The 112,913-nt window shown below is 74.8% G+C and carries 95 protein-coding genes, 3 tRNA genes and 1 other RNA gene (2 of these 99 running past the window's edge); 60 read left to right on the forward strand and 39 right to left on the reverse strand.

Features of this window, described 5'->3' with window-relative positions; genetic code table 11:
- On the forward strand, positions 1-2,262 hold the 3' portion of the coding sequence (locus ACFYUY_RS14100) for a germacradienol/geosmin synthase (RefSeq protein WP_387900634.1). 219 nt of this gene lie to the left of the window's left edge; only the last 2,262 of its 2,481 coding nucleotides appear in the window; its start codon lies off the left edge, out of view; the stop codon is at positions 2,260-2,262.
- Positions 2,263-2,404: 142 nt separating this feature from the next.
- Entirely contained in the window at positions 2,405-3,202 is a 798-nt protein-coding gene (locus ACFYUY_RS14105) for a VOC family protein (RefSeq protein ID WP_387900636.1), read from the forward strand.
- 89 nt (positions 3,203-3,291) lie between these two features.
- Here the strand turns inward: ACFYUY_RS14105 and ACFYUY_RS14110 are convergent, their stop codons facing one another.
- Entirely contained in the window at positions 3,292-4,299 is a 1,008-nt protein-coding gene (locus tag ACFYUY_RS14110; protein WP_387900638.1) for a MerR family transcriptional regulator, read from the reverse strand.
- Positions 4,300-4,393: 94 nt separating this feature from the next.
- Between ACFYUY_RS14110 and ACFYUY_RS14115 the strand changes: the two genes are divergently transcribed.
- Together ACFYUY_RS14115 and ACFYUY_RS14120 are read left to right on the forward strand one after the other, a co-directional pair.
- Entirely contained in the window at positions 4,394-5,902 is a 1,509-nt protein-coding gene (locus tag ACFYUY_RS14115) for an alpha/beta fold hydrolase (RefSeq protein ID WP_387900640.1), read from the forward strand.
- A gap of 176 nt (positions 5,903-6,078) precedes the next feature.
- Entirely contained in the window at positions 6,079-6,801 is a 723-nt protein-coding gene (locus ACFYUY_RS14120) for a helix-turn-helix domain-containing protein (protein ID WP_387900642.1), read from the forward strand.
- 52 nt (positions 6,802-6,853) lie between these two features.
- Here ACFYUY_RS14120 and ACFYUY_RS14125 read toward each other — a convergent pair whose 3' ends face one another.
- The 4 genes from ACFYUY_RS14125 to ACFYUY_RS14140 all read right to left on the reverse strand — a co-directional run bounded on the left by ACFYUY_RS14125 (position 6,854) and on the right by ACFYUY_RS14140 (position 11,348).
- The gene (locus ACFYUY_RS14125) at positions 6,854-7,285 is read right to left on the reverse strand and encodes a VOC family protein (protein WP_387900644.1); all 432 of its coding nucleotides are present in this window, start codon (positions 7,283-7,285) and stop codon (positions 6,854-6,856) included.
- Positions 7,286-7,386: 101 nt separating this feature from the next.
- A complete protein-coding gene (locus tag ACFYUY_RS14130; RefSeq protein WP_360205617.1) occupies positions 7,387-7,833 on the reverse strand; it encodes a DUF1772 domain-containing protein in 447 nt (148 codons plus the stop codon).
- Positions 7,834-8,136: 303 nt separating this feature from the next.
- Complete coding sequence (locus ACFYUY_RS14135) at positions 8,137-10,617, reverse strand: FtsX-like permease family protein (RefSeq protein WP_387900646.1); 2,481 nt, start codon at positions 10,615-10,617, stop codon at positions 8,137-8,139.
- Positions 10,614-11,348, reverse strand: a complete 735-nt coding sequence (locus ACFYUY_RS14140; protein ID WP_387900647.1) for an ABC transporter ATP-binding protein — start codon at positions 11,346-11,348, stop codon at positions 10,614-10,616. The genes ACFYUY_RS14135 and ACFYUY_RS14140 overlap by 4 nt, the downstream gene beginning before the upstream one ends.
- A gap of 86 nt (positions 11,349-11,434) precedes the next feature.
- Between ACFYUY_RS14140 and ACFYUY_RS14145 the strand changes: the two genes are divergently transcribed.
- On the forward strand, positions 11,435-12,043 hold the full coding sequence (locus ACFYUY_RS14145) for a response regulator transcription factor (RefSeq protein ID WP_360205612.1): 609 nt from the start codon (positions 11,435-11,437) through the stop codon (positions 12,041-12,043).
- Between the two features lie 63 nt (positions 12,044-12,106).
- On the opposite strand, the gene ACFYUY_RS14150 is transcribed toward ACFYUY_RS14145, so the two are convergent.
- Positions 12,107-14,161 carry a histidine kinase gene (locus tag ACFYUY_RS14150; protein ID WP_387900649.1) on the reverse strand — a complete coding sequence of 685 codons (2,055 nt, stop codon included), beginning with the start codon at positions 14,159-14,161 and terminating at the stop codon, positions 12,107-12,109.
- 323 nt (positions 14,162-14,484) lie between these two features.
- On the opposite strand from ACFYUY_RS14150, the gene ACFYUY_RS14155 reads away from it, so the two are divergent.
- From ACFYUY_RS14155 to ACFYUY_RS14165, 3 genes are all read left to right on the forward strand, one after another.
- A complete protein-coding gene (locus ACFYUY_RS14155; RefSeq protein ID WP_360205607.1) occupies positions 14,485-15,690 on the forward strand; it encodes a PP2C family protein-serine/threonine phosphatase in 1,206 nt (401 codons plus the stop codon).
- A 407-nt stretch (positions 15,691-16,097) separates the two neighbouring features.
- Positions 16,098-16,343, forward strand: coding sequence for a hypothetical protein (locus tag ACFYUY_RS14160; protein WP_360205604.1), 246 nt, complete (start codon positions 16,098-16,100; stop codon positions 16,341-16,343).
- Between the two features lie 154 nt (positions 16,344-16,497).
- The gene (locus tag ACFYUY_RS14165) at positions 16,498-16,749 is read left to right on the forward strand and encodes a hypothetical protein (RefSeq protein WP_360205601.1); all 252 of its coding nucleotides are present in this window, start codon (positions 16,498-16,500) and stop codon (positions 16,747-16,749) included.
- 57 nt (positions 16,750-16,806) lie between these two features.
- Here the strand turns inward: ACFYUY_RS14165 and ACFYUY_RS14170 are convergent, their stop codons facing one another.
- Both ACFYUY_RS14170 and ACFYUY_RS14175 read right to left on the reverse strand, forming a co-directional pair.
- Positions 16,807-17,391, reverse strand: a complete 585-nt coding sequence (locus ACFYUY_RS14170; protein ID WP_360205599.1) for a DUF5994 family protein — start codon at positions 17,389-17,391, stop codon at positions 16,807-16,809.
- A gap of 233 nt (positions 17,392-17,624) precedes the next feature.
- Positions 17,625-18,893, reverse strand: coding sequence for an ATP-binding protein (locus tag ACFYUY_RS14175; RefSeq protein WP_387900652.1), 1,269 nt, complete (start codon positions 18,891-18,893; stop codon positions 17,625-17,627).
- A 203-nt stretch (positions 18,894-19,096) separates the two neighbouring features.
- On the opposite strand from ACFYUY_RS14175, the gene ACFYUY_RS14180 reads away from it, so the two are divergent.
- The 3 genes from ACFYUY_RS14180 (at position 19,097) to ACFYUY_RS14190 (ending at position 21,286) form a co-directional block, all read left to right on the forward strand.
- Complete coding sequence (locus ACFYUY_RS14180) at positions 19,097-19,525, forward strand: CBS domain-containing protein (protein WP_387900654.1); 429 nt, start codon at positions 19,097-19,099, stop codon at positions 19,523-19,525.
- A gap of 241 nt (positions 19,526-19,766) precedes the next feature.
- Positions 19,767-20,972, forward strand: coding sequence for a Shedu anti-phage system protein SduA domain-containing protein (locus tag ACFYUY_RS14185; RefSeq protein ID WP_387900656.1), 1,206 nt, complete (start codon positions 19,767-19,769; stop codon positions 20,970-20,972).
- Complete coding sequence (locus ACFYUY_RS14190; RefSeq protein WP_387900658.1) at positions 20,969-21,286, forward strand: hypothetical protein; 318 nt, start codon at positions 20,969-20,971, stop codon at positions 21,284-21,286. Before ACFYUY_RS14185 ends, ACFYUY_RS14190 begins: the two co-directional genes overlap by 4 nt.
- Before the next feature lie 73 nt (positions 21,287-21,359).
- On the opposite strand, the gene ACFYUY_RS14195 is transcribed toward ACFYUY_RS14190, so the two are convergent.
- Positions 21,360-21,444, reverse strand: a tRNA-Ser gene (locus ACFYUY_RS14195).
- A gap of 110 nt (positions 21,445-21,554) precedes the next feature.
- Between ACFYUY_RS14195 and ffs the strand changes: the two genes are divergently transcribed.
- The 10 genes from ffs (at position 21,555) to ACFYUY_RS14245 (ending at position 31,647) form a co-directional block, all read left to right on the forward strand.
- Positions 21,555-21,645: signal recognition particle sRNA small type (gene ffs / locus ACFYUY_RS14200), an RNA gene on the forward strand.
- 70 nt (positions 21,646-21,715) lie between these two features.
- On the forward strand, positions 21,716-23,899 hold the full coding sequence (locus ACFYUY_RS14205; RefSeq protein ID WP_387900660.1) for a DNA polymerase III subunit gamma and tau: 2,184 nt from the start codon (positions 21,716-21,718) through the stop codon (positions 23,897-23,899).
- Between the two features lie 156 nt (positions 23,900-24,055).
- Positions 24,056-24,394 carry a YbaB/EbfC family nucleoid-associated protein gene (locus ACFYUY_RS14210; RefSeq protein ID WP_148644036.1) on the forward strand — a complete coding sequence of 113 codons (339 nt, stop codon included), beginning with the start codon at positions 24,056-24,058 and terminating at the stop codon, positions 24,392-24,394.
- A 168-nt stretch (positions 24,395-24,562) separates the two neighbouring features.
- Complete coding sequence (gene recR, locus ACFYUY_RS14215; RefSeq protein ID WP_218198914.1) at positions 24,563-25,162, forward strand: recombination mediator RecR; 600 nt, start codon at positions 24,563-24,565, stop codon at positions 25,160-25,162.
- Positions 25,155-25,871, forward strand: coding sequence for a DUF5063 domain-containing protein (locus ACFYUY_RS14220; protein ID WP_360205576.1), 717 nt, complete (start codon positions 25,155-25,157; stop codon positions 25,869-25,871). Before recR ends, ACFYUY_RS14220 begins: the two co-directional genes overlap by 8 nt.
- A gap of 327 nt (positions 25,872-26,198) precedes the next feature.
- Positions 26,199-27,479, forward strand: coding sequence for an aspartate kinase (locus tag ACFYUY_RS14225; protein WP_360205574.1), 1,281 nt, complete (start codon positions 26,199-26,201; stop codon positions 27,477-27,479).
- Entirely contained in the window at positions 27,476-28,546 is a 1,071-nt protein-coding gene (locus tag ACFYUY_RS14230) for an aspartate-semialdehyde dehydrogenase (protein WP_360205571.1), read from the forward strand. The genes ACFYUY_RS14225 and ACFYUY_RS14230 overlap by 4 nt, the downstream gene beginning before the upstream one ends.
- 320 nt (positions 28,547-28,866) lie before the next feature.
- Positions 28,867-29,505 (forward strand): SigE family RNA polymerase sigma factor, encoded by a 639-nt coding sequence (locus ACFYUY_RS14235; RefSeq protein WP_387900768.1) that lies wholly within the window; start codon positions 28,867-28,869, stop codon positions 29,503-29,505.
- Positions 29,498-30,688, forward strand: a complete 1,191-nt coding sequence (locus ACFYUY_RS14240; protein WP_387900663.1) for a hypothetical protein — start codon at positions 29,498-29,500, stop codon at positions 30,686-30,688. Before ACFYUY_RS14235 ends, ACFYUY_RS14240 begins: the two co-directional genes overlap by 8 nt.
- 167 nt (positions 30,689-30,855) lie before the next feature.
- Positions 30,856-31,647 (forward strand): SURF1 family protein, encoded by a 792-nt coding sequence (locus ACFYUY_RS14245; protein ID WP_360205562.1) that lies wholly within the window; start codon positions 30,856-30,858, stop codon positions 31,645-31,647.
- A gap of 79 nt (positions 31,648-31,726) precedes the next feature.
- On the opposite strand, the gene ACFYUY_RS14250 is transcribed toward ACFYUY_RS14245, so the two are convergent.
- From ACFYUY_RS14250 to ACFYUY_RS14265, 4 genes are all read right to left on the reverse strand, one after another.
- Entirely contained in the window at positions 31,727-32,374 is a 648-nt protein-coding gene (locus ACFYUY_RS14250; protein WP_387900665.1) for a hypothetical protein, read from the reverse strand.
- Positions 32,371-34,200 carry a prolyl oligopeptidase family serine peptidase gene (locus tag ACFYUY_RS14255; protein WP_387900667.1) on the reverse strand — a complete coding sequence of 610 codons (1,830 nt, stop codon included), beginning with the start codon at positions 34,198-34,200 and terminating at the stop codon, positions 32,371-32,373. Before ACFYUY_RS14255 ends, ACFYUY_RS14250 begins: the two co-directional genes overlap by 4 nt.
- A gap of 114 nt (positions 34,201-34,314) precedes the next feature.
- On the reverse strand, positions 34,315-35,769 hold the full coding sequence (locus tag ACFYUY_RS14260; RefSeq protein WP_387900669.1) for an MFS transporter: 1,455 nt from the start codon (positions 35,767-35,769) through the stop codon (positions 34,315-34,317).
- A gap of 185 nt (positions 35,770-35,954) precedes the next feature.
- Positions 35,955-36,332 carry a nuclear transport factor 2 family protein gene (locus ACFYUY_RS14265; protein ID WP_360205549.1) on the reverse strand — a complete coding sequence of 126 codons (378 nt, stop codon included), beginning with the start codon at positions 36,330-36,332 and terminating at the stop codon, positions 35,955-35,957.
- A gap of 265 nt (positions 36,333-36,597) precedes the next feature.
- Here ACFYUY_RS14265 and ACFYUY_RS14270 point away from each other — a divergent pair, with 265 nt between their 5' ends.
- Positions 36,598-39,378: an AAA family ATPase gene (locus tag ACFYUY_RS14270; RefSeq protein ID WP_387900671.1), complete on the forward strand. Its 2,781-nt coding sequence runs from the start codon at positions 36,598-36,600 to the stop codon at positions 39,376-39,378.
- Between the two features lie 131 nt (positions 39,379-39,509).
- Here ACFYUY_RS14270 and ACFYUY_RS14275 read toward each other — a convergent pair.
- The 3 genes from ACFYUY_RS14275 to ACFYUY_RS14285 form a co-directional block, all read right to left on the reverse strand.
- Positions 39,510-39,583 (reverse strand) — tRNA-Pro (locus ACFYUY_RS14275).
- A gap of 100 nt (positions 39,584-39,683) precedes the next feature.
- Positions 39,684-40,628, reverse strand: coding sequence for a metallophosphoesterase (locus ACFYUY_RS14280; protein ID WP_387900673.1), 945 nt, complete (start codon positions 40,626-40,628; stop codon positions 39,684-39,686).
- A gap of 82 nt (positions 40,629-40,710) precedes the next feature.
- Positions 40,711-41,322 (reverse strand): CGNR zinc finger domain-containing protein, encoded by a 612-nt coding sequence (locus ACFYUY_RS14285; RefSeq protein WP_387900675.1) that lies wholly within the window; start codon positions 41,320-41,322, stop codon positions 40,711-40,713.
- A gap of 122 nt (positions 41,323-41,444) precedes the next feature.
- Here ACFYUY_RS14285 and ACFYUY_RS14290 point away from each other — a divergent pair, with 122 nt between their 5' ends.
- Positions 41,445-41,900 carry a GatB/YqeY domain-containing protein gene (locus tag ACFYUY_RS14290; RefSeq protein WP_360205537.1) on the forward strand — a complete coding sequence of 152 codons (456 nt, stop codon included), beginning with the start codon at positions 41,445-41,447 and terminating at the stop codon, positions 41,898-41,900.
- 147 nt (positions 41,901-42,047) lie between these two features.
- Here the strand turns inward: ACFYUY_RS14290 and ACFYUY_RS14295 are convergent, their stop codons facing one another.
- Entirely contained in the window at positions 42,048-44,426 is a 2,379-nt protein-coding gene (locus tag ACFYUY_RS14295) for a transglycosylase domain-containing protein (RefSeq protein ID WP_360205534.1), read from the reverse strand.
- A 424-nt stretch (positions 44,427-44,850) separates the two neighbouring features.
- Here ACFYUY_RS14295 and ACFYUY_RS14300 point away from each other — a divergent pair, with 424 nt between their 5' ends.
- Positions 44,851-45,174: a WhiB family transcriptional regulator gene (locus tag ACFYUY_RS14300; RefSeq protein ID WP_030240986.1), complete on the forward strand. Its 324-nt coding sequence runs from the start codon at positions 44,851-44,853 to the stop codon at positions 45,172-45,174.
- A gap of 45 nt (positions 45,175-45,219) precedes the next feature.
- Here ACFYUY_RS14300 and ACFYUY_RS14305 read toward each other — a convergent pair whose 3' ends face one another.
- Together ACFYUY_RS14305 and ACFYUY_RS14310 are read right to left on the reverse strand one after the other, a co-directional pair.
- Positions 45,220-46,470 carry an ArsA family ATPase gene (locus ACFYUY_RS14305; RefSeq protein WP_387900677.1) on the reverse strand — a complete coding sequence of 417 codons (1,251 nt, stop codon included), beginning with the start codon at positions 46,468-46,470 and terminating at the stop codon, positions 45,220-45,222.
- Complete coding sequence (locus ACFYUY_RS14310; RefSeq protein WP_360205532.1) at positions 46,467-47,537, reverse strand: ArsA-related P-loop ATPase; 1,071 nt, start codon at positions 47,535-47,537, stop codon at positions 46,467-46,469. Before ACFYUY_RS14310 ends, ACFYUY_RS14305 begins: the two co-directional genes overlap by 4 nt.
- A gap of 240 nt (positions 47,538-47,777) precedes the next feature.
- Here ACFYUY_RS14310 and ACFYUY_RS14315 point away from each other — a divergent pair, with 240 nt between their 5' ends.
- The 5 genes from ACFYUY_RS14315 to ACFYUY_RS14335 all read left to right on the forward strand — a co-directional run bounded on the left by ACFYUY_RS14315 (position 47,778) and on the right by ACFYUY_RS14335 (position 50,514).
- Entirely contained in the window at positions 47,778-47,936 is a 159-nt protein-coding gene (locus tag ACFYUY_RS14315; RefSeq protein WP_360205529.1) for a hypothetical protein, read from the forward strand.
- Positions 47,933-48,400, forward strand: coding sequence for a RidA family protein (locus ACFYUY_RS14320; protein WP_360205526.1), 468 nt, complete (start codon positions 47,933-47,935; stop codon positions 48,398-48,400). Before ACFYUY_RS14315 ends, ACFYUY_RS14320 begins: the two co-directional genes overlap by 4 nt.
- A 63-nt stretch (positions 48,401-48,463) precedes the next feature.
- Entirely contained in the window at positions 48,464-49,330 is an 867-nt protein-coding gene (locus ACFYUY_RS14325) for an NUDIX hydrolase (protein ID WP_360205524.1), read from the forward strand.
- Positions 49,331-49,510: 180 nt separating this feature from the next.
- Positions 49,511-49,684: a hypothetical protein gene (locus ACFYUY_RS14330; protein ID WP_360205521.1), complete on the forward strand. Its 174-nt coding sequence runs from the start codon at positions 49,511-49,513 to the stop codon at positions 49,682-49,684.
- Positions 49,681-50,514 (forward strand): MBL fold metallo-hydrolase, encoded by an 834-nt coding sequence (locus ACFYUY_RS14335; protein ID WP_360205519.1) that lies wholly within the window; start codon positions 49,681-49,683, stop codon positions 50,512-50,514. The genes ACFYUY_RS14330 and ACFYUY_RS14335 overlap by 4 nt, the downstream gene beginning before the upstream one ends.
- 159 nt (positions 50,515-50,673) lie before the next feature.
- Here the strand turns inward: ACFYUY_RS14335 and ACFYUY_RS14340 are convergent, their stop codons facing one another.
- A complete protein-coding gene (locus tag ACFYUY_RS14340) occupies positions 50,674-51,348 on the reverse strand; it encodes a Crp/Fnr family transcriptional regulator (RefSeq protein WP_030240972.1) in 675 nt (224 codons plus the stop codon).
- Between the two features lie 152 nt (positions 51,349-51,500).
- Positions 51,501-52,559, reverse strand: a complete 1,059-nt coding sequence (locus tag ACFYUY_RS14345) for an ArsR/SmtB family transcription factor (protein WP_387900681.1) — start codon at positions 52,557-52,559, stop codon at positions 51,501-51,503.
- A 121-nt stretch (positions 52,560-52,680) separates the two neighbouring features.
- Between ACFYUY_RS14345 and ACFYUY_RS14350 the strand changes: the two genes are divergently transcribed.
- Positions 52,681-53,520, forward strand: a complete 840-nt coding sequence (locus ACFYUY_RS14350) for an isocitrate lyase/phosphoenolpyruvate mutase family protein (protein ID WP_360205513.1) — start codon at positions 52,681-52,683, stop codon at positions 53,518-53,520.
- 63 nt (positions 53,521-53,583) lie between these two features.
- Here the strand turns inward: ACFYUY_RS14350 and ACFYUY_RS14355 are convergent, their stop codons facing one another.
- The gene (locus ACFYUY_RS14355) at positions 53,584-54,201 is read right to left on the reverse strand and encodes an RraA family protein (protein ID WP_387900683.1); all 618 of its coding nucleotides are present in this window, start codon (positions 54,199-54,201) and stop codon (positions 53,584-53,586) included.
- Positions 54,202-54,372: 171 nt separating this feature from the next.
- On the opposite strand from ACFYUY_RS14355, the gene nth reads away from it, so the two are divergent.
- From nth to ACFYUY_RS14375, 4 genes are all read left to right on the forward strand, one after another.
- The gene (gene nth, locus ACFYUY_RS14360) at positions 54,373-55,242 is read left to right on the forward strand and encodes an endonuclease III (RefSeq protein ID WP_360205508.1); all 870 of its coding nucleotides are present in this window, start codon (positions 54,373-54,375) and stop codon (positions 55,240-55,242) included.
- A gap of 17 nt (positions 55,243-55,259) precedes the next feature.
- Entirely contained in the window at positions 55,260-56,006 is a 747-nt protein-coding gene (locus ACFYUY_RS14365) for an NUDIX hydrolase (protein WP_387900685.1), read from the forward strand.
- A 46-nt stretch (positions 56,007-56,052) separates the two neighbouring features.
- Positions 56,053-57,237, forward strand: a complete 1,185-nt coding sequence (locus tag ACFYUY_RS14370) for a MarP family serine protease (protein WP_360205502.1) — start codon at positions 56,053-56,055, stop codon at positions 57,235-57,237.
- Positions 57,238-57,495: 258 nt separating this feature from the next.
- Positions 57,496-58,197: a metal-dependent hydrolase gene (locus tag ACFYUY_RS14375; protein ID WP_360205499.1), complete on the forward strand. Its 702-nt coding sequence runs from the start codon at positions 57,496-57,498 to the stop codon at positions 58,195-58,197.
- A 72-nt stretch (positions 58,198-58,269) separates the two neighbouring features.
- Here ACFYUY_RS14375 and ACFYUY_RS14380 read toward each other — a convergent pair whose 3' ends face one another.
- From ACFYUY_RS14380 to nhaA, 4 genes are all read right to left on the reverse strand, one after another.
- Complete coding sequence (locus tag ACFYUY_RS14380) at positions 58,270-58,479, reverse strand: hypothetical protein (protein ID WP_360205496.1); 210 nt, start codon at positions 58,477-58,479, stop codon at positions 58,270-58,272.
- A gap of 144 nt (positions 58,480-58,623) precedes the next feature.
- Positions 58,624-59,643: an alpha/beta hydrolase gene (locus ACFYUY_RS14385; protein ID WP_360205493.1), complete on the reverse strand. Its 1,020-nt coding sequence runs from the start codon at positions 59,641-59,643 to the stop codon at positions 58,624-58,626.
- A gap of 163 nt (positions 59,644-59,806) precedes the next feature.
- Entirely contained in the window at positions 59,807-60,283 is a 477-nt protein-coding gene (locus ACFYUY_RS14390) for a phage holin family protein (protein ID WP_360205490.1), read from the reverse strand.
- A gap of 189 nt (positions 60,284-60,472) precedes the next feature.
- The gene (nhaA, locus tag ACFYUY_RS14395) at positions 60,473-61,846 is read right to left on the reverse strand and encodes a Na+/H+ antiporter NhaA (protein WP_360205488.1); all 1,374 of its coding nucleotides are present in this window, start codon (positions 61,844-61,846) and stop codon (positions 60,473-60,475) included.
- A gap of 403 nt (positions 61,847-62,249) precedes the next feature.
- Here nhaA and ACFYUY_RS14400 point away from each other — a divergent pair, with 403 nt between their 5' ends.
- The gene (locus ACFYUY_RS14400; protein ID WP_387900687.1) at positions 62,250-63,500 is read left to right on the forward strand and encodes a serine hydrolase domain-containing protein; all 1,251 of its coding nucleotides are present in this window, start codon (positions 62,250-62,252) and stop codon (positions 63,498-63,500) included.
- Between the two features lie 58 nt (positions 63,501-63,558).
- Here the strand turns inward: ACFYUY_RS14400 and acs are convergent, their stop codons facing one another.
- The 3 genes from acs to ACFYUY_RS14415 all read right to left on the reverse strand — a co-directional run bounded on the left by acs (position 63,559) and on the right by ACFYUY_RS14415 (position 69,560).
- On the reverse strand, positions 63,559-65,514 hold the full coding sequence (acs, locus tag ACFYUY_RS14405; protein ID WP_387900689.1) for an acetate--CoA ligase: 1,956 nt from the start codon (positions 65,512-65,514) through the stop codon (positions 63,559-63,561).
- Between the two features lie 241 nt (positions 65,515-65,755).
- The gene (locus ACFYUY_RS14410; protein WP_360217162.1) at positions 65,756-68,125 is read right to left on the reverse strand and encodes a SulP family inorganic anion transporter; all 2,370 of its coding nucleotides are present in this window, start codon (positions 68,123-68,125) and stop codon (positions 65,756-65,758) included.
- 427 nt (positions 68,126-68,552) lie between these two features.
- Positions 68,553-69,560 (reverse strand): ATP-binding protein, encoded by a 1,008-nt coding sequence (locus ACFYUY_RS14415; protein ID WP_360217159.1) that lies wholly within the window; start codon positions 69,558-69,560, stop codon positions 68,553-68,555.
- Between the two features lie 219 nt (positions 69,561-69,779).
- Here ACFYUY_RS14415 and ACFYUY_RS14420 point away from each other — a divergent pair, with 219 nt between their 5' ends.
- Entirely contained in the window at positions 69,780-70,670 is an 891-nt protein-coding gene (locus ACFYUY_RS14420; protein WP_387900691.1) for an oxidoreductase, read from the forward strand.
- A 496-nt stretch (positions 70,671-71,166) separates the two neighbouring features.
- Here the strand turns inward: ACFYUY_RS14420 and ACFYUY_RS14425 are convergent, their stop codons facing one another.
- Entirely contained in the window at positions 71,167-71,964 is a 798-nt protein-coding gene (locus ACFYUY_RS14425) for an HAD-IB family hydrolase (RefSeq protein ID WP_360217168.1), read from the reverse strand.
- Positions 71,965-72,790: 826 nt separating this feature from the next.
- Here ACFYUY_RS14425 and ssd point away from each other — a divergent pair.
- The 7 genes from ssd to ACFYUY_RS14460 all read left to right on the forward strand — a co-directional run bounded on the left by ssd (position 72,791) and on the right by ACFYUY_RS14460 (position 79,027).
- Complete coding sequence (ssd, locus tag ACFYUY_RS14430) at positions 72,791-73,915, forward strand: septum site-determining protein Ssd (protein ID WP_360217153.1); 1,125 nt, start codon at positions 72,791-72,793, stop codon at positions 73,913-73,915.
- Positions 73,916-74,085: 170 nt separating this feature from the next.
- Positions 74,086-75,276, forward strand: coding sequence for a TadA family conjugal transfer-associated ATPase (locus ACFYUY_RS14435; protein WP_387900694.1), 1,191 nt, complete (start codon positions 74,086-74,088; stop codon positions 75,274-75,276).
- Positions 75,277-75,630: 354 nt separating this feature from the next.
- Positions 75,631-76,503 (forward strand): type II secretion system F family protein, encoded by an 873-nt coding sequence (locus ACFYUY_RS14440; protein WP_387900696.1) that lies wholly within the window; start codon positions 75,631-75,633, stop codon positions 76,501-76,503.
- Positions 76,504-76,790: 287 nt separating this feature from the next.
- A complete protein-coding gene (locus tag ACFYUY_RS14445; protein WP_360217147.1) occupies positions 76,791-77,279 on the forward strand; it encodes a type II secretion system F family protein in 489 nt (162 codons plus the stop codon).
- A gap of 95 nt (positions 77,280-77,374) precedes the next feature.
- A complete protein-coding gene (locus tag ACFYUY_RS14450; protein WP_387900698.1) occupies positions 77,375-77,659 on the forward strand; it encodes a DUF4244 domain-containing protein in 285 nt (94 codons plus the stop codon).
- Positions 77,660-78,083: 424 nt separating this feature from the next.
- Positions 78,084-78,428 carry a TadE family type IV pilus minor pilin gene (locus tag ACFYUY_RS14455; RefSeq protein ID WP_387900699.1) on the forward strand — a complete coding sequence of 115 codons (345 nt, stop codon included), beginning with the start codon at positions 78,084-78,086 and terminating at the stop codon, positions 78,426-78,428.
- The gene (locus ACFYUY_RS14460) at positions 78,425-79,027 is read left to right on the forward strand and encodes an Rv3654c family TadE-like protein (protein ID WP_387900701.1); all 603 of its coding nucleotides are present in this window, start codon (positions 78,425-78,427) and stop codon (positions 79,025-79,027) included. The genes ACFYUY_RS14455 and ACFYUY_RS14460 overlap by 4 nt, the downstream gene beginning before the upstream one ends.
- On the opposite strand, the gene ACFYUY_RS14465 is transcribed toward ACFYUY_RS14460, so the two are convergent.
- The gene (locus tag ACFYUY_RS14465) at positions 79,022-81,508 is read right to left on the reverse strand and encodes a DEAD/DEAH box helicase (RefSeq protein ID WP_387900702.1); all 2,487 of its coding nucleotides are present in this window, start codon (positions 81,506-81,508) and stop codon (positions 79,022-79,024) included. The genes ACFYUY_RS14460 and ACFYUY_RS14465 overlap by 6 nt on opposite strands.
- A 221-nt stretch (positions 81,509-81,729) precedes the next feature.
- Between ACFYUY_RS14465 and bldG the strand changes: the two genes are divergently transcribed.
- The 14 genes from bldG (at position 81,730) to ACFYUY_RS14535 (ending at position 100,128) form a co-directional block, all read left to right on the forward strand.
- Positions 81,730-82,071: an anti-sigma factor antagonist BldG gene (gene bldG, locus ACFYUY_RS14470; protein WP_049659132.1), complete on the forward strand. Its 342-nt coding sequence runs from the start codon at positions 81,730-81,732 to the stop codon at positions 82,069-82,071.
- A gap of 161 nt (positions 82,072-82,232) precedes the next feature.
- Entirely contained in the window at positions 82,233-82,649 is a 417-nt protein-coding gene (locus ACFYUY_RS14475) for an ATP-binding protein (RefSeq protein ID WP_360217132.1), read from the forward strand.
- Between the two features lie 358 nt (positions 82,650-83,007).
- Positions 83,008-83,376, forward strand: coding sequence for a cyclophilin-like fold protein (locus ACFYUY_RS14480; protein WP_387900704.1), 369 nt, complete (start codon positions 83,008-83,010; stop codon positions 83,374-83,376).
- Positions 83,377-83,483: 107 nt separating this feature from the next.
- Complete coding sequence (locus tag ACFYUY_RS14485; RefSeq protein ID WP_360217126.1) at positions 83,484-84,233, forward strand: small secreted protein; 750 nt, start codon at positions 83,484-83,486, stop codon at positions 84,231-84,233.
- Between the two features lie 141 nt (positions 84,234-84,374).
- Positions 84,375-85,907, forward strand: a complete 1,533-nt coding sequence (locus tag ACFYUY_RS14490; protein ID WP_387900706.1) for a methyltransferase — start codon at positions 84,375-84,377, stop codon at positions 85,905-85,907.
- A gap of 162 nt (positions 85,908-86,069) precedes the next feature.
- Positions 86,070-86,528 carry a DUF3592 domain-containing protein gene (locus ACFYUY_RS14495; RefSeq protein ID WP_387900708.1) on the forward strand — a complete coding sequence of 153 codons (459 nt, stop codon included), beginning with the start codon at positions 86,070-86,072 and terminating at the stop codon, positions 86,526-86,528.
- Between the two features lie 451 nt (positions 86,529-86,979).
- Positions 86,980-89,844: a type I DNA topoisomerase gene (topA, locus tag ACFYUY_RS14500; RefSeq protein WP_387900710.1), complete on the forward strand. Its 2,865-nt coding sequence runs from the start codon at positions 86,980-86,982 to the stop codon at positions 89,842-89,844.
- A gap of 158 nt (positions 89,845-90,002) precedes the next feature.
- Positions 90,003-93,440 carry a dTMP kinase gene (gene tmk, locus ACFYUY_RS14505; RefSeq protein ID WP_387900712.1) on the forward strand — a complete coding sequence of 1,146 codons (3,438 nt, stop codon included), beginning with the start codon at positions 90,003-90,005 and terminating at the stop codon, positions 93,438-93,440.
- A gap of 199 nt (positions 93,441-93,639) precedes the next feature.
- Complete coding sequence (locus tag ACFYUY_RS14510) at positions 93,640-94,851, forward strand: DNA polymerase III subunit delta' (protein ID WP_360217111.1); 1,212 nt, start codon at positions 93,640-93,642, stop codon at positions 94,849-94,851.
- Between the two features lie 259 nt (positions 94,852-95,110).
- Positions 95,111-96,250, forward strand: coding sequence for a hypothetical protein (locus ACFYUY_RS14515; RefSeq protein WP_360217108.1), 1,140 nt, complete (start codon positions 95,111-95,113; stop codon positions 96,248-96,250).
- A 131-nt stretch (positions 96,251-96,381) separates the two neighbouring features.
- Positions 96,382-97,998 (forward strand): alpha/beta hydrolase, encoded by a 1,617-nt coding sequence (locus tag ACFYUY_RS14520; protein ID WP_387900714.1) that lies wholly within the window; start codon positions 96,382-96,384, stop codon positions 97,996-97,998.
- Positions 97,999-98,125: 127 nt separating this feature from the next.
- Positions 98,126-98,776 (forward strand): leucine efflux protein LeuE, encoded by a 651-nt coding sequence (gene leuE, locus ACFYUY_RS14525; RefSeq protein WP_387900716.1) that lies wholly within the window; start codon positions 98,126-98,128, stop codon positions 98,774-98,776.
- Between the two features lie 114 nt (positions 98,777-98,890).
- Positions 98,891-98,964: transfer RNA gene (locus ACFYUY_RS14530), tRNA-Thr, on the forward strand.
- A gap of 303 nt (positions 98,965-99,267) precedes the next feature.
- A complete protein-coding gene (locus tag ACFYUY_RS14535) occupies positions 99,268-100,128 on the forward strand; it encodes an AraC family transcriptional regulator (protein ID WP_360217084.1) in 861 nt (286 codons plus the stop codon).
- 10 nt (positions 100,129-100,138) lie between these two features.
- Here ACFYUY_RS14535 and ACFYUY_RS14540 read toward each other — a convergent pair whose 3' ends face one another.
- From ACFYUY_RS14540 to ACFYUY_RS14550, 3 genes are all read right to left on the reverse strand, one after another.
- Complete coding sequence (locus ACFYUY_RS14540) at positions 100,139-101,329, reverse strand: ParB N-terminal domain-containing protein (RefSeq protein ID WP_360217081.1); 1,191 nt, start codon at positions 101,327-101,329, stop codon at positions 100,139-100,141.
- Positions 101,330-101,478: 149 nt separating this feature from the next.
- The gene (locus tag ACFYUY_RS14545) at positions 101,479-102,318 is read right to left on the reverse strand and encodes an ABC transporter permease (protein ID WP_360217078.1); all 840 of its coding nucleotides are present in this window, start codon (positions 102,316-102,318) and stop codon (positions 101,479-101,481) included.
- Positions 102,315-103,241: an ATP-binding cassette domain-containing protein gene (locus ACFYUY_RS14550; protein ID WP_360217075.1), complete on the reverse strand. Its 927-nt coding sequence runs from the start codon at positions 103,239-103,241 to the stop codon at positions 102,315-102,317. The genes ACFYUY_RS14545 and ACFYUY_RS14550 overlap by 4 nt, the downstream gene beginning before the upstream one ends.
- Before the next feature lie 242 nt (positions 103,242-103,483).
- Between ACFYUY_RS14550 and ACFYUY_RS14555 the strand changes: the two genes are divergently transcribed.
- Entirely contained in the window at positions 103,484-104,227 is a 744-nt protein-coding gene (locus tag ACFYUY_RS14555) for a gamma-glutamyl-gamma-aminobutyrate hydrolase family protein (RefSeq protein WP_360217072.1), read from the forward strand.
- Between the two features lie 111 nt (positions 104,228-104,338).
- Complete coding sequence (locus ACFYUY_RS14560; RefSeq protein WP_360217069.1) at positions 104,339-104,818, forward strand: carboxymuconolactone decarboxylase family protein; 480 nt, start codon at positions 104,339-104,341, stop codon at positions 104,816-104,818.
- Between the two features lie 91 nt (positions 104,819-104,909).
- Here ACFYUY_RS14560 and ACFYUY_RS14565 read toward each other — a convergent pair whose 3' ends face one another.
- The 4 genes from ACFYUY_RS14565 to ACFYUY_RS14580 all read right to left on the reverse strand — a co-directional run bounded on the left by ACFYUY_RS14565 (position 104,910) and on the right by ACFYUY_RS14580 (position 110,352).
- Positions 104,910-106,292 (reverse strand): NDP-hexose 2,3-dehydratase family protein, encoded by a 1,383-nt coding sequence (locus tag ACFYUY_RS14565; RefSeq protein WP_387900719.1) that lies wholly within the window; start codon positions 106,290-106,292, stop codon positions 104,910-104,912.
- Positions 106,289-107,269, reverse strand: a complete 981-nt coding sequence (gene rfbB, locus ACFYUY_RS14570; protein WP_360217063.1) for a dTDP-glucose 4,6-dehydratase — start codon at positions 107,267-107,269, stop codon at positions 106,289-106,291. Before rfbB ends, ACFYUY_RS14565 begins: the two co-directional genes overlap by 4 nt.
- A 195-nt stretch (positions 107,270-107,464) precedes the next feature.
- Entirely contained in the window at positions 107,465-109,864 is a 2,400-nt protein-coding gene (locus tag ACFYUY_RS14575; protein ID WP_360217427.1) for an excinuclease ABC subunit UvrA, read from the reverse strand.
- Between the two features lie 131 nt (positions 109,865-109,995).
- Positions 109,996-110,352: a VOC family protein gene (locus tag ACFYUY_RS14580; RefSeq protein WP_360217424.1), complete on the reverse strand. Its 357-nt coding sequence runs from the start codon at positions 110,350-110,352 to the stop codon at positions 109,996-109,998.
- A 163-nt stretch (positions 110,353-110,515) separates the two neighbouring features.
- On the opposite strand from ACFYUY_RS14580, the gene ACFYUY_RS14585 reads away from it, so the two are divergent.
- Entirely contained in the window at positions 110,516-112,057 is a 1,542-nt protein-coding gene (locus tag ACFYUY_RS14585) for an alpha/beta fold hydrolase (protein WP_360217421.1), read from the forward strand.
- Positions 112,058-112,214: 157 nt separating this feature from the next.
- Here the strand turns inward: ACFYUY_RS14585 and ACFYUY_RS14590 are convergent, their stop codons facing one another.
- On the reverse strand, positions 112,215-112,913 hold the end of the coding sequence (locus ACFYUY_RS14590) for a nucleotide disphospho-sugar-binding domain-containing protein (RefSeq protein ID WP_387900722.1). It continues 726 nt past the right edge of the window; the window shows 699 of its 1,425 coding nt (coding positions 727-1,425); the start codon falls outside the window, past its right edge; its stop codon occupies positions 112,215-112,217.

Consider the following 112,913-nt stretch of genomic DNA (forward strand, 5'->3'; position numbering starts at 1 on the left):
GTCACCGACTGGTACGTGTGGGTCTTCTTCTTCGACGACCACTTCCTCGACATGTACAAGCGCACCAACGACCGCGCGGCCGGCAAGGCGCACCTCGACCGGCTGCCGCTGTTCATGCCGGCCGACCCGGCGGCCCCGGTGCCCGAGCCGGAGAACCCGGTCGAGGCCGGCCTGGCCGACCTCTGGCGGCGCACGGTGCCGGCGATGGGCGAGGACTGGCGGATCCGCTTCGCGCGGAGCACCCGCAACCTGCTCGACGAGTCGCTCTGGGAACTCGCCAACATCGACGCCGGCCGGATCGCCAACCCCGTCGAGTACATCGAGATGCGCCGCAAGGTCGGCGGCGCCCCGTGGTCCGCCCAGCTCGTCGAGTACGCGGCCAACGCCGAGGTACCGAAGGAGGTTTCGGGCTCGCGCGCGCTCCGGGTGCTGATGGACGCCTTCTCCGACGGCGTGCACCTGCGCAACGACATCTTCTCCTACCAGCGGGAGGTGGAGGACGAGGGCGAGCTCAGCAACGGCATCCTGGTGCTGGAGCGGTTCCTGGACTGCTCCACCCAGGAGGCCGCCGAGGCGGTCAACGACCTGCTCACCTCGCGGCTCCAGCAGTTCGAGAACACCGTGTTCACCGAACTGCCGGTGCTGTTCGCCGAGAAGGGACTCGGCGCAGAGGAACGCGCCCGGGTGATGGCCTACGTCAAGGGGCTGCAGGACTGGCAGTCCGGTGGCCACGAGTGGCACATGCGCTCCAGCCGGTACATGAACGGCGGTGGTGCGGCGGCCGGTTCGGGGAGCGCCGGGGTGGCGCCGGGCACCGGTGGCGCGCTGCCGGGCACGGTGCCCGGTGGCGAGTGGTGGGACCCGTTCCGGATCGGCGGCATCGGCACCGCGGCGCTGGACATCCTGCGCAGCGGGGCGTCGGCCGGCGGGGTCGGCGCCCCCTCCGTCGGCCAGGCGGCCGGTGCGGCCGGCCCGGGCGGGGTCGCGCCGGCGGTGCGGCGGGCGCGGTCGCACAGCCACGTGCCGTTCCGGACCGTCGGGCCGTCCCGACTGCCGGAGTTCGACCTGCCGTTCAGCGTCACGCCGAGCCCGCACCTGGAGGCCGACCGGGAACGCGCCGTCGCCTGGGCGGAGCGGATGGGCATGCTGGAGGCGGACCCGGGCATCCCCGGATCGGGAGTCTGGGACGCCGCGTCCATGCGGGACTACGACCTGCCGCTCTGCTCCGCCGGCATCCACCCCGACGCGACGGCCGAACAACTCGCCCTCACCAGCGACTGGTTGAGTTGGGGCACCTGGGCCGACGACTACTACCCGGCGGTCTTCGGCCGCACCCGCGACCTCGCCGGCGCCAAGCACGCCACCGAACGGCTCTCGCTGTTCATGCCGGTCAACGGCGGACCGGCCCCCGAGCCGGCCAACGCCCTGGAACGCGGCCTCGCCGACCTCTGGCGGCGCACCGCCGGGCCGATGACCGCCGAGGCCCGGCGCACCTTCCGCACCGCCGTCGAGTCCATGACCGCCAGCTGGATCTGGGAGCTGAACAACCAGGTGCAGAACCGGATCCCGGACCCGGTCGACTACCTGGAGATGCGCCGGGCCACCTTCGGGTCGGACCTCACCATGAGCCTCTCCCGCCTCGCCCGGGAGCAGGCCGTGCCGCCCGAGGTGCACGCGCACGGCTCGATGCGCTCCCTGGAGGGCTCGGCCGCGGACTACGCGTGCATGATGAACGACCTCTTCTCGTACCAGAAGGAGATCGAGTACGAGGGCGAGCTGCACAACGCCGTGCTGGTGGTGCAGAACTTCTTCGGCTGCGACTACCCGTCGGCGGTGCGCATCGTCGGGGACCTGATGCACTCCAGGCTGGACCAGTTCCAGCACGTCGTGGCGAAGGAACTCCCCGTCCTGTACGAGGACCTGGACCTCTCCGCGGAGGCGCGCCGGGCGCTGGACGGGTACGTGGTGGAGCTGGAGAACTGGCTCGCGGGGATCCTGGTCTGGCACCGGGACTGCCACCGGTACGGGGAGGAGGACCTGCAGCGGCACTTCGGCGGGGAGCGCGTCCGGGCGACTCCGGCCCGGGTGCCCGCCGCCCCGGCGGCGCGGTCGGCTGCCGCGGCTCCGGCCGTCCCGGCCACCCCGGCTGCCCCGGAGCCGGCCGCGGCGGCGGTGACCGCGGCCCTGCCGCTCGGGCCGACCGGCCTCGGGACGGCCGGGCTGCGGCCGCCGCCGGCCGCCGGGGTGACGGCCCTGGGCTGACCCGGGCCGACCGGGCAGGGCGGCGGGGCACCCGCGCGGACGATCCCGCGCGGGTGCTCCGCCTTCTGGCTAGGGTGGCCCGGTGGGGGGCCGGTGCGCCGCACGCCGCGGGCGCACGTCTCCGCGTGAGAGGGCTGGAACGATGGCCGGATTCCCCGAGGGCGCCCCCTGCTGGGCCGACGCGATGTTCACCGACCTGGAGGGCGCCAAGGCGTTCTACGGCGACGTGCTGGGCTGGACCTTCGGCGAGAGCGCGTCGGAGTACGGGAACTACACGCAGGCGTACTCGGGCGGCAAGGCGGTCGCCGCGATCGTGCCGCCGATGCCCGGGCAGCAGGCGCAGTCCGCCTGGTGCCTGTACCTCGCCTCGCCCGACGCCGCGGCCACCGCGCAGCGGATCGGCGCCAACGGCGGGGAGCTGGTGATGGGCCCGATGCAGGTCGGCGACTTCGGCACCATGGTGATCGCCAGGGACCCGGGAGGCGTGGTGTTCGGGGTCTGGCAGGCCGGTGCCCACCAGGGCTTCGAGAAGCAGGGAGAGCCCGGCGCGTACAGCTGGGCCGAGGTGGTGACCCGCGAGCCGGCGAAGGCGGACGCGTTCTTCCCCGCCGTCTTCCCGTACGGGGTCAGGAAGATGGACACCGAACAGGTCGACTACCGGATGTTCCGGGTCGGCGACCTGCCGGTGCTGGGCCGGATGGCGGCGGAGGGCGACTTCCTGCCGCCCGGGGTCCCTTCGTACGTGAGCGTCTACTTCGCGGTGGACGACACCGACGCGGCGATCGAGCGGCTGCGGGCGCGCGGCGGCACGGTGCACTTCGGGCCGATGGACAGCCCGTTCGGCCGGTTCGCGGCGGTCGGCGACCAGCAGGGGGCGGCCTTCGGGATCATCGACCTGGGCCGGACCGAGGGGGAGCAGCCGCCGACGGTGGAGGTCTGATCCGGCCGGTGGTCCGGTCTGCCCGGGGGCCGGGCGTGCTCGGTGCCCCTGGCCGGCCCGGACGGGCCCGGCTCACCCGCCGGGCCCGTTCACCCGGCCGGGCCCGCCTCCGCGGTCGCGGCCACCAGGGCGGGCGGCAACGGCATCCAGGACTCCGGGGCGGTCGGCCCCTCGCTGGTCAGCTGCTCGTCCAGCGCCGTGCGCAGCCAGGTGTGGGCCGCGCCGAGCGTGGTCTCGCCGGGCCCGGTCAGCTCGCCCGCCAGCTCCCAGTAGCGGCCGATGACCGGATCGTCGGTGATGGTCAGCAGCGCGCTGAGCCGGGTGCGGAAGGCCGGGGTGTCCCGGGTGCTCCAGGAGGCGGCGTGGGCGTCGACGAAGCCGTCCAGCGCCTCGCCCCGGTGCGGCGCCCGCCCGGCCGACAGCTCGGCCGAGGCCAGCGCGTACGCCCCCTCGAGGCCCTGGTAGAGCACCGTCGGCCGGTGGTCCCGGTTCGTCCTGGCCTTCTCGTTCGGGCCGTGGCCCCGGCCCGAGCAGCCCCCGAGGGAGAGCGCGTGCAGCCGGGCGAAGGCCAGCACCTGGCCGGGAGTCGGGTCGGCCGGCGGCTGCGGGACGGCCGCGTCCAGGATCGACGCGGTCAGCCCGGCCGGCATCCGGGGCGGCAGCATCCGGCGCCAGAAGCGCGCCAGCGCGGTCGTGTCGGGCGGAGTGCTCAGCCCGCCGATCAGCGCCAACCGGTCGGCGCGCTCCTGCGGCGGGCAGTCGTGCAGCAGCCGCAGCGCAGCCTCCCGCCAGCGCAGCGCGGTCAGCTGCGAACCCAGCTCGCGCAGCTGCCGGGCCACCGCGTCCTCCAGGGCGTCCCCCAGCACCTCGTCCTGCTCCAGCAGCCGGCCGACCTCGGGGACGGGCAGGTCCAGCGTGCGCAGCGAACGGATCAGCCGCAGCCGTTCCAGCGCCTCCGGCCCGTACCTGCGGTGGCCGCCCGAACTGCGGCCGGCCTCCGGGAGCAGGCCACGGTCGGAGTAGAAGCGCACGGTCTTGACGGTGACGCCCGCGTGCTCGGCGAGCTCACCGATGCTCCAGAACTCTGCTGGTGACACGACTTGAACCTCCCTCAGGGGGAGTTCCTACGGTACCGACGAACCCGGACGGCCGGTCGGCCGCCCCGGAGGCACTGACCGCGAGGAGTCGACCATGACCGCGTTCGTACTGGTACCGGGCCACTTCACCGGAGGCTGGATCTGGGGGGCGGTGGCCGAGCGGCTGCGGGCGGCCGGAGCCGAGGTCCACGCGGCCACGCTCACCGGGCTGGGGGAGCGGCCCGCACCGCACGCCTCCCTGGACACCCACGTCGCGGACGTGCTCGGCCTGATCGACGCCGTCGCCGACCCCGAGCTCGTCCTGGTCGGCCACGACTACGGCATCCACCCGGTGCTCGGCGCCGCCGACCTCCGCGCCGACCGGATCGCCCGGATCGTCTACCTCGACGCGGGCCTGCCCACGGACGGCGACCGGGCCGTCCAGCTGGTCCCCGACCAGGCCGCCCGCGAACTGCTGCTCGACCCGGCCGACATCCCCGCCGACGGACTGCTCCCGGCCCCCGGGCGCGGTGACTGGCACCGCTGGGGCAGCCCGGCCGGCCTCACCGACCAGGACCTCGACCGGCTCACCGCGCACGCCGCCGGCCAGCCGGTGGCCACCCTCACCGAACCGCTGCGGCTCACCGGCGCCGTCGCCGCCGTACCGACCACCGGCGTCTTCGGCACCGCGGGCGGTATCAGCACCGCCACCGTCGAGGCCATGGTCGCGACCGGCATGCCGCAGTTCCGCCCGCTCGCCGACCCCCGGGTGACCTTCTTCGACCTGGACACCGGCCACTGGCCGATGCTCTCCCGCGCCGACGACCTCGCCGACGTGCTGCTGCGGGCCGCCGCTGGCGAGGGCCACCGGATCAGCCCGCCCGACACCGACGGGACGCCCGCCTTCCACCGCCCGCACGTCCTCGACACCCCCGAGCACCCGCTGCCGGACTGCCCGCGCGAGCGCATCGGCAACCTCGACCTCTACCTGCCGCGGGCCGACGGGCCGCAGCCCGCCGTCCTGTTCGTCCACGGCGGCCCCGTCCCCGCCGACGAGCGGCCGCAGGACTGGCCGATCTACACCGGCTACGGCCGCTGGGCGGCGAGCCTCGGCGTCGTCGGGGCCGTCGTCGGCCACGGGCTGCACGACCTCCTCGGATACCCGCAGGCCGCCGCGGAGATCGCCGCCGCCGTCGACGCGCTGCGCGCCGACCCCCGGGTCGACGGCGACCGGATCGCCCTCTGGTTCTTCTCCGGCGGAGGTCTGCTCACCACCGACTGGCTCGCCGCGCCGCCCACCTGGCTGCGCTGCCTGGCCGCCAACTACCCGGTGCTGGCGCCGCTGCCCGGCTGGGAGGCCGTCGACCGGCGCTTCCGCCCGGCCGAGGCGGTCGCGGGCGCCGGCCGGCTGCCCGTCGTGCTCACCCGGGCCGGACTGGAGGGCGAGGCCATCGCGGCGACCGTCGAGCGCTTCGTCGCGGCGGCGCAGGACGCGAAGGTCGACCTGCAGCTGATCGACGTCCCGCACGGGCAGCACGGCTTCGAGGTCACGGACCACATCGACGAGGTCAGGGACGCGCTCGTCACGGCGGCCGGATCCGTCATCGGCCACCTGCGGGCCTGATCCCGCCGGGGGCCGCTCCCGCCGGGGCGGCTCCGGGCGGGGGCGGAGCCGCTCGGGTTCCGTCCACGCCCGGCGGCCCGGGGACCGCTCCCCGCCGGGGCGGCTCCCGGCCGCGCGCGGGAGCCCGTCCGGCAGCCACGGGGGTGTCGCCGGACGGGCCCGCGTAGCCTCGTGACATGGCCCCCGAGTACGCGGAGCGGACGTCCCGGCTGTCCGGCGCGGTGGTGTGGACGCGGCAGGCCGTCGGGCCGGACACGGCCGACGGCCCGGCCGGCCTGGTGCTGCCCGACGGCTGCATGGACCTGCTCTGGACCCCGGGCCGGCTCCTCGTCGCCGGCCCCGACAGCCACGCCTTCCGCCCCGGCCCCGGCCTGGCCGGCCCCTGGGCCGGCATCCGCCTCCCGCCCGGCGCGGCCCCCGCCCTGCTCGGCGTCCCCGCGCACGAACTGCGCGACCGGAGGGTCGAGTTGTCCGACGTCCTGGACGGCCCCAGGGTGCGCCGCCTCACCGGGCGGATCGACGCCGCGCCCGACCCGGCGGCCGTCCTGGAGGACCTCGCGCTGCGCCTGGCCGCCGACGCGGCACCCGTCGACCCGCTCGTCCGGGCCGTCGCCACCGCCCTCGCCGCCGGCCGGCCCGTCGCGGCGACGGCCGCCGCCGTCGGCCTCGGAGCCCGGCAGCTCCACCGGCGCTCGCTGACCGCCTTCGGGTACGGCCCCAAGACCCTCGCCCGGATCCTCCGGCTGCAGCGCGCCCTCGCGCTGGCCCGCGCCGGCGCTCCGCTCGCCGACACCGCCGCCCGTGCGGGCTACGCCGACCAGGCCCACCTGGCCCGGGACGTGCGGGAGTTGGCCGGCACCCCGCTGACCGCGCTGCTGCCCCGCCGGGAGGCCCGTTGACCCGGCGGAGCCAGGCCGGGCCGCTCCCCGCCCGGGCCGCTCCCCGCCCGGGTCACTCCCCGGCGGGCGGCTCCCCGGCCGACGGGAGGGGCGCGAGCAGGTCGACGCCGTTCCCGTCCGGATCGTGTACCACCGCGTAGCGCTGCCCCCAGAAGGCGTCCCACGGCTTCAACTCCCCGTGGTACCCGGCCTCGACCAGCTCCTCGTACACCGCGTCCACCTGCGCCGGGCTCGCGCACCGGAACGCCAGCGAGACGCGGCCGCCGCCCGACGGTGGCCGCCACTGCGGATGGAACGAGCGGATGGTCGACTCCGGATCGAGCGCCAGGAGCAACCCGCCCGGCAACTCGGCCTCCACGTGGGGCAGTTCCTCGGCCCCGTCGGGGAACTCCAGTCCGAGCCGCCGGTAGAACGCGATCGAGGCGGCCAGATCGGAGACGGCGAGACCCACGAACCCGAACCGCGGCGTTGATGTCCTCTTCATGCCCGCCACGGTAGGCACCCCCGGCCCGCCCGGTCTTGAACGAATCGGACACCGTCGTGCCGGTGCCGGTGCCGGTGTCGCGCACCGCGTCCGGCCCGGCCTCACACGAGGGCGACGACGAGCAGCACGAACGCGGTCACGATGACGGCCACCCGGCCGTAGTGCAGGCGGTCCCAGCGGCCGAGCTGCTCCCGCCAGTCCGCGGGGGCGTTCTCCGGGGTCCACTGCGCGGCCCGGGAGTTGATCGGGACGAGCAGGGCGACGGACATCAGCACGCTGAGGACGAGCAGTCCGGCGGCGGTGGCGACCAGGCCCGCCCCGGTGCCGCCCCAGGACACCGCGGACCAGGCCACCCCGAGCACCAGCGAGCCGATGTACCAGAAGGGCATCACCCGCCCGAGCAGCCGGGCCCCGTTGCTGCGGGCCGCGAGGCCGCCGTTGTGCGGCAGCCCGTCGACGATCGGGTTGACGAAGACCGCCACCGCGAACTCCACGCCCACCAGCAGGCCGACGACCACGACGGTGACGACGGCGAGTGCGTTCTGCATGTCCCCTCCCAGGGTTCCGATGCGGCGCGCGAGCTTGTCTAGCGCCGCTAGGTTCTGACGCAATGCTAGATGTGTCGCCGCTTGAATGTCTAGCAGCGCTAGGAAACCTTCGGCTCGGCTCGGCTCGGCTCGGCCCGGCCTGGCCCGGTCGGGACGTGACGGGCCGCGGGGCACTCACGGCGAAGGCCCGGACCGCTCAGCGGTCCGGGCCTTCGGCCGGTGGCGGGCGCGCCTCGGGTGGGGCGCCGGCCGGGCGGTGCCGCCGACAGGCGGCGGTGGGGGCGGCGGGGGTGACGGGAGCGGTCACGCCGGGCGGCGGAGGCCGCGCAGGGTGGTGCGGGCGGGGAGCCAGGTGCCGAGGGCGGCGAGCCCGGCGGCGCCCAGCAGGACCAGGGCGAGTTCGGTGACGGGCACGGCGGCCCCCGCGGTGCCGCGGGTGATGCCCTCCGCGTAGGTGGTGAGCACCGCGAAGGCGACGGCGAGACCGAGCACGCCGGCGAGGGCGACGGAGACCACGGTCTCCCAGCCGAGCATCCGCCGGATCTGACGGCGGGTGGCGCCGGTCAGGGCGAGCGCGGCGAACTCGTGGCGGCGGGCGGAGATGCTCATGGCCAGGGTGTTGAGGACGGCGATGGCCACGAAGGCGATGATCAGCCCGAGGGTGACGTAGCCGATCTGGGCGCCGGTCCGGTTCTCCGAGGCCGCCGCGGCGGCGTGGTCGAGCACCCCGAGGCCGGGGTCGCCGTGCAGGGCGGCGGTGAGGGCCTGCCGGGTGAGGCCGTCGCCGCGGACCAGCAGTTCGTCGTCGAGCGGCACGTCGACGTGGGCGGCGACCAGGTGGTGCGCGAGGGTGAGGTCGCCGAATCCGAGGCCACGGCCGTAGAGGGCGACCACCGTGACCTCGGTCGGGGTGCCGTCGGCGAGGGTGAGGCGGACGCGCTGGCCCAGCCGGTAGCCCAGCCCGTCGGCGGCCGCGGCGGTGTCGTCCTTCAGCGCGCCGAGGTCACCGGCGGTGACACCGAGGTCGAGGGTGTCGGTCAGGCGCTCGGGGGTGACGGCCTGCACGCTGCGCTTGGTCAGTCCGTCGCGGACCTGGCTGTGCAGGACGCGGGTCACGGTCCGGACGCCCGGGACGGCGGCGAGCGACCCGGCGGCGCCGGCCGGGGCGTGCGGGCCGACGACGAAGTCGGCGGTGTTGCCGCGCTCCCGCTGGGCGGCGGCCGCCTGCCCGGTGGTGGTCTGGGTGAACAGGATGGTGCAGGCCATGGCGATCAGCAGGGTCAGCGGGGTCACCACCGAGGCCAGCCGGTGCGCCCCGGCCCGGAGGTTGTGGACGGCGAGGTAGCCGCCGACCCGGGACGCCCTCAGCGGCAGACCGAGGAGGGCCGTGCCGACCCTGGCCACCAGGGGGCCCAGCAGGGAGAACGCGGTGCACCAGAGCAGGACGGCGATGAAGCAGGTCGGGGTCGAGGCCTGGTCGGAGTGCAGGATGGTCAGCAGGGCGGTGAGCACGACGGCCGCGGCGGTGGCGAGCACGCCGAACCCGATCCGGGGCCAGGCCAGCCGCGGCGGCTTGATCTCCGCCTCGCCGAGGGCCTCGACCGGCTTGATGGCGGTGGCGCGCCGGGCCGAGATCCGGGCCGCGCCCCAGCCGGCCAGCAGGGTGGCCGCGGCGGCGGCCAGCACCGGGAAGGGCGAGAGCACGACCGGCAGGTTCGCCGGGATCACGTCCAGGGCGACGAAGCGTCCGTGCAGCCAGCCGCCGAGCGGAAGGCCGGCGGCGGCACCGAGGGCTCCGGCGGCCAGGCCGACGACGAGCGCCTCACCGCCGATCATCTTGCGGACCTGCCGCCCGGTGGCGGCCACGGCCCGCAGGACGGCGATCTCCCGCTGCCGCTGCTGGATCGACAGGCCGAAGGTGCCGACCACGATCAGCAGCGCGACCAGCAGCGAGGTGCCGGCCAGGACGGCGCCCATGCTGACCAGGCGGACCTGGGCGTTGGCGGCGTCCGGGAACTCCACCAGCCCGCGGTCGTCGCCGGTGCGGGCCACGGCGGCCGGGACGGCCGGGACGGCGGGTGCGGCGGCGAGCAGCGCCCGGACGTCCGCCGCCGCGGAGGGGGCGGCCGGGAAGACGCCGATCGCGCTGACCAGGCCGTCGTGGCCGGCGAGCAGCCGGGCCCGGTCGGACGCGAAGAAGACCGCCGCCTGGCTGTCGAACCCCTGGGCGGTGACGCCGACGACGCGGAGGTTCAGCGTCGCCGCGGCCGTCCGGGCCGCCGTGGTGGCACCGGGCGCCAGCCCGGCCCGGGCCGCGGTGGCCGCGTCGACGACGACCTCGTCGGGGGCGGCGGGCGCACGGCCGGCCGCGAGGGTGAGTCCGGCCAGCGGGGCGGACTCCCAACCGTGGCCCCAGGAGTTGCCGGTGGGCCCGGCGGGCAGCAGCACCGGGAAGGTCACCTCGGCGGCGACGGCCCGCACCGACGGCAGCGCGGCGATGCGGTCGGCGAGGGCGGCCGGCACCCAGGCGTGGTCGGCGATCGGCTTGGCCTTCTCCTTGACCTTCCCCTTGCCCTTGTCCACGAAGGAGTGCACGTCCTGGTCCCCGGACACGACGATCGGCGCGGCCGCGTAGCGTTCGGGCCCGACGGTGCCGGTCAGGCCGGTGACCAGGAGGGTCCCGCAGCCGCAGACCAGGGCCGCGGCGCAGAACAGGGCGACGAAGGCTCCGACGAACCCGGCCCGGCGGTGCCGGAGGGTGGTGAGGGCGAGGCTCAGCATCATCGGTTCCACGCTCCCAGGCGGATCATGCGGTCGGCGACCTTGGCGGCGGTCGGCCCGGACATGGTGTCGGCGACCCGGCCGTCGGCCAGGAACAGCACCTCGTCGGCGTAGGACGCGGCGACCGGGTCGTGGGTGACCATGACGATGGTCTGACCGAGCTCGTCGACGGTCTGCCGCAGCAGCGTCAGGACCTCGCGGGCCGTCATGGTGTCCAGCGCGCCGGTGGGTTCGTCGGCGAAGACCACCTCGGGGTTCGAGATCAACGCCCGGGCGATGGCCACGCGTTGCTGCTGGCCGCCGGAGAGCTGCCCGGGCCGGTGCCCGGTGCGCTCCTGCAGGCCCACCCGGCGGACCAGGTCGGCGAGGCGCCCGGCGTCGGCCCGGCGCCCGGCCAGCCGCAGCGGCAGCGTGACGTTCTGCTCGACCGTCAGCGAGGAGATCAGGTTGAACGACTGGAACACGAAACCGGCTCGCTCCCGCCGCAGTTCGGTCAGCTTGGTCTCGCTCAGCCGGGACAGGTCGGTGTCCCCGAGCCGGACGGTGCCGGCGGTCGGGCGGTCCAGCCCCGCCGCGCAGTGCAGGAAGGTGCTCTTGCCCGAACCGGACGGCCCCATCACGGCGGTGAAGCCGCCCTTGGGCAGCCGCACCGTCACCTCGCGCAGCGCGGCGACCGCACCCCGCCCCTTGCCGTAGACCTTGCTCACGGCGTCCAAAGTGATCGCTTCGCTCATGTGCTCCAGCCTGCCGACCCGTGAACCCCCCTCCCAGGGACGCGATCACGCGGCACCCGTGACATCGTCACGGGTAGGGTCGGGACATGATCAGACTCCTGTTGGCCGAGGACCAGCACGTGGTGCGCGGGGCGTTGGTGGCGCTCCTCGAACTGGAGCCCGACCTGGAGGTCGTGGCGGAGACCGACTCGGCCGACGAGGTGGTGCCCCGGGCGATGGTCTTCCTGCCCGACGTGGCGGTGCTGGACATCGAGATGCCGGGCCGGCTGGACGGCCTGCAGGCGGCCGCGGCGCTGAAGGAGAAGCTGCCGGACTGCCGGACGCTGATGCTGACCTCGCTCGGCCGCCCCGGGCTGCTCCGCAAGGCCCTGGACGCCAAGGTGGACGGCTTCCTGCTGAAGACCGTCCCGCCGGCGGAGCTGGTCGCGGCCATCCGTCAGGTGGCCGCGGGCGGAAGGGTGTTGGACCCGGGGCTGGCCGTCGCCGCCTGGGACCTGGCGGACAACCCGCTCACCCCGCGCGAGAACCACGTGCTGCGGGAGCTCGCCGAGGGCGCCGAGCCGCCCGAGATCGCCACCCGGCTGCACCTGTCGACCGGCACCGTGCGCAACGTGCTGACCGCGGTCGTCGGCAAGCTGAACGCCCGCAACCGGACGGACGCGGTGCGGATCGCCCGGGAGGCCGGCTGGCTGTGACGGGGGCCGCCCGCCGGCGGTGATACCGGGCCGGCCGCGGGCGGTGCTCCCGGGCCCGGCGGGTCAGTCCAGCGGTACCTCGGCGCGCAGCAGGTACCACCCGTCGTCCGGCCCGGCGGCCAGGGTGCCGCCCGCCTCGGCGAGGCGGACCGTCAGACCGCCGATCCCGGAACCCGGCGCGGTGACACCGTCCGGGACGCCGTCGTTCTCCACCTCCAGGCGCGCTGAGCCGCCGGCCACCGAGGTGGCGATCCGGGCGTGCCGGGCGCGACTGTGCCGCAGGATGTTGGTCACGGCCTCCCGCAGGACCACGCCCAGCACGGCGCCCGCCGCGGCCGGCACCGGTTCGTCGTCCAGCTCCACCGTGATGGCGGCGGCTTCCAGGACCCCTGCCGCCGAGGCCAGTTCGGTGGTGAAGGACAGCCTGGGGCTGTCGTCGGCCAGCGACCCGAGCTCGACCTGCCCGCGCCCGGCCAGGCGCACGATGTCCGCCAGCTCGGCCCGGCAGCGGTCGGGGTCGGTGTCCGTCAGACGCCGGGCGAGTTCGGCCTTGAGCAGGATCGCGGCCAGGCCGTGCCCGAGCAGGTCGTGCAGGTCCCGGGCGGCGCGCAGGCGCTCGGTGACGACGACGGCCCGGGCCAGCCCGGCCGCCGCCCGTTGCAGCTCCCGCACCAACCGGACCAGGCGCAGCACCGCGTACACCACCACGCAGGTGATCAGCGCGTTGACGGCGGTCATCAGCACGGCCGCCGGACCGGAGCCGCCGATCGCCCCGGCGGCCACCACCAGCGCGCCGGCCAGGGCCGCGCCCGCGCGCAGCGGCAGGGCGATCAGCAGCGAGCCCGCGAGGATGCCGGCCGCGCCGATCCAGTTCCGGCCCAGCCAGGGCAGCGGCAGCAGGGCGAGCACCGCCGAGGCGAGCAGGGCGCGGCGGGCGTGGCGGGTCGCGTCCTGGATGGAGAACCGGACCTGGAAGGCGCAGAAGGCCGCCGCGCACACCACCCCGAGGGCGAGCCGGGGCGCGGGGACGAACAGCAGCGCCTTGACGCAGAACACGGCGAGCAGGAAGTAGTACAGGCCGAGCGCGGTGCGCAGCTCGGGCGGATCGGCGGCGGGCGGGGCGGCGGCGGCCGCCACCGACGCCTCCACGGCGAAGCGCCCGTCCGGCTCCAGCCCCGCGGTCAGGCTGCCGCCGGCCTCGCGGACCCGGTCGGCGAGGCCGGCCAGGACGTCCGCGCCGAGCGCCGCCGTCCGCACGCCGTCGCTGACCACGCGCAGCATCACCGTCCCGGCCCGCTCGTCGGTGGAGACCTCGCACCGGCGGGCGTCGCCCACCCGGACCACACCGGTGACCGCCTCGCGCAGCACCGTCGCCAGCACCGTCCCGGCCGGTCCGAGCGGCTCGCGGTGCCCGATCCGGATGTCGGCCGCGACCCCGGCCGAGGCCAGCAGGGCGCGGGCGCTCGCCGCCTCCGGGGCCAGCGAGAGGCTGCGCAGCTCGGCGGCGGTGGCCCGGGCGGCCGCCAGCGTCCGGCGGGCCACCGCGATCAGGGCGTCCAGGGCGGACGGCTCCCGCCGGGCGGCCAGGTCGTGGATCTCGGCCAGCCCCGCGGACAGCCCGCTGCCCAGGCGGGACGCGATGCGCAGCCGCTCGTCGGTGACCGCCGAGGCCGCGAGGGTGAGCCGTGCGGCGTGCACCCGGGTCGCCAGCAGGGCGAGCGTGGTGACGGCGTAGAGCATGGTGCCGCCGAGCGCGACGGTCAGCAGCATGTCGACGGTGTCCCGGACCCCGGCGGCCCGGGCCGCCTCGACCAGCACCGCACCGGCCGCCAGCAGGGGCAGCAGCAGTCGGCGGCGCTCCAGCAGCAGCGAGGCGGCGGGCAGGCAGAGCAGGCCGATCGAGACGTCGAGCGCGCCCACCGCCACGAAGGCGAGCGCCAGCTCCACGGCCGTCCAGCCCTCCCGGGCCGGGGCCGGTACGGGGTCGGGCCGGGTGTGCCGGAGCTGGAGCGCCACCAGCGCGAGGCAGCCGACCACGATCGCCACCCCCGCGACCGGCGCCGTCGGCACCCGCCCGAACCCCTTCAGCAGGTGCGCCGCGGCCAGCGCCGCAGCCACCGAAACCACCAACGCCCGCGCCGTGCGCGGCCCGACACCCCGCCCCCGTGCTGCCTCCACGCGCGCATCGTACGCCGGGACGATCACCGGCCCCGGCCCGTCGGCAGTCGGCCCGGGCCCCGGGCGGATGCTCCGGCGCGGGTGAGCGCGCCGGCGGGCGGCCGGTGGGCAGGAGTGCGACCGGGGGCGGAATGCACCGCCGTCGGGCGTAATGGAAGGACCCGCCCCGGCGAACTGCACCGGGGTGCCGGGGTGCCGGGGTGCCGGGGTGGACCGAGCCGGTGACGGGTGCCGCGACCGGAGGAGGACGGCGGTGAGCGAGGATGAGCGGTGAGCGGCCGTCCGGTGCAGCGGGACGCGACCGGGCGCAGGGGCGCGGCGAGCGGCTGCTGGGCGCGCTGCTCGACCGGGCCCACGAGCTGCCGCCCCAGCTGATCGCCCCGCTGGTCGCCGACGTGGTGCGCGGGCTCGGCGGCCGTGACCCGGCTCTGCTGCTGCAGGACTACGGCCAGCTGGTGCTGGTACCGCTGCTCGGGCGGGGGCCCGCGGCCGGGGAGCCGGTGCCGATCGACGGCTCTCCCGCGGGTGCGGCCTTCCTGCGCGGTGTCCCCGTCGAGGAACGGCAGGCCGACGGGGTACGGGTGTACCTGCCGTTGCTGGACGGCGGTGACGAGGCCGGGATCCTGGCCCTCACGCTGGACGCCGTCGATGACGACGACCGGCGGTTCCTGCGGCGCCTCGCCGCCCTGGCCGCCGATCTGCTGACCACCAGGAGCGGCTACACCGACCGGATCTTCCAGGCCCGCCGCCTGGAACCGATGAGCGTGGCCGCCGAGATCCAGTGGTCGCTGCTGCCGCCGCTGTCGATGACCGTCCACCGGGTCGCCGTGGCCGGCATCCTCGAACCCGCCTACCAGGTGGCCGGTGACAGCTTCGACTACGCGCTCAACGACGACCTCCTGCACGTGGCCACGATCGACGCCATGGGCCACGGGCTCGACGCCGCGACCATGGCGACCGTCGCCATCGGCGCGTACCGGCACGCCCGGCGCGCCGACATCGGGCTCGCCGAGATCTACGCGTTCATGGACCGGGCCGTCGCCGAACAGTTCGGCCCGGACCACTTCGTCACCGCGCAGATGATGCGGCTGGACACCCTGACCGGCCACCTGCAGTGGGTCAACGCCGGACACCCCCGGCCGCTGCTGATCCGCGACCACGTCGTCGTCGAGCGGCTCGACAGCGAGACGACCCTGCCGGTCGGCTTCGGCGGCGAGGAGCCGGTGATCAGCGAGCGGGTGCTGCGGCACGGCGACCAGGTCCTGTGCTTCACCGACGGCCTGGTCGAGGAACGCGAGCCCGGCGGTGAGCAGTTCGGGGAGGAGCAGCTGATCGACTGGGTCAATCGTGTCGAGCGCTCCGTGACCGGGGTGCGGGCCGTGGTGCGGGCGCTCTCCAACGTCCTGAAGGAGAAGCGGGGCGGGCGCACGAGCGACGACGCCACGCTGTTCCTGATCGAGTGGCGCTGACCGGGCCGGCCGGCGTGGACTGAGACGGGACGGCCGACGCCGGGAGGATCGGTACCCCGCACCGGCTGCCGTGACCGGCCGGGTCGGTGTGGTGCGGGCGGAGTACCGTGGGGATCGGGGCGGCCCGGCCACCGCCGCGCACGGTGGCCGCGTTCACGGGGCGCCGGAGCCGAACCGGCCGGTCCGGTCAGGGCGTTGACCGTACGCCTCGGACCCGTCGCGGGCGTCGGGCCGGACGCCGAAGCCCGGGACGACGTGCCGCCGGGGCAGACGCCCGTCGCCACCGGCACCGGCTCCCCGAGGGGTCGGGCGTGCGTCCGGTCGATGCGTCCTGAGGGACGGCCCAGTGCGACGGCCTCGTGGGACCGGGCTCCTCGGGCAGACAACAGGAGAGGCGGTGCGGCGAGATGTCCGTCTACGTGAAGCTCTCGGCCGATGCCCGCGCGCCGGCGGAGCCCTCGAAGGGCCCACTGGACCTGCAGTACGAGGACGGTGCGGACGGCGTCACCTTCGAGTACGACCTGCATCCGAGCGGGGCGCTGCGCGTCCTGCGGGTCTTCGAGGACACCCCGTACCGGATCGAGGTCTGCTTCGGCCCCGGGGCGTGGCTCCAGGTCGTGGGCAGCTACCTGCGAAGCGGCGCCGAGTACTGACGGCGATCACTGGCGGCGCTCCGTGCGGACCGCCGCCCTCGGAGGCGGTCGCCGGGCCGCTCGGCGGTGGCCGGTCGGACTCCACCGGTCGCTGCTGGTCCGCCCCGCCCATACAGTCGTCTCCGGGGCGGGATCGTCGGCACGGGAGGCCATGATGCGGCACTACCGATGGGTTCTGGAGACACAGGACGACGACGGCCACTGGTCCCGGCAGAACGGCGCTCCGCCGCAGGATCCACTGGAGTACGACGGGCCGCCGCAGCAGGCGGCCAACCACCTGCGGGACGTGTTCGTGCGCACGCTCTCCCGGCCCGTGCCCGGGCCCCGGGCGGTCAGGATCCGGCTCTGGGACGGGGCCGACACCGTCGGCCGGCCGCTGGCCGAGGCCGAGTGGTCACGGGAGTGACGCACCCGGCCCGCGGAGCGGTGAGGCCTGTCCGGCGGACGGCTCGCGTGCCGCCGGCTACGCGGGGACCGGCCAGGAGGCGGCCCGGCCGCGGGCGACCTCCGCCCGCCTGCCGGCCTCGCCGGCGCTGCCGGAGGGAGCGACGGCCGAGGGCAGGAAGTCCGGAGGGGACCCCGTCCCCGGTGCGCCGCTGCCGCTGCCCGTCTCCACGGCGAGCAGACCGCTCGCGGCCATGGTGTTCGCGGGGCTCGCGGCTTCGGCCATCAGCCGGGCGGCACCGACGGCATCCGTCTCCGGCGGGACGACCAGCAGGTTCAGCCGGCGCGGGGCGTACGAGAACACCGCGATCGAGTGCTCGTCCTGCTCGGCGGAGAACCAGCCCGCGTGGACGGTGTGCCCGGTGACCGGGATCCGGTGGGGGACGACGGGCCACTGCGCGGGGTTCACGGTGATCCGGGTGATCCGGCCCCACCGCTCGTCGATGTCGGCGGCCAGGGCGGGGAGTTCGAGGAGAAGATCACGCGAGCGGGGCCACCAGGCGCCGTCCAGGCGGCCGGGCCGCACGCCACCAGGCGTGAGGGACAGCCGTGCGGGGGAATCCGGGGCGACCGGCGTCGTCGCACGATCGAGCGTCGTGGTCATGATCGGAAAACCTGTCTCCGGGTCCGGCCCGAGAGGTCGGGCCCGGCATTGCCGTTCGCCGGAGACGACGCCAGTATCCGGTGCCGGCATGCGAAGTGCCTTCGGTGATATCCAGGCTACTCTCGGTCCGGCCCGAACCCGGCATGGTCGCGGTGGTGAGTTCCGCTCGGAGCCGGCGTCTCCGGACGGACCACCGGACCACCGGACCACCGGACACGACGGCGGTGGCCTGCTCAGACCCGCCCGTAGCGGGCCGCCTGGTCGGCGAACTCCCGGGCCATCTCCGCGGAGACGGTCGGACGGGTGCGGTGGATGGCGTCCAGGTACTCCTGGGTTTCCGGCCGGGTCCGCTCGCCCGTGTCGAGGGTGTGCTCGAAGGTGCTCTGGGCGACCGCCATGGCGACCTGCCGGATGTCGGCGGGGGTGAAGCCCTCGCTGGCCGCGGCCAGGACCGCCGTGTCGGCGGCGGTACCCGTCCTCGCCGTGTAGCCGGCCCACAGTGCGTTGCGGGCCGCGGAGTCGGGCGGTCCGACCGGCAGGACGTAGTCGAACCGGCCGTGGCGCAGGAACGCCGGGTCCAGGGCGGCCACCGAGTTGGTGGCGCAGACGAGGAGCCGGTCGTCGCGCTCACGGAACCGCACGATCGACTTGAGGAGTTCGTTGACCACGCCGACCGACGCGGGGGAGGCGAGGCTGCGGGTACCGGCGACCTCCTCGACCTCGTCGATGAACAGCAGCACGTGGTCGAGCTGCGCCACCTCCTCGAAGCGGTGGACGAGTCCGGCGGCCAGCCCGTCCTCGGACGCGAGCCGGGAGGGGAAGAGCTCGATGAACGGCCAGCCGAGCCGACCGGCCACGGCCTTGGCGAACGTGCTCTTGCCGGTGCCCGGAGGGCCGAACAGCACGACCGCGCGGGGAGGTTCCACGCCGTGGGCGTCCGCCAGCTCGGGGTTGGCCAGGGGCAGCACCAGCCGTCGTTCGATGAGCCGCTTCTCGTCGGCCATGCCCGCGAGCCGGTCCCAGAGGTGGGCCTCGGGCATGACCGCGCCCAGCACGGCCAGGACCGTCGCGTCCTGGGCGCCGACCGCCTCCCACTTCTCGAAGTACGTGAGCCCCCGGTGCGGGCGGAACCCGGAGTTGACCAGTGCGGTGGCGCCGGTCTCCCCGTCCGGCAGCAGCGCCGCGACGATCCTGGCGCCGGCGTCCCGCAGGCGGTGCTCCAGCGCCGACAGCAGGGCGGTGCCGATGCCCAGGTGCCGCCAGGCGGGATGCAGGGCGATGCGCAGCACCCACGCGCGGTCCCCGTCCACCCGGCCCACCGCCGCGCCCACGAGGTGTCCGTCGGCCGTCACGACGACGCTCGGGTTCCGCGCCTGCAACGCGGAGACCACGTCGGAGAGGCGGAAGACGGCGGTGTGATCCGTGGTGGCGCTGTCGGCGTCGAGCCGCACCACCGCTTCGAGGTCCTCGGGCGTGAAGTCCCGGACGTGCCAGACAGCCATGTGCCGCTCTCGAAGGTCGCGAGCCCCCGGACTTCCATCATGGGCCGCCCCCGGTGCGTCCGCCCGACTTCCCGCCGGGCGGGGGAGTAGGGTCGGAGTCATCCAGGGCAACCCGCATTCCGGTACCCGTTCCGGCTTCGTCCTGGGTGAAGGGCAGTCCGGCAGCCCGCGGTGGGCGGTCGGAGACGGGAACGGTGAGCACCGTGACCACCCACTCCCCGCAGCCGGTACGGCGCGGCCGCGGCCTCACGGTCGCCGACGCCATGGACCCCTGCGACTACCAGATAGCCGACGACAAGACCGTCGTCCAGGCCGAGGACATCCTCCGCGGGGCGGGCGTCGAGTACCTGCTCGTCCGCGACCACGACGGCCGGTGCGAGGGGCTGGTCACCCGGGCCGCACTCCGCCCGTTCCTGGACCGGCCCTGGGACGGCGAGCGCACCGCGATCAGCGCCACCTCCCACCAGCGCGGCCCGTTCACCTGGCCGACCATGGGCCTGTCGCTGGCCGCGATCGCGATGCGGGTCAAGCACCTGTCGGTCTGGCCCGTCGTGGACGAGGACGGCTACATCCTCGGCGTGCTCACCGCGGACCGCGCCACCCGCCGGCTCACCGTCGCACCGACCGCGTGACGCCGCCGCCCCGGACCGGGTGAGGGGTGGCCCCGACACGCCGCGGAGGCCCGGACCGCGTGACGCGGTCCGGGCCTCCTGTCGGCGGAGGATACGAGATTCGAACTCGTGAGGGGTTGCCCCCAACACGCTTTCCAATTCTCCCGGACCCTGTCCGCCGGGGTTCGTGCCGGTTCTGACGTCGGGTGAAGTGGGGTGGGGCCCAGGCTTTGCTGTCAGTACCCGACCCTAGGCTAGCTCGATGGGATTCAGATCCAGCTTCTCGCTCCAGTGCATGGTCGAAGCGGCAAGGGGGCTCACCGAGCACGCGGTGGTCCAGCAGCGCATCGATAAGGTGTTGCGGATCATGGGAACGGACCGCACGTACGGCAAGGGCCGGCCATTGGTGGACGCCCTGAACGATGTGGCCCAAGGGGCCGTCCTGTGTGGGGACTTCGCGCTTGCTCAGCGCTTCCAACGGTTCGCCGGTTATGCCGGCGGAGAGCTGTTCCTCGAAGTTTTGGAGGGGTACTACGACGAGGACGCTCAGCAGCGTGGCGAGGAGTTCCATCGGAGGATGGCCGCTCTTGGCGCCGGCCGGGCGGTTGCCGTGCTTGACGTGCTCTGCCGTGACAATCCGGACGCGACTGCCGCGGATGCCCGTGATCTCTTCCGCGGCATTGCACAGTCCGCCGATCACCTAGGAGTCGAGGCTGGCGAGGGTGGGATCCGGCTGTCCACTCGGGAGGTCAGGCGACTCCAGCAGTATGGCCACCTTGAGCTCGTCCTGCGAAGTCTGCCGCGTCCGGCCTCTGCGGAGTCTGCCCGGTTGCTGGGTGATGTCCTGGCGGATGCCGACGCGGGGCTGTTGGCCCAGTTCCTCGAGCTGAAGGCCAGGCGGGCCGGCCTCGCGGCCCTGAGGGCTACGGTGGACGATCCGGCCAGTTCCGAGAGCGCGCTTCACGCCTGTCTGAAGAATCAGGCGTGGATCTTCGGCGGGGCCTATGTGGGTGAGCTGGCGCGCCGCCAATTCACCCCGGACACCATCCTGGACATCCCGCTTCTGCGTGCCGATGGCTCCCTGCACGTCGTCGAGCTCAAGCGCGCCAACATCGAGAACTTGGTCATTCGCCGCAGCGGCCATCTGATGCTCGGCGCGCCACCCCACCAAGCGGTCTCCCAGGCGCAGAACTACCTGCGGACACTGGACGAGAACCGGCGGACCATCCTGGCCGACTACGGAGTCGACAGCCGCAGGGCCTCGGCCACCATTGTGATCGGCCACTCGCGCTATGTGGGAGGGGGTATTGCGCCGACGGAAGTCGCAGAGACCCTGCGTACCTACAACACGCACGCCACCCGGATAGAAGTGATCACCTACGAGACCCTGCTCGATTCGGCCAGTCGGATGCTTGCGCTGTCATCCGAACAACAGGACTCGGAAGCGACTGAGGAGGCCGACTCGTGACTGGCGCCCAGCCCTCGATCGAGCAGCTCCTGGCTCGCCTGTGCGGTGGCTCGATCACTGCGAAGGACTACGTGGGCTACTTCCTGAACGAGTACGGCGAGGAGCTCGTTTTTGCTCAGCGTCGAGGGGAGAAGACGGCGCGCCTCTGGCACAGCGACGCGGATTGGCAGCTGTTCCGCGTCGGCGACCACTCGATCCGGGTCGGCGAGGCCATGGGCGGGATGATCACTGTCGGCGACCTGGTCATCAACCAACCAGAGGCAACCTGGTTGTCTTCCTGCTTGGAGGCCTCTCGCCACCTGCGCCGACGGTAAACATGATGGCGGCGGGGACAGTCGGCAACGACGAAGGCCCGGACCGCGTGACGCGGTCCGGGCCTTCTGCCGGCGGAGGATACGAGATTCGAACTCGTGAGGGGTTGCCCCCAACACGCTTTCCAAGCGTGCGCCCTAGGCCTCTAGGCGAATCCTCCGTGGGAGAGCTTAGTACATGTTGAGGGGTGGTCGCGACCAGCTATCCCGGAGGCTCGGAGGCGGGGTGGCCTGTGGATCGTCGGGGCGGGGATCCGGTACTGTGGGTGTCAGCCCCTCGTGTGGCGTTATCTCTCTGAACCCCCCCAGGGCCGGAAGGCAGCAAGGGTAGGAGGGCTCTGGCGGGTGCACGGGGGGTCTTTGCGTTCCCGGGGCCGGTGGGCGGGGCGAGGGGCGACGCGTTTGTCCGTGCGTCCCGATATCGTCGGGGGTGTGTCCCTAGCCCTGTACCGCCGCTACCGCCCCGAGACCTTCGCGGAGGTCATCGGGCAGGAGCACGTGACCGCTCCGCTCCAGCAGGCCCTGCGCAACAACAGGGTCAACCACGCGTACCTGTTCAGCGGGCCGCGCGGCTGTGGCAAGACCACGAGCGCACGCATCCTGGCCCGCTGTCTGAACTGTGAGCAGGGGCCGACGCCGACGCCCTGCGGCGAGTGCCAGTCCTGTCGCGACCTCGCGACCGGCGGGCCCGGCTCGATCGACGTGATCGAGATCGACGCGGCCTCGCACGGTGGCGTCGACGACGCGCGCGAGCTGCGGGAGCGGGCCTTCTTCGCGCCGGTGCACAGCCGGTACAAGATCTTCATCCTGGACGAGGCCCACATGGTGACCTCGGCGGGGTTCAACGCGCTGCTCAAGGTGGTGGAGGAGCCGCCGGAGCACCTGAAGTTCATCTTCGCGACCACCGAGCCGGAGAAGGTCATCGGGACGATCCGGTCCCGGACGCACCACTACCCGTTCCGGCTGGTGCCGCCGGGCACCCTGCGCGACTACCTGGCGGAGGTCTGCGGCCGGGAGGGCATCCAGGTCGAGGACTCGGTGTTCCCGCTGGTGGTCCGCGCCGGCGCGGGTTCGGTGCGTGACTCGATGTCGGTCATGGACCAGCTGCTGGCCGGTGCCGCCGAGGGCGGCGTGACGTACCAGATGGCGACGGCGCTGCTCGGGTACACCGACTCGGCGCTGCTGGACGAGGTGGTGGACGCCTTCGCCGCGCAGGACGGGGCGACGGTGTTCCAGGTGATCGACCGGGTGGTCGAGGGAGGGCACGATCCGCGGCGCTTCGTCACCGACCTGCTGGAGCGGCTGCGCGACCTGGTCATCCTGGCCACCGTTCCGGAGGCGGGGGAGAAGGGGCTGATCGACGCCCCGGCGGACCGGGTCGCAGTCATGCAGGCGCAGGCGGACGCCTTCGGTGCGGCCGAGCTGAGCCGCGCGGCTGACCTCGTCAACACCGGGCTGACCGAGATGCGCGGCAACGCGGCGCCCCGGCTGCAGCTGGAGCTGATCTGCGCCCGGGTGATGCTGCCGGGTGCGTACAGCGACGAGCTGTCGCTGCAGGCGCGGCTGGACAAGCTGGAGCGCCGGGCGGCCGCCGGCGGGTTCGCCGCTCCGGCGGGCCTGGTACCGGCGGGCCCGGCCCCCGTGGCGGCTCCCGCGGCCCCCGCGGCCCCCGCGGCTGTTCCGGTCGCGGCTCCCGCGGCCGCGCCCGTCCCCCCGGGGCCCGCCCCGGTGGCGGAGGCCGCTCCGGTGCAGGCCCCGCCCGTCCAGGCGGCCCCGGCTTCCGCGCCGGTGGCGCCCGCGCCCGCCGGGCCGGCGCCCGGTGCCTGGCCGATCCCGCGCAGCTTCCCCCCGGCCGGTGCCCCCGCGCCGCAGGCGCCGGCTCCGGCGGCGGAGGCCGCCCCGGCGCCTGCCCCCGCCGCGCCCGCCCCCGTGGCCGCCCCCGCGCCCCCGGTTCCCGCGTCCGCGCCCGGCGCGCAGCCGTCGGCCGCGGCGCAGCAGGGTGCCGCGCAGGTCCGGCAGCTGTGGCCGCAGATCCTGGAGGCGGTGAAGAACCGCCGCCGTTTCACCTGGATCCTGCTCAGCCAGAACGGTCAGGTGGCCGGGTTCGACGGCAGCGTGCTCCAGGTGTCGTTCATCAACGCCGGCGCCCGGGACAGCTTCGTCGGCAGCAACAGCGACGACGTGCTGCGCCAGGCGCTGGGCGACGCGCTGGGCGTGGACTGGCGGATCGAGTGCATCGTCGACCCGTCCGGCGGCGGCAGCCTCGGTGGCGGTGGCGGCGTCCCGGCCGGTGGCGGTGCCCCGGCCGGGGGCGGCTGGGGGGCTCCGGCCCGTCCGGCGGCCGCCGCGCCGCCGGTGGCGGCCCCGGTGCCCGCGCCGGTGCAGCCGCAGTCCTCGCCGCAGCCGCAGGCCGCCCCGGTGGCGTCCCCGCCGGTCCAGGCCGCGCCGCCGGTGGCGGCCGTGCCGGCCCGCCCGGTGCAGTCCGTGCGGCCGGAGGACGACGTCCCGGAGGAGGACGACCCGGACCTCAACGAGGACGCGTTCTCCGGTCAGGACCTGATCATCCGCGAGCTGGGGGCGACGGTCCTGGAGGAGATCCACCACCGCGGCAACTGAGCGACGGGCCGCCCCGGCAGCACGTAGGCTCGGCCGTGACGACGCGAGCTGGACTGCGGACGGGCGACGCGCCCCGTCCCGCACGCGGATGGCGCGAGCGGGGCGGGCACGTGGACGACGGGGCGGGCCAGCAGGCACGACAGCGAGGAGTGAGCCGTGTTTCCCGGTGGTGGCCAGCCCAACATGCAGCAGCTGCTGAAGCAGGCGCAGAAGATGCAGCAGGATCTCGCGAAGGCGCAGCAGGAGCTGGCCGAGGCGAAGGTGAACGGTTCGGCGGGCGGTGGCCTGGTCGAGGCCACGGTGACCGGTGCCGGTGAGCTGGTGGCGCTGACCATCGCCCCGGCCGCCGTCGACCCGGAGGACACCGAGACCCTGGCCGACCTGATCCTGGCGGCCGTGCGGGACGCCAACCAGACGGCGCAGAAGATGCAGGCCGAGCGCATGGGCCCGCTGACCCAGGGCCTGGGCGGTGGGATCCCCGGTCTGCCGTTCTGACCCCTCCGGCCCCGGAGGCCCGGGGGCCCGGAGCCCCGGGATTCTGGAGTTCAGACAGCGGACCCATGTGATTTATGTGGGAGTCGGGCGTCGGGCGGTGTGTCCGGCGCCCGATTCGTTGGATGATGGCACCGGAGCACCACCGACCATCCGAAGGAAGGCGCGACGTTGTACGAGGGCGTGGTTCAGGACCTGATCGACGAGCTGGGCAGGCTGCCCGGTGTCGGTCCCAAGAGCGCCCAGCGGATCGCCTTCCACGTCCTGCAGGCCGACCCGACCGACGTGCGCCGTCTCGCGCACGCGCTGCTGGAGGTCAAGGACAAGGTCCGTTTCTGCGCGGTCTGCGGGAACGTCGCGGAGGCCGAGCAGTGCCGGGTCTGTCTGGACCCGCGCCGCGACCTCGCCGTCATCTGCGTGGTGGAGGAGCCCAAGGACGTCGTCGCCATCGAGCGCACCCGTGAGTTCCGCGGCCGCTACCACGTGCTGGGCGGCGCGATCAGCCCCATCGAGGGCGTCGGCCCGGACGACCTGCGGATCCGCGAGCTGCTGTCGCGCCTCGCGGACGGCACGGTCACCGAGCTGATCCTGGCCACCGACCCCAACCTGGAGGGGGAGGCGACCGCCACCTATCTGGCCCGGCTCTGCAAGCCGATGGGCCTGAAGGTGACCCGGCTGGCGAGCGGTCTGCCCGTCGGCGGGGATCTGGAGTACGCGGACGAGGTCACCCTCGGCCGCGCCTTCGAAGGGAGACGACTGCTCGATGTCTGACCGGACGCTCAACCAGCAGCCCCACACGCCCCACCAGCCGTCCCACGGACAGCCGCACGGGGACCACGCGCCGCACACCCACGCGCACGGCTCGGAGCCGGACGACTTCGCCGTGCAGATCGCCGACTCGGTGGAGAGCTTCGTGCTCGCCGTCACCGAGGTCGCCAAGGGCGACGAGCCGGGCAGCGCGGTCTCGCTGCTGCTCCTGGAGGTCTCGCAGCTGCTGCTGGCCGGCGGCCGGCTGGGCGCCATCGAGGACGTCGTCCCCGAGGACCGCTTCGAGCCCGACGCGGGGCCCGAGCCGGACGGCGAGCAGCTCCGCGAGCGGCTGGCCGTGCTGCTCGCCCCGATCGACGTGTACCACGAGGTCTTCGACCCGTACGGGCCGCCGGAGAAGCCGAACGCCTTCCGGATCTCGGACGACCTGGCGGGGGTGGTCAGCGAGCTGCAGCACGGGCTGACGCACTACCGCGAGGGCCGGGTCAGCGAGGCGCTGTGGTGGTGGCAGTTCTCGTACCTCTCCAACTGGGGCACGACCTGCACGGCGGTGCTGCGCGCGCTGCAGTCGCTGATCGCGCACGTGCGGCTGGACAGCCCGATCGGGGCGGTGCCGGACGGCGCCGACACGGACGACGACGGGCTCACCGACGAGCAGCTGGAGCAGCAGGCCGGCGACCTGATGGCGGCCGAGCTGGGGCTCGGGCGGTAACGGCACCCGGCGCGCCCGGCCGTGGCGGACGGTGACCGGCTCCGGCGGAGTGTGACGGATGCCTCAGCGGTCCGGGCGGGGAGGGAAACCCGCCGGATCGCCGTCCGTCCGTCCGCCGATTCTTCGGGGCACCGCCGGATCGCCCGCAGACCTGCCGGTGGCGCAGCCCGGCGGGCCGACCACCTGGTGAAACAGTCGTCTCATCATGTGGAAGGCGCCGGTCGGGGCACCCCTGCTCGGTAGACTGGCGCCGACCGCATGCCCCCGTTCCCCCGGGGGTGCGGGGGCCCGGAGCCCCCGGAAGACGACACAAGTCGAGGAGCGCACGTGGGCCTTGTCGTGCAGAAGTACGGCGGCTCATCCGTTGCGGATGCCGAGGGCATCAAGCGCGTGGCCCGTCGAATCGTTGACGCCAAGAAGGCCGGCCATGAGGTCGTCGTCGTGGTGTCCGCGATGGGCGACACGACGGACGAGCTCATCGAACTCGCGGAGCAGGTGTCACCGCTCCCTGCCGGCCGTGAGTTCGACATGCTGCTGACCGCTGGAGAGCGCATCTCCATGGCGCTGCTGGCCATGGCGATCAAATCCCTGGGTCACGAGGCCCAGTCCTTCACGGGCAGCCAGGCCGGTGTCATCACCGACTCCGTCCACAACAAGGCGCGCATCATCGACGTGACGCCGGGCCGCATCCGCACCGCCCTGGACGAGGGCAACATCGCGATCGTGGCCGGGTTCCAGGGCGTCTCGCAGAGCAGCAAGGACATCACCACGCTGGGCCGCGGCGGGTCGGACACCACCGCCGTCGCGCTCGCCGCCGCGCTCAAGGCCGAGGTCTGCGAGATCTACACCGACGTGGACGGCGTCTTCACCGCCGACCCGCGCGTGGTGAAGAAGGCCCGCAAGATCGACTGGATCGCGTACGAGGACATGCTGGAGCTGGCGTCGTCCGGCTCCAAGGTGCTGCTCGACCGCTGCGTGGAGTACGCGCGGCGCTACAACATCCCGATTCACGTACGCTCGTCCTTCTCGGGTCTCCCCGGGACGATCGTCAGCAACGACAACCCGAACAAGCCCGAAGGGGGCGAGATGGAGCAGGCCATCATCTCCGGAGTCGCCCACGACACCTCGGAGGCCAAGGTCACGGTCGTCGGGGTGCCCGACAAGCCGGGCGAGGCGGCCCGCATCTTCCGCGCCATCGCGGACGCCGAGGTCAACATCGACATGGTGGTGCAGAACGTCTCCGCCGCGTCGACCGGGCTGACCGACATCTCCTTCACCCTGCCGAAGACCGAGGGCCAGAAGGCCATCGACGCGCTCGGCCGGGTCAAGGAGGGCATCGGCTTCGAGTCGCTCCGCTACGACGACGCGATCGGCAAGATCTCCCTGGTCGGCGCCGGCATGCGCTCCAACCCGGGCGTCACCGCGACCTTCTTCGAGGCGCTCTCGGCGGCCGGCGTCAACATCGAGCTGATCTCCACCTCGGAGATCCGCATCTCGGTCGTCACCCGCGCCGACGACGTGCCGGAGGCCGTCCGCGCCGTGCACAGCGCCTTCGGACTGGACAGCGAGTCGGACGAGGCCGTCGTCTACGGGGGCACCGGGCGATGACCCGGCGGCCGAACCTCGCCGTCGTCGGCGCCACCGGCGCGGTCGGCGAGGTGCTGCTCGGCCTGCTCTCGCTCCGCCAGGACGTCTGGGGCGAGGTCCGACTCGTCGCCTCCCCGCGCTCGGCCGGCCGCAAGCCGGTCGTGCGCGGGGAGCCCGTCGAGGTCGTGCCGCTGACGGAGGAGGCCTTCGCGGGGATCGACGTCGCCGTGTTCGCCGTCCCCGACGCGGTCTCCGCCCAGTGGGCGCCGATCGCCGCGGCCAAGGGCGTCGTGGTGGTCGACGACTCCGCGGCCTTCCGCACGGCCGGGGACGTGCCGCTGGTCGTCCCCGAGGTCAACGCGGCCGCGCTGCGGATGCGGGCCCGCGGCATCGTCGCCAGCCCCGCCAGCACCACCCTCGCGATGATCGCCGCCGTCGGCGCCCTGCACGCCGAGTACGGGCTGGTGCAGCTCGTCGTCGCCTCCTACCAGGCCGCCTCCGGCGAGGGCCGTGACGGCGAGGCGGCGCTGCGCGAACAGACCGCCCTGGTGGCCGGCGCGGAGCTCGGCCGGCAGACCGGCGACCTGCGCGCGGTGATCGCCGACAACGGGCCGTTCGCGGCCCCGCTCGCCCTCAACGCGGTGCCCTGGACGGGCTTCCTGCGGGACGGCGGGTGGTCCTCGGAGGAGATGGGCATCCGCGACGAGGCCCGCAAGATCCTCGGCCTGCCCGCCCTCAAGGTCTCGGCGACCTGCGTCCGCATCCCGGTCGTGCGCACCCACGCGCTGGCCGTGCACGCGCTGTTCGAACGCGAGGTCACCCAGGAGCACGCGCAGCAGATCCTCCGGGACGCCCCCGGCGTGGTGCTCTACGACGATCCGGCGGCCGGGGAGTTCCCCACCCCCAACGACGTGGTCGGCACCGACCCGGTCTGGGTCGGCCGGGTGCGCCGGGCCCTGGACGAGCCGGACGCGCTCGACCTCTTCCTCTGCGGCGACAACCTGCGCAAGGGCGCGGCGCTGAACCTGCTGCAGATCGCGGAACTGGTGGCCGGTGAGCTGACGGCCGGACAGGCCGCCGAGGACTGACCGGGGCTCAGCGGGGGTGGCGGAACCGCAACCCCTGCCGGGCGGTGGCGGAACCGTAACCCCGGCCCGGGGCGGCGGAACCTTCACCCCCGCCGGAGCGGACCGGGCCCCCGCCGCGTCCGGTCCTCCCCGCCCGCCCGGCACAGCACCTGACGGTCCGGACGGCATCCGGAAGGCGGGCGCGTGTCCGCTCCTCGACACAATCTGTCCGGAATCCCGCTGGAATCCCCTGGAGGCCTCTTCGGCCGATGCGGAAGAATGGCCCCCGGGCTGGGCAACCATGACAGGGGATCGAGTGTCCAACGGGCGTGGCGAACGTGATGGTGGGAGCAGGGGCGGGCATCCCGGCGAGGGCCGTGGTGACCTTCCCCTCGCGTACCCCGCGGCCGGCGAGTAGGCCGGAAGACGACCAGATGACCGCGGTCGCACCCGGTGCGGCGGGCTCCGGCGCCGGCACCGACGCCGGTACCAGCGAGGACCTGCTCACCGAGACCTACCAAGCCCACTACCGCTCCCTGCTGCGGCTCGCCGCCCTGCTCCTGGACGACCTGTCGACCTGTGAGGACGTCGTCCAGGAGGCGTTCATCCGGGTGCACGCCGCCCGCCGCCGGGTCCGTGAACCGGAGAAGACCCTCGCCTACCTGCGGCAGACCGTCGTCAACCTGTCGCGCTCCACGCTGCGCCGGCGGATCCTCGGTCTGCGGCTCCTGCCAAAGCCCATGCCTGACATGGCCAGTGCAGAAGAAGGCGCCTACGATGCGCTGGAGCGCGACCAGTTGAAGGCCGCGCTGCGTGGTCTGCAACGCCGTCAGCGGGAGGTTCTGGTGCTGCGTTACTTCGTGGACATGACGGAGGCGCAGGTCGCTGACACCCTCGGCATCTCGCTCGGGTCCGTGAAGGCCTACGGCTCCCGCGGACTCGCCGCCCTGCGGTCCCAGATGGAGGCCGGACATGGCTGACGGTGCCAGGCAACGGCCCTCCGGCGGCGCCGACGACGGGTTCTCCGCCGAGGAGCGGGCCGTCCGGGACCTGATGCGGCGGGCCGTCGCGGACATCCAGCCCGAACCCGGCGGCCTGCCGCGGATCCGGTACGCCGTACCCCGCCGCCGCGCCGCCCGGCGCGGAGCCTGGACCGGCGCCGCCGCCCTCGCCCTCGCCGTCGCGATCGCCCTGCCCGCCCTGCACGACGGGGAACACCTCGGCCTCTCCGGCGGCCCCGGCTCCGCCGACGCCAAGAGTCCGGCCGCCACCGCCCCCACCGGCACCAGGACCGGCGGCACCACCGGCTCCGGCACACCCCCGCGCACCGGCCCCGGCAGCGGCACCAGCGACACCGCACCACCGTCCGGCACCCCCACTGCCTCGCCCAGCTCCGGCAGCACCACCACCCGCGCCGACGGCACCACCACCGCCCCGGCCCCCGCCACCAGCACCGGCGACAGCCCGATCACCCCGCTCTGCACCCGTGCCGACCTCGGCCAGGGCAGCGCCCAGACCGGCCCCGCCGACTCCGACGGCCGGATCACCGGCTCCTTCACCGTGCTCAACGTCTCCGACCACAGCTGCCGGCTCGGCGGCCCCGGCGCCGTCGCCGTCACGTCCGTGACCGGGATCGACCGCGGCCGGGTCCGCACCGCCGACCGCACCGCCGGCGACCCTGCCGTGACCCTCCCCGCGATGGACGCCGAGCCGCCCGTGCTCGCCCCGCAGGCCGGCTACCGGGTGCCCTTCACCTGGATCCCCGACCGGACCGGCTGCCCCACCCGCGGGAGCGGCACCGCCACGACCACGCCCGCCGGCCAGGGCGGCGCCAACCCCGTCGCCGCCGGCACCCCGGCCCCCGCCGCCACCGGGGCGGCACCCGGCTCCGGCGCCTCGGGGGCCCCCAGCGTCGGGCCCCCGGCCAGTTCGTCCCCCAGTGCCGGGGCGACCACCGTGCCCAGCCCCACCGCCACCCCGACGGCCGGTCCGACCACGGCGCCCGCCGGCGCCACCATCGCCCACACCCCCGCCCCCGGCAGCCCCGCCGCCGCCACCGTCACCCTCCCGGTCGGCTGTGGCGGGACGTTCTACCGCGGCGGGGTGCAGGCGGCGGGCGGTGCGGCCGCCCCGCAGCCCTCGGGATCGCCCGCGGCGGGGTGAACCGGCGGCGGCCCGGGGCCGCCGCCTCCGCGCCGTCGGTCCGGCCGCGGCACGCCCCCGCCGTGGCCCCGCCCGTCCGGTCGCCCGGGCCGGCTCCGCCCCGCCGCGGTCCGTGCCACGGACCCCTGTGGTCGGAGCGGGTGTGAGGACTGGTTACCGTGGGGGGTGTGTACCGGTTCCTCCTGACCCCGCGCTGGCTCGGCGGCACCGCGCTGGCCGTGGCGGCCGTGGCGGTGTGCGTCTGGCTGGGCTCCTGGCAGCTCGGCCGGTTCGAGGACCGGTTCTCCTCCCACCGGGAGGCCGAGCGGACCGTCGCCGCCGCGGGTGATCCCAGGCCGATCGAGAGCCTGCTCAACCAGGCCGCCCCGCAGGTGACCACCGAGACCGTCGGCCAGCCCGTCACGCTGACCGGCGACTACGACCCGGAGCACCAACTGCTCGTCCCGGACCGGGTGGTGGACGGCAGGCAGGGCTACTACGTGCTCACCCCGCTGCGCACCGCCGACGGCCACGTCGCCGCGGTGGTCCGCGGCTGGGCGCCCGGCGAGCCCGCCGGGGGCGCGTCCGCGATCGCGCCGCCGCCGGCCGGGCAGGTGACCGTCACCGGCCGGCTGCAGGCCGGTGAGACCAGCGGCAGCAACGGTGCGGTGGCCGGCGGCCTGCCGGCCGGCCAGCTCGGCACCGTCAACCGGGCGGCACTGCTGAACGCGCTGGCGTACGACGGCTGGTACGACGGCTGGGTGGCGGCGGACGCCGCACCGGCCGGGCTGACCCCGGTGCCCACCGTCCAGCCGCAGGGCGGCGACGGGCTCAGCCTGCGGGCCTTCCAGAACCTGGGCTACACCCTGGAGTGGTTCGTCTTCGGCGGGTTCGTGGTCTTCATGTGGTTCCGCCTGCTGCGTCGCGAGGCGGAGGCGGAGCAGGACCGGGCCCTCGGCTTGGACCCGGTCCTGGACTGACCGCCGCGATCGGCCGCGCGCCGGCCGGTTCGTCGCTCCGACGCGCTCGATGCATCGGCGGTTCGGCGCTCCGACCCGCTCAGCGCTTCGGCGCACCCGGCACGGTGGGTGCTCCCGGTACGGCCGGCGCCGTCGGCACGGGCACGGCGGGGGCGCTGCCCGGCTTGGCCGGGACGCCCGGCACCGCCCCGGGGGAGCCCGGCACCGCACTCGGGGACTCGGTGAACGCCGGCGCGACGTCGCCGCAGCGGCCGCGGCCGCCGTTCACGGTGCCGTCCGAGTCGTAGTGGTCGATGTGGTGGTGCACCGTGCGCCCCGTCTTCGACCCCTTCGAGCCGCTGGACCCGCTGGACGCGCTGGAGCCCTTCGACCCGGACGAGCCCTTGGACCCGCTCGACCCCTTGCCGCTCCTGGCGGGCAGGACCACCGGGGCGTCCCCCTCGGACGGCTGGTAGACCGCCGGCCGCACGACCGTGCCCGCGCCCGGCCGGGCCGCCCCCCACGCGCCCGAGCGGGTCGCGGTGGCGGCCGGTGCCTTCGGCGCCGCCGCGGTCGGCGGGGCCGAGGGGGCCGACGGGACCGCGGGCGTCACCGTGCCCGACGGGCCGGGCGCCGCGGGTGCGGCCGGCGGCGGGCAGGACGCCAGCGCGTCGGACCGGCCGGAACAGCCGGTGAGCACCAGGGCCCCGACCGCCGCCACCCCCGCGACCACCAGCAGGCGTCTCACACCGTCCCCCCGCCACCGAGGTGCCGCCGGACGAAGTCGATCTCCAGCCGCAGCTGCTTGATCCGCTCCTCCACCACCAGCGACCCGTGCCCGGCGTCGTACCGGTAGACCTCGTGCGGCGTGCCCAGCCGCTCCAGCCGCTCGACGTAGTTCTCGATCTGCCGGATCGGGCAGCGCGGGTCGTTGACCCCGGCGCTGATGTAGACCGGCACCCGCACCCGGTCGACGTAGCTGAGCGGTGAGGAGGCGGTGAAACGCTCCGGGACCTCCTCGGGGGTGCCGCCGAAGAGGGTGCGGTCCAGCGACTTCAGCGCCTCCATCTCGTCGGCGTACGCGGTGTGGTAGTCCGCGACGGGCACCGCGGCCACGCCCAGCGCCCAGGCGTCCGGCTGGACCCCGAGGCCGAGCAGGGTGAGGTAGCCGCCCCAGCTGCCGCCGGTGAGCACGAGCCGCTGCGGGTCGGCGAGGCCGCTGGTGACGGCCCACTCGCGGACGGCCGCGATGTCCTCCAGCTCGATCAGGCCGACCCGCTCGCGCAGGGCGTCCGTCCAGGCCTGGCCGTAGCCGGTGGAGCCGCGGTAGTTGACCCGGACGACCGCGAAGCCGTGGTCCAGCCAGGCGGCCGGCCCGGCGGCGAAGGAGTCGCTGTCGTGGTGGGTGGGGCCGCCGTGGATCTCGAACACCGTCGGGTGGGGGCCCTCGCCCGCGCCGGCCGGCCGCTGCACGAGCGCGTGCACCCGCCCGCCGGGCCCGTCCACCCAGACGTCCTCGACCGGGACGGAGCCGGGCGGCACCGCGCCGGGCGCCCGCAGCACGACCGCCCCGGCGGTGGAGCGGACGGCGGAGGGCTCGGCCGCGGAGGACCACAGGTACTCGACGGTGCCGTCCGGACGGGCGGTGGCGCCGCCGACCGTGCCGCGCGGGGTGTCCAGGCGGGTCAGCCGGCCGTCCGCCAGCGCGTACGAGAACAGCTCGCTGCGCGCCTCGTACTCGTGCTCGACGAGCAGCTCCGCCGCGCCGGGCCGCCACTGGGCGGAGACGTCGCCGGGCAGCTCGCGCCCCTGCTCGTCGCGCAGCGGCAGCGCGGTCTCGGCGCCGGTGGCGACGTCCCAGATCATCGGCTCCCAGCGGCCGGTGCGCTGGTGCGCGACCAGCAGCCGGGTGTCGCCCTCGACGGGGGCGAAGCCGAGGCAGGCCACGCCGCGCGGCTCGTCGCGGCCGGTGACCTCGTCGAGCTCGGCGACGGTCGTGCCGTCGGCGAGGCGGACGACGCGGATCGCCGAGTGCATCGCGTCGCCGTGCTCGGTGTGGTCGATGGCCAGCAGCGCGCTGTCGTGGCTGATGTCGCCGACGCCGCCGTACTCCTCGTGCCGGTAGATCTCGACGGCCGCGGCCGCGCCGGGGCGCCACAGGTGCAGGGTGGTGCCGTCCTCGTCGGTGGACCGGCCGACGACCACGGTGCCGTCACGGCCGAGCGCCAGGCCCGCCGAGTAGGAGGCGGCGAGGCCGGGCACGGCCTCCTCGTCGGGGCCGCCGGCGAAGGACTGGCGGCGCCAGACGCCGAACTCGTCCCCGTCGTGGTCGTCGAACCACCACACCGACTCGCCGTCGGGGGCCAGCTCGGCGTCGGTGGTGCCGTTCGGACGGTCGGTGACCTGGCGGTGGGTGCCGGTGGCACGGTCCCAGGCGTAGACCTCGTAGGTGCCGGTCGCGTTGGACACGTACAGCGCCCGGTCGGGGGCGTCCTCCGCCCAGTCGGGCAGTGACACGCGTGCCGCCCTGAACCGCTGCTCCCATGCCGGGACGGCGCTCTTCTCCTCGCTCATCCGACCATCCAACCCGATCGGGGGGACGGAACGGAACGGGCGGGTGGCTCCCGCCCGCCCGCCCGCACCGTTCCGCCCCCTCGGCGCCCCGCCGCCGGGGCCCGCCCGCGCCGCTCACGCCCGGCGCGGCAGCAGCCTGACCAGGCCCACCAGCACCAGCTCCAGCACCGCCAGCGCCGTCACGCTGCGGCCGAACGCCGCCACCGGATCCCCCGCCCCGTAGTACAGGAGTCCGATCAGGGCGATGCCGAGAGCCCCGCCGACCTGCTGCACGGTGGCCAGCACTCCGGCGGCCGAACCCGCCAGCCGCGGCTCCACCCCGGCCAGCACCACGGAGGTCACCGGCGCGATCACCAGGCCCATTCCGAGGCCGTCCACGAAGAGCCCCGGCGCCAGCCACCACACCCCGGCCGCCGGGGCCCCGTACACCGCGAGGGCGAGCAGGCCCAGGCCGGCAGCCATCGACAGCCCGCCGAGGGTGATCGTCCGCGGCCCGCCGAGCCGCTCCGCCACCCGGTGCACGGCGTTGGACGTGATCAGGTAGCCGACGCCGATCGCCGTGAACACCAGCCCGGCGCCGAACGCGTCCAGGCCGCGGCCCAGCTGCAGGTGCAGGGCGAGCACCAGGAAGAACGAGGCCTGGCCGAGCCAGAAGGCCAGCTGGGCGAGCAGCCCGGCGCCGAACGCCCTGCTCCGGAACAGCCCGGTGTCGACCAGCGGGGAGCCGGTTGCCCGGGTGCGGTGCTGGTGCACGGCGAAACCGGCCAGCAGGGCCACCGAACCGGCCAGGCAGAGCAGCGTCCACGACGGCCAGCCCAGCTGCGGGCCCTGGATCAGCGGCAGCACCAGGCCGGTCAGCGCGGCGGTGACCAGCAGCACGCCGACCGGATCCAGACCCGGCCGCCGCGGCGCCCGCGACTCCGGCAGGCACCGGCGCACCAGGACGAGGGCGGCCAGGCCGACCGGCAGGTTGATCAGGAAGCAGCTGCGCCAGCCGAGGCCGAGCACGTCGGCCCGGATCAGCAGCCCGCCGATCAGCTGGCCGAACACCGCGCCGACGCCCATCGTCAGCCCGTACCGGGCGAACGCCCGGGCCTGCGCTGCGCCGCTGAACGCCGTCCGCAGGATCGCCAGCACCTGAGGGCCCATCAGGGCCGCCGCCAGCCCCTGCGCGACCCGGGCGCCGACCAGCGCGGCGGCGGTCGGGGCGAAGCCGCAGCCCGCGGAGGCGAGGGTGAACAGGGCCAGCCCGAGGCCGAACACCCGGCGGCGGCCGTAGCGGTCGCCGAGCCGGCCGGCGGTGACCAGGCCGGCCGCGAGGGCCAGGCTGAACCCGGCCATCACCCACTGGACGACGGCCGGTCCGGCGCCCAGGTCGGCCTGGAGGGACGGGACGGCGACGTTGACGACGAAGACGTCGAGGGAGGTCATGAAGGTGGCGGCCAGGACGACCGGCAGCAGACCGGGCGGGGCGCCGGGGCGGCTCGCGGCGGGTCGGTCCTCGGCGCTCGTGCTCCCGGTGGATCGCCTGGCGGCGGGTCGGTGGGCGAGGTCGGGGGCGGTGCTCATCGGGCTCTCCTCGGTGGGGCGGGGCCAGGGGCAGGGCCAGGGGGCGTCGGCGGGGGCGGGGCGTGGCGCCCGGGGGCGGTGGGGGTCGCCCCCGGGCCCCCCGGCCGGGGTGGGGCGCCCGGGCTGTCGGGGCACGGCCGGCGTCGGGTGCGCGGGCCGGCGTCCGTCAGGAGTCCGGGTCGGCGTCAGGCACCCGGGACGCGGTCCAGGAAGCCGTACACCGCGCCGATCCGGCCGTCCGGCGTGGCGACCAGCACGTCGAAGCCGATCACCACCGGCTCGGCGCCGGCCGGTCCGAGCAGCCAGGTGAACCGGGCGACGTCGTGGTGCGCGTCCACCGGGCCCAGGGTGAACTCCAGCCCGGGGAACTGCGCCTGGGCCGCGCCGATCAGCGCGTCGACGGCGTCCCGGCCGGTCACGGCGGCCAGCGGGTCGGTGTAGCCGCCGTCCTCGGCCCACACCTCGTCGACCAGCTTGCGGCGGGCGGCCGGGTCGGTCTCGTTCCAGACGGCCAGGTAGCGCTCGGCGAGCTGCTGGAGGGTGCCGGCGGTGATCTCGGTCATGGTCATCTCCCGTGTTCCGGTGGGGTGTTGGGCGGTCGTTCCCGCTGCACACCACGGTAGGGACGGGCCAGCGCGGGCGAATCGGTCACGTATCGGCAAGGGGGTGCGTAACCCGGCGCTGCGGGGTACGTAGGTGTGCGGCCCGTCGCCGCCGCCGCGCCGCCCGTCGCGATCCCGGTCCCCGCCCGCGCCGCCCGTCGCGATCCCGTCCGCACCGTCCCCGTCCGCCCGCGCCGCCCCGGTCCCCGCTCGGTAGGGTCGGGGGATGCTGTACGGGAGGGAACACGAACAGGCTGCCGTGGACGGACTGTTGGCCACGGCGCGCGGCGGCGGGAGCGGAGTGCTGCTGCTCCGCGGGGAGCCGGGCATCGGCAAGACCGCGCTGCTGGAGCACGCCGTCGCCCGGGCGGGGGAGGCGTTCCGGGTGGTCCGGGCGGCCGGCGTCGAGTACGAGGCCGAGCTGCCCTTCGCCGGCCTGAGCCTGCTGCTGGCGCCAGGTCTGGACCGGCTGGAGGTCCTGCCGGCCCCTCAACGACGCGCGCTGGAGGCGGCGTTCGGGCTCGGCGACGGGCACGCCCCGGCGCCGGCCGACCGGCTGCTGACCGGGCTCGCCACCCTCGGCCTGCTCGCCGAACTCGCCTCCGAACGGCCGCTGCTGTGCGTCGTCGACGACCTGCAGTGGCTGGACCGCGCCTCCCTGGACGCCCTGCTGCTGGCGGCCCGCCGGCTCCAGGCCGAGGGGGTGGCCCTGCTGCTCGCCGCCCGCACCGGCGGCACCGCGCCGGACCTCCCGGCCACCGGCTTCCCCGAGGTCCACCTGGCCGGCCTGCCCGCGCCCGACGCCGTGCGACTGCTGGAGCACCGGGCCGGCCCCGGCCTGCCCGCCGCCGTCCGCGGCCGGCTGCTCGCCGAGGCGGCCGGCAACCCGCTCGCCCTCACCGAACTCCCCGTCGCCGTGGCCGCGCAGACGCCCGCCGCCGGGGCCGGGACGGCCGGAGCGGGCTCCCCGTCGCCGGCCCCGGGCGGCCTGCCGCTCACCAGCCGGCTGCTGATCGCCTTCCACGGCCAGGTGACCGGACTGCCCCCGGCCACCCAGACCCTGCTGCTGGTCGCCGCCGCCGAGGAGAGCGGCGAACTGGACGTCGTGCTGCCCGCCGCGGCCGCCCTCGGCGTCCCCGCCGAACACCTGGGCCCCGCCGAGGAGTCGGGCCTGGTGACGGTCGCGCCCGACCGGCGGATCGCCTTCCGGCACCCGCTCCTGCGCGCCGCCATCCTGCAACGCGCCCCGCACCACCAGCGACTGACCGCCCACCGGGCCGTCGCCGGGGCGCTCCCGGACGGCGACCGCCGCACCTGGCACCTCGCCCTCGCCGCCACCGCCCCCGACGCCGCCCTCGCCGACGCCCTGGAACGCACCGCCGTCCGCGCCGGGGCCCGCGGCGCCCACGGCGCGGCCGCGGCGTACGAGCGGGCTGCCCGGCTCACCCCGGACCGCGACGGCGCCACCCGCCGCCTCGTCCTGGCCGCCGAAGCCGCCACCGAGGAGGGGAGGCTGGCGCAGGCCGAGGCGCTCGCCGAGGAGGCCGGCGGACGCACCGACAGCGCCCTGGCGCACGCCCTGCTGGACCAGGTCCGGGCCACCGCGCACTTCTGGCGCGGCTCCTACCCGACCGCCCACCGGCTGCTGCTGGACGCCGCCACCGGGGTCGCGGCGCCGCACGCCGCCCGGATGCTGTTCCAGGCCTTCCACGCCGCCTGGTACGCGGGGGAGGAGCCGGTGGTCGCCGTCCTCGACCGGCTGGCCGCGCTACCGCTCGCCGAGGACGACCCGCTCACCCCGCTCGCCCGCCACCTGCCCGCCGCAGTGCTCCCCGCCCTCGGCCACCCGGGCCCCGGCCACCCGGCCCCCGCCCGCCGGCAGCCGCCCACCGCCCGCGACACCGCCGCGGCCGCCCGCGGGGCCGGTGCCGAGTCCCCCGCCGACCTCGTCCAGCTCTGTGGCGCCACCCTGATCCTCGGCCGCGACGAGGAGACCGCCGAACTCGGCGGCGAGCTCGTCGCCGAGGCCCGCGCCAAGGGCGCCGTCGGCGTGATGCCGACCCTCCAGTTCTTCCTCGCCGAGGCCGAACTCTTCCACGGCCGGCACCGCGACGCCGAGCTCACCGCCACCGAGGCGCTCGCCCTCGCCCGGGACACCGGGCAGCACCAGTGGGTGAGCCAACTCACCGCGCTGCTCGCCTACCTGGCCGCCCTGGACGGCGCCGAGGACCGCTGCACCGGGCTCGTCGCCGAGTCCCTGGCCACCACCGGCCCGCAGACCGCCGCCCCCGCCGCCGGCCTCCCCTGGGCGCACTGGGCGCTCGCCCTGCTCGACCTCGGCCACGGCCGGGCCGGCGCCGCCGCCGACCGACTGCACACCCTCACCAGCGGGCCGCACCGGCACCACGTCAGCGCCACCCGCGCCGTCCCCGACCTCGTCGAGGCCGCCGTCCGGCTCGGCACCCCGGAACGGGCGGCCGAGGCCTACGAGCGCTTCGCCCGCTGGAGCGCCGCCGCCGACCGCCCCTGGACGGAGGCCCTCCGGCTCCGCTGCCAGGCGCTCCTGGGCCCCGACGAGCTCGCCGAGTCCGCCTACCGAGCCGCCCTCGACCTGCACGGGTCCGCGAACCGGCCCTTCGAACAGGCCCGCACCGCCCTCCTCTACGGCGAGTGGCTGCGCCGCTCCCGCCGCCGCACCGACGCCCGCCCCCAGCTGCGCGCCGCCCTGGAGACCTTCGAACGCCTCGCCGCCCACCCCTGGGCCGCCCGCGCCCGCACCGAACTCACCGCCACCGGCGCCCCGGCCCCCGCCCCGGCCGACACCCCGCACGCCTCGCCGCTGACCCCCCAGGAGCTCCAGATCGCCCGCCTGGCCGCCCGCGGCCTCACCAACCGGGAGATCGCCGCCCAACTCTTCCTCAGCCCCCGTACCGTCGCCCACCACCTCTACAAGGCCTACCCCAAACTCGGCATCACCTCGCGCGCCGAGCTCCCCGCCGCGCTCTGACCCGGCCCCGCCCACGCCGAGGGCCCCCGCCGGATCCGTCCGGCGGGGGCCCTGAGCCACAGTCATGCTGTCGGTCGCGCAACGACGACAGAGGCCCTGCCGGATTTCTCCGGCAGGGCCTCTGCACTGGGTCGGGGTGGCGGGATTTGAACCCACGGCCTCTTCGTCCCGAACGAAGCGCGCTACCAAGCTGCGCCACACCCCGGTCCTGCGTTTCGTTGCTCTGTCTCCGTCGCAACGAGTAGAACTCTACCGGACGCTCGCCGAGACACGAAATCCGGTTCTCGGCGGGCGTCCGCCGCAGGTCAGCGGGGGGCCGGGGTGAGGGTGAGGAGGGTGGCCTCCGGGGGGCAGGCGAAGCGGACGGGGGTGTAGCGGTTGGTGCCGCAGCCGGCCGAGACGTGCAGGTAGGAGCGGCGTCCGCCGGCCTGGTGGGTGGAGAGGCCCTTGACCCGCCGGGTGTCGATGTCGCAGTTGGTGACGAGGGCGCCGTAGAAGGGGATGCAGAGCTGGCCGCCGTGGGTGTGCCCGGCGAGGATCAGCGGGTAGCGGTCGGCGGTGAAGGCGTCGAGCACGCGCAGGTAGGGCGCGTGGACGACGGCGAGCGAGAGGTCCGCGTCGGCGGAGGGGCCGCCGGCGACCTCGCTGTAGCGGTCGCGCCGGATGTGCGGGTCGTCGAGTCCGGTGAACTCGAGGTCGAGGCCGCCGACGGTGAGCCGGCCGCGGGTGTTGGTGAGGTCGAGCCAGCCGGCCGAGTCGAAGCCGTCGCGGAGCTTCTCCCACGGGTTGTGGACGGCGCCGGTGATGCCGCGCCGGGCGCTGCCGTCGGCGTTGTTCAGGCCGTGGTCGCCGCTGCGCATCGCCTGGAGGTAGCGGGCGGGGTTCTTGCGGGCCGGGCCGTAGTAGTCGTTGGAGCCGAAGACGTAGACGCCGGGGAACTCCATGAGCGGCCCGAGCGCGTCGAGGGTGGCGGGGACGCCGAGCGGGTCGGAGAGGTTGTCCCCGGTGTTGACGACGAGGTCGGGGCGGAGCCCGGCGAGGCTCTTCAGCCAGCGCTGCTTCTTGCCCTGTCCGGTGACCATGTGGATGTCGGAGACCTGCAGTACCCGGATGGGCCGGGCGCCGTGGGGCAGGACGGGGACCTCGACCCGGCGGAGCCGGAAGGAACGGACCTCGTACCCGACGGAGTAGGCGAGGCAGGCGGCGCCGGCGGCGGCGAAGCCGAGGGGAACGGAGTACAGCGGTCGCATCGCCCCATGCTCTCAGACGGTGGATCAGCCGGTGAACGCCCGGTGGCCGGTGGGAGGCCCGGGTCGGCCCGTCGGGCGCGGGTCATTCCCGGGTGCGCCGGACCCGCAGGGCCCGGACCTTGTGCCGGTTGCCGCAGCGTTCCATCGAGCACCAGCGGCGCCGGCCGGGGCGCGAGGTGTCGACGAAGACCAGCCGGCAGTCGGCGGCCGCGCACGCGCGGATCCGGTCCGCGTGGGGGCCGGTGAGCAGGGCGATGGCGTCCCGGGCGAAGGTGGCGGCGAGCTGGTGCCCGTCGGCGGGCAGCGGGGCGGCGGCGGTGCCGTCGGGGGCGATCTGGGGGGCGAGCGGCGGGTGGGCGGCGGCCCGGTTGAGGACGGCGTAGTCGTCGGCGGCGCCGGGGCGGGCGTGGGCGCGGGCGGCGGTGAGGCGCCAGAGCGCGTCGCGCAGGGTACGGGTGGCGGCGAGCTGGTCGGCGTCGATCCGGACGGCCCCGGCGGGCAGCCGCAGCCGGGAGCGGGGCAGCCACCGGGCGAGGTCGGACGGTTGGTGCAGGGCCTCGTGCCGGGCGTACGGGCCGGGGCCTCCGGTGGTGAGCAGTTCGAGGCAGAGGGCGCCCGCGTCGAAGCGGAAGGCGGTGCCCCGGGCGGTGGTCAGGGTCAGTCCGGCGGGGGTGGTCCGGTCTCCGTCCGTCATGTAACCAGGCTAGGCGGTTACGCCCGGGCGCCGGGTCCGGATCCGGCGCCCGGGCCCGCCCGCGACCCGCGATCCCGGTTAATGGCAAGCGGGTGAACTCCGCAGGTGGGAGACTCGGGGCCATGACCACGCTCAAGGCGCAGCTGCAGGAGGACCTCACGGCTGCCATCAGGGACCGGGACGAGCTGCGCTCGTCCACCATCCGGCTCACGCTGTCCGCCGTCACCAGCGAGGAGGTGGCGGGCAAGGAGAAGCGCGAGCTGTCCGACGCCGAGGTGCTCAAGGTGATCGGCCGTGAGACGAAGAAGCGCCGGGAGGCCGCCGAGGCGTTCGACGCCGCCGGCCGTGCCGACCAGGCCGCCCGGGAGCGGGCGGAGGGCGAGCTGCTGGCGGGGTACCTGCCCAAGCAGCTCTCCGACGAGGAGCTGACGGCGATCGTGGCGGCCGCCGTGGCCGAGAGCGGCGCGACCGGTCCGCAGGCGATGGGCGCCGTGATGAAGCTGGTGAAGCCGAAGGTGGACGGCCTGGCCGAGGGCGGCCGGGTGGCCGCCGCGGTGAAGGCCGCGCTGACGGGCTGATCCCCGCCGGGCCGCCCGGTGCCGCCCGGGCCGTCCCGGGCGGCCGCCGGAACCACGAGGGGCGCCCTCCGAGAGTGATCTCGGAGGGCGCCCCTTCACCGTGCGGCGCCTTCACCGGGCCGGGCCGTTCGGCCGCCCGGTCGGTGCTCAGCCGTTGTTGCCGCCGTGCTTGCCGCCGTTGCCGCCGATGACGCCCGGCGGGAAGGTGAACCCGCCGCCGATCATCCCGCCGGCGTTGTTGTTGCCCCCGCCGGGGTTGCCGCCGGGGCCGCCGCCGTTGTTCCCGCCGGGGTTCCCGGCCGGCGGCGGCGGGTTGCCGCCGGGCTGGGCGTTCGGGTCGGCCGGCGGGGTGGCCCCGCCGGTCGGCGTGGCGTTCGGGTCCGGCTTGGGCGCCGGGTCCGGGATGTTGATGGTCTGCAGCTGGTCCTTGGGCGTGCCGCGCAGGGCCTGGTCCATGGCGAGCTTCCAGATCGGGCCCGGCCCGGTGGCGCCGAAGACGCCGTCGCTGCCGTAGTAGGTGTCACCGATCTTGATGTTCTTCATCTTGACGCCGCCGGCCGGGCCGCCGAGCCAGACCGAGGTGGCGAGGGACGGGGTGTAGCCGCTGAACCAGGCGGCCTTCTTCTCGTCCGTGGTACCGGTCTTGCCGGCGATCTGGCGGCCGTCCTCCAGGCCGAGGGAGGCGCCGGTGCCCTTCTCCGTCACGTTGAGCAGGACGGTGTTGAGCGCGTCCGCGGTGTTCTCGGAGAAGGCCTGGCTGCAGCTGGACTGCGGGACCTTGACGTCCTTGCCGTCGACCGTGGAGATCTTGGTGATCGCGACCGGGGTGCAGTACTTGCCGCGGGCGGCGAAGGTCGCGTAGACGTTCGCCATGGTCAGCGGGCTGAGCTCCAGGGTGCCGAGGACCATCGAGGGGACCTCCTGGAAGGGGTCGCCCTTGGCGGACTGGGTGATGCCCAGCTTGTTGGCCATCTGCTTCATCGCGCAGAGGCCGACCTGCTGCTCCATCTGGACGAAGTAGGTGTTGACCGAGCGGGCCATCGCCTCCTTCAGCTCGTACGGGCCGACCTCGCTGGGCGACTCGTTCTTCACCGTGGCCTTGGGCTTGTCGGTGTTCTTCCAGGTGCCCGAGCAGGTGGACATGTTCGGGTAGTCGATCTTGTTCTCGGACGGGAACGGCTGGGTGGGCTGCATGCCCGACTCCAGGGCCGCCGCGGCGAGGATCGGCTTGAAGGTCGAGCCGGTCTGGAAGCCGTTGCCGCCGCCCATCGAGGCGTCGACGTTGAGGTTGACGACGGTCTGGTTCTTGTTCGGGTCCAGGCCGTACGGGCGGGTCTGGGCCATCGCCAGGATCTTCCCGGTGCCGGGCTCCATCATGGTCGCGGCGGCCGACACCGGGTCGGTCACGAGGACCTTCTTCGGGTTGGTCACGGCGGCCTGGGCGGCGGCCTGCTTGTCCGGGTCCAGCGTGGTGTAGATGTTCAGGCCGCCGGTGTCCCACAGCTTCTTGCGGTCCGCGGCGTTCTTGCCGAACACCGGGTCCTGCTTGACGACGTGGCGCACGTAGTCGCAGAAGAAGCCCATGCCGGCCTGGGCGGTGATGCAGCCGTTCTGCGGGTCCTTGTACTTCAGACCCAGCGGGGCGGCCTTCGCCTCCTTGGCCTGGTCCGCGGTGATGTGCTTGTTCTCGAGCATCTTGTCGATCACGACGTTGCGGCGCTTGACCGTGTTGTCGGGGTAGCGCACCGGGTCGAAGGACGACGGGTTCTGCACCATGCCGGCCAGGGTGGCGGCCTCGGCGACGGTCAGGTCCTTGTTGCTCTTGCTGAAGTAGCGCTGGGAGGCGGCCTCGACCCCGTAGGCCTGGTGGCCGTAGAAGGTGATGTTGAGGTAGTTGGTGAGGATCTGGTCCTTCGTCAGGTCCTCCTCCAGCTTGATCGCGACCTTGAGCTCCTGGATCTTGCGGCCCAGGGTCTTGCGCTGGGCCTCCAGGACGGCGGCCTGGTCGTCGCCGGCCTTCTCGACGTTGACGTTCTTCACGTACTGCTGGGTCAGCGTCGAGGCGCCCTGGGAGGCGGTGCCGCTCTCGGCGTTCTTGCTGATGGCGCGCAGCACGCCCTTGAGGTCGACGGCGCCGTGCTCGTAGAACCGGGCGTCCTCGATGTCGACCTGGGCGTGCCGCATGAACGGCGACATCTGGTCGGCGGTGATGACGGTGCGGTCGCGCTCGTAGACCTTGGCGATCAGCCCGCCCTTGGCGTCGAAGATCTGGGTCGCCTGGGTGAGCGGCGGGGTCTTGAAGTCGTCGGGGATGTTCTCGAAGCTCTCCGCCGTGTCCTTGGCGGTCAGCCCGATGGCGCCGACGGCGGGCAGGGCGAGGCCTGCCAGCAGGACTCCGGAGAGCACGCTGACGCCCAGGAACTTCACTCCGTGCCCCGCGAAGTCCAGCGGTGATCCGCTGCGCTTGCCGCGCGGAGCTCCGGGGTTGCCTGGGGGCTGGGGTGCCTGGGGGCGCTTCGGTGCCATGAGGAGAACCCTACGTCCCCGAATCCCGCACATAGGGGCAGGTGTTCGCCTAGGCTTGTCACAAGCTTGCGACAGCTTCGGTGCGTCAACATCATTCACTCTTGTGAGTGCGGAGACTTGCCCGAATTGCCCTTTCTTGGGTGGGTTTTGAGGCAGCTGTGGCCTGCTGTGCACCTGTGGGCGGTAGCGCTCCGTAGCGACGCGCGTGGCGAGAGTGGCCTCGGCGTGTTTGGCAAGGCTTGCGACCTGCGATCACTCCAACGAGTGAGCTGACCGATACCCATAGTCCAATCGGGTCATTCGAGATTGAGCCCGAAGGGGCTGTTGCAAGCTGTCGTTCTTCCGTAACGTCCTCAACTGGCAACGGTGAATATGCCGTTGCCGCCGTGGGGGAGCCTCGAATACGGGAGAGGACGGCGCCGGGATGGGCTGGGTTGACGACTGGAGTGCGCAGGCCGCCTGCCGCACGAGTGATCCGGACGAGTTGTTCGTCCAGGGGGCCGCGCAGAACCGCGCGAAGGCGGTGTGTAGCGGCTGCCCCGTCCGCACGGAGTGCCTCGCGGACGCGCTGGACAACCGGGTCGAGTTCGGAGTCTGGGGCGGGATGACGGAACGCGAGCGCCGGGCACTGCTGCGCCGCCGCCCGACGGTCATCTCGTGGCGGAGGCTGCTGGAGACGGCCCGCACCGAGTACGAGGAGTCCCTCGCCACCGGTGTGATACTGACCGACTACGCCCAGGCGGGCTGACCGCCCGACCGGGGCGGTGCCCGGCCGGGCCGGCCGGACCGGCGCCTACGCGGCGCCGCTGAGCCGGTCCCCGATCGCCCGCAGGCCGTCCAGGTCGTGCACGTCGCCCGGCAGCGCGGCGACCTCCACGATCGGCACGTCCGGGTAGACCGAGACGAAGCGGTCCCTGGTGCGCCGTTCCCGCCCCATGATCTGCATCCGCTCGGCATGCAGCCGCAGCAGTCCCGCCGCGAGCTGTTCGGCCTCGGGCGAGGAGTGCTCCGAGCCGTTCTCCTCCAGTGCCTCGGCGGCCGCCAGCGCCCGCTCCGCGGTGAGCTGCGGCGCGCCGGAACCGTGCACCCGGTTGAGCACCAGCCCGGCCAGCGGCATCCGGTCGGCGGCGAGCCGGTCCACGAAGTACGCCGCCTCGCGCAGCGCGTCCCGCTCCGGCGCGGCCACCACCAGGAACGCCGTGCCCGGCGCCTTGAGCAGTTGGTACGTGCGGTCGGCGCGCTCGCGGAAGCCGCCGAACATCGAGTCCATCGCGCTGACGAAGGTCTGGACGTCCGTCAGCAGCTGGGCGCCGAAGATCTTCCCCAGGGTGCCCGTGAGCAGGCCCATGCCGGCGTTGAGGAACCTCATCGCGCTGCGGCCGCCGACCTTGGCCGGGGCGGTCAGGATGCGGATCACCCGGCCGTCGAGGAAGGACCCGAGCCGGTTGGGCGCGTCCAGGAAGTCCAGCGCCGAGCGGGACGGCGGGGTGTCGACGACGATCAGGTCCCACTCCTCGGCGTCGCGCAGCTGCCCGAGCTTCTCCATCGCCATGTACTCCTGCGTGCCCGCGAAGCCGGCCGACAGGGACTGGTAGAACGGGTTCTCCATGATCGCCCTGGCCCGCTCCGGCTCGGCGTGGGCGAGCACGACCTCGTCGAAGGTCCGCTTCATGTCGAGCATCATGGCCTGCAGCTCGCCGTCCCCGGCGACGCCCTTGACCACCCGCGGGGTGTTGTCCAGTTCGGTCAGGCCCATGGACTGGGCGAGGCGCCGGGCCGGGTCGATGGTGAGCACCACGACCTTGCGGCCGCGCTCGGCGGCGCGCAGTCCGATCGCCGCGGCGGTGGTGGTCTTGCCGACGCCGCCGGAACCGCAGCAGACGATGATCCGCGTCCCCGGGTCGTCGATCAGGGCGTCCACGGCGAGCCGGCTGCCGGTGGCCCGGACGCCGCCGCCTCCGCCGGCCGCCCCGCCGTTCGCCGCCGTGCCGCCGGTCGCCCCGCCGCCGCGCGTTCCGCTGCCGGTCGTTCCGCCGTTCGTCACGCCGCCCCCTGCCGCTTCAGTTCGGCCGCCAGCCGGTACAGCCCCCCGAGGTCCACGCCCTCGCCCAGCAGCGGCAGTTCGTACGTTGGCAGCCGCAGCTGCTGCAGGTCGGCGCGCTGTTCGCGCTCCAGCTCGACGCGTTCGGCGTGCTCCCGGGCCTGTTCCAGCAGCGGGTCCAGCAGCGGCTCCACAGCGGCCCGGACGGTCTCCGGGCGGCGCGAGCGCCCTCCTAGCCCGGCCTCGCCGAGCGCCAGGGCGACCTCCTCGCGGTGGTCCCCGTCGACCGCGGCCACGGCGGCGGCGTCCAGCACCGGCGGCCGGACCATGTTGACCAGCACCCCGCCCACCGGGAGCCCGGCCTCGCGCAGCTCGGCGAAGCCGTCGACCGTCTCCTGCACCGGCATCTCCTCCAACAGGGTGACCAGGTGCACCGCCGTCTCCGGCGACTTCAGCACCCGCATCACGGCCTGCGCCTGGGTGTGTATCGGGCCGATCCGGGCCAGCCCGGCGACCTCGGCGTTGACGTTCAGGAAGCGGGTGAGCCGCCCGGTCGGCGGCGCGTCCATCACGACGGCGTCGTACCGTCGGCGGCCGTCGGGGCCCTTGCGCCGGGCCGCCTCGCAGGCCTTCCCGGTGAGCAGGACGTCCCGCACGCCGGGCGCGATGGTGGTGGCGAAGTCGACGAAGCCGACCTTCTGCAGCGCCTTTCCGGCCCGGCCGAGCTTGTAGAACATCTCCAGGTACTCCAGCAGCGCCAGCTCGGTGTCGATGGCCAGCGCGAACACCTCGCCCGCCCCGCCACCGGCCGGCAGGCCCAGCTGGGTCCGGGAGACCGAGGCGATCCGGCGCTCCTCGTACGGGAGTGCGGCGATCCCGAACAGCTCGGCGACGCCCTGCCGCCCCTCGACCTCGATCAGGAGCACCCGCCCGCCGTCGGCGGCGAGCGCCAGTGCCAGCGCCGCGGCCAGCGTGGTCTTCCCGGTGCCGCCCTTGCCGCTGACCACGTGCAGCCGGACGCCCTCCCAGTCGGGGTCGCGCCGGGCCGCCTGGCCGGGGGTGCGTGCCACGCTCCTTCTCCGTCCGTCTCCGTGGGCCGGAGGCCGCTCCGTCGGCCGGCCCGTCCTGCGGTGCCCTCTCGCGGGGCGCCCCGTGACCAGGGTGCCCTCTCGCGAGGGTAACCAGGGACCGCGCCGGATGCCCGGAGCACCAGGGGGGCCGGGCCTGAATCATGCCCCCTTTGTGGGCCACCTCACACGCCGGTCCGCCGGCGGCGCCGATCGCCGCGGCCGCTCGTCTAGAGTCTGGCCATGACCAAGTGGGAATACATGACGGCGCCCCTGCTGGTGCACGCCACCAAGCAGATCCTGGACAACTTCGGCATGGACGGCTGGGAGCTCGTCCAGGTCGTGCCGGGCCCGAACCCGGAGCAGCTGGTGGCCTACTTCAAGCGGGAGAAGAGCGCATGAGCAAGGTCGAGGCGAAGCTCGCCGACCTGGGCCTGACCCTGCCGCCGGTGGCGGCTCCGGTCGCCGCGTACGTCCCGGCCCTGCGTTCGGGCGAGTTCGTGTTCACCTCCGGCCAGCTGCCGGTCGTCGGCGGCAAGCTGCCGAGCACCGGCAAGGTCGGTGCCGAGGTGTCCCCGGAGGAGGCCAAGGAGCTCGCGCAGACCTGTGCGCTGAACGCGCTGGCCGCGATCAAGTCGGTGATCGGCGACCTGGACCAGATCGAGCGGGTCGTGAAGGTGGTCGGCTTCGTCGCCTCCGCCCCCGACTTCACCGGCCAGCCCGGCGTGATCAACGGCGCCAGCGAGCTCCTCGGCAAGGTGCTGGGCGAGGCCGGGGTGCACGCCCGCAGCGCGGTCGGCGTCGCGGTGCTGCCGCTGGACGCCCCGGTCGAGGTCGAGCTCCAGGTGCGCGTCAAGACCGCCTGAGGTGATCACGAAAGGCGGGGTTGGGCCTGTCCAACCCCGCCTTCGTGCGCTTAGCATCCGGGCATGGACCATCGAGCGACGACGCTCCCGATGCCGCCCGGTTGGCCTGCCCGGATCCGGGCGGTCGACTCCGGCGTGCTGACCCCGCCGGTGCCCCGGCCCGCCGCGACCGTCGTGCTGCTGCGCGACGCCCCCGACGGCCCGGAGGCCTACCTGCTGCGCCGGCGCACCTCGATGGCCTTCGCAGCCGGCATGTACGCCTACCCGGGCGGCGGGGTGGACCCGCGCGACGCCGAGGTGGAGACCGGCTGGGCCGGCCCCTCCCCCGAGGAGTGGGCCCGGCGGCTCGGGGTGGACGCCCGGACGGCGCGGGCGGTGGTCTGCGCGGCCGTCCGCGAGACCTTCGAGGAGGCCGGCGTGCTGCTGGCCGGGCCGGACGCCGACAGCGTCGCCGCGCCGCGCGACTGGTCCGCCGAGCGGGCCGCGCTGGAGGCGCACGAGCTGTCCTTCGCCGAGTTCCTCCGCGACCACGGCCTGGTCCTGCGCAGCGACCTGCTGGCCGGCTGGGCCCGCTGGGTCACTCCGGAGTTCGAGGAGCGCCGCTACGACACCTGGTTCTTCGTGGCCGTGCTGCCGGCCGGCCAGCGCGCCGCCCTGGAGGTCGGCGAGGCGGACCGGGTGGCCTGGCTGACGCCGGCCGAGGCGGTCCGCGGCCACCGGGAGGGCCGGTTCGGCATGCTGCCGCCGACCGTGACGGTGCTGCGCGAGCTGTCGCCGGTGCGCTCGGCCGCCGAGGCGCTGACCGCGGCCGCCGGGCGCTCGCTGGAGCCGGTGCTGGGCCGGGCCGAGGTCCGGGGCGACCGGATGACGGTCCGCTGGCCCGGGTACGACGAACTGACCATCGACGGGGACTTCCCCGAGGACGCCTGACCGCACCGGGCGCCGGACCGGTCACCCCACCGGCACCCCGGTCACCCCGGCGGCACCCCACCGAGCACCGGACCCGGCGTCGCACCGCCCGCCGGCCGGACACCGCACCACCTGACCCACCGCACCACCTGACCCACCGCACGACCCGACGCACCGTCGCAGAGAGAGGACCGACGCCCGATGACCCACAACGACGTGGCTCGCCGGACGGCACCCGAGATGCCCGCCCGCCGCCTGACCCCCCGCACCACGGCCTGTGACGGCCCGGTCCCGTTCACCGACCTGGCCCAGCGCGCCATCGTCCGGATGCTGCCGCTGAGGGCCCTGTACCGCGACGGCGGGGGCGGCCGGTGAGCGGACTCCTGCCGGGTGACCCCGCCGCCGCCATCGGCGGCGAGGCCACCCCCCGGGCGCTGTGCGTACTGGCGCCGAACCCGTCGCCGATGACGCTGGACGGCACCAACACCTGGCTGCTCTCCGAGCCCGGCTCGGACCTCGCGGTGGTGATCGACCCGGGCCCGCTGCACGAGGGCCACCTGCGCCGGGTGATCGACCACGCGGAACGGCTGGGCAAGCGCGTCGCGCTCACCCTGCTCACCCACGGCCACGCCGACCACTCCGAGGGCGCGGCCCGCTTCGCCGAACTCACCGGCACCGAGGTGCGGGCCCTGGACCCGGCCCACCGGCTGGGCTCGGAGGGACTGGTCGACGGCCAGCGCCTCGACGTCGGCGGCCTCGACCTGCGGGTGGTCGCCACTCCCGGTCACACCTCGGACTCGCTGACCTTCCACCTGCCCGCCGACGGCGCCGTCCTCACCGGTGACACCGTGCTCGGACGCGGCACCACGATGGTCGCCCACCCGGACGGCCGGCTCGGCGACTACCTGGACTCGCTGCGCCACCTGCACACGATGGCCTCCGAGCACGGCGTGCGGACGGTGCTGCCCGGCCACGGGCCGGTGCTCGCCGACGCCCTCGGCGCGGTCGACTACTACCTGGCGCACCGGGCCACCCGGCTCGCCCAGGTGGAGACCGCGGTCGAGGCAGGCTGCCGGACGGCGCCCGAGGTGGTGGCCCGGGTCTACGCCGACGTGGACCGGGCGCTCTGGCCGGCCGCGGAGCTGTCCGTGCGGGCGCAGCTGGAGTACCTGGCGGACCACGGGCTGATCCCCGACCAGGGCTGATCCCGACCGGGGCTGATCCGCGACCAGGGCCGAGGCCGCGCCGGCACCTGCGCCAGCCCGCCCGCGCGGGCCCGCGCCGCCCCGCCCGCGCGGCGGGGTGCGCCCTGGAACGCCGAAGGGCCCGTCCGGACGGACGGGCCCTTCGCGGCGTCGGGAGCGTCAGCGCGAGCGGCGCGACAGCCGCTCGACGTCCATCAGGACCACCGCGCGCGCCTCCAGCTTCAGCCAGCCGCGGCCGGCGAAGTCGGCGAGCGCCTTGTTGACCGTCTCGCGGGAGGCGCCGACCAGCTGGGCCAGCTCCTCCTGGGTGAGGTCGTGGGCGACGTGGATGCCCTCCTCGGACTGCACGCCGAACCGGCGGGAGAGGTCCAGCAGGGCCTTGGCGACGCGGCCGGGCACGTCGGAGAAGACCAGGTCGGACATCACGTCGTTGGTCCGGCGCAGTCGGCGGGCGATGGCCCGCAGCAGCGCGATGGAGACCTCGGGGCGTGCGTGCAGCCAGGGCTGCAGGTCGCCGTGGCCCAGGCCCAGCAGCTTGACCTCGGTCAGCGCGCTGGCGGTGGCGGTGCGCGGGCCCGGGTCGAACAGCGACAGCTCGCCGATCATCTCGCTGGGGCCGAGGACGGCGAGCATGTTCTCGCGGCCGTCCGGGGAGGCGCGGTGCAGCTTGACCTTGCCCTCCGCGACGACGTACAGCCGGTCACCCGGGTCGCCCTCGTGGAACAGCGACTCACCACGGGCGAGGGTGACCTCGGTCATGGAAGCGCGCAGCTCGCCGGCCTGTTCGTCGTCGAGTGCCGCGAAGAGTGCGGCGCGCCGCAGAACGTCGTCCACGTGCTTCCTCCTTCTCGGCCGTCCGGCGGGTGGGCCGTCCGGCGCAAGTTCCGTACAGTGCTCTGCATCACCAAGCATGGCGCATGTCGCTCCGATCATATGAGGAGGGGGTGCGCCGAGGTGTGCTGCGCGGGGCCATTCGTACCGCCGGGTCACCGGGCGGCCGGGCCCCCGGTCACCGCCGGGTCGAACGCCTCGCCGGTCCGGTCGAACCCGCTGTCGGCCGGATCGAACAGCGCGTCGCCCACCGCCGTCCGGGCGTAGAGGACGCTGTGGCCGGCCCGGTGGGCGCTGGTCAGACCGGCCGCGCGCAGGGCGGTCAGGTGCTGCGAGACGCCGGCGGCGGACAGCCCGGTGCGGCGGGCCAGCTCGGTGGTCGAGGCCGGGGAGTCCAGTTCCGCGAGCAGCCGGGCCCGGGACCGGCCGAGCACCGCGGCCAGCGCGTCCGAGCGCTCGGCCGTCCCCGGCCGGGACTCCCACAGGGTGGCGGCGCCGCGCGCCGGGTAGCTCAGCTGCGGGGGATCCGGTGGCAGCACCCTGGTCAGCACCCGCGGCCAGACGAAGGCGGACGGCAGGAGCAGCAGCCCGGCCCCGGCGTTCAGCCGGGTGACCGCGCAGTGCCGCCGGTCCAGGAGCAGCGCCGTGCCGTCCCAGCGGACCGTCTCGTGCAGGTCGTCCAGCATCCGCGCGGTGCCCTGCGCGGCGGCCTGCCGGGAGCGGTGGAACACGTCCGCCTCCAGCAGCGTGCGGATCCGCGCCCAGTACGGGGCGAGGGCGAGCTGCCAGTACGCCTCGATCTCGGCGGTGAGCCGGGGCAGCTGTGCCGCCGGGTCGCGGTACAGCGGCTCCAGGACGGGCGGCAGGCGGCCGCCGGCCTCGGCGGCCAGGACGTCGAGGTCGGCCCGGACCTGGGCGGCGCCGGTGGCCGCGATCGCCGTCAGCTCCTCGGCCAGGGTGGGGGAGGACCCCGCCGGGGCGGGGTTGAGGAAGTCCGGCAGGTGGCCGGTGTGCGGGACCATCCCGGCCAGCCGGCCGCGGTCCAGCCCGGTGGTGGCCAGCCGCCCGCGGACCTGCTCGGCCCAGCGGCGGTGCGGCTCGGGGACGGCGGCCCCGGCGAGGGCGCGCAGACCGCCGACCACCTCCTGCATCGGGGAGACCGCGAAGCGGGTCAGCGCCACGTCGTTCGCGGAGAAGTGCAGTGCCGTGCGCATACGGGCCCCTCCCCGGAGATTCGGCCCCAGCTTAATCACTGGTGGGCGCTGCGGGCCGGGCCGGACGATGCGGGGGACGGACGCACCACCGGACGGCACCGAAAGACGACGGAGATCCCGCATGTCCACTGGCACCACCACCCACGCCCACCCGGCCCGCGAGCGGGCGCTGCGGCTGCGCGAGCTCCTCGCGGACGGCGTCCTCGTCCTGCCCAACGCCTGGGACGCGGGCAGCGCCGCCGTCATCGCCTCGGCCGGCGCCCCGGCGATCGCCACCACCAGCGGTGGCGTGTCCTGGTCGCTCGGCCGCGGGGACGGCCACCGGCTGGCCCGGGGGGAGGCCGTCGAGGCGGCCCGCCGGATCGTCGCGGCCGTGGACGTGCCGGTCACCGTCGACGCCGAGGGCGGGTACGGTCCGCTGCCCGCCGACGTGGCCGCGACCGTGACGGCCCTGGTCGGGGCCGGTGCGGTCGGCGTCAACCTGGAGGACTCGACCGCCGTCGGCGGCCCGCTGCACCCGGTGGCCGAACAGGCCGGGCGGCTGCGCGCGGCCCGGGCGGCGGCGGCCGCGGCCGGCCTCCCCGAGCTGGTGCTGAACGCCCGCACGGACGTCTTCCTGTTCGGGCTGGGCGGACTCGACGACGTGCTGGCCCGGGCCGGGGCCTACGCCGCGGCGGGCGCCGACGGCCTCTTCGTCCCCGGGCTGCTGGACCTCGACCTGCTCGCCGAGCTGTGCCGGCGCTCCCCGCTGCCGGTGAACGCGATGGCCGTCGCCGGGGGGCCGGGCGTCGCCGAACTCGCCGCCGCGGGGGTGCGGCGGGTCACCGTCGGCACCGGCCTCGCCCAGCTCGCCTACACCGCCGCCCGGCGCGCCGCCGCCGAACTGCTCGGGCCCGGGACGGTGCGGGAGCTGGACGGCGCGCTCGGGTTCGGCGACCTGAACGGGCTGTACGGGGGCTGAACGGGCCGTACCGGGGCTGACCGGCGACGGCCCGGGTGCCCGGGCCGTCGCCCCGCCGGTCCGTCAGCCGGTGAAACCCAGCTCGCCGAGGCTCTGCTCGATCCGGGCGCGGTGCGCGGCCTCCCAGTCGTCCAGCGACTCGGCGGCCTCCTCGGCCAGCTTGGCCCGGGCCGCGGCCAGCGTCGGCGCGCGCCCGGCGGCGGGGACCACCACCACGCCCTCCTCGTCGGCCACCACCACGTCCCCGGCCGCGACCAGGACGCCGCCGCAGCGCACCGGGCCGCCGTGCGCCCCGAGGGCCCGCTTCGCCCCCGGGATCGGGATCACCCCCCGGGCGAAGACCGGGAAGCCGAGCTCCCGCACCTCGCCGAGGTCGCGGATCAGGCCGTCGGCCACGAATGCGGCGACGCCCCGGCGCTGCGCCACCGCGCACACGTTGCCCCCGGCCAGCGCGTGGTCCGGGTCGCCCGACTCGACGACGATCACGGCGCCCGGCTCGGCCCGGTAGATCGCCGCGTGCAGCATCAGGTTGTCGCCCGGCGGGCACCGTACGGTGAACGCCGGGCCGGCCACCCGGGGCGCCCCCGACCAGAGCGGGCGGATGCCGGCGTCCATGACCCGCTCGCGCCCGAGCACGTCGGCCAGGGTGGTGGTGGGGATGTCCTTGAAGTCCTCGTCCATGGTTCCTCGTCCTCCGGGTGGGGATGCCGTCGAGCGATGGTTCCACGGCCCGTCCGCGACGCTCCCGGACGGGCGCCCGCACGCACCGGGGCCTGCCGGGGCGCGGCCCCTCCGGGCACCGGTCGGGCTGATCCGCCCCGACGGGTCGGCCGGTCGAAGTAGCCTTCGTGCATGGCAGAGAGCAAGGTCCGGAAGGCCGCGGCACCGAAGGCCCGGCCGGCCGTGAGGGCGAGGAAGCCGGAGTCGCACCTGGCGATGGTGCGGCGGGCGCGGCGGATCAACCGGGAGCTGGCGGAGCTGTACCCGTACGCGCACCCGGAGCTGGACTTCGAGAACCCGTTCCAGCTGCTGGTGGCCACGGTGCTGTCGGCGCAGACCACGGACCTGCGGGTGAACCAGACGACGCCCGCACTGTTCGCGAAGTACCCGACGCCGGAGGACATGGCGGCGGCGAACCCGGAGGAGCTGGAGGAGGTCATCCGCCCGACCGGCTTCTTCCGGAACAAGGCGAAGGCGCTGATCGGCCTCTCGGTCGCGCTGCGCGACGGGTTCGGCGGCGAGGTGCCGGGGCGCCTGGAGGACCTGGTGACGCTGCCGGGCGTGGGCCGCAAGACCGCCAACGTGGTCCTCGGCAACGTCTTCGGAGTGCCCGGGATCACCGTGGACACCCACTTCGGCCGGCTGGCCCGGCGGTTCGCCTGGACGGCCGAGGAGGACCCGGTGAAGGTCGAGGCGGTGGTCGCCGAGATCTTCCCGAAGTCGGAGTGGACGATGCTGTCGCACCGGGTGGTCTTCCACGGCCGCCGGATCTGCCACTCCCGCAACCCCGCCTGCGGGGCCTGCCCGATCGCCCCGCTCTGCCCGGCGTACGGGGAGGGCGAGACGGACCCGGAGAAGGCGCGCAAGCTGCTCAAGTACGAGATGGGCGGCCGGCCCGGCCAGCGGTTGAAGCCGCCGGCGGACTTCCCCGGCGAGGCCGCCGCACGGGCCGACGCCGACGCCCACCTGGGCCGGGTCGCGGACCTGGCGGTGGGCGAGTGACGCGCGGGGCGCAGGAGATGCCGGAGGCGCGGGAGGCCCGGGTGATCGAGCGGGACGGCCTGCCGGCCTGGCTGGAGCCGGTGCGGGAGGCGGCCGAGCGGGTCCTGCCGGAGCAGCTGAGCCGCTTCCTGCCGCCGGCCGAGGGCGGCCGGGCGGCGGCGGTGCTGATGCTCTTCGGCGAGGGGCCGGACGGGCCGGACCTCCTGTTGATCGAGCGGGCCCGCTCGCTGCGCTCGCACGCCGGCCAGCCGTCCTTCCCGGGCGGCGCGCTGGATCCGGAGGACGGCGACCCGCAGGGCCCGGGCCCGGTCGCGGCGGCGCTTCGGGAGGCCTGGGAGGAGACCGGGCTGGACCCGGCCGGGGTGCAGGTGTTCGCGGCGCTGCCCGCGCTGTACATCCCGGTGAGCCGGTTCGTGGTGACCCCGGTGCTCGGCTGGTGGCGGGTGGAGTCGCCGGTGCGGCCGGTGGACCGCGGGGAGACGGGCGCGGTGTTCCGGGTGCCGGTCGCCGAGCTCGCCGACCCGGCGAACCGGGTGCGGCTGCGGCACCCCTCCGGGCACGTCGGGCCGGCCTTCGCGGTCGCCGGCCGGCTGGTCTGGGGGTTCACGGCGGGGGTGATCGACCGGGTGCTGCACCACAGCGGCCTGGAGCGGCCCTGGGACCCGTCCCGGGTCGTCGACCTCTCGGACGAGGCGCTGGCCCTGGTCCAGGGAGACCTCGACCACTCCAGCGCGCTGCCGGGCGGCGACGCCGGCTCCTCGTGAGGGGCCGTCGGTACGGCCGGGCCGGGGGCCGTGGGAGGGTGTCGGGGTGAACGTCCTGGATGTGCTGCTGATCGCCGCTGCCGTGGGATTCGCCGTGTCGGGCTACCGGCAGGGCTTCGTGGTGGGTGTGTTGTCCCTGGTCGGGTTCCTGGGCGGCGGGCTGCTGGCCGTCCAGTTGCTGCCGCTGCTGCTGGACCACCTCAGCCCGGGCACCACGGCCTCGGTGGTGGCCGTGGTGGTGGTGATCGTGTTCGCCGCGATCGGCCAGGCGGTCACCGCGCACTTCGGCTGGAAGCTCCGCGGGCACATCGACCGCCGTCCGGCCCGGGTGCTGGACGCGCTGGGCGGCTCGGCCGTGAACGTGGTCTCGATGCTGCTGGTGGCCTGGCTGATCGGTTCGGCGCTGGCCGGGGCGTCGCTGCCGACGGTGTCCAAGCAGGTCCGCTCCTCGGCGATCCTCGGGGGTGTGCAGAACGCGCTGCCCGACGACGCGCCGAACTGGTTCTCGGACTTCTCCAAGGTGCTCGCCCGCAACGGCTTCCCGCAGGTCTTCAACCCGTTCGAGCACGAGCCGATCACCCAGGTCGACACGCCGGACCCGGCGCTGGCGGGCACCCCGGCGGTGGCGCGGGCGAAGCAGAGCCTGGTCAAGGTGGTCGGCACCGCCACCTCCTGCGGCAAGACCCTGGAGGGCAGCGGGTTCGTCTTCGCCCCGCACCGGGTGATGACCAACGCCCACGTGGTGGGCGGGGTCGACGAGCCCACCGTGCAGATCGGCGGGACGGGCCAGCTGTACGACGCGACGGTGGTCCGCTACGACTGGCAGCGCGACATCGCGGTGCTGGACGTCCCCAAGCTGAACGCGCCCCCGCTGACCTTCGCGGGCGAGGCGAAGACCAACGACAGCGCGATCGTGGCGGGCTTCCCGGAGAACGGCGCCTTCAACGTCCAGCCGGCCCGCATCCGGGGCCGGATCCAGGCCAACGGCCCGGACATCTACCACCGCGGCCAGGTGGTGCGCGACGTCTACTCGGTCCGCTCGCTGGTCCGCCAGGGCAACAGCGGCGGCCCGCTGCTCACCCCGGACGGCCAGGTGTACGGCGTGGTGTTCGCCAAGTCGCTGGACAGCGCGGACACCGGGTACGTGCTGACCGCGGCCGAGGTGCGGGAGGACGCGGAGAAGGGCAGCACCGCGAGCAGCCGGGTGGACACCCAGGGCTGCGCGCTCTGACCGCGGCCGGCGGGCCGCACCCGCCGGCCGGGCCCCCGCCCCGGTCGGCTCCGCCCTCCGGCGGGGAAGCACCGGGGACGCGCCGGCGGGGAAGCACCGGGGACGCGCCGGCGGGGAAGCATCGGGGACGCGCCGGGGGCACTCCGCCGGATGTCCGTCGGATCGTCAGTCCCCCCTGGTAGCCTCTGCCGCGCTCACCCGTTCGGCTCAACCGGGCGCCGTCCCGGAGTGAGTCGCACGGGAGGTCGGGGAAGTCCGATGATGGGTCACTCGCACGCGGTCAGCGGGGCGATGCTGTACGCGGCCTCGGCGCCGTTCCTGCCCCCGCTGCTGCTGCACACCACGCTGCAGCCCGCGGACATACTGATGGGCACCGTGCTGTGCGCGGGTGCGGCCCTGCTGCCGGACCTCGACCACCACGACGGCTCGATCGCCAACTTCCTCGGCCCGCTCTCCAAGGCCCTCTGCCGCTTCGTGGCCTGGGCCTCGGGCGGGCACCGGCACGCCACCCACTCGCTGCTCTTCGTCGCGCTGATGGGCGGCGGCACCTGGGCCGGGGTCACCTTCCTGGGCCGGAACTTCACCCTCGCGCTGACGTTCTTCCTGCTCGCGCTGGCGATCCGGGCGCTGCGGCTCTGCCCGCCGGGGGACGGTCCGCAGACCTGGATCACCATCGTCGGGCTGTCCGCGCTGGGCACCTTCGGGATGAACACCTGGATGCCGAACTCGCCCGGCTGGCTGCCCTACGCGGTGGCGCTGGGCACGCTGGCGCACCTGCTGGGCGACTGCCTGACCAAGAAGGGCGCGCCGCTGCTGTGGCCGCACAAGGAGCGCTACGAGGTGGTGCTGATCAAGCGCAGCGGCAACAGCGTGGAGACCAAGGTGCTGGTGCCGATCATGTCGGTGGCGACCTTCGTCCTGCTCTGGTTCACGGCGCTGTCGCCCACGATCGTGAACTGACCGGCCGGGCGCCGGGGCCGCCGGGCCGCCGGCCGGTCGGGCCGGTGACGCCGGGCGGTGCGGCGCGGGGCCTCAGGTCTCGCGCCGCAGTCGTGCGCCGACCCAGCGGGCGCGCCGGCCCAGGATGCGCGGGATGCCGAGCTGGCGCTGCGCCGGCCGCTGGCGGCGGTCGAGGCCGTCGAAGCCGAGGTCGTCCGCCCGGTCGGGGCGGTGGGCGGAGCGCTGGGAGCTGTTCTGGCGTTGGGCGCGCGGGGCACCGCCGCGATCGGGCATCCAGGTCATACCGGAATGGATGCCCCTGGGCCGGTGGGGGTAATCGCCCGGGTCGCGTCGAAGTTGTCCTATGCGCTTGTCATATGAGCTCAGCGTCAAGGGAGTTGGGGGCCGAAGGCCCTTCCCGCGGGACCCGCCGAAAGGGCCCGTGCCTCACTCCTTGTGGTGGCCGATCCAGTCCAGCAGCTCCGCGGTGAACTGCTCCGGAACCTCCTCGTGCGGGAAGTGCCCCACCCCGGGCAGCAGCCGCCAGCGGTACGGCGCCGCCACGTACTCGCCGCCGCCGAGCGCGGTGCGCGACAGCAGCACCGGGTCCGCCGCGCCCTGGACGTGCAGGGTCGGCGCCGTGATCGGCTTCTTCATCCGCCGGGCGAACTGGATGCCGTCCGGGCGCGCCATCGAACGCAGCAGCCAGCGGTACGGCTCGATCGAGCAGTGCGCCGTGCTCGGGATCTGGATCGCCTGCCGGTACGCGTGCTTGGCCGCCCCGTCGAGCTGGTTCGGCCCGGTCCAGGCGTCCAGGTAGTGGCCGACCAGCGCGGCGTCGTCGGCCACCAGGCGGCGTTCCGGTATCCACGGCCGCTGGAAGCCCAGCACGTGCTCGAAGGCGGCCGCCTGGCGGCGGTCGGTCAGCAGGGCCCGGCGCAGGTCCCGGGGGTGCGCGGCGGAGACGACGGTGAGGCTCTGGATCACCGACGGGCGCATCACCGCCGCGACCCAGGCCAGCGTCCCGCCGGAGGCGTGGCCGACCAGGTGCGCCCGGCGTTCGCCGAGCGAGCGGATCACCCCGGTGATGTCCAGCGCCAGGTTGCCCGGGTCGTACCCGCGCGGGGTGCGGTCGCTGCCGCCGATGCCCCGCAGGTCGAGGGCCACCGCCCGGTAGCCGGCCTCGGCCAGCGCGGTCAGCTGGTGGCGCCAGGCCCACCAGTACTCGGGCCAGCCGTGCACCAGCAGCACCAGCGGGCCCGCGCCGAGCTCGGCGATGTGGAACCGGGCGCCGTTGGCCGCCAGGTCGCGGTGCGTCCACGGGCCGGCCTGCCGGACGCTCCAGGCCTCGGCGGCGTCGTCGACGGCACCGCCGGCGGCCTCCTCGGCGGGCTCCCGTCCGGGGGCCGGGGCGGGGCCGGATGCGGCGGACGGCTGCGCGGGTACGGGCTTCTGGTCAAGCGGCATACCGAGAGCGTGTCACATCCGTGCGCCGGACACGTGCCCGGCACTCGCTCCCGGCGGGTCCGGGAGCGCCCGGCGGGCCGCCGTCCGACGGGCCGGCGCGCCGCCGCCGGGGAGGGACGGGCGGGCCGCCGGACCGGCCGTCACCGGACGGGCGGGCGGGCGGTTACGGGATGCGGCCCAGGCCCCGGTCGATCTCCTCCTGGGTGGCCGGGCGCGGCCGGGCGTTCTTCAGCACGTCGGCGGTCCTCTGCGCGCCCTCGATGGTGCGGTGCGGCTTCTCGATCTTCTTGAACGAGCGCCAGGCCAGCAGCCCGAGCACCACCGCGAGCAGCACGTAGGCGGCCGCCACGATCAGGAAGGACCAGCCGAGCGAGAGGCCCAGCGCGTGGATGCCGAACGCGGCGGCGGCGCTGAACATCGGGACGGAGGCCAGCAGCACCACGCCGGCGACGGCCAGTGAGACGCCCCCGGACACGCCGCGCTTGACGTCCGCCCGGATCTCGGCCTTGGCGAGCGCGATCTCGTCGTGGACGAGCGCGGACAGGTCGGCGGTGGCCGCCGCGAACAGCTGCCCCACCGAACGCTCGCCCTCGTAGGGCGCCCGGCCGTAGCTGGACGGGTCTGCGGCTCCTGCGGGCATCAGCGGTTCTCCTCTGCGGCTGTGCGGCGTGACGCCGCCGTGTGGTGCGGTTCCGGAGGCCGGTGGGGGCCCGGAGGCGTCCGTGGACTGTCGACAGCTCAGAATCATGCCCCTACCGGTCAGTCGCACACCACTCCGGGGCCCCGCCGGGGGGACGTGTCCCGGGCCGGGGAGGGCCGCCGGAGGGCCTCAGGGCGCCTTCCCGGGCCCCTCCTCGCGGGGGTGCCGGGTGAGGTCGGCGACCCGGGCCCGCCAGGCCGGGTCGTCCTGCTGGTAGACGTCCGGGACTCCGTCGCCGTCCACGTCCCGGTCCTCCTCCTCGCACAGCGCGCGGTAGTGCCGGTTGCGCAGCTTGAGCAGCACGGTGGCGATCGTCGCGCAGAACAGCGAGCCGACCAGGACGGCGGTCTTGGCCAGGTCGGCGAGGGCCGGGTCGCCGGGGAAGGCCAGCTCGCTGATGAGCAGCGAGACCGTGAAGCCGATGCCGGCGAGCACCGAGACCGCGAAGAGGTCGGCCCAGCTGAGCCGGGGGTTCAGTTCGGCCCGGGTGAAGCGGGCGGCCAGCCAGGTGCCGCCGAAGATGCCGACCGTCTTGCCGACCAGCAGCCCGATGACGATGCCGAGCGGCATGGCCTGGGTGAACACCTCGCGCAGCGCCGGCCCGGAGATCGTCACCCCGGCCGCGAACAGCGCGAAGACCGGGACGGCCAGGCCGGCCGAGAGCGGGCGGACCAGGTGCTCGATGTGCTCGCCGGGGGACTGCTGCTCGTCGCCCTCGCGGTGGCAGCGCAGCATCAGGCCCATCGCGACGCCGGCGACCGTGGCGTGGACGCCGCTCTCGTGCATCAGCGCCCAGGTCAAGAAGGCCAGCGGCACGAACAGGTACCAGCCGTGCACCCCGCGCCGGTGCAGGAACCAGAACAGCACCAGGCCGGCCAGCGCCAGGCCGAGCGCCCAGAACTTGATGCCGGAGCTGTAGAAGACCGCGATGATCAGGATCGCGATCAGGTCGTCCACCACGGCGAGGGTCAGCAGGAAGGCGCGCAGGGCGGACGGCAGGTGGCTGCCGACCACGGCCAGCACGCCGAGCGCGAAGGCGATGTCGGTGGCGGTCGGGATCGCCCAGCCGCCGGGGTGGCCGCCGCCGCCCGAGTTGACGAGCGTGAAGAGGACGGCGGGCAGGGCCACACCGCAGACCGCGGCGACCACCGGCAGCAGCGCGGCGCTCGGGGTGCGCAGCTCGCCCGCGACGAACTCGCGCTTGAGCTCGATGCCGGCCACGAAGAAGAAGATCGTCAGCAGGCCGTCCTTGGCCCAGTTGCCGAGGGTGAGGTCGAGGTGGAGCGGGCCGGACGGGCCGACGGTGTGGTCGAGGACGCTCTGGTAGGCCTGCGGCCAGACGTTGGCCCAGATCAGGGCCACCACGGCGGCGACGAGCAGCAGCACGCCGCCGACCGTCTCGGTCCGCAGGGCGTCGGTGATGAAGGTCCGCTCGGGCAGGGACAGCCGGCCGAGGAACTGCCGGCGGGTCGTCGGCTCGGGGACGGGCGGCTGGTCGGTCACGCGGGACCTCCTGGGGCTGGGAGCGGCAACGGATGCACGGGTGGTGCAGTTGCCGACCAGACTTCCCGGCGCGCCCTGTGACGCCCGGTCTCCTGCTCGGGGACCTTGATGCGTCCTTAGCAGTCTAGCGGGATCGTTCGGGTGACGACCGGATCGTCCTACTGAAGGACTTAAGCCCTGCCGACGGCTTCCGCACCCCCGGGGAGCACCCGCCCTGCACCCGGATGGCCCCGGCCGCATGCAGTCGGGTGAACCCGTCCCTATCGTCGGTCGCAGGCGCCGCCCGACCCGGGGCGGCGCGCCCCCCCGGTGGGGAACGGCCGGGACCGACCGGAGGCACGACCATGCCCAGACCACCCCTCTTACCGCCGTCGCGGCGACTCCCCCGGTGGAGCGCCGACCGATGAACACCGCGCTGTACCCCCCGGTCGGTACCGACGTCCCCGCGGACCTCGACCACCTGCTCCGCCCGCTGTTCCACGCGGCGGGCCCCGGCGGCGGCATCGCCGTCGCCGTGATCCGGGGCGCCGAGCGGACGGTCGCCTGCCGGGGCCACTCCGACCGCTCCGCCGAACGCCCCGTCCGGGCCGACACCCGGTTCGAGCTCGGCTCCGTCACCAAGACGTTCACCGGCCTGCTGCTCGCCGAGATGGCCGCCCGGGGGGACGTCCGCTACGACGACCCGATCGACCGCTACCTCCCCGCGCACGCCGCCCCCGGCTACCCGCACGAGCGGCCGATCACCCTGCTCCACCTGGCCACCCACACCTCGGGCCTGCCCCGGTCACCGGTCGGCCTGCTGCCGGCCGTGGCCCCCCGGTGGTTCACCCGCCCGTACGCCACGTTCGGCCCCGCCCACCTGCTCGGGGCACTGCCGCGGACCCCCGTCCGGGGGACTCCGGGCACGCAGGTGCGCTACTCCAACCTCGGCTGCGGACTGCTCGGGATGCTGCTGGCCAACGCGGCCGGACAGCGTTACGACGACCTGCTGGCCGCCCGGGTCTGCGGGCCGCTCGGCCTGGTGGACACCTCCTGCGGGCCCGGCCCGGAGGACGTCGCCCGGTACCGGCGCGGCCGCCGGGTGCCGTCGTTCCGGCTGCCGGCCCTGCCCGGCGCGGCGGCCCTGCGCTCGACCGCCGACGACATGCTCCGCTACCTGCAGGCGCACCTGTCCCTGGACGCCGTTCCGCTCCCGGAGCCGGCCGACGCGGCGGTGCTGCGGACCGCGCTCGGCGAGGTCCGCCGGCCGCGGGCCGGGCGACGCCGCGGCGGCGGGACCCGGATCTGCCTGGGCTGGAACCAGCGCTCGGGGGCGGGCCCGGACCGGACGCCCGGGGGCGGGCCGGGGGAGGACGAGGGGGTGGAGGAGGAGCTGGTGTTCCACACCGGGTCGACCCGCGGCGGTACCGCCTTCGTCGGGTTCAGTCCACGGGCGGAGGTGGGCCTCGCGGTCATGGCCGGGTCCCGGTCGCTGCGCAGCCGCGGCTTCGTCCAGCGCGCGTACGCCACCCTGCGGACGCTGGCCGCCGACCGGACGGCCGGGAGCGACGGCGTCGGCGGCGAGGACGGCGGGGCCGCGGAGGGCGGGGCCGCCGGTGCCCGGTCCACCGGGCGCGGTGGGCGGGCCGCGCCGGGCGGGGTGGTGCCGGAGTGACGACGGTGCCCCGGGCGGTGGTCACCGCCCGGGGCACCGGTCAGACCGGTCGCGCAGCTCAGCCGTTGCTGGCGGTGGGCGGGAGCTGGGCCTGGATCTGGCTCATCACGGTGCTGTCGGCGAGCGTGGTGGTGTCGCCGACCTCGCGGCCTTCGGCGATGTCGCGCAGGAGGCGGCGCATGATCTTGCCGGAGCGGGTCTTGGGGAGCTCGCCGACGACCTTGATCTGCTTGGGCTTGGCGATCGGGCCCAGGGTGCGGCCGACGTGGGCGCGCAGTTCCTCGACGAGTTCGGGGGTGTCGGTGGCCGTGCCGCGCAGGATGACGAAGGCGACGATGGCCTGGCCGGTGGTGGCGTCGGTGGCGCCGACGACCGCGGACTCGGCCACGGCGGGGTGGCCGACCAGGGCGGACTCGACCTCGGTGGTGGAGATGTTGTGGCCGGAGACGAGCATCACGTCGTCGACCCGGCCGAGGAGCCAGATGTCGCCGTCCTCGTCCTTCTTGGCGCCGTCGCCCGCGAAGTAGCGGCCTTCGAAGCGGGACCAGTAGGTGTCGATGTAGCGCTGGTCGTCGCCCCAGATGGTGCGGAGCATGGAGGGCCACGGCTCGGTCAGGACGAGGTAGCCGCCGGAGCCGTTGGGGACCTCGTTGGCCTCGTCGTCGACGACGGTGGCGGCGATGCCGGGCAGCGCGCGCTGGGCGGAGCCGGGCTTGGTCTCGGTGACACCGGGCAGCGGGCTGATCATCATCGCGCCGGTCTCGGTCTGCCACCAGGTGTCCACGATCGGGGTCCGGCCGGCGCCGATGTGCTCGCGGTACCAGATCCACGCCTCGGGGTTGATCGGCTCGCCGACGCTGCCCAGCACCCGCAGCGAGGAGAGGTCGAACTTCGCGGGGATGTCGTCGCCCCACTTCATGAACGTGCGGATCGCGGTCGGCGCGGTGTAGAGGATGGTGACGCCGTACTTCTGCACGATCTCCCAGAACCGGCCCTGGTGCGGGGTGTCCGGGGTGCCCTCGTAGACGACCTGGGTCGCGCCGTTGGCGAGCGGGCCGTAGACGATGTACGAGTGGCCGGTGACCCAGCCGATGTCCGCGGTGCACCAGTACACGTCGGTGTCCGGCTTCAGGTCGAACACCGCGTGGTGGGTGTAGGCGGCCTGGGTGAGGTAGCCGCCGGAGGTGTGCAGGATGCCCTTGGGCTTCCCGGTGGTGCCGGAGGTGTAGAGGATGAACAGCGGGTGCTCGGCCTCGTGCGCCTCGGGGGTGTGCTCGGTGGACTGGCGCGCGGTGATCTCGTGCCACCACACGTCGCGGCCCTCGGTGAAGGCGGTGTCCTGACCGGTGCGGCGCACCACCAGGACGTGTTCGACGCCGTCGACCTTGGTCAGGGCCTCGTCGATGGCGGGCTTGAGCGCGGAGGGCTTGCCGCGGCGGTAGCCGCCGTCGGCGGTGATGACGAGCTTGGCCCGGGCGTCCTGGATGCGGGAGGCGACCGCGTCGGCGGAGAAGCCGCCGAAGACCACCGAGTGGGTGGCGCCGATCCGGGCGCAGGCGAGCATCGCGATGACGGCCTCGGCGATCATCGGCAGGTAGACGGCGACCCGGTCGCCCTTGCGCACACCGAGTTCCAGCAGCGCGTTGGCGGCCTGCGAGACCTCGTCCTTGAGCTGGGCGTAGGTGATCGAGCGGCCGTCACCGGGCTCGCCCTCGAAGTGGATCGCGACCCGCTCGCCCAGGCCGTTCTCGACGTGGCGGTCCACGCAGTTGTAGGCCACGTTGAGGGTGCCGTCGGCGAACCACTTGGCGAACGGCGGGTTCGACCAGTCCAGCGTCTGGGTCGGCTCGACCTCCCAGCTCAGCCGGCGGGCCTGCTCGGCCCAGAACCCCAGACGGTCCTCGGAGGCCTGCGCGTACGCGGCCGCGGTGACGTTGGCGGCTGCGGCGAGCTCTGCCGGCGGGGCGAAACGCCGCTCCTCCTTGAGCAGGTTGGCCAGGCTCTCGTTGCTCAACGCGCACTCCTCATCGAGTCATGATCGGGGACGATCCCGTGCGTGGGGATTGTCCCGTGTGTCCCAGCGCACAGCTCACCAGGCGAACGGGGCACTTGACAAGAGGCTCCTTGGAATTGGTGTAGACCTTTGACCGACTGTCGAACGCCGTGCCGTGCGGCCCGCCGCCCTCGGGGCGACGGGCCGCACGGTGGCTGGAGCCCGTGCCCCGGCCCGCCCGGCGGGGACACGGGCCCGGCTCTCAGGCGGCCAGCTCGGGGGCCTCCCCTCCGGCGTCGACGGGAACCCGCCCGTCCTCATTCACCCGTTCGGCCGTGTCGGCTCCCGCCGGCCCGACCGGCCCGACCGCGCTGAACGTCCCGCTGGCGCGGTCGAGCACGTAGGCCTGGGCGGTGGCGAAGTCGAAGTACATCCCGACCAGTCGCAGGGAGCCCTCCTCGACCCGGCGCTCCACGGCCGGGTTCGCCATCAGCTGGTCCAACTGCTGGACCACGTTGGTGAGGCAGAGCTGCTCCACCAGGTCGACCACCGGGCGGTCGTCGAACCCGGCGGGCACCCGGCGGAGCCGGTCCAGTGCCCCGCGGCCGTTGCGCAGCCAGCGGGCCAGCGGGGTGGGCGGCCCGGGGCGCTCGTGCACGCCGTCCAGCAGGGCCTTCATGGCGCCGCAGCCGGAGTGGCCGCAGACCGTGATCGAGCGCACCTCCAGCACCTCGACCGCGTACTGCACCGCGGCGGCCACCGAGTCGTCGGCCGCGCCCGGCTCGAACGGGGCCGGCACCAGGTTGCCCACGTTGCGGACGGTGAAGAGGTCCCCCGGGCCGCTGTTGGTGATCATGCTGGTGACCATCCGCGAGTCCGCGCAGGTCAGGAAGAGCTGGGACGGGGTCTGCCCCTCCCGGGCCAGCCGGGCGAGTTCGGGCCGGATCAGCGGGGCGGTGTGCTGCTGGAACACCCGGACGCCGTCCAGCAGCCGCCCGTGCGGGTCCTCCTGCTGCTCGATGCAGTGGTGGCCGACCCACGGTGTCCAGGCCCGGCAGCGGTGCGGGCCGGGGGAGCTGCCGGCCCGTACGGTGCCGTCGGGGTCGAGCACCTCGTCGTCCTGGCGGCGCGTCACCATCGAGACCCGGCCGCCGGCTGCCTGGTGGCCCGTCCGCCAGCTGTGCAGCGTCTCGAACGCGGCGTGGTCCAGGAAGGAGCCGTCGTGGACCACCGTGACCTCGGCGCCGGCCGGGATCCCGGCCAGCGCCCGGCTCAGCCGGGGGACGGCGGTGAAGGTGAGCGGGCCGTGCGTCTGGACGGTGACCGCGCCGTCCGGGCCGGGCAGCACGTCCACGTGGGCGCGGGTCAGCCGGTAGAGCGCCAGCAGCACGGCGGTGCCGGCGCCGAACGCGACGCCCCACAGCACGCCGAAGGCCACCACGCCGAGCACGGTGGTCAGGTAGACCGGGAACTCGCGGTGCCGGTGCACGTTGCGGATGTGCGCGAAGCTGACCATCTGCAGCCCGACCACCAGGACCAGCGCGGCCAGCGCGGAGAGCGGGATCCGGCGCAGCCCGCCGGTCAGCGCCAGCGCGGCGGCGAGCACCCAGGCGCCGTGCAGCACGGAGGCCCACCGGCTCTGGGCGCCGGCCCGGACGTTGGCCGTGCTGCGGACGGCGCCGCCTGCGATGGGCAGCCCGCCGACCAGCCCGCTGACCATGTTGGCCAGGCCCTGGCCGCGCAGTTCGCGGTCGAGGTCGCCGGTGCGGTGCGACATCCGGTCGACCGCGACGGCGGACAGCAGCGACTCCACGCTGGCGACGGCGGTGACGGTGAGGACGGCGGCCAGCACACCGGCGAGCGGACCGTGCGGCAGTGCGGGCACCAGGGCGTGCGGCTCCCAGGCGGGCAGCCCGATGTGGGCGAGCCGCAGGCCCAGGGTCAGGGCGAGCGCGGTGGCGGCGGCGACGGCGGCCAGCGGCCCCGGCACCTTGGCCAGCTTCGCGCCCAACGCGCCTGCGCGGCCGGGGAGTCGGGCCAGCCGGGGCCAGCCGAGCAGGACGGCCACCGTCACCGCGCCGACCAGCAGTGCGGGCGGGTGCGGGGCGCCCAACTGCCCGGGCAGCGCGATGATGTTGGCGATCGCGGAGCTCTGCGGGGAGCCGCCCAGGACGACGTGCAGCTGGGCGATGGCGATGGTCAGCCCGACCCCGGCCAGCATGCCGTGCACGATGGCGGGCGAGACGGCGAGCGCCGTGCGGGCCACCCGCCGTACGCCGAGGAGGAGTTGGAGCAGGCCGGCGGCGAGGGTGATGGCGCAGGTGGCCTGCCAGCCGTACTGGCCGATCAGCCCGGCGGTGATCACCGTCAGCGCGGCCGAGGGCCCGCTGACCTGCAGCGGGGTGCCGCCGAACAGTCCGACCACGATGCCGCCGACGGCGGCCGCGGCGAGGCCCGCGGTCAGCGGGGCGCCGGTGGCGAGCGCGATACCGAGGGAGAACGGCACGGCGATCAGGAAGACCACCAGGGAGGCCGAGAGGTCCTGCGCCCAGCGGGCGCGGCCGCCGGGGCCCGGCGGGGCGTGGTCGGTGGTGTCGGAGGCGATGGGTGCGCTGGAGATGTCGAGGGTCATGGTCTTCCCGTCTGTCCGGGGGAACGAACGCAGTCAGGTCCGGCGGTGAGTCCGGGGTGGGGCTCCGGGGCGGATCGGCTGTCGTGGGTCGCGACGGTGTGGCGGGATGGCGTGGGCGCGGCGGGGAGTGCGGGTGTCACCGGCCGGGCGTCGACCATCAGGGCCCGCCAGGGGGCCGGGCGAGGTGCGGGACGTCTCGCCGGGGGCCGTCCGGAACGGACCATCAAGACTCGGTAAACCGAGGGTAATGAAAGCTTTGCACAGCGTCATTCCGGGAGGGAAGGGGAAAACCGTCTGATTCACCCCATTGGGTGGTGTTCGAACGGTCGGGAATCTGCTGGTGGCGTGGGGTGGGGGGTGTGCGGAACGGGCCGCGGCCCTCCCCGTGATCCGGGGGAGGGCCGCGGCCCGTTCGGGTGGTGCGGGGTCAGGCGGGCGCGCCGGCCGGGGCGGGGCGCACGTCGACGGCTGCCGACCCGTCGAGCACGAAGGCCTCGTCCACCTGGGTCGCCAGGTCGATGCCGACCTTGGCGTTGGCCCAGCTCTCCGCGTTGCGCAGGTGGAAGAGGACGGCCTGCTCGGTGTAGCGGCGCGGGTCCCGCCGGCGGTGCGCCGCCTCGGCCTCGCTCCGCAGCTGCTCCAGCACGGCCCGGTTGGCCGGCTCCAGCGCCCGCAGCGGGGGCTCGGCGCCCTGCTCCAGGCGGCGCACCCAGTCCGAGTGCCCGAAGGTGGCGAGCAGGTCGTCGCCGACCTCGCGGCGCAGGAACGCGAGGTCGTCGGGGCCCTGCACCTTGTTGCCGATCACCCGCAGCCGGACGCCGAAGTCGCGGGCGTAGTCCTTGTACTGCCGGTACACGGAGACGCCCTTGCGGGTCGGCTCGGCGATCAGGAAGGTCAGGTCGAAGCGGGTGAACAGCCCGGAGGCGAAGGAGTCCGAGCCCGCCGTCATGTCGGTGACCAGGTACTCGTCGGGGCCGTCCAGCAGGTGGTTGAGCAGCAGCTCCACGGCGCCGACCTTGGAGTGGTAGCAGGCCACGCCGAGGTCCTCCTCGGTGAAGGCGCCGGTGGCCAGCAGGCGGACCGAGCCCTCGTCCAGGGCGATCGGGCGGGCGCAGGCGGCGTAGACCGGGTTCTCCTCGACGATCCGCAGCAGGCGCGAACCGCGGCCGGGCGGCGTGGTCTTGATCATCTCGTCGGCCGAGCGGATCAGCGGGTTGTCGCCGCGCAGGTACTCCTTGATCTCCGGCAGGTGCGCGCCCAGCGAGGGCAGTTCCGCGGCCTGGGCGTCCGTCAGGCCCAGTGCGGGGCCGAGGTGCTGGTTGATGTCGGCGTCGACGGCGATGACCGGTCGGCCGGCGGCGGCCAGGTGGCGGATGAACAGTGCGGACAGCGTGGTCTTCCCGCTGCCGCCCTTGCCGACGAAGGCGATCTTCATCTGGGACTCCGACTCTCGCTCCGGGCCCGCGTGCGGGGCCGCCTGCTCAGGGGTCGCGCCCGCCGGGGGCGCCCTAACTGGAAATCGTTATCGTCTCCGATAGCGGTCATGCTAGCCGGGGTTTGGGCGTGCCCGGTGGAGGGAAGTGAGGATTGCCTCTAAAGGGTGATGCGGGGTTGCTGTTCCGGGAGGGGCCGCCGGTTCATTACTCTCGGGTAGGTGAGCACTGGAACAGATCCCCTCGCCCCGCTGGCCCAGCTCCCCGGGGTGCCCGACGCCGTCGCCGAGGTCCGCAAGGCCGTCGACCGCCTCTACGGCCACCGGGTGATGCGCCGCCGCGCCGCCGAGGTCACCTCCGAGTCCGCGCTGCGCGGCGCCCGCGCGTCGGCGGCGCTGGCCGGGGCGAACTGGCCGCTGGAGGAGGTCCGGCGCCGCAGCGACTTCAGTGCGGACCCGGAGGCCCGCACGGTCGGCGCGGCGCTGCGGATCGCCGCCGAGGCCGGTCAGCTGCTCAGCGTCTGGCGGCACTCGCCGCTCCAGGTGCTGGCCAGGCTCCACCTGCTCGCGGTCGGCGACGCCGACCCGGCGGCCGGGCGGCCCCGCCGGGCGGGCGAGGGCGCGGAGGAGCTGTTCCCGCTGGAGCTGGAGCCGGTGGAGGGCGTCGGGGCCGTCGTGGAGGACGGGCCGCCGCCCGTGCTGCCGCCCGCACCCGGCGCGGAGGAGGTGGCCGCCCGGCTGGACCAGCTCTCCCGGCTGATGGTGGCGCGCGCGGAGGGCCAGGGCGTGGGGACGCCGGCCCTGGTGGTGGCCTCGGTGGTGCACGGCGAACTGCTCGCCCTGCGCCCGTTCGGCGCGCACAACGGGGTGATCGCGCGGGCCGCCCAACGGATCGTGCTGCTCGCCGAGGGGCTGGACCCGAAGTCGATCTGCCCGGCCGAGGTCGGGTTCGCGGAGCTCGGCACCGGCGCCTACCGGCGGGCCCTGGCCGGCTACCTGGCGGGCACGCCGGAGGGGATGGCGGCCTGGATCGCCCACAGCGGCAGGGCGCTGCGGCTCGGCGTGCGGGAGAGCACGGCGGTCTGCGAGGCGATGCAGCGCGGAATGGTCTGAGCGGCCGGGCGGATCCGCCCGCCGGGGCGTCCCGTCACGGGGGTCGGCGGGCGTCCCGTCGGGGTGTCCCGTCACGGGGGTCGGCGGGCGTCCCGTCGGGGTGTCGGCGGGCGCGCTCCGGGCAGACGGATGCGGCGGCACCTGATACTGCCGGGTGCCGCCGCTGGTGCAGATACCGGGTGACCATGCATGCACCGGAAGTGCCGATCAGACGGGGATCCTGCCCGTTCGTCTGGTCCGGCGGCCCGACAGCGGGTCGGCTGCATGTGGGTGCTCGGTTATCTGTACACGCGGTCCGTGGGGCCTGAACTGCGTTGTCGGTTTGACCTCTTCAGGTCCTGACCGGGTCTCGCGGGCCGTGCTTCCTTTGTATCGCGTTTCGGGCGAAAGGGGAACCCGAAACGAGAAGTCTGTGCCAATTGCCCGATTCACCCGGAACTCCGGGCGAGGAGCGGAGCCGGGCCGGCCCGATCCCGGGCCCGACCGGACGCTGCGGTCAGGCCGTCGGACGGCGCCGGCGGGCCAGGTACCAGATCACCCCGGCCGTCACCGCGGCCGCCCCGACCGCCACGGCGGTCAGCACCGAGCCGCTCGGCGCGGAGAACTCCGGGAGCCGCCGCCGCAGTTCCACCGGCCGGTCGAAGACCAGCACCGGCCACTCCCGGGCCTGCGCCTCCTTGCGCAGTGCGCGGTCCGGGTTGACGGCCGACGGGTGGCCGACGGCCTCCAGCAGCGGCAGGTCGGTGGAGGAGTCGCTGTAGGCGTAGGACTCGGTCAGGTCGTAGCCTTCGGACGCGGCCAACTCCCGGATGGCGGAAGCCTTGTTCTCGGCGTACGCGTAGTACTCGATCTCGCCGGTGTAGCAGCCGTCCTCGACCTTGAGCCGGGTGGCGATCACGTGGTCGGCACCCAGCAGCGCGCCGATCGGCTCGACCACCTCGGAGCCGGAGCTGCTGACGATCACCACGTCCCGCCCCGCCGCGTGGTGCTGCTCGATCAGCGAGGCGGCCTCGTCGTAGATGATCGGGTCGATCAGGTTGTGCAGGGTCTCCGCGACGATCTCGCGGACCTGCTGGACGTTCCAGCCGCGGGTGAGCGAGGAGAGGTACTCGCGCATCTTCTCCATCTGGTCGTGGTCCGCGCCGCCGACCAGGAAGACGAACTGGGCGTACGCGCTGCGCAGGACGGCCCGACGGTTGATCAGGCCGCCCTGGTAGAAGGGGCGGCTGAAGGCCAGCGCGCTGGACTTGGCGATGATGGTCTTGTCCAGGTCGAAGAAGGCCGCCGTTCGCAGCCCGCCCGGCCGGGGGGCGACGGCTGAGGGGGTCCGCTCGGGCCCGGTGGCCTCGCCCGGGGACTCGTCGGCGCGGTCGTCGGCGTTCTCGGTGGTGTCCACGGGAACCGAGGATAGAGGGAGCCACAAAACAGGCGGCCATTCGGCGTACTCGCGGGCGTGCGGGTTTGTGTTTCTGGCCGCTCGGGTACACCATGGAAGTCACGGATCGTTCGCGACCGTGCTAACCCGGTCCGGCTCCTCCCCCCCGAGTCGGGCTGTGGATAGACGACCCCCGCTCTCCCCCCCGGCGGGGGTCGTCGCACGTCCGGGCCCATTTTCAGGGCCTGAAGGCCGCTCGCCGCAGGTGCCGCGCCGGCCGACCGGGCGGTGTACGGGGGGTGTCGACACTTCGGCCCATCGGCCCCCTTTCGTCACTCTGCGTCGCTGATTGCTCATGGCTGCCGCTGTCGGCCCGACCGGTTCCCGCCGGCGGTCCGGGGCGGTCGCTGAGGCGTGCCGCGGGACTCGTGGAGCCGCCGCGACCTGCCGCGGGGCGGGGCGGGCCGGGGTTCCGGTTCGGCCCGGTGATCCCCGATCGTCAATTCTTTGTCGAATAGCCCCCCGCCCGGGTGAACGTTTTCATCCACAGCCCCCGAGTTGTCCACAGGGATTCGGAACGTGGATGACGGAAACCGGATCTCCCCCCACCGTGATGGTCGGCGGCGGTCGCCAGACGGATCCCATCCCCTTCCTCTCCCGGGGCCCGTCAGGCGGCCGCTCGCCGCAACCGTCCGACGTGCGCCGTCGGCCGCCCCGGCGGCCCGCGGCGCGGAGGGGAGCCACCATGTCGACGCCGATCGCCGACCACACCACCACCGAGGGGCCCGGGCCCGACGGCCCGCTCGTCATCACCGAGGACGCGGGCCTGGCCGAGCACCTGCTGCGGGTCTGCGCGGCCGCCGGTACCGAGCCCCGGCTGATCCGGGGCGCCCCGCCGCCGCGCGAACTCTGGGAGGGGGCCCCGCTGGTCCTGGTCGGGGACGACCAGGCGGCCCGGTGCGCCGGGCTCGGCCGCCGCGCCGGAGTGCTGCTGCTCGGCCTCGACCTCGACGACCCCGGTGTCTGGGTCAGGGCCGTCCAACTCGGCGCCGAGCACGTGCTGTTCCTGCCCGACGCCGAGGCCTGGCTGCTCGACCGGATCGCCGACGCGGCCGAGGGCGTGGGCTCGCCGGCGCTCACCGTCGCCGTGCTCGGCGGCCGCGGCGGGGCCGGTGCCTCGACACTGGCCTGTGCCCTCGCCGTCACGGCCGCGCGGGCCGGCCGGCGGGCCATGCTCATCGACGGCGATCCCCTGGGCGGCGGCATCGACGTCCTGCTCGGCGGCGAGACGGCCCGGGGGCTGCGCTGGCCGGACCTCGCCGCCTCGCGCGGCCGGGTCAGCGGGGCCGAACTGGCCCGGGCGCTGCCGGTGCTCAGGAGGCTCTCCGCGCTCTCCTGCCTGTCCTGGGACCGCGGCGACATGCTGACCGTGCCCCCGGAGGCCATGCGCAGCGTGCTGGCCGCCTCCAGACGGCGCGGCGGGCTGGTGGTGGTCGATGTGCCGCGCCACCTCGACGCGGCCGCCGGGCAGGCCCTGGAGCAGTCCGACCTCGCACTGCTGGTGGTGCCGGCCGAACTGCGCGCGGTGGCCGCCGCCGACCGGGTCGCCGCGGCGGCGCGGATGAGGCTCGCGGACGTCCGGGCCGTGGTGCGGTCGCCGCGGGCCTCCGGGCTCCCGGCGCACCGGATCGCCCGCGGGCTGCGGATGGAGCTCGCGGGGGAGTTGGGGCCCGAACCCGGGCTGGCGGAGGACGCCGAGAAGGGCGTCCCGCCGGGGATCCGGGAGGGCGGTCCGCTCGCCCGCTTCTGCGGGGCCTTCCTGAACGAGGTGCTGCCGCCGGTTCCGGCGGTCGGAGGAGGTGTCTACTGATGGTCCGTCTGCGCAGAACGGGATCCGCGAGCGGGCCGCCGGGTGGCGGTGACGGCCCGCGGGAGCGGCGCCCGCTCAGGAGCGTCCCGCCGCCCGGCGGGCCGCCCGAGGCGGGGCCCCGGCCCTGTCCGTACGGGCGGACGGCCCGGGAGGAACGGACGGCGGCTCTGGTGGACGCGGTGCGGCTGCGGCTGGCCGAGTCGGGCGCCGCCCCGACGGCGGGCTCGGTCGCGGCGGTGCTGCGGGCCACCCGGCCGCCGCTCGGCGGGGACGAAGTCCTGGACACCGTGCGCTCGCTGCGCGCCGAACTGGTGGGTGCGGGCCCGCTGGAGCGGCTGCTGGCGGCGCCCGACGTCACGGACGTCCTGGTGAACGGTCCGGACGAGGTGTGGGTCGACCGCGGCGGGGGCCTGCACCGGGCCACCGGGATCCGCTTCGCCGATGCCGAGGCGGTGCGGCGGCTGGCGCACCGGCTGGCCACCGCGGCCGGTCGGCGGCTGGACGACGCGCGGCCCTGGGTGGACGCCCGGCTGCCGGACGGCACCCGGCTGCACGCCGTGCTGCCGCCGATCGCGGCCGGCTGCACGCACATCTCGCTACGGGTCTGCCGGCCCCGGCCGTTCACGCTCGACGAGCTGGTCGCCGGCGGGGCGCTGCCGCCCGAGGGCGCCGAGCTCCTGGCCGGCGTGCTGCGGGCCCGGCTCTCGCTGCTGGTCTCCGGGGGGACGGGCACGGGCAAGACCACGCTGCTCGCGGCCCTGCTCGGGCTGGTCGGGCCCGCGGAGCGGATCGTCGTGGCCGAGGACTCGGCCGAGCTGCTACCGGACCATCCGCACGTGGTCCGACTGCAGAGCAGACCGCCCAACCAGGAGGGGCTGGGCGAGCTCACCCTGCGGGATCTCGTCCGGCAGGCGCTGCGGATGCGCCCGGACCGGCTGGTGATCGGGGAGGTCCGCGGGGCCGAGGTGTCGGACCTCCTCGCCGCGCTGAACACCGGGCACGAGGGCGGGTGCGGCACCGTTCACGCCAACACGGCGGCGGACGTGCCGGTCCGGCTCGAGGCGCTGGGAGCGCTCGCGGGGCTCGACCGGCCCGCCCTGCACAGCCAACTCCGGTCCGCGCTCGACCTGGTGGTGCACCTGGTCCGGGAGCCGGGGTCGGGGCGGCGCCGGGTGGCGGAGATCCACACCCTGGTGGCCGGTCGGGACGGCCTGGCCGTCACCAGCCCCGCGGTGGAGTTCCCGGTGGCCGGGGGCCTGGTCCCCGGGGCGGGCTGGGAGCGGTTGGTGGGCCTGCTGGCGGCACGCGGGGTGTCGCTCCCGGCCGGGCCGGTCGGGCCGACCGTGCGGGGGCCGTCGTGACGGCGGCGCCGGGGTCGGCGGGAGCCGTCGTGCGGGCGGCGGCAATCGCGCCGGCCCTGTTGCCGGGCGGGTGTGCGACGGGCGCCCCGGTGCTGCTGGAGGCGTGGGGTCGCAGGGGTCGACGAGAGGGAGGTACCTGAGGTGATGGATCGTCAGACAGCTTTCTGGTGGTCGGCGGTGTTGTGCCTGCCGGCCGCCGCCGGGTGGTGGGCGGTGCAGGGCCGCGTGCCGGGCGGGCGGCGTCGCGGGTTGGTGCCGGCAGGTGGTGGTCCGCCGTCCGGGCCTGTGCCCGGGCCTCCCTTCGGGTCTTCGCCCGGTTTCCCGCCCGGGTCTCCGGTCGGCGTTCTCCCCGGCGTGCGGCCGGGGAGCCCGGGCGCGGGGCGCCGGTGGTGGTGGGCGGCCGGCCGGGCGGCGCCCGAACTGCTCCTGCTGGTGGTGGGATCGGTCGCCGGGCTGGCCACCGACTCCCCGGTGCCGGTGCTCGCCGCGCTGTTCGCGGTGCTGCCACTGCGGCGGTGGCGGCAGCACCGGCGGCTGGCAGCGGCGGCGCGGCGGCGTGCGGCCGCCGTGGTGGAGCTCTGCGCCGGGCTGGCCGGGGAGTTGCGCGGCGGGGCGACACCGGAGCAGGCGCTGCACCTGGTCACCGTCCGGATCGCGGCCGAACCGGACGGGCCGCGTCGCCTCGGCGAGGAGGCGGTGGCGCGGCTCGGGGCGGGCCGGTACGGCGGGGACGTCCCCGCCGCGCTCCACCTGCTCGCCGAACTGCCGGGCGGGAGCGGGGCGTCGGCGATCGCGGCCTGTTGGCGGGTCGCCTCCGACGGTGGCTCGCAGCTGGCCGCCGCCCTGGACCGGGTGGCCGAGGCGCTGCGCGGCGAGCAGGCGCTGGCGGAGGAGGTCGCCGGGGAGTTGGCGGGGCCCCGGGCCACGATCGCCGTCCTGGCGGCCCTGCCGGCCGCCGGGCTGCTGCTGGGCGCGGCGCTCGGGGCCCGGCCGGTGGACGTCCTGCTGCACACGCCCGCGGGACTGGGCTGCCTGGCGGCCGGGGCGGTGCTGGAGGGCCTGGGGGTGCTCTGGACGGCCCGCATCGTCCGGGCGGCCACCAGGGGCGCGTTGGCGTCCCCTGGAGCGCCGGGGGCGTCCCGGAGGGCCGTCGTCCCCCGGGGCGGCGGCCGGGGCTGCGGGATCGCGCGGGTGCGGGCACCCGGACCGGGCGTGGTGTCGCCGTGACGCGGGGGCGGCCGGTCCCCGGGCTGCCGGCAGCGATCGGGCTCCCGGTGCCCCGGCGGGCGCGGTGGGGCGGGGTGTTCGCCCGGGTGCGGGCACGGGCGGGCGGGAGGGGGTGGGAGGCGCCGGCGGCGCGGGCCGGGCCGTCGGCCGGAGGCGGCCGGGGGCGACGGCGGCGGGCCTCCCTGGCGGTCGGTGCCGGGGCCGGTGCGGCGCTGCTGCTGGGCGGGGTCGTCGGGGTGGTCGTCGGGGCCCTGACGACGGCGGGCACGTACTGGTGGTCGGCCCGGATGCCCTCGCCCGTGGACCGGCGGGCGGCACTGGAGGAGGACCAGCTGGCGCGGCAACTTCCCCTGGGTGCGGAACTGTTGGCGGCCTGCCTCGGGTCGGCGGCCTCGCCCTCCGCGGCGGTGTCCGCGGTCGGCCGGAGCCTGGGCGCACCGATCGGGCCCCGGCTGGTCGCCCTCGGCGGCGAACTCGCCCTGGGAGCACCGCCGGAACTGTGCTGGACCCGGCTGGGCGAGCAGCACCCGGCGCTGGCACCGTTGGCGCGCTGCCTGGTGCGGACGAGCCTCGGCGGGGTGCCGGTGGCCGGGCCGCTGATCGGGCTCGCGCAGGCCCAGCGGTCGGCGGCCGCCCGGTCGGCCCGGGCCGGGGTCCGTCGGGCGGGGGTGTTCGCGACCGCTCCGCTCGGGCTCTGCTTCCTGCCGGCCTTCGTGCTGATCGGCGTGGTGCCGGTGGTCATCGGCCTCACCACGCGCTTCACCCAGGGGATGTGAACGGCGGCCGGCACCGACCCGGTACCGGCAGCGTGCGACGACCGGATCCACGGCGGCTTCGACCGCTGGATCGACATCGGAGACAGGAGAGGTCCATGACGGCAGTGACGGCAGTGACGACAGCGGCAGCGGTGACGACAGCGGTGACGGCGGAGACGTCGGTGACGGCGACGGGGTCGGGTTCCGGGCGGGCGCCCCGGCGGTCGCCGGCGGCGTGGCGGCGCCGGCGGCGGTCGGACGCCGGGATGACCACGGCGGAGTACGCCGTGGGCACCCTGGGCGCCTGCGCGCTCGCCGCGGGCCTGTACAAGGTGGTGACCAGCGCGACGTTCACGGCGGCGCTGACCGAGGTGCTGGAGCGGGCCCTTCATGCGACCTAGGACCTGTCTTCGGACCCGCGCCTGCGGGGCGGCGTCGGGGCACGCGCTCCCACGGCCTTCGGCCGGGGCTACCCCCACCTCGCGTTGTCGCCGGTCGGCGGTACCCCACGGCCGTCGGTCGTGGGGTGCCCCCACCGCAGTGGCTCTCCCCCGGCCCGTCGGCCGGGAAGTGCCCCCGTCCTCCGCCTGGCGGTCCACGCACCCCGGTGCCGCCCCGCCCGCCCTCCGGGCGGACGACGGGGGTGCGAAGACGGACCCTGGGGGGCCTCGTCGGACCGGAGTGCCCCGGCACGGGCGCGGAGGCGTGGGTCCGAGGACGGATCCAGAGGTCCGCCGGGCCCACCGGGCCGCCCGGTGGCGGTGGTCGCGACCGAGCGGGCGGCGGTGGCGGGGCGACGCCGGATTCGTCACGGCCGAGACGGCGGTGGCGCTGCCGGCCCTGGTGCTGCTCGCGGCGCTGCTGATCTGGGGCGTGCTGGCGGCCGCCGCGCAGATCCGCTGTGTGGACGCGGCGCGGGTCGGGGCGAGGGCGGCCGCCCGCGGGGAGGTGGACGCCGCCGGGCTCGCCCGTGCGGCGGCTCCACCGGGGGCGCGGGTGCGGGTGGAGCTGGCGGCCGACGTCGTGCGGGTCGAGGTCGACGCGCCGTGCGCGGCGCCGGGCCGGCTCGGCGGCCTGCTCGCGGTACGGCTGGGCGCGGCCGCCGTAGCGGCCAGGGAGGACACCCTCGTGGGCGCTGCCGGAAGGCCGATCGGAGGTGGTGGCGCATGAACGGGCCGAACGGTCCGGCGACGCTGAACGGGCCGGCGACGCCGAACGGACTGAACGGGCTGGGTGGGCCGGCCGGACGGGCGGTGGGGCGCTCGGCGGTGGGTTGGCAGGCGGTGGTGTGGCCGGCGGTGCGGGGCGTGGCGCGGGCCCGAACCGCCCGGGCCGCCGCCCTCGGTGGGCGCGGGCCGGACGCCGGCTCGGCGACGGTCTGGCTGCTCGCCCTGGCGGTGCTGGGCACCGCGGTGTTCGCCGGGACGGTCGCGGTCGGGGCCGCGGTCACCGCCCGGCACCGGGCCGAGTCGGCCGCCGACCTGGGCGCCCTCGCGGCCGCCGACCGGTTGCTGCTGGACGGGGACGGCGGGTGCGGGCGGGCCGCGGGGATCGCCGCGGCGCAGGGGGCCGCACTGGTGTCCTGCACGGTGGACCGCGACGCCGACGCCGTCGAGGTGGTGACCGAGGTGGCTCCCCGCGGGCTCCCGGCGGGTCTGCCGGTCGGCCCTGCCCGGGCGCGGGCCCGGGCCGGACCGGTGCGGGCCGCGGTCACCGCCACCGAGGACGGTTTCGGCGGGGCGGCCGCCGCACCGGTGGCGGGGTCATGAACCGGCCGGCCCCGTACCGTCGGCGTCGTCCGGGGCGGTGTCCGGCCCGGAGCCCACCGCGGAGCCGCCGGACGGGGCGGTCGGGTCCGCCAGGTCCGCCGGGTCCGCCGCGCGCTGCTGGTCCGCCCCGTCTGCCCCGTCCGCCGCGCTCGCCCCGTCCGCCGGGCCGGGGGCGCCGGACAGCAGGACGTCCAGCAGCCGGATGGCGGCCGCCTTGTCCAGCGGCTCGTTCCCGTTCCCGCACTTCGGGGACTGGACGCAGGACGGGCAGCCGCGCTCGCACTCGCAGGAGGCGATGGCGGTGCGGGTGGCCGTCAGCCACTCGACGGCCCGTCGGAAGCCGCGTTCGGCGAAGCCGGCCCCGCCCGGGTGGCCGTCGTAGACGAACACCGTGGGCAGTCCGGTGTCGGGGTGCAGCGGGACGGAGACGCCGCCGATGTCCCAGCGGTCGCAGGTGGCGAAGAGCGGCAGCAGGCCGATCGAGGCGTGCTCGGCGGCATGGGCGGCGCCGGGCAGCCGGTCGAGCGGGATGTCCGCGTCGAGCAGCTGGTCCTCGGTGACGGACCACCAGACCGCGCGGGTGCGCAGGGTGCGGGGCGGCAGGTCGAGCTTGCTCTCGCCCATGATCTCCCCGGTGGAGATCCGCTTCCGGAGGTAGCCGACCACCTGGTTGACGACCTCCACCGAACCGAAGGTGAGCCGCCCCTCGCCCCACTCGACGGTGGTGTCGGTGCCCAGCACGGAGATGGAGGTGATGTCGCGGGCGGACGTGGTGTACGGCGGATCGGCGGCCTCGACCAGGGCGACCGAGTTCTCCAGGTCGAGCTCCCGGACCAGGAAGGTGCGCCCCTGGTGGAGGTGCACGGCCCCGGTGTGCACGGTGGTGTGGGCGGCCGCGGCGTCCACCGTGCCGAGCAGCCGACCGGTGTCGGCCTCGACGATCTGCACCGGGTTGCCGCCGCTGCCGCGCAGGTCGACGGCGTCGGCCGCGCGCTCGCGGCGGGTCCAGTACCAGGAGCCGTCGCTGCGCCGGCGCAGCAGCCCGCGTCGCTCCAGGACCGGCAGCAGGGGAGCGGTGGACGGCCCGAACAGGTCCAGGTCGGCGTCCGTGAGCGGGAGTTCGGCGGCGGCCGCGCACAGGTGCGGGGCGAGGACGTGGGGGTTGTCGGGGTCGAGCACGGTGGCCTCGACGGGCGCCGCGAACAGCGCCTCCGGGTGGTGTACCAGGTAGGTGTCCAGCGGGTCGTCGCGGGCGATCAGGACGGCCAGCGCGCCCTGCGCCTCGCGGCCCGCCCGCCCGGCCTGCTGCCAGAGCGAGGCCCGGGTGCCGGGGTAGCCGGCCATCAGGACGGCGTCGAGCCCGGAGACGTCGACGCCGAGCTCGAGCGCGGAGGTGGAGGCGACCCCGAGCAGCCGGCCCGACTGCAGGGCGCGTTCCAGCGCCCGGCGTTCGTCGGCGAGGTATCCGCCGCGGTAGGCGGCCACCCGCTCGGCGAGCGGCCGCCCGAGCTGGTCCTGGGCCTGCAGGGCGACCAGTTCGGCGGCCCGGCGGGAGCGGACGAAGACGACGGTGCGGGTCTGCTGCTCCACGAGGTCGGTCAGCAGGTGCGCGGCCTCGGCGGTGGCGGTGCGGCGGACGGGCGCGCCGTGCTCGCCGACGTTCTCGGTCAGCGGCGGCTCCCAGAGGCCGAAGACCATCGGTCCGCGCGGCGAGGCGTCCTCGGTGACGGCCCGGGCGGGCAGACCGGTCAGGCGCTCCGCGGTGGCGGCCGGGTCGGCGGTGGTGGCGGAGGCGAGCAGGAAGGTGGGTGACGACCCGTAGCGGGCGCAGACGCGGCGCAGCCGCCGCAGCACCTGGGCGACGTGCGAGCCGAACACGCCCCGGTAGGCGTGGCACTCGTCGACCACCACGTAGCGCAGCACCTTGAGGAAGGAGGACCAACGGGCGTGGGCGGGCAGGATGCCGCGGTGCAGCATGTCCGGGTTGGTGAGCACGTACGAGGCGTACTGGCGGACCCACTCGCGCTCCTCGGGTGGGGTGTCCCCGTCGTAGAGGGCGGCCCGGACCCGGGGCGGGGCGAGTTCGGCCGCCCGGCGGCGCTGGTCGGCGGCGAGCGCCTTCGTCGGGGCCAGGTAGAGGGCGGTCGCGCCGCGGCCGTTGCGGGCCTCGGTGCCGTCCAGCAGGTCGCTGAGCACCGGGGCCAGGTAGCCGAGCGACTTGCCCGAGGCGGTGCCTGTGGCGATCACCACAGTCTGACCGGTTTTGGCCAGTTCCATCGCTTCTGCCTGGTGCGCCCAGGGCTGTTCCACCCCGACCTCGTGCGCGGCGGCCACGATCTCCGCCCGGATCGATCCGGGCCAGGGTGCATAACGTGCAGGTCGGGCGGGAAGGTGCTCCGTATGGGTGAGCCGGTCGGACCGCCCTCTGCTGGTGGACAGGGTCGTGAGCAGTGCCTCGGGCAGGCTGTGTCGGGGCGGCATGGGGACCCAGTGTGTCACCGGCGTGACGGAGAATCGTCGTAAGCCATCGTGCGGTCATGGTCACAGGTGGTTGAATGTGGCCGTGACGGCCGGATGGCCGTGGGTCGCAGCGCCGGGGTTCGCCACGCGTTGCTGGGCGTGCCCGGGCTCGCGACCATGCGGTGGCGGCTGCCCGGCCGAGGATCGCACATGACGTAGCAAGGCAAGGTGCTGGAGGTTCCGTGGACCTGTCCCTGTCGACCCGTTCAGTCGGCGATCGTACGGTCGTCGAGGTTGGCGGCGAGATCGATGTGTACACCGCCCCGAAGCTGCGGGAGCAGCTGGTCGAGCTCGTCAACGACGGCAAGTACCACCTCGTCGTCGACATGGAAGGCGTGGACTTCCTCGACTCGACCGGCCTGGGTGTGCTGGTGGGCGGTCTGAAGCGGGTGCGCGCCCACGAGGGCTCGCTGCGCCTCGTCTGCAACCAGGAGCGCATCCTGAAGATCTTCCGCATCACCGGCCTGACCAAGGTCTTCCCGATCCACACCTCGGTGGACGACGCGGTCAACGCGACCGACTGACGCGGCCGGGCCGGCCCGCGGGCCGGCCCGTTCGTTTCCACGCGTCCGGGTGCGCCGGGGTCTCGACGGCCCCGGCGCCCACCCGGCCGCCCAGGGCCGGTTCGACCGGCCCGCAGGGGCCGCACTGCCGGCCCTTGGCCGGAGCACCCCGAGGGGGAGAGATGGCAACCGTCGAACTTCGATTCAGCGCGCTTCCCGAGCACGTGCGGACGGCCAGGCTGGTCGCCGCGGCCGTCGCCAGACGGGCCGGGGTCGACGAGTCGGTGCTCGACGAGGTGCGCCTCGCGGTCGGCGAGGCGTGTTCCCGTGCGGTCGGCCTGCACCAGCGCGGTGGTGTCGGCGGCACGGTCCGGGTCGCGTTGACCGACCAGGAGAAGCGTTTCCTCATCGAGGTCGAGGACGAGGCCGGTCCGGTCGGCGTCCCGGCCTCCGGGGCCGCCGAGGGCGACCCGGACGAGGACACCCTGGGCCTCGCGGTGATCACCGGCCTGGTCGAGGACCTGGAGGTCACCGACGGCGCCGAGGGCGGTCTGATCCGGATGAGCTGGCCGCTCTCCGTCGAGTCCGTCGCGGTCTGACCGGCCGTCCGCGCCGGTCCGTACCGGCCTGCGCCGGTCCGCGGTCTCCTGCGGCCCTTCCCGGCCCTCCGCCGCCACGCCCGTCACCGGACGCCCCGCAGCCCTGCGTCCGTACCGCCCCCGCACGGCTCGTGCGGTCGCACGGCCCGCACGGCCCCTGCGGTCGTACGGCCCCGCACGGCTCGTGCGCCCGTGCCCGGCGCGATCGGCACGGGCCGCTCGGCAGCCGCTCGCGGAGCGGTCGCGCGGTGGTCCAGTCCCTGGGAACGCGTTGACAAACCGTCGCGCACGGCGGTTCGCTGCTTCCGGCACGACCGGCTCCGATCACTGATCGGACCTGTCGCGGAAGAAGAAGAGCATGCGGATCCGCATCCTGTGGCCGGCCGGTCAGGCCACCGCCACGCTGGCGACCACGCCCACCGCCGAGGCGCTCTGGGCCGAGCTGCCGATCAGTTCCTCGGCCAGCACCTGGGGCGAGGAGGTCTACTTCGGCACGCCAGTCAGCGTGCCGCGCGAGGCCGGCGCCCGGCAGGTCGTCGAGCCCGGCACGGTCGCCTTTTGGACGGACGGCGACAGCCTCGCGCTGCCCTACGGGCCGACGCCGATCGCGCGCGACGGCGAGTGCCGGCTGGCCAGCCCCTGCAACGTCCTCGGCGCCCTGGACGGGGACGCCCGGGTGCTGCGCACCGTCCGGCCCGGTGACCCGATCCGGGTCGAACGCGCCTGAGCCGGCGCCGGGGCGGGCGGGCGGCGGCCGGATCCGGGAACCGGGGTGCGGGTGACGGCCGTGTAGGTTCGACGACCGAAGACGACCGAACCGAAAGGCTTCTCCCGGTGAACAAGCGACTGCTGGCCGTACCCGCCCTCGGCGCGCTGCTCGCGTTCGGCGCCGTCGGCTGCGGCGACGACAACGCCAAGCAGCTGGAGTCCTGGGCGTCCAACGTCTGCGGGGCGGCGAAGGACCCGATCGCCCAGGCGCAGACGGCCCTCGCCGACACCGGCCAGGTGAAGACCGGTGAGGTCCCGGCCGATCTGCAGAAGCGGCTCTCCGCCGACATCGGGCGGCTGGCCAAGACCAACCAGGACATCGCGGCGGCCATCAACTCGGCCGGTGCGCCCAAGGTGGACTCCGGCGCGAACCTGCAGCAGGACACCGTCGCCGAGCTGACCAAGGCGGCCGACGGCTACCAGGACGTCCAGAAGAAGCTGGACGCGCTGCCCAACGACGACCAGGCGAAGTTCGCGGACGGGCTGCGCAGCGTCGCCGACCAGGTGCAGAAGCTGGCCTCGCTCTCCACCCAGGCGCAGGCCAAGCTGCAGCGCGGCGAGCTCGGTGCGGCGATGGCGAAGCAGGAGGGCTGCAAGCCCGGGGCCGCCACGGCCCCGAGCGGCGGCGCGACCGGCTCGCCGGACGCCGGGGCGACCGGGGCGACGGGTTCGCCGGCGGCGACCCCCGCGCCGGGTGCGACCGACGGCGCCGGCGCGTCCGGTTCCCCCGCCGCGGGCTCCCCCTCCGCCGGTGCCACCGGTGCTCCGGCCGCGCCGCCGGCCGGCCCGGGCAGCCCGGCGCCCAGCGCGAGCTGACCCCGGGACCGGTCCCGCGCCGGTCCGGTACCGGCCCCGGAACCGCAGCCCCTGCGGGCTTCGGGGCCCGGGCCCCGAAGCCCCGCCGCCGGGCGGCCCGGTGCGGCGGCCGGGGCCCGTGGGGCGGGGGACAATGGCGGGGTGACCAGTAGCCCCGTTCTCGACCTGACCCGCCTCGCCAAGCTGCGGGAGGCGTTGCTCGCCGCCTCGTTCACCGCCGACGGGTGCCTCGACCTGCTCGGGCCCACCGGGTACGCGGCGCTGGCCCGCAGCGAGGCGGTGCCCGCGCTGCGCGCGACCCGGGGCGGCAGCCCGCTGGAGACCCTGGTGCGGCTGTTCCTGCTGCAGCAGCCGGTGCCGTACCGGGCGGCGGCCGCGGCGCTGCCGGTGGAGGACTGTCTGGCCGACGGCTGGCTGCGCCCCGACGGTGACCGGGTGCGTGCCACGGTGGACGTCCGGCCGTACGCCAACGAGGTGGCCGGCCTGCCCAGTTCGGACGCCTGGGTGGTCTCCGACCTGGGCTGCGCGGTGGGCGGCGCGGGCGGCATCGGCTCCGGCGAGACCGCGCACGGGGTGGCCCGCAGGGACTTGGTGCTGGGGGTCGGCGGCGCGTCGACCACGCTGGCCAACGTCACCGTGCGCCGCCCCGTCCGGGCCGCGCTGGACCTCGGTTCGGGCTCCGGCGTGCAGGCGCTGCACGCGGCCCGGCACGCCCAGCGGGTGACCGCCACCGACCTGAACCCGCGTGCGCTGCGCTTCACCGAGCTGACCCTGGCGCTGTCCGGTTTCGACCACGCCGAGGCGCTCGCCGGGAGCCTCTTCGAACCGGTCGGGGAGCGGAGGTTCGACCTGATCGTCTCCAACCCGCCGTTCGTGATCTCGCCGGCCGGCCGGTTCACCTACCGGGACGGCGGCATGGCGGGCGACGACCTGTGCCGCAGCCTGGTCCGCTCGGCCGCCGCCCACCTGGAGCCGGGCGGCTACTGCCAGTTGCTCGCCAACTGGCAGCACGTCAAGGGCGAGGACTGGCACGAGCGGCTGGCCGGCTGGGTGGCCGGCACCGGGCTGGACGCCTGGATCGTCCAGCGCGAGGTCCAGGACCCGGCCCAGTACGCCGAGTTGTGGCTGCGGGACGGCGGTGACCACCGCGGCCCCGGCGGTGACTACCAGGCCCGCTACGGCGAGTGGCTGGACGCTTTCGAGGCGGGCCGGGTCGAGGGCGTCGGCATGGGCTGGATCACCCTGCGGGCGAGCGGCGCCGAGCGCCCGACCGTCCGGGTGGAGGAGTGGCCGCACCCGGTGGAGCAGCCGCTCGGCCCGCACATCGAGGAGTGGTTCGACCGGCAGGACTTCCTGCGCTCGCACGACGACGCGGGCCTGCTCGCGGCCCGGTACGTGCTGGCCGACGAGGTGGTGCAGGAGCAGGTCGGCGCGCCGGGCGCGGAGGACCCGGAGCACGTGATCCTGCGTCACAACCGCGGCATGCGGCGGGCCACCAAGGTGGACACGGTGGGTGCCGGTTTCGTCGGGGTCTGTGACGGGACGCTGTCGGCGGGCGAGATCGTGGACGCCATCGCGCAGCTGCTCGGCGAGGACCGGGTGGTGCTGCGCGACCGGGTGCCGGAGTCGCTGCGGCTGCTGACCGAGCAGGGCTTCGTCCGCCCGGTGGGCTGACCGGGGCCGCGGGCCCCGGAGGAGGGGCGGCGGGGTACCCGGTTCACCCGCTCGTACCCGCCGGTTCGTCCGGTGGTCGCCGGGCGGCCGCCGCCCGTTGGCCCCCGGCTGTGAGGCTCTGTCCACAGGCTGTGGACAGAGCTGGGGAGCCGGGGGCCAGGGGTGGACACGACGACGGCGACGGTGGGCGGGCTGGTGCTCGCCCTCTTCGGTGGCGTGCTGCTGCTCTGGTGCGCCGCCGAAGTGCGCCTTCGCCACCGCGTGCGCCGCAGGGGGGCCGCGGCGGTGGCGACGGTGGTGGCCGAGGACGAGGCGCACGGTCACCTCGACAGCGCGCCGCTGCTCTCCTTCCCGGTGATGCCCGTGGTCGGCGGACCGGGTGGGGGCCGGATCGCCGAGCTCGTGCTCACCCGTCCGCGCGGTCACACCCCGTTGCGCCGACCGGACCGCTTCGTGCCCGGTGCCACGGTGCGGGTCTGCTACGACCCGAGCCGGCCGGACCGGGTGGTGCTGGCGGCCGGGGAGCTCCGCCGGGCCGTGCTCGCCGACCTGCTGTGGGGCCTGCTGGGCGCGGGCTGCCTGGTGGCGGGTGCCGGGCTGCTCGTCGCGGCCGGCGGCTGAGCTCCGGGCGGCCGGCCCGGAGCGGCGGTGCGGCGACGCTCCGCCGGGGCGCCGGCCCGGCGCGGACACGCCGTGGACGTGGCGTCGGCGCGGGGGCGGGGGCCGTCCGCGGGGCGTCGCGGCCGTGGTGCGCGGAGCGTGGGCCTCGGGGGCGACGATTTTCCGTTGACAGATTTTGAAATCCGTCATTCCATCCTCCGGAACCCGCCGAAGCCCCCCTCCGCGGGGCGCGAACCTCCGTCATCGGGTTACCGTTCGAGTGGCGTCGGTGAGCCCGGCAAGCGAAAACGCGGGATCCGTCCGTTTGACAAGGGTGGCCGGGGTACGGTCACACTCCGCTGGTGGGGTCGTCGTGCAGCGGCAGCCCCGGGACGGTTGCGGGGTCGGGCGGAGCGCAGCCCGTGCTGCCGGCGCCGACCAGCCACATAACGACCGGGAGAGAAGAGCGAAGGTGTCCCCGAGCAGCGAGACCGCGCACGGACAGCGACTCGTCATTGTCGAGTCGCCGGCCAAGGCGAAGACGATCAAGGGCTACCTGGGCCCCGGCTACATCGTCGAGGCGAGCGTCGGGCACATCCGCGACCTGCCCAGCACCGCGGCCGAGGTCCCGGACAAGTACACCGGCGAGGTGCGCCGCCTCGGGGTGGACGTCGATCACGACTTCGCGCCCATCTACGTGGTCAACGCGGACAAGAAGTCCCAGGTCAGCAAGTTGAAGTCGCTGCTCGCGGAGTCCGACGAGCTCTTCCTCGCCACTGATGAGGACCGCGAGGGCGAGGCCATCGCGTGGCACCTCCAGCAGGTGCTCAAGCCCAAGGTGCCGGTGCACCGGATGGTCTTCCACGAGATCACCAAGTCGGCGATCCAGGAGGCGGTGGCCAACCCGCGCGAGCTCAACCAGCGCCTGGTCGACGCCCAGGAGACCCGCCGCATCCTCGACCGCCTGTACGGCTTCGAGGTCTCGCCGGTGCTGTGGAAGAAGGTCATGCCGAAGCTGTCGGCCGGCCGCGTGCAGTCCGTCGCGACCCGCCTGGTGGTGGAGCGCGAGCGGGAGCGGATGGCCTTCCGCAGCGCCTCCTACTGGGACCTGGTCGGCACCTTCGGCACCGGCCGCACCCCGGCCGACGCGGCCAACCCGGAGACCTTCGGCGCCCGGCTCTCCTCGGTGGACGGCAAGCGGATCGCCAGCGGCCGCGACTTCGGCTCGGACGGCCGGCTGAAGGCCGCCAGCACCAACACCCTGCACCTGGACGAGCAGGCGGCGCGTCAGCTGGCCGCCGCCCTGGAGCAGACCTCGTTCAGCGTCCGCAGCGTCGAGTCCAAGCCCTACCGCCGCTCGCCGTACGCGCCGTTCCGCACCACCACGCTCCAGCAGGAGGCGAGCCGCAAGCTCGGCTTCGGCGCCAAGCGGACCATGCAGGTGGCCCAGAAGCTGTACGAGAACGGCTTCATCACCTATATGCGCACCGACTCGACCACGCTGTCGGAGACGGCGGTCTCCGCCGCCCGGGCGCAGGTCACCCAGCTGTACGGCGCCGACTACCTGCCGGACGCCCCGCGCACCTACGCCAGCAAGGTCAAGAACGCGCAGGAGGCGCACGAGGCCGTCCGCCCGTCCGGCGACCGCTTCCGCACCCCCGCCGAGACCGGCCTGGCCGGGGACGACTTCCGGCTCTACGAGCTGATCTGGATGCGCACCGTCGCCTCCCAGATGAAGGACGCGACCGGGCAGTCGGTGACCGTCAGGGTCGGCGGGGCCGCCGCGGACGGCCGGGACGCCGAGTTCTCCGCCTCCGGCAAGATCATCACCTTCCACGGCTTCCTCAAGGCCTACGTCGAGGGCGCCGACGACCCGAACGCCGAGCTGGACGACCGGGAGCGCAGGCTGCCGCAGGTCGCCGAGGGCGACCCGCTGGCCGCCGAGCAGCTCACCCCGGAGGGGCACGCCACCAAGCCCCCGGCGCGCTACACCGAGGCCTCGCTGGTCAAGGAGCTGGAGGACCGGGAGATCGGCCGCCCCTCCACCTACGCCTCGATCATCGACACCATCATCCAGCGCCGCTACGTGTTCAAGAAGGGGACGGCGCTCGTTCCGTCGTTCCTCTCCTTCGCCGTGGTCAACCTGCTGGAGAAGCACTTCGGCCGGCTGGTCGACTACGACTTCACCGCCAAGATGGAGGACGACCTCGACCGCATCGCGGCCGGCGAGGCGAAGTCCGTGCCGTGGCTGAAGCGCTTCTACTTCGGTGAGGGCGAGGGCGTGGCCACCGGCGGCGCCGCCGAGGCCGGCAACGGCGACGGCGACCACCTCGGCGGTCTGAAGGAACTGGTCACCGACCTCGGCGCGATCGACGCCCGGGAGATCAGCTCCTTCCGGATCAGCGAGGACATCACGCTGCGGGTCGGCCGCTACGGCCCGTACGTGGAGCGCGCCTCCGAGGTCGAGGGCGAGCCCGGCCAGCGCGCCGACATCCCGGACGACCTGCCGCCGGACGAGCTCACCGTCGAGCTGGCCGAGGAACTGCTGGCCAGCCCCAGCGGAGACTTCGAGCTGGGCGCGGACCCGGTCAGCGGCAACCAGCTGGTCGCCAAGAAGGGCCGCTTCGGCCCGTACGTGACCGAGATCCTGCCCGAGGGCACGCCCAAGACCGGCAAGAACGCCGTCAAGCCGCGCACCGCCTCGCTCTTCCAGTCGATGTCGCTGGACACCGTCACCCTGGAGGACGCGCTGCGGCTGCTCTCGCTGCCGCGCGTGGTCGGCGCCGACGCCGAGGGTGTGGAGATCACCGCGCAGAACGGCCGCTACGGCCCGTACCTCAAGCGCGGCACCGACTCCCGCTCGCTCACCAGCGAGGACCAGCTCTTCACGATCACCCTGGACGAGGCGCTGGCGATCTACGCCCAGCCGAAGCAGCGCGGCCGGGCCGCCGCCGCCCCGCCGCTCAAGGAGCTGGGCACCGACCCGGTCAGCGAGCGCCCGGTGGTGGTCAAGGACGGCCGGTTCGGCCCGTACGTGACCGACGGCGAGACCAACGCGACGCTCCGCAAGGACGACGAGGTCGAGACCATCACGCCGGAGCGCGGCTACGAGCTGCTCGCCGAGAAGCGGGCGCGCGGGCCGGTGAAGAAGGCGGCCAAGAAGGCCCCCGCCAAGAAGGCGGCGGCCAAGAAGGCGACGACGACCAAGACCACAGCCACCAAGACGGCCGCGAAGAAGACCGCCGCCAAGAAGACGGCGGTGAAGAAGACCGCGGCCAAGACGACGGCGGCCAAGAAGACCGCCGCGAGCAAGACCGCGACCACCGACGAGGGCTGATCCCCCGCCAGTGCCGCCGGGCCCGCGCCCCCCGCTCCGGGGGCGCGGGCCCGTGGTCGTCCGGGCTACGTGCGCGAATCGTCACAGGCCGGTGATGAGCGCGAACCGGAACCCCGTTCATCTCATTCCGGTCAAGCCCCGCCCGCTACGCTGACCGTATGACGAGCGAGGAGCAGCCCACCCCCAGCGCCGCCCCGGCCGCCAGAGCCGCGGCGCCGGACCTGCCCGGGGTCGCGCCCGCCGGAACCCCGGTCGACCGGGCCCGGGCGCTGCTGCGGACACGTCCCTACCGGCGCCTGTGGACCACCCAGCTGATCGGCGGCACCGGCGACCGGCTCGGGCTGCTGGTGCTGCTCGTGCTCACCGTGGTCTCCGCCGCCCTCGGCGGCCAGTTCGGCGACCTGCCGCGCAGCCTCGCCTTCGCCGTGACCGCCGTCCTCGCCGTGCGGCTGCTGGCCGCCGGACTGGTCGGGGTGGCGCTGCTCGGCCCGGTGCACCGGCTGGTCGCCGGGAAGCTGGACCGGCGCTGGACGCTGCTCGGCGCCGACGCGCTGTGCGCCCTGCTGATCGGCCTCGCGCCCTGGTGGACGGTCTGGCTGTCCTCCGGTGCGCGGCCCTCCGCCGCCGCCACCTACGTGCTGCTCGCCACGGTGTTCCTCACCGGCGGTGCCGAGCGGGTCCGGGCGATCGCCAGGGACGTCGCCGTCCCGGGCCTGCTGCCGCCCGCCGACCCGTACGCGCCCGCCGCCGAGCAGCGGCCGGCCGCCGTCAACCTGGACACCGTCCGGAGCATCGACCGCTTCACCGGCTGGGCCACCGCGCCGCTCGCGGCCGCCGGCCTGGTCGCCCTCACCCTCCTGAACAACATCGGCGCGGCGCTCGGCTCGGACTGGCTCCGCGCCCACCAGGTCACCTTCGCCGCGCTCGGCGCGGCCGGCCTGTTCGCCGTCGCGGCCGTCCGCGACCACCTCCAGCAGCTGCCCGTCGGCCCGGTGACCGCCGCGCCGCACTCGCCGCTGCAGGGGCTGCGCGCCCCGACCGACGCCACGCCCGGGCCCGCGCTGGGCAAGGGCCGCACCGGCAGCGCCCCGTACTTCACCTTCGCCGTCGCGGCCGGCTTCGCCTCGATGGCCGGCGTCGCCGCGCTGGCCCTGCTCACCGCCGCCGAGCACCGCGCCGGGCCGATCGGGTACGGGCTGCTGGTGCTGGCCGCCACCGCGGCGCCCGCGCTCGGCGCCCGGCTGACCCGGGCCACGCTGCCCGCGCTCTCCCGCCGCCGGCTGCTCGCGCTGGCGCTGCTCACCGAGGGCGTGGCGCTGATCCTCGCCGGGCTGGTGCTGGACTTCGTGCTGGTCCTGGGGCTCACCGTGCTGGCCGGCCTGACCGCCGGGATCATCGTCTCCACCGGCCGCACCCTGCTCGCCCAGGAGGTCGAGGAGGCCCGGCTGCCGAAGGTCACCGAGCACCTGTACGCGGTGCTGCGGGTCGTGGTCGGCGCCGCGCTGGTGGTCGTCCCGCTGATCGCCGCGGCCTACGGGGACGTCGAGTACGGCACGGTCGAGCCCGGCTCGTTCACCTTCATCCACGGCGGCGCGGCGCTCGCCGTCGCCACCTCGGGGCTGCTCACGCTCGTGCTGGCCGCCGTCGTGCTGCTGCGGACCGACGACCGGCGCGGCACCGCGCCGTTCGGCCGGGACCTGGTGGACGCGGTGCGCGGCGCCGGCGGGCCGACCCCGCACCGGGGCGCCGGCACCGGCTTCTTCATCGCCCTGGAGGGCGGCGACGGGGCCGGCAAGTCCACCCAGGCGCAGGCGCTCGCCGAGTGGATCCGCGGCAAGGGGCACGAGGTCGTGCTCACCCGCGAGCCCGGCGGCAGCCCGGTCGGCCAGCGGCTGCGCGGCCTCGTCCTGGACGTCGGCAACACCGGCCTGTCGCACCGCGCCGAGGCGCTGATCTACGCCGCCGACCGCGCCGAGCACGTCGAGAACGTCATCCGGCCGGCCCTCGCCCGGGGCGCCGTGGTGATCACCGACCGGTACATGGACTCCTCGATCGCCTACCAGGGAGCCGGGCGCGACCTGGCCGCCACCGAGGTCTCCCGGATCTCGCGCTGGGCGACCGGCGGGCTGCTGCCCGACCTGACCGTCGTGCTGGACGTCGACCCGACCAAGGCCCGCGAGCGGTTCACCGAGGCGCTCGACCGGCTGGAGTCCGAGCCGACCGAGTTCCACCAGCGGGTCCGGGCCGGCTTCCTCGCCCTCGCGGCCGCCGACCCGGCGCGCTACCTGGTCGTCGACGGCAGCCAGGCCCCCGGCTCCGTCACCACCGCGATCCGGCACCGGCTCGACCGCGAGCTGCCCCTCTCCGAGCAGGAGAAGGCCGCCCGCGCCGAGCAGGAGCGGCTCGCCCGTGAGGAGGCCGAGCGCCGCGCCGCCGAGGAGGCCCGCAGGAAGGCCGAGGCGGAGGCCGCCGAGCGCAAGCGCCAGGAGCTGCTGGAGCAGCTGCGCGCCGAGCAGGCGGAGAAGGAGCGGCTCGCGAAGGAGGAGGCCGAGCGGGTAGCCGCCGAGGCCCGCCGCAAGGCCGAGGAGGAGGCGCGCCGCCGGGCGGAGGAGGAGGCCCGGCTCAGGGCCGAGCAGGAGGAGCAGCGCCGCCGCGCCGAGGAGGCCCGGCTGGCCGCGGAGGCCGCCGAGCGCAAGCGGCTCGCCGACGAGGCGGCCGCCCAGGCCGAGCTCCAGCGGCAGCGCGAGCTGGCCCGGGAGGAGCAGCGCCGCCGCGCCGAGGAGGCGCTGCAGCGGGCCGAGGAGGCCCGGCTGGCGCAGGCCGCCGCGCTCGCGGCCGCGGCGGCCGCGGCGCAGACGGCGGCGGAGCGGGCGGCCGGCACGCCCGGGGCGGGTGCGCCCGGGGACGCCGTGACCACCGAGCTGCGGGCCGTCCGGGAGGACCGGCCCACCGACGACGCGACCCGGGAGCTGGCGCTGCCGGACCACCGGGCGGGCGCCGGGGCGCCGGAGGCCGTCGAGACGACCGCGCCGCTGCCGGCGGTCCCGCCGGCGGCCGTGGACGAGACCGCGGTGCTGCCGAAGGTCTCGGCGGAGACCGAGCGGACGGCGCTGCTGCCGAAGGTCCCCGCGGACGCCGAGCGGACGGCGCTGTTGCCGCGCGTCGAGCCGGACCGCCCGCAGCCGGAGCGTGCGCAGCCGGGCCGTGCGGAGTCCGGCCGTGCGGAGCGGGCCGGGGCCGAGCCCGTCCGGCCGCAGCCGGGCGGCGCCGGGGCGGACCGGACCGGGGACCGGGTGCCGCCGGGGCTGTGGCGCGCGGAGCCGGCGGACGGCACCCGTGAGCTGCCCGCGGTCGACGCGGACCCGCAGGCCACCGCCGAGCGGCCACGGCCCGAGTGGGCCGAGGAGACGCCGATGGACGACCTGCCGAGCCTCACCGACACCCTGCTCGGCTCGCGAGACGAGTGGGCGGACTGGGAGCAGCGCGGCGCCCGGCCCCCGCAGGACCCGGGCGCCGGCCGCGCCGGGGACGGCGGAACGGACGGGGACGGGGACGGCGGCAAGGGCAAGGGCCGCCGCTGGCGCCGCCGGGGCTGACCCCGGAGCGGACGCGGACGACGGGCGGCGCCGCCCGGGGTGGGGAACCCCGGCGGCGCCGCCCGTCGCCGTTCTGGCCCGGACGGGCCGGGTCGGGCCGGCTCGGGGCGACGGCGCCGGGGGTGTCGCAGCGGACCCGTATGCTCGACGGCGGGGAAGGGGCGCCAGGAGCGCCGCCGTACGGAGCTTGGGAGCAGCAGTGGCCGTCTGGGACGACCTGGTGGGCCAGGAGCGGGTGGTCGAGCAGCTCACCGCCGCGGCCCGGGCGGCCGGGGCGACCGTCGCGGCCGGTCGCGGTGCGGCCCCGGAGCCGGGCGGGAACGCCTCCCTGATGACGCACGCCTGGCTGTTCACCGGCCCGCCCGGAGCCGGTCAGGTCACCGCCGCGCGCTCGTTCGCCGCCGCCCTCCAGTGCACCAGCCCGGACCTCGCGCTCGGCGGCACGCCCGGCTGCGGGTTCTGCGACGGCTGCCACACCGTGCTGGCCGGCAGCCACGCCGACGTCAAGTACGTCCGGACGGACGGCCTGTCCATCGGCGTCGGGGACATGCGCGAGCTGGTCCTGCGCGCCTCCAGCTACCCGACCGGCGGACGCTGGTCGGTGATCCTCGTCGACGCCGCCCACCGGCTCACCGAGGCCGCCGCGAACGCCCTGCTCAAGGGCGTCGAGGAGCCCTCGCCGCGGACCGTCTGGCTGCTCTGCGCCCCCTCCGTCCAGGACGTGCTGCCGACGATCCGCTCGCGCTGCCGCCTGCTCGTGCTGCGCACCCCGGCCGCCGAGGCGGTCGCCGACATGCTGGTCCGCCGGGACGGCGTCGAGCCCGAGACGGCCCGGCTGGCGGCGCTGGCCGGGCAGGGCGACGTCGAGCGGGCGCGCCGGCTGGCCGTCGACGACCAGGCCCGCAGCCGGCGCACCGAGGTGCTGCGGATCCCGCTGGAGGTCGGCGACATCGGCGGCTGCCTGGCCGCCGCCCAGCGCCTGGTCGACACCGCCAAGGCCGACGCCGAGGCGCTCGCCGAGACCCAGGACGCCAGGGAGACCGACGACCTGAAGGCCGCCTACGGCGCCGCCGAGGGCAGCAAGGCGCCGCGCGGCATGGCCGGGGCGGTCAAGGAGCTGGAGAAGCGGCAGAAGAGCCGGGCCACCCGGACCCGCCGGGAGACCCTCGGCGTCGCGCTGCTCGACCTGCTCGGCTTCTACCGGGACGTGCTCGCGATCCAGCTCGGCTCCACCGGCGCGCTCGCCAACGAGGACCAGCGGCAGGCACTGAACCGGGTCGCCCAGGCCGGCCCGCCGGAGGGCACGCTGCGCCGGATCGAGGCCGTGCTGGCCTGCCGCCGCGCGCTGGACCGCAACGTGGACCCGCTGCTCGCCGTCGAGGCGATGACGGTGGCGCTGCGCGCCGGCTGACCCCGCCCGTCGGCACACCCCGCCCGTCGGCGCACCCGCCCGTCGGCGCACCCCGCGGAGGGCCGACCCTAGGCCTCCCGGCGCTGGCCAGCTGTCCCACCTTCGAGTGAACGAGCGCCACGCGCCGGGCACACCCGCGTGTGACCGCCCGCCCGTTGTGCACGCTGGGGGCCGACTGCGCCCCGGTGCCGGGGCCGTCGTCTCCCGACGGAGCCGGGCCGTGCCCGGCCCCGGCCCTCCTCCCGAGGTGGTGCGTCCCATGGTTCGTCCGCTCCTCGTCATCCCCCTGCTGGCGGCCGCCCTGGGCGGGATCTGGCTGGCCCGCGGCGCGCTCCAGCGCTGGCGGGACCTGCGGGCCGCCGAGACCTACGAGCTGGCCGGGGACCGCTGGCCGATGCTGCTGCGGGCGGCCGGGGCGATGGTCTGCGGGGTCTGCGTCACCGCGCTGACGCTGCTCACCGCACTCGGGGCCTTCGGTGGCTTCGGCCACGGCGACCGGCCGACGGACCGGGCGGAGTCGGCCGTCGACGCGGCCGAGACGGTGCCGAGCGCGGTCGCCGCGGCGCGGCAGCAGGCGGCGCCGCCGGCCGCCGCCGAACCGGCCGCGGCCTCGACGCCCGCCGCACCGCCCGTCGTCGCCAGCAGGTTCGACAGCGTCGGTCGCCCCGGCGGCGGGGAGCTGCTGCAGTCCGCGGTGCTCGGCCCGGACGGGCGCCCGCGCAACGTGCGGGTCTGGTTGCCGCCGCAGTACGCCAAGGAGCCGAACGCCCGCTTCCCGGTGGTGGTGATGCAGGCGGCCGCGCCGAGCAGGACCGCCGACGCCGAGGTCCCGGACGTCTTCGACGGGATCGCCTCGGCGCTGCAGGTCGGCCGGGCCCGCCCGTTCATCCTGGTCGCCCCCGAGGCGCCGAACGGCACCGCGCACCCCTGCGAGCTGGTCGCGGCGGCCCCGGCCGCCGTCGCCGACGACGCGGCGCTGCGCACCACCGTCGCGGCCTCCTTCCGGACCCTGCCGCCCGGCCCGGCCTCCTGGGGGACCCTCGGCGTCGAGGGCGGCGCGCCCTGCGCGGCCGCCGCCGGGCTGGCCCGCCCCGACCTGTACGGCGCGGCCGCCGCGGTCTCCGGCCGGTACGACACCGCCGCGCTGGCCCAGACCGGTGCCGAGGCCCCGGCCGGCAGCGCTGCGAAGCTGCTGCTGGCCGCGGCCAAGGGGGACGCCGCCGGGCTGGACGCGGCCCGCAAGCTCCAGGCCGGGCTGAAGGGCGGCGCCGGTGCGGCGGCCAAGGCCGACGTGCGGATCTCGGACAACGTGCAGGACTACACCCCCGACCGGGAGCGGCTGCGGCTGGTCCGGCAGGCGGCGCAGTTCCTGGCCGAGGCGCTGGCCAAGGCGTCCTGACGGCCGCGCGAGCGGGCTACGCTGCCCGGTACCCGGAGCGGGTACCGGGCGGCTGCTTTCCCGCCGGGCCCGACCGGGCGCCCCGGCGGACTTCTTCGTCTTCGTCGGACCGAGCGCTGGAGAGGAACCGGATGAGGGCCACCGGGCGGGTACTGGCCGCGACGCTCGCCGCCGGGCTGCTGACGGGCGGCTGCGGCGCGGGCGCGCCCGGGGGGTCGGGGGCCGGGCCGTCCGGCCCCGCCGGGGCGGCCGCCACGGACGCGGCCGGTGCGGGGGCGGCCTCCGCGGCGGCCGGGGCCACGCCGCTGGAGCCGCTGCCCGCGGCGGTGCCGGCCGCGCTCGCGCCCTACTACGCGCAGCGGCCGGGCTGGCAGCCCTGCGACGGCGGGTTCGAGTGCACCACCTTCCGGGTGCCGCTGGACTACGACCGGCCGGGCGACGGCGACCTCACCCTGGCGGCCGTCCGGGCCCCGGCGGCTCCCGAGGGGGCCGGCCGGGAGGGCCGGCTCGGCTCGCTGCTGCTGAACCCGGGCGGGCCCGGCGGGTCGGCGGTCGAGTACGTGGAGGCGGTGGCCCGGACGTACGACGGCGGCGTGCGCGCCCGGTACGACCTGGTCGGCCTCGACCCGCGCGGGGTCGGCCGGAGCAACCCGGTCACCTGCCTGAGCGGGGAACGGATGGACGCCTTCACGGCCGTCGGCCTCACCCCGGGCGACCAGGGCGGGATCGACGCGCTGGTCGCCGCGGACAAGGAGTTCGCCGAGGGCTGCCGGCAGCGGGTCGGCTCCGCGCTCGGCCACCTGAGCACCGTCGAGGCGGCCCGCGACATGGACGTGCTGCGGGCCCTGCTCGGCGACGAGCGGCTGAACTACGTCGGCAAGTCCTACGGCACCTTCCTCGGCGCCACCTACGCGGGGCTCTTCCCCGGCCGGGTCGGGCGGCTGGTGCTGGACGGCGCGATGGACCCGGCGCTCGACTCGGTCACCGGCAACCGCACCCAGGCGGGCGGCTTCGAGACCGCCTGGGCGGCCTTCGCCAGGGACTGCGCCCGGCGGGAGGACTGCCCGCTCGGCCGCACCGAGCAGCAGGTCGGCGAGCAGCTCACCGCCCTGTTCGCGACCGTCCGGGCGCAGCCGCTGCCGAGCGCGGACAACGGCCGCCGGCTCACCGGCGCGCAGGCGACCACCGGCGTCATCGAGGCCATGTACGCCGACTACCTCTGGCCCAAGCTGCGCGCCGCGCTCGGCGACGCCAGGGCCGGCGACGGCACCGCCCTGCTGCGCCTGTCCGACGCGTACTACGGGCGGGAGGCGGACGGCTCGTACCCCAACCTGATGTTCGCCAACACCGCGGTGAACTGCCTGGACCTGCCCGCCCCGTTCGCCGGGCCGGGGGACGTGCTGCGCGCGGTGCCGGACTTCGAGCGGGCCTCGCCGCACTTCGGCCGCGACATGGCGTGGATGGCGCTGACCTGCGCCTACTGGCCGGTCCGGGCGACCGGTGCGGCGCACACCATCCGGGCCGCCGGGGCCGCCCCGATCGTGGTCGTCGGCACCACCCGGGACCCGGCCACGCCGTACGCGTGGGCGCAGTCGCTGGCCGGGCAGCTGGAGTCGGGGCGGCTGCTCACCTACGACGGGGACGGGCACACCGCGTACGGGCGGCACGACGCCTGCGTGGACGGGGCGGTCAACCGTTTCCTGCTCACCGGCGAGGCCCCTGAGCAGGGGAAGCGCTGCGGCCGCTAGGGCGCGCCCCGGGCGCGGGGCGGTGCCGCGGGTGCGGCCGCGGGGCCGGATGGTTGCAGCTTCAATCGATCACCGGTGCGACGTTACGATGAGCGCCCCCCTGCCCCCGTCCCCACCGGAGCGCACCGTGCTCGGAGTCAACGACCTGGCGACCTACGTCCTCGGCGCCCTCGTCATCATCCTGCTCCCCGGACCCAACTCCCTGTACGTGCTGTCCGTCGCCGCCCGCAAGGGCGTCCGGACCGGCTACCGGGCCGCCGCCGGCGTCTTCGTCGGCGACTTCACGCTGATCAGCCTCACCTCGCTGGGCGCCGCCTCCCTCCTGAAGGCCAACCCGGCCGTCTTCGCGGTGGTCAAGTTCGGCGGCGCCGCCTACCTGCTCTGGATCGGCTTCGGCATGCTGCGGGCCGCCCGCCAGCTCTGGCGCGAGCGCCGGGCCGTCGCCGACCCGGAGGCGCAGGCGGCTCCCGAGGCCGTCGAGCGGCCGTTCCGCCGAGCCCTGGTGATCAGCCTGCTGAACCCGAAGGCGATCCTCTTCCTGCTCTCCTTCTTCACCCAGTTCGTCGACCCGGGCTACGGCCGGCCGGTGCTCTCCTTCGCCCTGCTCGGCGGGATCCTGCAGACGTTCAGCATGCTCTACCTCTCGCTGCTGATCTTCGCGGGCACCACCCTGGCCACCGCCTTCCGCCGCCGCCGGAGGCTGTCCGCCACCCTCACCAGCGGCGTCGCCGTCCTGTTCGCCGGCTTCGCCGCCAAGCTCGCCGTCTCCTCCGCCTGACCGGCCCGGCCCGGGTGCCCGGCGGCCGCCCGGTCGGCCGCCGGACCGTCCCGTTACGGATCACCCGCGAACCTGTGTAGACTGGCCCGCGTTGCCGCCGCACGCGGCATCGGTGCCGCCTTAGCTCAGTTGGCCAGAGCAACGCACTCGTAATGCGTAGGTCGCGGGTTCGAATCCCGCAGGCGGCTCGGTGAAGGCCCAGGTCATCCACGTGATGACCTGGGCCTCTTGCGTTCCCGCCGCCGGTGAGTCGCCCCGGCCGGCCCTTCGCGTGTTCGAGGCCCCGGGCGTTTTCGAGGACCGCGGGCTTTTTCAAGACCCCCGGACGTGTTCAGGAAAAGGGGCGGAGCACGGATTCGGATATTCGTCCACAGTTGTTCCAGGCCATTGCGGACGGTGAACGTATGTGTTCAGATCACCGGCACTACTCGAGTCGAGCGCGATGTGCGAAAGTCATTCTGCTGCTTGGTTCACACGTAGTGAGGTGACATATGGATACTGCAGTAGAAAGGGCCATCGAGTGCATTCGGGCGCGTTACGGCGATCCGCTTACTCTCACCGAGATCGCCGAAAGCGCCCTGCTCAGCCGCTTCTATTTCACGCGGCTCTTCAAGGAGGAGACCGGGCTCACTCCCGGCAGGTTCCTGGCCGCGATCCGCATCCACGAGGCCAAGCGGCTCATCGCGACCACCTCGATGAGCATCACCGAGGTGTCCTTCGCGGTCGGCTACAACAGCCTCGGTTCCTTCACCAACTCCTTCACCGCCGGGGTCGGGGTGTCGCCGAGCCGGTACCGCCGGCTGGCACGCGGAGGGGGGGAGGGACTTCCGGAGCCCGATCCGGGAACGTGGACGGGATTCGGGACGGTCGCGGGCACGATCAGCCTGCCGGAGGGCCACGGGAACGCCCGGGTGTTCCTGGGCGCCTTCCGCACGCCGGTCGTCCAGCACCCGTCGCTCGCCGCGGCGGTGATCGACGTGCCGAGCGGTAGGCCGTCCTGCTACTCGCTGACGGACGTCCCCGAGGGGACCTGGCACCTGCTCGCGGTGGCGGTGGCCGACGGGGTCGGGCCCGACGCCAGGGCCCGGCGGACCGCGCTCTTCGGCGGGCACGGCCCGGGGCCGGTGACGGTCACCGCCGACACCGTCACCAGTGCGGCGGTGCGGCTGCGCCCGGGCCGTCCGTCCGACCCGCCGGTGCTGCTGGCGCTGCCGGAGCTCGAACCGCCGGCGAACGTCACGGCCCACCCCGGGTGCGCCTCCGTGGTGCCGGCCCCGGAGCGCGCCGAACGGCACCGGGCCGCGGGCCACCTCCGGGTGGCGTCCGCGGCACCGGTGCCGGCGCGGTCGTGACCGGGTGGGATCACCGCACCATTTCCTGGTTGGTCTTGAGCTGCTCCGCGAGCAGGCTCCACTCCCGGCCGATCCGCTCGGCGATCGAGGCGATGACGCCGCGCCAGTGCGGCGGGACCGCGTCGACCAGGTCGCGCCAGTCCTCGTCGAGGTCGGTGGCGTGGAGCTGCATCCAGCGGAGGAACTCCCGGCCGCCGGTGGTGTAGCGGATGGCGGGGTCGCCGGCCATCTTGGCCGCCACCGTCGCCCACGCGGGCGGCGCGTCGGTGTGGTTCCGGCGGTGCGTCGAGGCGGAGTCGACGCTCGGCGCCACCCGCAGCGGCACCCGGGTGGCGCCGCCGGGGACCCCCACGGGGACCCCGGCGGGCCGGACCGCCCCGTCGACCGGCCGCACGGCCTGCACGGACCGCACGGGCTGCACCGCCTGGACGGCCTGCGGCCGTGCGGCCGTCTGGCGTCCGTCCCGCTCCGGGCTGTCGCCGCGCCGCAGCCGGGCGCTCACGTCGTGGACCGTGCCGAGCGACACGTCGGTCTCCCGGGCCACCTGACGCAGCGGCGCGTTCGGGTTGGCGGCGATGTACTCGGCCGCCCGGCGCCGCCCCTCGCCCGCGTCCACCGGGCGCCGCCGGCCGTCCCGGCCGATCCGCTTGCCGCCCAGCTGCGCGCCCCCGGCCGACTGGTCGCGCAGCGAGGCGATCGTCTTCGCGCTGAGCCCGGTGATGCCGGCGATGGCCCGGTCGGACCAGTCGGGGTGGGAGCCCAGGACCCGCTGGGCGCCGGAGACCCGGTCGGCCTTCGACAGCGGCAGCCCGTGCGAGCCGTTCGCCTTCATGGCGATGACGAGCGCCTCGGAGTCCGAGCAGTCGAGGAAGCGCACCTTGATGCTGTCGTCGCCGCGCAGCCGGGCGGCCTCCAGCCGGTGCAGCCCGTCGATGACGCGGTAGCCGTCCATCTGGACGAGGATGGGCGGCAGTTCGGCCGAACCCGCCGCGTCGATGAGGAGTTGGATGTGGGCGGCGTCCGTGCCGCCCTGGCGCAGGGACACTCCGGGCGACAGCGCGGTGATGGGGACATCGCGTGCCGGCAGTTTCTCGAAGTTCTTCAGATCGAATTCGGTGTGGGCCGATGATTCGGCGTTGCCGGTCCTGACGGGGCTGAATGCACTCGTCACCAGGACGGCGTGCCCGTTGCTCTGAGCCATTCCGTTCTCTCCCTCTCTGCTGCCGCTGCGTCGAGCGTCGCAAGCGGCTCTTCAGCGGCAGTCGAGGGCAGGTGGACGTTCCCTGGAAGCACGACACCGCGGGCGTCCGCCGGTTCGGCGGACACCCGCGGTGGACGCGGAGGGCCTGGTCAGGCGTCCCTGCGCTGGAGCAGGACACCCGCGATGACCAGCACGGCGGCCGTCCAGAGGGCGAGCACTCCGAGGCCCTGCCACGGCCCCAGGACGTCGGAGGCGCGGGAGTGCTGCTGGGTGATCAGGAACCCCGCCTCGGTGGGGAGGTAGCCGTGGACGTGCTTGCCCACACTACCGGGCAGCATCCGGGTCATCGGGGCGATCACCAGGACGAAGGCGATGACGCCGGTGATGCTCGCCGCGGTGTGCCGGATGATCGCGCCGACCCCGAGCGCGAACAGGCCGAGCAGGGACAGGTACAGGCCGCAGCCGAAGACGGCCCGCAGGACGCCCTCGTCGCCGATCGAGACCGGCGCCTTCTCGTTCAGGATCGGCGCGCCCAGGAAGAACGAGAGGAAGGCGGTCAGTTCGCCGACGACCAGGACCACCAGGCCGAAGACCGCGCCCTTGGCCACCAGGACCGGCACCCGCTTGGGCACCGCGAGGAGGCTGGCCCGGATCATTCCGGTGGAGTACTCGGAGGCGATCACCATCACGCCCAGCACGCAGACCGCGAGCTGGCTGAGCAGGATGCCGCTGCCGAGGATGGTGCCGGTCGGGTCGAGCCGCATCTCCGCCTGCTGGGCCGCGTCGCTCTTGTCCCAGTTGGCGACGCCCATCTGCATGAACAGCACGGTGGCGATCAGGGTCAGCACGATCAGGATGACGAGCGACCAGACGGTCGAGCGGACCGAGCGGATCTTGGTCCACTCGGAGAGCATCAGGTCGGCGAAGCCCGGTTCGCGGGCCCCGCCGGTGACGGTGGTCGCGGGGGCGGGTGCGGTCACGGTCGTCACTTCACACCTCCGGCGGTGGTCACGCCGGCGTCGTACTCGACGGCGTCCTTGGTCAGTTCCATGAAGGCGTCCTCGAGCGAACCGCGGCGGGTCGAGAGCTCGTGCAGGACCAGGCCGCCGGCGGCGGCCAGTTCGGCGATGCGCGGAGCCTCGAGCCCGACGACGTCCAGGTCGCCCTCGTCGGTGTCGGTGACGGTGGCGCCCTCGGAACGCAGCAGCTCGGCGAGCCGCTCGCGGTCGGGGGTCTTCACCAGCACGCTCTGCTCGGTGCTGTGCTCGATGAACTCCTCGGTGGAGCAGTCGGCGACCAGCCGGCCCCGGCCGATCACGATGAGGTGCTCGGCGGTCACGGCCATCTCGTTCATCAGGTGGCTGGAGACGAAGACGGCGCGGCCCTCCGCCGCGAGCGACTTCATCAGGTTGCGGATCCAGACGATGCCCTCGGGGTCCAGGCCGTTGAGCGGTTCGTCCAGGATCAGCGCGGCGGGGTCGCCCAGCAGCGCGGCGGCGATGCCCAGCCGCTGCCCCATGCCGAGCGAGAACCCGCCGGCCCGCTTGCGGGCCACCGAGCCCAGGCCGACCTGGTCGATGACCTGGTCGACCCGGCGCTTGCCGAAGCCCTGGGTCTGGGCCAGGCAGAGCAGGTGGTCGTAGGCGCTGCGCCCGGTGTGGACCGCACGTGCCTCCAGGAGCGCGCCCACCACCCGCATGGGGGCGGCGAGTTCGCGGTACGGCACGCCGTTCACGGTGGCCGTGCCGGCGTCGGCGCGGTCCAGGCCCAGCAGCAGCCTCATCGTGGTGGACTTGCCCGCGCCGTTGGGGCCCAGGAAGCCGGTGACCCGGCCGGGCTCGACGGTGAACGACAGGTCGTTCACCGCGGTCTTGTCGCCGTAGCGTTTCGTGAGGTTCTTGGCCTCGATCATGGTCACCTCGGTTGAAGGGGCTGCGAGAGATTCCGGGGGATAAATCCGCCCCGCCCACCTGTGGTACCAGGAATCCGAATCCGTTCAGTAGGGGCCGGCCCGCTCCGCCGTGAACGGCGGCCGCCGCCCACGATGGCCTCGGCCGCGTCGGCGTGGCAATTTTGACGGCGGTGACGGCCGGCCCGAGCGGCCGTTTCATCTGCTCGTTTTCCTCAGTTGAACCCGGAACCCATGAGGATGTCATGAATTCAGTCGTGAGTGATCCGGCCGCCGCCCGGCGGCCGGTGATCGGGGTCTGCGCCCGGACGGCGCCGGTCACGCTCCAGGGCACCGACATGGTCGTCAGCCTCGCGCTCCAGGCGCACCTGGCCTTCCTGGCCGGGGCGGGCTGCACACCGCTGCTGCTCCCGCTGCTGCCCGGTGTCGAGGAGGTGGTCGACCGGCTCGACGGCCTGCTCGTCCCGGGCGGCCCCGATCTCGATCCGACGCTGTACGGTGAGGCCCCGCACCCGGTGACCCGGGCGGTGACCCCGGACGCCGATCGCGTCGAACTGGCCTTGGTCAGAGCGGCACTTGACGCCGGGTTGCCCGTCCTGGCGATCTGCCGCGGCATGCAACTGCTGAACGTGCTGCACGGGGGCAGCCTGCACCAGCACCTGCCGGAGGTCACCGGTCACGAGGGCCACCGCCCGGCGGATCCGTCCTTTACGCTCGGTCGGCACCGGTTGAAGCTCCAGCCGGGCAGCCGGATCGCCGGCGTCCTCGACGAGGACGAGCCGGAGACGGCCTGCCACCACCACCAGGCCGTCCACCGGCTCGGTGCCGGTCTCACCGCCACCGGCTGGGCGGAGGACGGCACCGTCGAGGTCGTCGAGGTCACCGACCACCCCTTCGCGATCGGTGTGCAATGGGAATCCGGGCACACCGCCGACAAACGACTCCATCAAGCACTCGCACGAGCCGCAGGTCGCCCGAAAAACAACTAGCCGCCGAAATTCGGATACTTGAGAAAAAGGCGGCCCTGAGGGCAAGCTGTTTCCTGATCCCAATCCGAAGGAGAATTGCAGATGTCGCCGCGGATGCCTAACCCGTCACTGGTGGTTCCCGATGTCCTGCCGCCCATGCGCGAGCTGGTCAAGGCCGTCAACAATGTCGGTGTGCCGTTGCAGACCCTCGTGCTCATCCACCTGCGGGTGAGCCAGATCAACGGCCGCGAGGTCCAGATCCCCGTGAAGCAGCGCGAGTTCGAGGAGGCCGGCGAGGAGGACTTCCGCCTCCCCCTGGTGGCGACCTGGCGGGAGCAGACCTGCTTCACCGACGCCGAGCGCTCGGTGCTGGCGCTGGCCGAGGGTGCCACCCGCATCGCCGACCGGGAGAACCCGGTGACGGACGAGGTGTGGAACGAGGCCGCCAAGCACTGGAACGAGGTGCAGCTCGGTGCGGTGGTCCTGCACATCGGCCTGGTCAACCTCTGGAACCGCGTCAACGTCGTGACCAAGCAGGAGCCGGTGGACTGGCGGATCAACCCCAAGAAGTGGACCCCGATGACCTCTCGGCTCGCCACGACCACCAAGTAAGCGCTCCACCCCAAGAGGCCCTGTCCGGTGACTCCGCCACCGAACAGGGCCTCTTGGTGTGCCCGGCCGGTCGCCCGGCCGGGCAGCAGGATCAGCGCGGCAGCGGGGCGCGGCCGACGGCACCGGTGTTGATCGCCGCGAGCAGGCTGCGCGCCTGCACGTTGACGTAGCGGCTGTGCCCGGTGAGCACGTTCAGCTGGCCCGGGGTGACCCACTGGTACCCCGCCGGGGCCCGGGTGGGCGTCGTGGCCTCGTCCGTCTCGACGACCAGGTAGCGGCTCTCGGCGTCGAGGAACCGGCCGCCCTCCTCGGAGTGGACCGCCGAGTAGCGGACGCGGTCCGGGGCGGCGTTCAGGAACAGGTCCAGGAACGGCGGCCGGTGCCCGGCCGGCAGGTGGGCGTAGTTCTCCGGGACGTACTGCACGGTCGGCGCGAGCTCGACGGTGTCGAGGAAGCCGCCCTCGACCCGGGCGTGCACCAGGACGTGCGGGACGCCGCCGAACTCCCGGTAGGCGAACCCGACGACCCCGGTGCCGACCGGTTCGATGATCGGCTGGGTCCAGCCGGCGACCTCGCGGCCGGCGCCCTCGACGGAGACCGCCACCACCCGGAAGAACCGCTCGTCGAGCCGGTGGACGGAGTGCTCGTCGCGCCGCCACCCGGAGATCCCGCGCAGCGGCACCCGGCGGACGTGGACGTCCTGCCGGGACCGCTCACCGGTGAACCAGGCCAGCAGGTCGGCGTCGGAGGACAGCGCGCCAGGCTCGGGGGGCGCCATCGGGGCGCTCGCCAGGACGGTGCGCGCGTCCATGTTGACCACGTTGTCCAGCCGCAGCAGCGACGCGATCTGGCCGAGCGTCAGCCAGCGGAAGTCCTCGGCGACCGGCACGTCCCCGTGCGCCTCGACGATCATGTTGCGGTTGCGCTTGCGGTAGAACCAGGCGCCGTGCTCGGACTGCAGGACGTCGGTGAGCACCCGGCGCCGGTCCGGGTCGAGGAAGTGCTCCAGGTAGCGGACCTCCGCCCCGCCGTGCGCCTTGGTGTAGTTGCTGCGGGTGGCCTGCACGGTGGGGGAGAGCTGCACCAGGTTCGGGTTGCCGGGCTCCATCTTCGCCTGCATCAGGAAGTGCAGGACGCCGTCGAACTCCTTGGCCAGGATGCCGAGGATGCCGATCTCCGGCTGCACGATGATCGGCTGCTGCCACTCGGCCTCCGGGCGGACGACGTGCAGGCCCTCGACGGTGAAGAACTTCCCGCTGCGGTGCCGCAGGTCGCCGGTCTCTGGGGCGAACGACCAGGCGTCGAGCTCGGCGAACGGGATCCGGCGGATCTCCGTGCCGCAGCTGCGCCGGTGGTGGTCCAGCCAGCCGGTGACGTCGGCCGTCGCGATGTGGACGCCCTCGGCCGCGGCGGCGGAGCGGGCCAGCCGGTCGGCGACCGAGGCGCTGGAACGCGGGATCAGCAGGGTGCTCACGACCGACCACCGCTCTCCTTGACCGGCTTCCACCACTGCGGGTTCTCCCGGTACCAGGCGACGGTCTCCGCGAGGCCGCGGTCGAAGGCGGTGAGCGGCCGGTGGCCGAGCTCCTGCTCGATCTTGGTCTGGTCGAGGGCGTACCGCCGGTCGTGGCCCTTGCGGTCGGCGATGTGCCGGACGAGGTCGGGGGACGCCCCGCACAGCTCGACCAGCCGGTGCGCCAGCGTCAGGTTCGGCACGGCCGTGCCGGAGCCGATGTTGTAGGCCTCGCCGGCCCGGCCGCCGGTGAGCACCCGGTGCACCGCGCGGCAGTGGTCGTCCACGTGCAGCCACTCGCGGATCTGGCCGCCGTCCCCGTAGACCGGGATCGGGCGCCCTTCCAGCAGGTTGGTGACGGACAGCGGGATGAACTTCTCGGGGTGCTGGTAGGGGCCGTAGTTGTTGGAGCAGCGGGTGACCGAGACGTTCAGGCGGTGGGTGCGGAAGTAGGCCAGCGCGATCAGGTCGGAGGCGGCCTTGGACGCGGCGTAGGGGGAGTTCGGCAGCAGGGGGGACTCCTCCGTCCAGAACCCCTCGTCGATCGAGCCGTAGACCTCGTCGGTCGAGACGTGCACGACCCGCTCGACACCGAGCGCCAGGCAGGCCTCGAGCACGGCCTGGGTCCCCTCGACGTTGGTGCGGACGAACGCGGCGCCGCTCTCGATCGAACGGTCCACGTGGCTCTCGGCGGCGAAGTGCACCACCGCGTCCTGCCCCTCCAGCACCGAGCGCAGCAGCCCGCGGTCGAGGATGTCCCCGTGCACGAAGGTGAGCCGGGGGTGGGAGGCCGGGAGGTTGTCGCGGTTCCCCGCGTAGGTCAGCGCGTCCAGCACCGTGACGTGCGCGTCCTCGTAACCCGGGTATCCCCCGTCGAGCATGGTCCGTACATAATGCGAGCCGATGAATCCGGCGCCGCCGGTGACGAGGATTTTCATGAGACCACGCCGCAGTCGGAATTCCACGATCGAAGCATGTGCTTGCCCTTTTCGGTGAGGGGGGTGGATGCCGTGCAATTACGCTAAAGAATCGCCTGATTCCGGGCATCTTTCAAATTGCGTTCAGCCGCTGAAAACGCCGCAGGGGGTGGTGGGGGGGGCCACGGCCCCCCCCACCACCCCCCTGACCGGGCGCTACCGGCCGACGTAGGCGGCGAGGTGTTCACCGGTGCGGGTCGAACGGGCGGCGACCAGCTCGGCCGGGGTGCCCTCGAAGACGACCCGGCCGCCCTCGTGGCCGGCGCCGGGGCCGAGGTCGATGATCCAGTCGGCGTGCGCCATCACGGCCTGGTGGTGCTCGACGACGATCACCGACTTCCCGGCGTCCACCAGCCGGTCCAGCAGTCCGAGCAGGTTCTCGACGTCTGCCAGGTGCAGCCCGGCGGTGGGCTCGTCCAGGACGTACACGCCCCCCTTGTCGGCCATGTGCGCGGCCAGTTTCAGCCGCTGCCGCTCGCCGCCCGACAGCGAGGTGAGCGGCCGGCCGATGCCGAGGTAGCCGAGGCCCACGTCGGCGAGGCGCTCCAGGACGCGCCGCGCCGCGGGGATCCGAGCGGGGCCGGCGCCGAAGAACTCCAGCGCCTCGTCGACCGGCATGGCGAGCACCTCGCTGATGTCGCGGCCGCCCAGCAGGTGCTCCAGGACGGCCGGCTCGAAGCGCCGGCCCTCGCAGTCCTCGCAGGTGGTGGCGACGCCGGCCATCACGGCGAGGTCGGTGTAGATCACGCCGGCGCCGTTGCAGGTGCCGCAGGCGCCCTCGGAGTTGGCGCTGAACAGCCCGGGCTTGACGCCGTTGGCCTTGGCGAAGGCGGTGCGGATCGGGTCGAGCAGGCCGGTGTAGGTCGCCGGGTTGCTGCGCCGTGAGCCCTTGATCGGCGACTGGTCGACCGCCACCACGCCCTCCCGGCGCGCGACCGAGCCGTGGATCAGCGAGCTCTTGCCGGAGCCGGCCACGCCGGTGACCACGCACAGCACGCCGAGCGGGACGTCCACGTCGACGTCCCGCAGGTTGTGCCGGGTGGCGCCGCGGATCTCCAGCCGGCCGGTCGGCGTGCGCACCGCCGCCTTGGGGGCGGCCCGGTCGTCGAGGTGGCGGCCGGTGACGGTGCCGCTGGCCCGCAGCCCTTCGAGGGTGCCCTCGAACACCACCTCGCCGCCCTCGGAGCCGGCCCGCGGCCCGAGGTCGACGACGTGGTCGGCGATCGCCATCGCCTCCGGCTTGTGCTCCACGACCAGCACCGTGTTGCCCTTGTCCCGCAGCCGCAGCAGCAGGCCGTTCATCCGCTGCACGTCGTGCGGGTGCAGGCCGGTGGTCGGTTCGTCGAAGACGTAGGTGGTGTCGGTGAGCGAGGAGCCGAGGTGGCGGATCATCTTGACGCGCTGGCCCTCGCCGCCGGACAGGGTGCCCGCGGGCCGGTCGAGCGAGAGGTAGCCGAGCCCGACCTCCACGAAGGAGTCCAGGGTGTGCAGCAGCTTGGCCAGCAGCGGTGCCACCGACGGTTCGTCCAGCCCGCGGACCCAGGCGGCGAGGTCGCTGATCTGCATCGCGCAGGCCTCGGCGATGCCGGTGCCGCCGATCCGGGCGGAGCGGGCCTCCTCGTTGAGCCGGGAGCCGTCGCACCCGGGGCAGGTGGCGAAGGTGACGGCCCGGTCGACGAAGGCCCGGACGTGCGGCTGCAGCGCCTCGCGGTCCTTGGAGAGCATCGACTTCCGGATCTTCGGGATCAGGCCCTCATAGGTCAGGTTGACCCCGTCGACCTTCACCTTGGTCGGCTCGCCGTGCAGGAAGTCCCGCATCTCCCGGGCCGTGAAGTCGCGGATCGGCTTGTGCGGGTCGAGGATGCCCGACTCGGCGTAGACCCGGGTGGTCCAGAAGCTGTCGCGCGTCCAGCCGGGGATGGTGAACGCGCCGTCGGCGATCGACCTGGAGTCGTCGTAGAGCTGGGTGAGGTCGATGTCGGAGACGGTGCCGCGGCCCTCGCAGCGCGCGCACATGCCGCCGTGGTAGACGGCCTTGCGCACCACGACCCGCTCGCCCCGCCCCTTGTCGACGTTCATCGCCCCGCTCGCGGTGCGCCGCGGGACGTTGAAGGCGAAGGCGCTGGGCGGGCCGACGTGCGGCCGGCCGATCCGGCTGAACAGGATCCGCAGCATCGGGTTGACGTCGGTGGCGGTGCCGACGGTGGAGCGCGGGTCGCCGCCCAGCCGCTGCTGGTCGACGGTGATCACGGTGGTCAGCCCGTCCAGGACGTCGACCTCGGGGCGGGCCGGCGTCGGCATGAAGCCCTGGACGAAGGCGCTGTAGGTCTCGTTGATCAGCCGCTGGGACTCGGCGGCGATGGTGCCGAACACCAGGGAGCTCTTGCCCGAGCCGGACACGCCGGTGAACACCGTCAGCCGGCGCTTGGGGAGCTCGACGCTGACGTCCTTGAGGTTGTTCACCCGGGCCCCGTGCACCCGGATCAGGTCGTGGCGGTCCGCGGGGTGCGGCCCGGTCTCGGTGGAGGCCTGGTCCGCCCCGGTGTCCTTGCCCATGGTCTCTCCATCTCGCGGGATGGGGACCGTGCGCGCCCGGCCCCGTCCGGCGAGCCTGCGGCGCCGCCCTCGATTCCCCCTCAAGGAACGCTCGAGGGGCGCTCGAGGGGGATTCGAGGCGTTGCCCCGGGTCAGCGGTCCTGCAGCAGCCCGAGCACGTTGCCGTCGGCGTCGGTGACGGTGGCCACCAGCCGGCCGCCGCCCACGTCGGCCGTGGCGTTCTGCACGGTGGCGCCCGCGGCGGTCACCTCGGCCAGCTTCGCCTGGATGTCCGGGACGTGCCAGTAGGCGACCGGCCCGGTCATGCCCTGCGTCCCCGCCCCGGGCACCAGACCGATGTGCTGACCCGCGATGTCGAAGCCGACGTAGAAGTCCTCGTCGGTCTGCGGCTCGACGCCGAGCAGGGCGGTGTAGAGCTTCTTGGCCGTTGCCAGGTCCTTGACGGGATGCAGAACGGTCTTGATTCCCTGGGTGGCGGTGTCAGCCATGGTCACTCCTGGGGTTGAGATCATGTCAATTGATGCTAGGGAGCATTCCAGACGCGGCGCTTCTCCATTTGTGCTCACTCCAGTGCCGGTCCAGCCGCCGTCGACCGGAAATAAAGACGTCCTTGTCAGGCTGCGAGCGCGTTGCATCCAGAAGGGGAATCACGTGAAAAAGCTCGCATTGGTCACGACGGTGATCGCGGCCAGTCTGGTGGGGTCGACCGTCGCCCCGGCCGCGGCGGACGCTCCCGCGCCGGCCGCCGGCAGCGTCTCCTGGACGCTGTGTCCGGACAACGACCCCGTTCTCGGCGCCCTGCTCAAGGGCCTGGAGTGCGGCTCGGTGCAGGTGCCGCTCGACTACGACAAGCCCAACGGCCAGAAGATCAGCCTCGCGCTGACCCGGGCCAAGCACACCGCCCCCGACGCCCAGTACCAAGGCGTCGTGATCCTCAACCGCGGTCAGTGGCCCGGCGGCATCGGCCGTGACCTGCCGACCCGTTACGCCAAGGGGACCACCGGGCTGGCCAAGGACGTGGGCGCCGCCTACGACTGGATCGGCTTCGACCCGCGCGGTGTCGGGGCCAGCGAGCCGTCGGTCGTCTGCGACCCCGACTACGTGGACCCCGGCCACGCCAAGCCGGACCCGGTGCCGAGCTCGCCCGCCGCCGAGCAGGCGCTGGTGGAGCAGGCCAAGGCCTACGCCAAGAGCTGCGGGGACAAGTACGGCGACGTCCTGAAGCACCTCAGCACCAAGGACGCCGCGCGCGACCTGGACCGGATGCGGATCGCGCTCGGCCAGGACAAGATCACGTACTTCGGCACCGACTGGGGCACCTACCTCGGCTCGATCTACGCCTCGATGTACCCGAACCGGGTCCGCCGGATGCTGCTCGACAGCGTGGTGAGCCCCGGCGGCGCCTGGTACGACGACAACGTCGACAAGAACGAGACCTCGGAGGAGAACGCGAAGATCTTCTTCACCTGGGTCGCCAAGTACGACTCGGTCTACCACCTCGGCACCACCGAGCAGGCCGTCGAGGCGAACTACTACAAGGGCCAGGACGCGCTGCGCGCCACGCCGCTCGACGGCAAGATCGGCCCGGCCGAGTGGACGGACGTCTTCGAGCCGGTGCTCTACCGCAGTTGGACCTGGATATCCCGGGCGAAGGTGCTCTCCGACTGGGTCGTCAAGGGGGACGGGACCTCGCTGAAGGCCACCTTCACCGTCCCGGGCTTCCCGCACCAGAACCGGCAGGCGATGAACAACGCCTCCCAGTGCACCGACGCCTCCTCGCCGCGGGACTGGGACACCTGGCACGACGACTACGCCGGCCAGTACGCCGACGGGAACCGCTTCATCACCTGGACCAACGCCTGGTACAACGCCCCGTGCGCCTTCTGGCCGGTGAAGGCCCAGCCCACGCCGCGGATCGGCAACCGCCAGGTGGACGTGCTGCTGGTGCAGCCCCAGTACGACACCGCGCACGGCGTCTACGGCGCCTACGAGACCCACTGGCTGTTCCCGAACTCCCGCCTGATCGTGGAGAAGGACGGCCACAACGTCGGCGCCGCGCTCTCCGCCAACGGCAACACCTGCCTCAACGCCTACGCCAGCGACTACCTGCGCGACGGCACCCGCCCCGCGGCCGGCGCCTTCGTCGACGCCACCTGCGCGGCGGCGCCGGACCCGGTCCCGACCGCCTCCTGATCCGGATCCCGGCCGGGCTCCCGGTCCGGCTCCGGCACCCGTCCGCCGGGCGGCCCCGCATGGGACAGACATGCGGGGCCGCCTGCACGGGGAGCTGGTGACCGATGATCAGCCCGGCTTCGGCGGACGGGTGTTCAGCGTGCGGGCGGAGGGGTGTTCAGCGTGCGCCGGCGGGGGCGGCGCCGGCCCGGTGGGCGAGCACCAGCACCTCCAGGGTGCGGGTCAACTCGTTGGGCGACGGCATGGAGAGCACCTCCTGGCGCAGCCGCTGCGCGTTCGCCCGGAGGCCCTCGTCCTCCAGCAGGCGGACGATCGCCTCCCTGACCCCGGGGCCGTCCACCTCGGCGGGCTTCATGGAGAGCCCCGCGCCGGACCGTTCGAGGCACTGGAGCTTCAGCGGGAGGTCGAACGCCCGGCTGATCAGCAGCTGGGGGACGCCGTAGCGCAACGCGCAGCCGAAGGACCACGTCCCGCCGTGGTGCACCATGGCCGCGCAGCCCGGCAGGACCTCGGAGAGCGGGACGGACTCCACCAGACGGGTGTTGGCGGGCACCTCGGTGAGCTTGCGCTGGGACTCCTCGGGCAGCGTCAGGACCAGCTCCATCTCCAGGTCGCCCACCGAGTCCAGGATCTCCTGGATCTTCTCGACCGGCAGCAGGTGCTGCACCGGGCCGTCGTTGACGGAGTCCCCGAAGGTCATCAGCACCCGTGGCGCCCGCGGCGGTTCGGCCAGCCAGCGCGGCATGACGGTCGGCCCGTTGTAGGGGACGAACTGCATCGGCAGCGTGGTCGGGCGCGGGTCGGGGCGGAACGCCTCCGGCAGCGGGTCGATGGTGAACTGCCCGTTCACCAGGTC

Origin of the sequence: Kitasatospora sp. NPDC004745 (assembly GCF_042873275.1) — a bacterium.
In the GTDB taxonomy this organism is placed as follows: domain Bacteria; phylum Actinomycetota; class Actinomycetes; order Streptomycetales; family Streptomycetaceae; genus Kitasatospora.

What these genes read in the sequence shown, in the direction of transcription:
- ACFYUY_RS14105 (WP_387900636.1), top strand. Translation starts at nt 2,405, where the DNA reads ATGGCCGGATTCCCCGAGGGCGCCCCCTGCTGGGCCGACGCGATGTTC.
- ACFYUY_RS14115 (WP_387900640.1), top strand. Translation starts at nt 4,394, where the DNA reads ATGACCGCGTTCGTACTGGTACCGGGCCACTTCACCGGAGGCTGGATC.
- ACFYUY_RS14120 (WP_387900642.1), top strand. Translation starts at nt 6,079, where the DNA reads ATGGCCCCCGAGTACGCGGAGCGGACGTCCCGGCTGTCCGGCGCGGTG.
- ACFYUY_RS14125 (WP_387900644.1), bottom strand. Translation starts at nt 7,285, where the DNA reads ATGAAGAGGACATCAACGCCGCGGTTCGGGTTCGTGGGTCTCGCCGTC.
- ACFYUY_RS14130 (WP_360205617.1), bottom strand. Translation starts at nt 7,833, where the DNA reads ATGCAGAACGCACTCGCCGTCGTCACCGTCGTGGTCGTCGGCCTGCTG.
- ACFYUY_RS14135 (WP_387900646.1), bottom strand. Translation starts at nt 10,617, where the DNA reads ATGATGCTGAGCCTCGCCCTCACCACCCTCCGGCACCGCCGGGCCGGG.
- ACFYUY_RS14140 (WP_387900647.1), bottom strand. Translation starts at nt 11,348, where the DNA reads ATGAGCGAAGCGATCACTTTGGACGCCGTGAGCAAGGTCTACGGCAAG.
- ACFYUY_RS14145 (WP_360205612.1), top strand. Translation starts at nt 11,435, where the DNA reads ATGATCAGACTCCTGTTGGCCGAGGACCAGCACGTGGTGCGCGGGGCG.
- ACFYUY_RS14155 (WP_360205607.1), top strand. Translation starts at nt 14,485, where the DNA reads ATGAGCGGTGAGCGGCCGTCCGGTGCAGCGGGACGCGACCGGGCGCAG.
- ACFYUY_RS14160 (WP_360205604.1), top strand. Translation starts at nt 16,098, where the DNA reads ATGTCCGTCTACGTGAAGCTCTCGGCCGATGCCCGCGCGCCGGCGGAG.
- ACFYUY_RS14165 (WP_360205601.1), top strand. Translation starts at nt 16,498, where the DNA reads ATGCGGCACTACCGATGGGTTCTGGAGACACAGGACGACGACGGCCAC.
- ACFYUY_RS14170 (WP_360205599.1), bottom strand. Translation starts at nt 17,391, where the DNA reads ATGACCACGACGCTCGATCGTGCGACGACGCCGGTCGCCCCGGATTCC.
- ACFYUY_RS14175 (WP_387900652.1), bottom strand. Translation starts at nt 18,893, where the DNA reads ATGGCTGTCTGGCACGTCCGGGACTTCACGCCCGAGGACCTCGAAGCG.
- ACFYUY_RS14185 (WP_387900656.1), top strand. Translation starts at nt 19,767, where the DNA reads ATGGGATTCAGATCCAGCTTCTCGCTCCAGTGCATGGTCGAAGCGGCA.
- ACFYUY_RS14220 (WP_360205576.1), top strand. Translation starts at nt 25,155, where the DNA reads ATGTCTGACCGGACGCTCAACCAGCAGCCCCACACGCCCCACCAGCCG.
- ACFYUY_RS14230 (WP_360205571.1), top strand. Translation starts at nt 27,476, where the DNA reads ATGACCCGGCGGCCGAACCTCGCCGTCGTCGGCGCCACCGGCGCGGTC.
- ACFYUY_RS14235 (WP_387900768.1), top strand. Translation starts at nt 28,867, where the DNA reads ATGGTGGGAGCAGGGGCGGGCATCCCGGCGAGGGCCGTGGTGACCTTC.
- ACFYUY_RS14240 (WP_387900663.1), top strand. Translation starts at nt 29,498, where the DNA reads ATGGCTGACGGTGCCAGGCAACGGCCCTCCGGCGGCGCCGACGACGGG.
- ACFYUY_RS14255 (WP_387900667.1), bottom strand. Translation starts at nt 34,200, where the DNA reads ATGAGCGAGGAGAAGAGCGCCGTCCCGGCATGGGAGCAGCGGTTCAGG.
- ACFYUY_RS14260 (WP_387900669.1), bottom strand. Translation starts at nt 35,769, where the DNA reads ATGAGCACCGCCCCCGACCTCGCCCACCGACCCGCCGCCAGGCGATCC.
- ACFYUY_RS14265 (WP_360205549.1), bottom strand. Translation starts at nt 36,332, where the DNA reads ATGACCGAGATCACCGCCGGCACCCTCCAGCAGCTCGCCGAGCGCTAC.
- ACFYUY_RS14270 (WP_387900671.1), top strand. Translation starts at nt 36,598, where the DNA reads ATGCTGTACGGGAGGGAACACGAACAGGCTGCCGTGGACGGACTGTTG.
- ACFYUY_RS14280 (WP_387900673.1), bottom strand. Translation starts at nt 40,628, where the DNA reads ATGCGACCGCTGTACTCCGTTCCCCTCGGCTTCGCCGCCGCCGGCGCC.
- ACFYUY_RS14285 (WP_387900675.1), bottom strand. Translation starts at nt 41,322, where the DNA reads ATGACGGACGGAGACCGGACCACCCCCGCCGGACTGACCCTGACCACC.
- ACFYUY_RS14290 (WP_360205537.1), top strand. Translation starts at nt 41,445, where the DNA reads ATGACCACGCTCAAGGCGCAGCTGCAGGAGGACCTCACGGCTGCCATC.
- ACFYUY_RS14295 (WP_360205534.1), bottom strand. Translation starts at nt 44,426, where the DNA reads ATGGCACCGAAGCGCCCCCAGGCACCCCAGCCCCCAGGCAACCCCGGA.
- ACFYUY_RS14300 (WP_030240986.1), top strand. Translation starts at nt 44,851, where the DNA reads ATGGGCTGGGTTGACGACTGGAGTGCGCAGGCCGCCTGCCGCACGAGT.
- ACFYUY_RS14315 (WP_360205529.1), top strand. Translation starts at nt 47,778, where the DNA reads ATGACCAAGTGGGAATACATGACGGCGCCCCTGCTGGTGCACGCCACC.
- ACFYUY_RS14320 (WP_360205526.1), top strand. Translation starts at nt 47,933, where the DNA reads ATGAGCAAGGTCGAGGCGAAGCTCGCCGACCTGGGCCTGACCCTGCCG.
- ACFYUY_RS14325 (WP_360205524.1), top strand. Translation starts at nt 48,464, where the DNA reads ATGGACCATCGAGCGACGACGCTCCCGATGCCGCCCGGTTGGCCTGCC.
- ACFYUY_RS14330 (WP_360205521.1), top strand. Translation starts at nt 49,511, where the DNA reads ATGACCCACAACGACGTGGCTCGCCGGACGGCACCCGAGATGCCCGCC.
- ACFYUY_RS14345 (WP_387900681.1), bottom strand. Translation starts at nt 52,559, where the DNA reads ATGCGCACGGCACTGCACTTCTCCGCGAACGACGTGGCGCTGACCCGC.
- ACFYUY_RS14350 (WP_360205513.1), top strand. Translation starts at nt 52,681, where the DNA reads ATGTCCACTGGCACCACCACCCACGCCCACCCGGCCCGCGAGCGGGCG.
- ACFYUY_RS14355 (WP_387900683.1), bottom strand. Translation starts at nt 54,201, where the DNA reads ATGGACGAGGACTTCAAGGACATCCCCACCACCACCCTGGCCGACGTG.
- nth (WP_360205508.1), top strand. Translation starts at nt 54,373, where the DNA reads ATGGCAGAGAGCAAGGTCCGGAAGGCCGCGGCACCGAAGGCCCGGCCG.
- ACFYUY_RS14365 (WP_387900685.1), top strand. Translation starts at nt 55,260, where the DNA reads ATGCCGGAGGCGCGGGAGGCCCGGGTGATCGAGCGGGACGGCCTGCCG.
- ACFYUY_RS14375 (WP_360205499.1), top strand. Translation starts at nt 57,496, where the DNA reads ATGATGGGTCACTCGCACGCGGTCAGCGGGGCGATGCTGTACGCGGCC.
- ACFYUY_RS14380 (WP_360205496.1), bottom strand. Translation starts at nt 58,479, where the DNA reads ATGACCTGGATGCCCGATCGCGGCGGTGCCCCGCGCGCCCAACGCCAG.
- ACFYUY_RS14385 (WP_360205493.1), bottom strand. Translation starts at nt 59,643, where the DNA reads ATGCCGCTTGACCAGAAGCCCGTACCCGCGCAGCCGTCCGCCGCATCC.
- ACFYUY_RS14390 (WP_360205490.1), bottom strand. Translation starts at nt 60,283, where the DNA reads ATGCCCGCAGGAGCCGCAGACCCGTCCAGCTACGGCCGGGCGCCCTAC.
- ACFYUY_RS14400 (WP_387900687.1), top strand. Translation starts at nt 62,250, where the DNA reads ATGAACACCGCGCTGTACCCCCCGGTCGGTACCGACGTCCCCGCGGAC.
- ACFYUY_RS14410 (WP_360217162.1), bottom strand. Translation starts at nt 68,125, where the DNA reads ATGACCCTCGACATCTCCAGCGCACCCATCGCCTCCGACACCACCGAC.
- ACFYUY_RS14415 (WP_360217159.1), bottom strand. Translation starts at nt 69,560, where the DNA reads ATGAAGATCGCCTTCGTCGGCAAGGGCGGCAGCGGGAAGACCACGCTG.
- ssd (WP_360217153.1), top strand. Translation starts at nt 72,791, where the DNA reads ATGTCGACGCCGATCGCCGACCACACCACCACCGAGGGGCCCGGGCCC.
- ACFYUY_RS14445 (WP_360217147.1), top strand. Translation starts at nt 76,791, where the DNA reads ATGCCCTCGCCCGTGGACCGGCGGGCGGCACTGGAGGAGGACCAGCTG.
- ACFYUY_RS14450 (WP_387900698.1), top strand. Translation starts at nt 77,375, where the DNA reads ATGACGGCAGTGACGGCAGTGACGACAGCGGCAGCGGTGACGACAGCG.
- ACFYUY_RS14460 (WP_387900701.1), top strand. Translation starts at nt 78,425, where the DNA reads ATGAACGGGCCGAACGGTCCGGCGACGCTGAACGGGCCGGCGACGCCG.
- ACFYUY_RS14465 (WP_387900702.1), bottom strand. Translation starts at nt 81,508, where the DNA reads ATGCCGCCCCGACACAGCCTGCCCGAGGCACTGCTCACGACCCTGTCC.
- ACFYUY_RS14475 (WP_360217132.1), top strand. Translation starts at nt 82,233, where the DNA reads ATGGCAACCGTCGAACTTCGATTCAGCGCGCTTCCCGAGCACGTGCGG.
- ACFYUY_RS14480 (WP_387900704.1), top strand. Translation starts at nt 83,008, where the DNA reads ATGCGGATCCGCATCCTGTGGCCGGCCGGTCAGGCCACCGCCACGCTG.
- tmk (WP_387900712.1), top strand. Translation starts at nt 90,003, where the DNA reads ATGACGAGCGAGGAGCAGCCCACCCCCAGCGCCGCCCCGGCCGCCAGA.
- ACFYUY_RS14515 (WP_360217108.1), top strand. Translation starts at nt 95,111, where the DNA reads ATGGTTCGTCCGCTCCTCGTCATCCCCCTGCTGGCGGCCGCCCTGGGC.
- ACFYUY_RS14520 (WP_387900714.1), top strand. Translation starts at nt 96,382, where the DNA reads ATGAGGGCCACCGGGCGGGTACTGGCCGCGACGCTCGCCGCCGGGCTG.
- ACFYUY_RS14535 (WP_360217084.1), top strand. Translation starts at nt 99,268, where the DNA reads ATGGATACTGCAGTAGAAAGGGCCATCGAGTGCATTCGGGCGCGTTAC.
- ACFYUY_RS14540 (WP_360217081.1), bottom strand. Translation starts at nt 101,329, where the DNA reads ATGGCTCAGAGCAACGGGCACGCCGTCCTGGTGACGAGTGCATTCAGC.
- ACFYUY_RS14550 (WP_360217075.1), bottom strand. Translation starts at nt 103,241, where the DNA reads ATGATCGAGGCCAAGAACCTCACGAAACGCTACGGCGACAAGACCGCG.
- ACFYUY_RS14555 (WP_360217072.1), top strand. Translation starts at nt 103,484, where the DNA reads ATGAATTCAGTCGTGAGTGATCCGGCCGCCGCCCGGCGGCCGGTGATC.
- rfbB (WP_360217063.1), bottom strand. Translation starts at nt 107,269, where the DNA reads ATGAAAATCCTCGTCACCGGCGGCGCCGGATTCATCGGCTCGCATTAT.
- ACFYUY_RS14575 (WP_360217427.1), bottom strand. Translation starts at nt 109,864, where the DNA reads ATGGGCAAGGACACCGGGGCGGACCAGGCCTCCACCGAGACCGGGCCG.
- ACFYUY_RS14580 (WP_360217424.1), bottom strand. Translation starts at nt 110,352, where the DNA reads ATGGCTGACACCGCCACCCAGGGAATCAAGACCGTTCTGCATCCCGTC.